This window comes from Vibrio navarrensis, assembly GCF_015767675.1.
In the GTDB taxonomy this organism is placed as follows: Bacteria; Pseudomonadota; Gammaproteobacteria; order Enterobacterales; family Vibrionaceae; genus Vibrio.
Genome location: NZ_CP065217.1, coordinates 1,326,447 through 1,441,789 on the forward strand (window position 1 = coordinate 1,326,447; position 115,343 = coordinate 1,441,789).

Consider the following 115,343-nt stretch of genomic DNA (forward strand, 5'->3'; position numbering starts at 1 on the left):
GCTTGGTGGGTTTGATCGGTTGGGCGGTGAGCCTTGGCTCTGTGCCAACGACTTTGATGGCGTATGTCGAGAACATTATCCCGCTCAGTAACCCTATGGGTCGTGAAGATGAAGCTTGGTTCCAAGGCTGGACTGTCTTCTATTGGGCGTGGTGGATCTCTTGGTCACCATTTGTCGGCATGTTCATTGCGCGTGTTTCAAAAGGGCGCACTGTTCGTGAATTTATGACCGCGGTTCTCTTGGTACCAACGGCGGTAACATTGCTTTGGATGTCGGTGTTCGGTGGTATGGCTATCGATCAAGTGATCAACGGCGTTGGTGAGCTTGGTACGGAAGGGCTAACCGACGTGCCTTTGGCGATGTTCCAGATGTTTGACCAACTGCCATACGGCACCCTGTTGTCGGTGATTGCAGTCGTGCTGGTGCTGGTTTTCTTCATCACCTCATCCGACTCAGGTTCTTTGGTGATCGACTCGATTACCGCCGGCGGTAAGATGGATGCGCCAGTCCTGCAACGTATTTTCTGGGCATTTATGGAAGGTGCTATTGCGGTGGCACTGATTTGGATTGGTGGTACAGAAGCAATTCAAGCATTGCAAGCGGGGGCGATTTCGACGGCGTTACCTTTCACCTTTATCCTCTTGGCGATGTGTGTCAGCCTGCTTTTAGGTATGCGTACCGAAAAACAGTAGTCACTTTTTTATGTGCTTATAAGGCCAGCTTATCAAGCTGGCTTTATTTTGTCGTACGGTATAAAAATGGCGATGTAACCATCAGGAATACAAGGGGTTACTGCTTAGTTGGCGACGGATAATACGTGCATGTGATGGGTTTTGTGTGTAGTATCACGGACGAAAATTTGTTCCCCCAACTGAAACCTGACAACAATGAAATTGACACTAAAGCAAAAGCTCATAGGCGCAAGTCTGTCAGCGGTAGTGATCATGGCTGCCGCCTTAACCTGGCTGTCCGCAGGACAGCTATCCAACCAAACCCGTAATGGAGTATATGCCCGTGCGCAAAGCCTCGGTGAAGCGGCGGCGCAAGGCATTTCTGATTGGATTTCGATCCGTAAGAATATTGCCAAAGCCTTTAATGACTACAGCGAAGAAAGCGATGTTGTGCCGTATTTACAGCAAGCGCGCAAAGCGGGTGGTTTTGACGATATTTTCTTAGGAACGCCAGAGGGTGAGATGTACCGTTCACATCCAGAGCGTAACCGTGCCGATTACGATCCCCGTGTGCGTCCTTGGTATAAAGACGCCAGTGCAGCAGGTCAGCAGATTATTACCACCGCCTATCAGGATGCGATTACCAACGCGCTGCTGGTGACGATTGCCGAACCTGTGCGTCACAACGGCAAACTGGTCGGTGTGGTGGGTGCAGACGTTCTGATTGACCAATTGATCAATGACGTAATCAGCCTAGATGCGGGCAAAAATGCCCATGCAATGTTGATTGATACACAAGACGGTACTTTCTTGGCGCATCCTAACAAAGCGCTTTCGCTTAAGCCTGTGAACACTCTGTTGAAACAATTTACCATGCAGGATATCGAGCGAGCCGCATCTCAAGGCGCGATTGAAGAGGCTATCGTCAATGGCCAGAAAAAGCTGTTCTACTTCGTCAAAGTACCTCAAACGCCTTGGATGTTTGCGATTGAAATGGATCGCGCCACCGAAGAAGCTAGCCTGAGCCAACTGATGCGTGAAATGCTCATCACTGCCACCTTAATCACCGCCGCAGTCATTGCTGCTGTATACTGGCTGGTGGGTTTCCTGTTCCGTGACCTTGGCCGCGTGTCCCATGCATTGGAAGAAATTGCGTCTGGTGAAGGGGATCTTACTCAACGCTTAGAGCCGCGCAGTGATGATGAAGTGGGCAAACTGGCGGAAAACTTCAACCGTTTCGTAGGTAACATGCACACTATGGTCAGCAAGTTGAGCGAAGTCTCTGCATCACTGTCTGAACAAGCCAAAATGACCGCACAGCAAGCTGAAGAGCGCAGCCAACGTATTTCATTGCAGCAAGATGAAATCAACATGGTGGCGACGGCAGTGAACGAAATGGCGGCTGCAACACAAGAAATTGCGGGTAATGCGGATCACACAGCGCAAAATGCGGAAGAAGCGGTGTCTGCGTGTGTTCACGGTTCTTCGCAAGTGACACAAACGCAAGGCTCTATTCAGAACTTGTCACAAGAAGTACAAGTGGCGACCAATGTGATTCAAGAGCTGGAAGCGCACGGCAACAGCATCAATACCATTCTTTCCACCATTCAGGGCATTGCAGAGCAAACCAATCTGTTGGCGCTCAATGCGGCGATTGAAGCGGCGCGCGCTGGCGAGCAAGGGCGCGGTTTTGCCGTGGTTGCGGATGAAGTTCGTGTACTGAGTCAACGCACTCACGCGTCAACGCAAGAGATCCAGCAAACCATCGAGAAGTTGCAGGGCACCACGTCTCAGGCGGTAGGCATTATGGACGACAGTCGTGCGCTGGCGCTGACCAGTGTTGATGATGCGAACTCGGCGGCGGTAAGCTTAACGCAAATTCATACGGCTGTTGTGCGCATCAGTGATATGGCGACGCAAATTGCGTCGGCGGCGGAAGAGCAGGCATCGGTAACCACCGAAATCACCCGCAATACCGAAGGCATCCGCGATGTGTCAAACGAGCTGGCTGCCGAGGCGCATGAAGCGGCGGCGCAAGCCAGCATGTTGTCGGATCTTTCTCATGAACTTGAGCAAGAGATCAGACGCTTTAAGCTGTAAGCGAGAGTTGAATGAGAAGAGGAGCCAAGTGCTCCTCTTCTTGTTTTGCTGGTTGTTTTGCTGGGTCTAGAAGCAAAAAGTCTAAAGCCAGAACTCACCGACGGCGCTTTGCGCGTCGTAGTGATGGGCAAATTGCGCTTGTAATAGTTCAGCGGTGGCGATGGCATCGGTCAGTGCGTGATGAGCGCTATAGTCAGGCAAACCATAGCGTCGTCGAGTCTGGGCAAGACGCAGCGAAGGCAGTTTGACGCCTTTTAAGCGCCGCCACCATCCGCCCTTGGTTTGGCTAAGATAATCTGATTCGAGCTGTAATGTGTCCAGCAGCGGAAACTCGATTCCTTCAGCGATACGCTGTCTTAATGCGGCATCAAAGAAATCGCGCTCAATATGGCGATAATGAACCACCACCACTTTTCCGGCTAACTGTTGTAATACTTCGTCAAGAATCGTCTCGAGATCCGGTGCATGCTCAATATCGCTGTGGGTAATGCGATGAATGACGATCGACTCTTCGCTGAGGTTTTGCCGTGGGCGAACGGTCCAATGATGGGCTTGGTTTAAGTAGATGCGCTGCAGATCAAACGGCACCAAGCCAATCGAGAGAATATCATCGCTGCGCGCGTCTAATCCGGTGGTTTCAAAGTCCAACGCCACCATCTCAAGCTCATTGATGGGGGTGCAAGCGAGTGGCAGTGGTTGAGCATAGAAGCGTTGCAAGCGAGCATCCTGCACACGCTGGCATTTTTGGGCAAATTTTTGCTGCCATTCAAGGGGAGCAGGTTTAAATAACGACATATTTTCCCTTATTTAAAACTGTTGCCAGCTTGATAGCGAAACTTCAGGAAGTTCTGCGCATTGCTTAGGATCTGAAAGGCATCTTTGAGCGTTCTTCGTTCAAAATCCGACAGGTTTTCGGGTTCGATATTGTTATCAGCTTCAATACCGTTTTGCACATCCACGGCCTGATGGCGGATGCGCACCATAGAGATAAATTCCAACGCATCTTTGAGGTTTTGTGCGCGCCCTTTAGGCAGAATTCCGGCATCAATCACATCGTCGAGCCTCTCAAACGAGTTTCTGGCACTCGACCCAACCGCTAACGCATGGACGCGAATGAGATCGGCCAATGGCGCAGTGCCACGTCGTTTGAGGTTAATCGAGTTATTGTGACGGCCATCTTTCTCCATCACAAAATCTTTAAAAAAGCCTAATGGTGGCGTGCGATTCAGGGCATTACGCGCCAAACACGCGAGAAAACGGGGCGTCTGTTTGGCTTTGTTGACGATAAAATCGGTCAATTGTGATGCCCATGCCAGCTCTCCATACACGCCATCCAAATCAAAGAAAATCGAGGCATTGAGCAGGGCTTTCGGGTTGGGGTCATCAATCCAATCGGCAAAGCAATCACGCCACTGCGCACGTGTCATGCGCCAAATTGGGTTTGTCGCCATAATATCGCCAGTACAATATTTGTAGCCGCATTCGTTGAGCGCATCACACACCAGCTCGGCAAATTGGCTAAAGTAAGCGTCGTGTTTTTCGGCTCGGTAGTTGTCGGCAAGGATAATCGCGTTGTCTTGGTCGGTGACCAACAATTGCTCGTCGCGCCCCATAGAACCTAATGCGAGAAAACAGTAGTCAATCGGCGGTGGGCCGAGACGTTCTTCAGTTAACTCAATGATGCGCTGCTTGAAGCTACGGCCAATTACCGACATGGCACTGCCGACCATGTGTGAATTGGCATCTTCGTTGACTAATCGGACAAAGCTGTTTTTCACTTCTTGCGCCAGTTGAGCGAGATCCTCAAAGCTCTGCTGTTGAAAAATGCGGCTGACCAAGAGCAGCGAGCTCTGAGATTCATAACGGACAATATCCGTCGCTTCGACAATACCGAGTGGTTTTTTCCCCCGCATGATAGGCAGATGGTGCACATTGTGCCTGAGCATGGTCAGCATGGCTTCATAGACATAGGCGTTGTGATCCAATGAGATCACTTGGTCTGTCATGACACTACCTACCGCATCTTGCGGTGATTTCCCCTGAGCCAACACGCGGGTGCACAAATCGCGGTCTGTGATGATACCGACCACGGGCGCTGGTGAGGCAGAGGCTTGGGCCTTTGAATCTAACACCAGCAGGGAAGAGACGTGTTCATTGGCCATCATCTCTGCGGCGCTTTGGATCGACTGAGTGCTCTCAATGGTTGGTGCATCACGGGTCAGCAAGGTACGAACTTTCGAGGTCGTGAGGTCGTTCGCTTCTTTGGTTTCAAGTACCGCTTGGCGCAATCGGATGCTCTTTTCCACCTCAACAAAGTCCGCGAAGGAATCAAAGTGGTCGTAGAGCGATTGGAAAATGGTTTCTGGAATGCAATAGAGCAGCGAATCTTCCACCGCTGTGACGGGAAATTTGACTCGGTTGTTGGTGAGCAACGCCATTTGACCAAACAGGGCGCCTTCGTCTAAACGGTTGTAAAGCTCGCCTTTGCGGCGGTACACTTCAACCACGCCACTGCGCAGCATAAAAAGGTCATGAATTTCATCACCACTGCGAATGATAGGTGTATCTTTTCGGTAATAAGAAATCTCGATGTGTTGGGTGACGTTGAGTAGTGTCTCTTCAGGGAGCTCACTAAACGGTGCGTGTTGCGAGAGGAAGTTAAGAATCTCGGTGAATTCAGCATCCATATTCAAACCTTTTGGGTTTAGAGCCTATGGTGACCCGTAAACATTAACATGCAGGTGGACCGCTATCTTACCTCAATTGACAGCGATTTGCTGCTGCAATGGCTGAAAGGGAGCGACGTCTCGTCTTAAGAGTTTGTTTTGAAATAAGATTGTAAAGGTCAGACAAGAGCAACGATGGATTACCGCACCTTGGCTGAGAAATTACCAATGAAGAAGGATGTAGAATGGTAAGACACAATGGTTTAGTGCTTTTGGTTGCCCTCAGTGGGTCTGGGTGGGCGCAGCAAAGTGACGAACAGCTGACAGAGTCCAAACAAGTGTATCGCCACTTTTCTGCGGTGGCCGGTTCTGGCACGACAAACAAAGACTGGTTTAACGGAGCAAACGCGTCATTTTTTGAGTTGCGATTAAGTAAGCCACTGTTTTCTGGATGGCTGTTAGATGTGGACTACTCAGCGCAGTTTTTTCATCCTGATGATTCTACTTCGCGAGTTGACCGATTACTCTTTTCTGGCGGTTATCACTATGACCTTACGGCGGCGTTAGATGTGTACTTACTTTACGGTATCGGCGCACTGCGCTATGAGCAGACAGACAACAAAACCGATAAACTGCTCGATTCGCAATCCGATATGCTGCAAGGCGCAAAACTAGGGTTTAACTATCTGATTAACCGGGAAATGACGCTCACTTTGGAAGGCGAGTTTACCCGCAGTGACTGGGTGGATGAGGACAACATCAAACTGGCATTCAACTATCAATGGAATGACGTCTTTGGCACAGGCATTTTTTACAAATATCGTGATGCAGGCAAAGACTATATCAACGAAGGTGGAATCAGCGCACGCGTGATCTACTAGCGTTTTACCCAGTGATTGAAAGTAAAAAGGCCGAGAAACTCGGCCTTTGCTTTTGCATCAGTTCGTAACTGATTACAGCACTTGTGTAAGAGCTTTACACAGAGGGCCCATGTTCTCTTTGGTCATACCCGCTACGCTGATACGGCCAGAGCCGACGATGTAAATGGCAAATTCTTCTTTTAGGCGCGCTACTTGCTCTTTGTTTAGACCAGAGAAAGAGAACATGCCGTTTTGGCGTTCAATAAAGCTGAAATCGGCATCAACGCCTTCCGCTTTAAGCGTCGTCACGAACAGCTCACGCATCTCTTGAATGCGGTCACGCATTTCTGCCACTTCCGCTTCCCACTCAGCACGTAACGCGGCATCACTTAGAATGTACGTAACCACGGCGCTACCGTGCGCAGGTGGGTTAGAGTAGATAGAACGGATGATGGCTTTCACTTGAGAGAAGGCCGTTTCCGCAACGTCTTGGTTTTCAGCCACTAGGGTAAACGCACCCACACGCTCGTTGTACAGGCCAAAGTTCTTTGAGAAGGAACTGGCAACGAGGATCTCTTTGTTGTACTTAGCAAAAGTACGCAGACCTTGTGCATCTTCCTCGACACCTTTAGCAAAGCCTTGATAAGCGAAATCGAACATCGGCAGCAGGCCTTTTTCAGCCACCAGTTTCGCCAGTACCTCCCACTCTTGTTCGGTTGGGTCGATACCTGTCGGGTTATGGCAGCATCCGTGAAGCAGCACCACATCACCAGCGCTGGCTTTTTCTAGATCCGCGACCATGGCAGCAAAGTCTTTGTCTTTAGTTTGCGCGTTGTAGTAGCTGTATTCCGTTGTTTCAAGGCCAGCGGCTTTAAACACACCGTGGTGGTTTGCCCAAGTTGGGTTGCTGATCCAGATCTTTACGTCGCCCAGTTGGCGTTTGATGAACTCGCCAGCCACACGCAATGCACCCGTACCACCCGGCGCTTGGGCGGTTTTAGCACGTAGAGAAGCGAGGATGTCTGAATTCTCACCGAAAAGTAGTTTCTGAACCGCTAGAGCGTATTCCGCGGTGCCTTCGATAGTCAGGTAAGACTTGGTTTTCTCGGTTTCAACTAAAGCAGCTTCTGCTTTTTTCACCGTTGCAAGAACAGGGGTTTCACCTTGTTCATTCTTATAAATACCAACACCAAGGTTAATTTTCCCCTGACGAGGGTCTTTTTTGAACTCTTCAGTCAGGCCAAGGATCGGGTCAGCCGGGGCGGCAACTACTTTTTCAAACATAATCTTCATCCATGTTAAATCGAAGGGGTAGGTCTGTTTATGTTTCAGTGCTAAGGCGCAGAAGTCAATGAAACATAATCAGACCCGCTCGTTTATCTGGAAACGCGTATGTCTGCGAGCATCTGGCAAAGTAGCAGCGAATGCTGACGAATAAGATTGGAGCAGACGGTGTATATTTATACCTTTCTGCCAGATCAGTGACAACACCTAGTGGTAGGAAAAGTTAAAATAATTTTGATTTGATCGCGAAGTGTCAATGAATTGCGAATTTTCATAATAAAACACCTTGGAAACAGCGACTTTCCAAGGTGTAAAAAGCAAACGACTGGTCTTATCAGTCTTGACCATCTTTGTAGCGCGCCGCAATCGCGCAGAAATCTTGCTCTACGGCAAGAAAAGCGTCGACAACCTGCGGGTCAAAATGTTTTCCTCGTCCTTCGAGGATAATTTCTCGCGCTTTTTCATGGCTAAATGCCGGTTTGTAAACCCGTTTGGAGATAAGTGCGTCATAAACATCAGCCAGTGCCATCAAACGTCCAGAGAGCGGGATCGCTGCACCGGAGAGTTGATTCGGGTACCCGGAACCATCCCATTTTTCATGGTGGGTGAGGGATATTTCCTTGGCGATTCGCAGAAAAGAGCTCGAACCCATACGTTTTTCAGCGATAGAGAGCGCATCTGCGCCGATCTGCGGGTGGCCTTTCATGATGGCAAACTCTTCATCGGTGAGCTTCCCGGGTTTGAGTAGCACGCTATCAGGAATGCCCACTTTACCCACATCGTGTAACGGGGCGGATTTATATAACAGATCGATGTAATTGGGCGTAAGTAGCGATTGGTGTTGTGGGCTTTGTGCCAAAAAGGTGGCGAGTGCTCGCACATATTCTTGGGTGCGAATGATGTGCGCGCCTGTTTCGTTGTCCCGAGACTCAGCAAGTGCGGCTAGGCTGACGATGGCAACGTCGCGGGTGGTTTGCACTTCATCCTGCGCCGATTTTAAGCTGTCGAGCATTGTATTGGTGAGCGAGGCCATGGCACCCAGTTCGTTGTGCTCAAAAACCGGCAAGCGCTGGCTGATGTCGCCTTGCGTCACGAGTTGCAACTTACGCTCTTGGCTCAGTAGGACTTTTTTCATCAATTTGCTCCAAAGGAGCAAAATCGCAACGACATAGCCGCCAAGGACTAAGGCAAGATAGATAAACTCTTTGATAATACTGAGTTTTCCGCTGCCATTGAGCAATCGTTCTGGGTTATGCTCTAGCCAGAAAATATCTTTGACGGCCACCATGGTCAGCATGGCGGTTAATGCGCCGATTAAAATAATCATCATTACAATCAACTGTTTAACAATGGATTGTCGTTGTCCGGTCAGTTCCAACGGGTAGGTATTATCAGACGATAAAGTGTCGAATTGTTTGGTTTTAGATTCTAATTGCAATAAAAGGCCAGTAAAAAAGCCAAACAGCGTCATACCGAACAACACCTTTAAATTGCTATCAATGGTGAAGTCGTAAGCGATGTTGTAGTAAAGGGCTAGTGGCAGGCTGCCTGAGAAAAACAATAGGGTATCAAGTTGGACCTGTTGCTGCTGGGTAACAAGTCGATGTTGAGCAAAAACAAAGTGGCGAATTACGGCCAATAACAGAAAAATTAGTGACACCTGTATCAGAATTTCCAGAGGTGAGAGCGTAGCTAGCATAGGGCATACTCTGCCACCATAGGTACCAAAGAGCACGGCTGCAAGTAAATAGAGCTTGAGCGTTAGAGACGCATTGTAATCAGACATAGTATGAGCCTTTTTCCAGATTTGAATGTGTCGATAGACGTCCAAATCACAGGTGAGTATGAAGCGTATGCAAAGCTAAATTTTAAACCGAGTTGTTTCAACTCTTTGTTATCAATTGAAGTAATAAGTGTAGCCAATCAAGATCATGTTGCTTATTTCATTCTAAAAGGCTGAATATTTTATTGTTCCATTATCAAAATGGATAGGATTTTATGCGTCATAAACAGGCCTGATTTAGGACGCAATCTCTTGCAGTACGCATCAATGCTGATGGGAAGAAGATTTTTACCAAATATGCAACAGCAATACTATATTTGTGGGAGGATTTGAGAGCCACTCAAGAATGATGCTCAAGCATGCTAAGGAAATAGTATGAAGATTAGAACTAAAATGGCACTGGGTTTTAGCTTGTCTGCAATATTGATTGCGGTGGCAGGTATCTACAGTATCAATAACATTCTTAAGCTAACTGATGAGATAAATTACGTTGTTGGTCCTGCCTGGGATACCGCTGATGGTGCAATGGAGGGAAGCATTGAAATCGAAGCAGAAATGCTGGCAGTTGGGCGCTATCTAGAAAGAACAAACACTCAGGCGTTAGATGACATAAAAAAACACGCGGTTGCGGCGGATGAAGCGTTGGCCCGCATGAAAGCAGCAGGTTTATTGGCAGATAGTGATGCGCACAGTTTAAACGAAATGTTATCGGCGTACCGCGTTAAGCGAGAGCAGTTAATTGAACATTATTCCCAATATCGCAGTGATAAGCGCCAATACGACCACCTCACTTCAAGGCTCGTCGATTTGAGTGAAGAGATGGAGGAAATGGGGGATGGTGCCATGGAAAGTTTGCAATCGGACCCGACGCGAAAGCTGTTATGGAAAGGGGATCTGGAGGAGCTTTGGAAAGCTGCTGATGGCGGTATGGAATCGAGTATTGGATTGCTGTGGAAACTGTATAAAGTTCAGTTGTTTATTGAAAATGAAGGTGGTAACGACATAGTTTTACAAATTGAGCAGGCGAAGCAGTTTCAATTAGAAGCTAATCGGAATATGTTCTCGACGCCTTACTTTGATCATCCTGTGGAAAACGATCCGCAGAAGCGCACGTATCAGCAGGTTTACCAGTTGCTGAACAGTGAGCATAACCAATCGGTGGATGTCTTACTAACGAGCTATGTTTCCTATCGAAACGCATTTCACGACTATCAAAATGCGGCGCAGGGTTTGATTGAACTCGTTTCTGATATTGAGGCGTTTGCTGACAGTACGGTTGAAAATGAAGTGTCAGGTATTGCTTCGTTAACTCATACGGCTTATTCAAAGACGTTAATACTTGTGGTGTTTTCATTTATCACATTGTTTGCAATAGCAATCTATTTGACTAAGCAAGTTACCTCCTCTACCACTCGTCTTCATCAACGAATTGATCGTTTGACTCATGGTGATGGGGACCTAACTCAGCGTCTAACACTTAACACAAGAGACGAGTTTGAAGATATGGCTTTGAGTATCAACAGCTTACTCGACGTATGGCAAGGCCTTATCCAAAATACCGACCGTTCTATAGATTCAGTTTCTGCGACGATTGCGCGTTTACAGCAAGGTGCAAAGTCGGCAGCTGATATCTATCGAGAACAACATGCCGGTACTCAACGTGTTATCGATTCAGTTAACCACCTGTTTGACATAGGTGCGGAGGCTAATAAACACGCACAAGTATCAGCCGCATCCGTGGAGCTGATCAGCGAGAATTCTACTTCTGTTTTAAGCAAAATTAATCAGACAGAACAAATGGTCAATGACTTAACAGACAAGGTCGTTTCGGGAAGTGATGTAATTCGATTTGTTCGTGAAGATGTTGAGAATATTGAAGAAACTTTAATTGAAATAAGTGGGATCGCTGAACAGACCAATTTATTGGCATTGAATGCGGCAATTGAAGCCGCTCGAGCCGGTGAGCAAGGGCGAGGTTTTGCTGTGGTGGCTGATGAGGTCCGTAATCTTGCGACAAGAACACAAGTTAGCACAAGTGTGATTCGAGAAAGGATAGCTAAGTTACAAGAGAGCGCGTCTCAGGCGGTTAAAGTCATGGAAAGCTCAAAAAGTCTTAGCGAGACAACGTTGAACACGACCCAAAGTTCATTGCTAAGTTTACGATCGGTTGCTGAAGAAATTGAGAAATTGAGAACGGTTAACGTGACGATGGCAGAGCAGATGTTGCAGCAGACTCAGATGGCGGACAGTATTTCAAGCAGTATCCAAACCATTGAATCCACGTCACAGGCGTCAGGACGGATTCTGGATGAGAACAGAACAATTGCTAGTGAGCTGGATCAATTGCAGAGAGAATTATCAGCAACAATTAAACGTTTTAAAGTGTAAGTATTGAAAACAGAAAGTAAACGCCAAGCCGGAGCTCGCGTTTACTTTCTGGTGGCCAAAAGCTCACTTCCACCAAGCGAGTACTATTTTTTCAAGTCAAACTCAGATTCGATTGCGTTGGTTTCTATCTCTGGGTTCTCAGCCAATTTTTTGCTCGCCCAATCATTGACTTGCTTTACAATGGCTTTGAGCGCGTGTGTTTTGGTCGCTTGAACACCGCTCTCTATTTCCAGCTTCTGTTTAGGGTGAGATCCTGTCGCATCTTCTGCAATATGCAGCCAATCTGGATGCCAGTAGTACGGCTGACCTGAAGGCGTGCTCCAGCTATGAACACCATTCGATTCGCCTTTGTATTGGATATCATCTGCGTTATATTTCTTCATGTTTTCCATCTCTTTGTTAAGGGACAGCTGTGCTTGCTGTCACGCAAATCTCAGTAAATGTAACAAAAGGATATAAAAATAACGTGAAGCTCATCTCGTTATTTTTAGGCTAGGTGACGTTAAACCTGCGTAGGTCTCAATTCAGCATTTTTCCCTCTCGATTTTGCGTCAGCTATGGAAAAATCACGCCTTATTCGCCAATGGGGCAACGTTTTAGCACAAATCTACCTGAGGAAATTATGAGTCGTTACCGCCAACTTGCGGAGCTATTTAAAACACAGATCCAACAGAAAACGTGGAGAGCGGGGGAGAAACTGCCCTCAGTGCGGGCGACCAGCCGCAGCCACGCTGTTAGTCCTGGTACGGTATTGCAAGCTTACCAGTTGCTTGAGTCGCAGGGGTGGATCAGTGCCAAACCGCAATCGGGCTATTTTGTCACGCCGGACTTAGCGCGTTTTGCCGATACGAGAGCGACTAGTCCTGCCATACGACAATCGATTGACGACGAACTGTATGATTTCCTCAAGCACCAAAGTAATAAAGCCGCGGTGCCGTTGGGTTCGGCCTTTCCTGACCCGAGCTTGTTTCCACTCGCGGCACTAAATCGCAACTTGGCCAGTTCCGGGCGCAAGATGTCGGTAGATTTGCTGGCCGACAACCTGCCGCCCGGTTGTGAATCGTTGCGTAGGTTGATTGCGCAGCGCTACATACAGCAAGGAATGGACATCTCACACGACGACATTGTGATCACCTCTGGCGCGTTGGAAGCACTCAATCTCAGCCTTCAGGCCGTGGTCAATAAAGGGGATTATGTGGTGATTGAAACGCCGACGTTCTATGGCGCGCTGCAAGCGGTTGAGCGTTTAGGGCTAAATGCGATTGAAGTGCCAGTTGATGCCACTTCAGGGCTCTGTCTACGCCGCCTTGAAGAAGCCTTTTCCAATCAACCAGTTCGCGCGTGTTGGCTGATGACCAGTTTTCATAACCCGACAGGAACCACACTGAGTGCGGATAAAAAGCAAGCGGTCATGGATTTGGCGAACCGCTACGACGTGGTGGTGATTGAAGATGATGTTTACGCGGAACTCGCATTTGCCATGCCAAGGCCGCTGCCTTTAAAAGCGTATGATCGGCAAGATCGTGTTTTGCTCTGTGGCTCGTTTTCCAAATGTCTATGCCCGGGTTATCGTATCGGTTGGGTGGTGAATCAAACCTACCACGAGCGCATTCAAAAATTGCAACTGGTGTCAACCTTGTCGGGCAGTGCGCCTGTACAACTTGGTGTTGCGCACTATTTGCAGCGCGACAGTTATGAAAGCCACCTGAGAACACTACGTAAAAGTTTATCAGCGCGTCAGCAGAAAATGGTTGATGCCATCAAGGTCTCCTTTCCACCAGAGGTCAGTTTTTTTGTCCCTCAAGGCGGCTATTGTCTATGGCTAAAGTTACCCGATGGGGTTAATAGCCTTGAGGTCTACCAAAAGCTACTCGAAACTGGAGTGACTTCCGCTTACGGTGGATTGTTTGCTCGTGATGATCGCCACGACAACTATTTAAGGCTAAATAGCTCATTTTCCGAGCGTGATGACTTTATTCCAGTAATGGAAAAAATGGCGCAGGTGATTCGCTCTCTTCTAAGAACTGTTTAGCGATTTTCAAGTGGAACTGTACCAGAGTGATGGCCGCTTTTTGTGTTTCAATGGAGGCACAAACTGAGGAGGTAATCATGGCAAAACAGGCTGTGAAAGATGAAGTGAGATTGATCGGTATCGCCATTTTCAGTGCTTTGCTGTTAGTGTTTGCGCATTTGATCTTAGCGAAATCCTTCACTCAATTGGTATGGACAGAGTACACCGCGGCGGTAATTCCATTTGTGCTGCTTGCTCTGTGTGTGGTGGGCGTAAGGTATGCACAACGAGCAGATCAAAATGGCTAGCCATGAAAAAGGCCTCCAAATTTGGAGGCCTTTGTGTATTAAGCTTCTGTTTAAATTAGAAGTTTGCAGAGCGTGGTGTACGTGGGAATGGGATCACATCACGCACGTTGCCCATACCCGTTACGTAAGAAACCAGACGCTCGAAGCCTAAACCAAAGCCTGCGTGTGGCACGGTGCCGTAACGGCGCAGGTCACGGTACCAACTCATGTGTTCAGGGTCGATACCCATTTCCACCATACGTGAGTCTAGGACGTCTAAACGCTCTTCACGCTGAGAACCACCGATGATTTCGCCAATGCCAGGGGCAAGAACGTCCATCGCTGCCACGGTTTTACCATCGTCGTTGAGACGCATGTAGAACGCTTTGATGTCTTTCGGGTAGTTCTTCACGATCACTGGCGCTTTGAAGTGTTCTTCTGCAAGGAAACGCTCATGCTCAGAAGACATGTCGATGCCCCATTCCACTGGGAACTCAAACTCACGACCAGAATCCAAGAGGATTTGGATCGCATCTGTGTAGTCCACTTGTGCAAAATCAGAAGTGACAAACTGCTCTAGGCGAGTGATGGCATCTTTGTCGATACGGCTGGCGAAAAATTCAAGATCGTCACGACGCTCTTCAAGTACTGCCGCAAAGACATACTTCAGCATGTCTTCAGCCAGTTTCGCGATGTCGTTGAGATCAGCGAACGCCACTTCAGGTTCAACCATCCAGAATTCTGCAAGGTGACGGCTGGTGTTTGAGTTTTCTGCACGGAACGTTGGGCCAAATGTGTAGATCTTGCTCAGAGCGCAAGCATAGGCTTCGCCGTTAAGTTGGCCTGATACGGTTAGGAAAGTCTCCTTACCGAAGAAATCTTCGTTAAAGTCGACATCGCCGTTTTCTTTGCGCGGCAGGTTAGCCAGATCCAGAGTGGAAACACGGAACATTTCACCCGCACCTTCTGCGTCGGATGCGGTGATCAATGGGGCTGACAGCCAGTAGTAGCCTTGTTCATGGTAGAAACGATGGATAGCCTGAGACAGCGTATGGCGAACACGAGCGACCGCACCGATGACGTTGGTACGTGGGCGCAGGTGAGCCACTTCACGCAGGTACTCAATTGAGTGACGAGTTTTCGCCATTGGGTAAGTGTCAGCATCTTCAACCCAGCCAACCACTTTCACTTCTGTAGCCGCCAGCTCAAACGCTTGGCCAGACGCTGGGGACTCAACAACCTTACCCGTTACTTCAACAGAGCAGCCCGTGGTGAGCTTGAGTACTTCATCGTTGTAATTATTCAGATTATTTGGGACCACGGCCTGAATCGGGTCGAAACAAGAGCCGTCGTAGATGGCAAGAAAAGAGATTCCAGCTTTGGAATCACGACGTGTACGGATCCAGCCGCGTACAGTGACTTCACTGTCTACTGCCAGCTTACCGCTTAATACGTCTTTTACAGGCGCGTAAGTCATGTTTTAAATAATCTCCATTGAGGTAAACATTCAACCCAATGTTTTGCTTAGTTGTTCAAAGATTAAGCGAAACATTGGGTTGGGTAGAATTTTACAGATTCAACGAAACATATTACCTGTCAAATCGTCAGCATCAACCTTTAATGTTCATTCCAACAAAGAAATTAGCTATTTTGCTCTGACTTTGCTCTCTGTTAAGGAGAATTGGTTGAGCAGAAGCTCTAAACGCTCAGACAGTTGCTCAAGTTCGATACTGATGTTTCTTGTTTCAGTCGCCGATCGCGAGGTGTCGTCTGCGTGTCTAGCGATGGTATCGACCGTCGTCTGCACCGACATGCAACTTGCGCCTGCCGATTCAGTTTGCATTTGGATATGTTTGGCGTGTTCGAGCACTTGGTGCATCTCTTCCACCATGTTGCGGATGGTATCGGACAGTGCTTCGACTTCCAATGAGCGTTGATGCGCATGCTCCGACACTTTCGCCACCGCTTGCAGCGATTCAGAGCTGCCTTGTTGGAAGTTGGTGATAATCGCGCCGATGTTGCCAGTGGCTTCAGAAGTGCGAGAGGCGAGATTACGCACCTCATCGGCCACCACCGCGAATCCACGCCCTTGCTCACCCGCACGCGCCGCTTCAATCGCCGCGTTGAGTGCCAGCAAGTTGGTTTGATCAGCAATGCCGTGAATGACGCTCAAAATAGAAGACACTTCATCGGTTTGCGCGTTGAGTTGGGTGATGCGATCGCGCACTTTATCAATATCACCCACCAAGTTCTTAATATCTTCACTGGCGTTGTGCGCTAATGACGCACTGTTGCTCGCGACATCCACAGTGTGGTTGACCAGTTTGGTCGTGTTGACGGTCGCTTGTTCGACTTCCGATTGCTGCTGCTGAACGCCTTCAATCGCCGATTGTACAGCGGTGGTTTCGCGTTGCTGGTTGTTAACCGCATCGTCGGTGGTCTGCGCGACCCGCGTCAAGCGGTTGGCTGAGTCAGCTAACGAATGGGAGGTCTCTTGGACTTTATGCAGACTGTCTGTGACGGTTTCCATGAAGGAGTTAATTGATGTGGCCAGCAAGCCCACTTCATCGTTTTGTTTGGTGTCTAGTCGCTGTGAGAGATCTTTGCTTTCACTGACTTTGGTCATAAATTGAGAGGTGAATTGAATAGGGCGCACTATGATGCGTCGGATAAGGCTCATGGTAATCAAAAAGCCGACGAAAGCGATCGAAGACATAATTGCCATAGCAAAAAGCGCTTGCTTGTTAATCAACGAATTAACATGGCTTAAGTTGTATTCCAACCGGATTGCACCTAACACCTCACCTTCCGGTGCCATGTGACAGGCAACGCAGTTGGTACCTCGATAGTTTTCACTGGATTTCATCGGCAGCGCCACCACAATGCCTTGTCCCCAACTGGCTTCAATCGGCTCTATCACCAATTCGCCCGCCAAAGCCCGCGCATCAATCTCATCGGTGGGCTTCTCATTGGCGTTTCCCGGCCCATACAGCTTGCTGACGGCGTCTGAGCGCAGCACTTTGACTTGCTCTATGCCTTCTTGTGCCAAGGCTTTTTGCCGTAACGTCTCTTTTTGTGCCATGGTGCCTGTCAGCATCATCATGTTGAGGCTGTCAAAATAGTTACTGGCTTTATCGTGCAGTTGTTCGCTCAAGACAGAATTTATCAGCAGTTTCTGCTGATAGTATTGATACAGAGTAGACACAGCAAGTACGCAGCTAAAAACCGTAATTAGAGCTATCAGAAGTTTAAACGTAATGGTTGAGCGCATAGGTTTTAATTATGTATGGATAAGACTCTGTTAGTTTAGAAGGGATTAGAAAATGTCGCGAATGTGAGATTGTACGAATGTGATGCCATACAAAGTGTGGTTATTGTAAATGTGATGTGAATGCTTTATTGGCTGTGTGTGTTATTTGACACTATGTGAGCACCATAGCATTTTGTTGGAACAATAGCTTATTACTGCTTTAACCAAACTCAGCGGTATGTCTTGTCTGATAGGCAAGAAATCCTTAGTATTGCGTCTCTTTTGAAAGCCCGAGAATTACGATGAGAACCGAATTGTACAAAGAATTCATGTTTGAAGCTGCCCATCACCTTCCGCATGTTCCAGAAGGTCATAAATGTGGTCGTTTGCATGGCCATTCATTCTTAGTTCGCTTGTATGTGGAAGGTGAAGTGGATCCGCATACAGGTTGGGTGGTTGACTTTGCTGAGATCAAAGCGGCATTTAAACCCATTTATGAGCGCTTGGATCACTACTACTTAAACGACATTGAAGGGTTGGAAAACCCGACCAGCGAAGTGTTGGCAAAATGGATTTGGCAGCAGCTCAAACCATCTCTACCACTGCTGAGTAAAGTCGAGATTAAAGAAACCTGTACCGCAGGTTGTATCTACTCAGAATAGTTAGAAAGCGTTGATAGAAAAGGCCTAGCGATTTGCTAGGCCTTTTTATCAATTCACTCAGAGCTTACTGCTAGCAGACAGTGTTGATATTTCAAGTTAATGAAGTTTAAGTACTTTTGGGTAATGGCGTGTGCCTATTTAAGCCAAAAGCCCTGAAACGTCGAGAAACTCTACTCCTTGGTGAGATCCGCGCCGCCCAAACTTTGGTAGAGCGTGGCGAGATTGACCAATTGGTTGTAACGGTTTTCCAGCACGGAAGCCTTAGCGCTGCGCTCGTTCTCTTGAGCATCGAGTAGCGTCGCGATATCAATCGCCCCATATTGGTATTGGCTGCGATAAATTCGCGCCACTTCGGCGGCATTGTCATACTGACTTTGCAACTTTTCGGCTTGGAAATAGTAATTCTCTTTTGCCGAGAGCGCATTTTCCACGTCAGCGAATGCCGCATACAAGGTTTGACGATACGCAATGATCGCGGCTTGATACTTCACGTCTGCAATGTCTCGGTTGAGCTGCATCTCATTCCAGTTGAGAAACGGTAAAGTCAGGTCGGCCCCAAGCGTACCAAGCGGATCGCTTAGCAACTTACGCAGTTCCGTCGAAGAACCACCCAAAGCGCCCGTCAAGGTCAACGCAGGAAAGTAGCTGTTGTCACTGTAATCTTTTGTTGCGAGGGCGGACTTAAGCTCTAGCAGCGCTTGTTTTACATCGGGGCGACGGGCGAGCACATCGGCTGGCACGCCAGCAGCGATCTCGGGCAGGGCAGACTCAGGTAACGCGGGGATCTGCCCTGCCAGATCCTGTGGCGGCTGGTCGAACAACAGGCTGAAAGCATTGACGGACTCGCTTCGTTGCTGCAAATAGTTGCGATGGGTCGCTTCTAAACCCGCTAAAGTTCGTCTGGCTTCCAGCACATGAATTTTGGACACAGAGCCGTGACGATACTGACTTTCACTTAGCGCAAGCGTTTCTTGTGCATCCTGAATGTCATGGCTGCTAAGTACCACTCGCTGATTCAAATAGCCAATCTGCCAATAAAGCTGAGCGGTGGTCGCAACTAGGCTTTGCGCCGTTGCTTCTTGCTCCTCTTGTGTCGCCAGCGCGGTCCACATCGCGGCATCTTCCGCCGCCGCCAGTTTGCCCCACAAGTCCAGCTCATAACTCACGCCCAGTTTGGCTTGGTAGCTTGCCGAACTGTCTCCGCCTTCAAGGGATTGACTGCGACTGGCCGCAAGGTTGGCTGATAAGTCGGGGTGAGTGTCACTTACCGCCAGCCCGGCTTGTAACCTTGCTTGTTTCAGCGTCAAAGTGGCCAAGGCTAAATCATTGTTGCTAGCGAGTACTTTCTCTACCCACTGTTCGAGCTGCGGATCTTGAAAACGCTGCCACCAATGGCTTACAAGTACGCTAGATGGCTGAGAGTAAGTTTGCCACTGCTCAGGGATGTGCAGATTTTGTTCTGGCAAGGTTGAACGAGAAGCGCAGCCACCGAGCAACAGCAGAGAAAGCGCCAAAGTGCAATAACGTGGATTCATCATCATTTACTCCCGTGCCAAGGCATCGATTGGGTTGAGCTGCGCGGCATTTTTTGCTGGTAAATAGCCAAACAGAACGCCAATGAGGGTGGAACAGGCAAACGCAGAAATAATCGACGCTGCGGAATAAATCATGCTGAAACTGCTGCCGAAGGTAGCAAACAGCACACCGATCAAATACGCCACGCCAATACCAATCGCACCGCCGCATAAACAGACTAAAACCGCTTCAATCAAAAATTGACGTAGAATGTCGCTTTGCCTCGCGCCAACCGCCATCCGTACGCCAATTTCGCGGGTACGCTCGGTGACAGAAACCAGCATGATGTTCATGACGCCAATTCCGCCGACAATCAGCGAAATCACCGCGATGGCTGAGATGAGCAGCGTCATAGTCGCTGTGGTTTTCTGAATGTTTTGCGCAATGGTGTCGGTGTTAATGGTAAAGAAGTCCTGGGTGCCGTGACGCATTTTAAGTAAGGCGATAATCGCCTGTTCAGCGGCATCGCTTGGGGTGTTATCGTTGACACGCACGGAAATGCGGTCGAGATAATTCTTACCAACCATGCGCGCGCTAACGGTGGTGTAGGGCAGCCAAATGTTAAGAGAATCGCTGTTGCCAAAGGCACTCTCTTTCGCTTTTGTGACGCCAATAATGCGGATAGGCAAATTGCCAGCGAAGATCACTTCACCAACTGGGTTTTGATTGGCAAACAGCGATTTCAGCGTGTTGCTGTCAATCACCGCCTCTTGCGCCATCGTGGTGACACTGGACTTATCCCAAAATTGGCCTCGGCTGAGCTCATAGCCTCGCACGCGAAAATAGTCTGGCCCGACGCCTTGCACCGATGCGGTGAAGGATTGATTGCCATACTTCAGAGTGACAGAGGTATTGAGCGACGGAGTGACACTGTCAACAAAAGACAACTGACTTAAGGCATCAGCATCGGCGGCGGTGAGGGTGCGCACTCGCCCAGAGCGACGATCGCCAAAACCCTTGCCGGGTATCACATCGATGGTATTGGTACCCATGGAGGAGATGCTATCGAGGATCGACTTTTGCGAGCCGTTGCCAAGTGCGACCACAGAGACCACAGACGCAATGCCAATGATGATGCCGAGCATAGTGAGAAATGTGCGTAGACGGTGGTTCGACATCGCCAGCAGCGCCATTTTTAATGCTTCCCAAATATCGTCAAATAGCCTGCGGCTGCGAGCAAGTGCCGTTGCGTTCTCTGCTTGCGCCAGTGTGTCTTGATTTTGGCTGATTTGTTGTTTTTTGGTGACGTTGTCACTCAAGATCTCACCGTCTTTGATCTCGATGATGCGATCAGCGTGCTCAGCCACTTGCATGTCGTGGGTGACAAGGATAATGGTGTGGCCGAGATGATGCAGTTCTTGTAAAAGCCGCATCATTTCTTCGCCACTTTTACTGTCTAATGCACCTGTCGGCTCATCAGCGAGGATCACATCGCCGCCGTTGATTAAAGCGCGGGCGACGGAAACTCGTTGCTGCTGGCCGCCGCTGAGCTGGTTGGGCTTGTGATCTAGCCGATCAGATAAGCCAAGGCGACTTAACAGTGCCGCAGCACGCTCTTGACGAGCGTTTTTGTCATAGCCAGCGTAAATGGCAGGGATTTCAACATTACCAAGTGCGGTGAGATCGCCGAGCAGATGATAGCGCTGGAAGATAAAGCCAAAGTATTCGCGGCGCAGCCGGGCAAGTTCATCGCTGCCGAGCAACGACGTATTTTGTCCATTGATCCAATATTCGCCTTCGCTGGCTTGGTCAAGGCAACCCAAAATGTTCATTAAGGTCGACTTTCCTGAGCCGGAAGCGCCCACAATGGCGACCATCTCGCCGCGCTCAATGCACAGGTTGATGTTGTTGAGTACCGTCAGGGTCTCCTCTCCGGCGGCAAAACGGCGATAGACGTTGCGAATTTGCAGTAATGGCTGTGACATCAGAAGCGTATCCCCTGTGGTCCCATGCGACGACCTGATGAGGTCGCGCTTTGCCCTGGCATGCCGAGAATCACTTGTTCGCCTTCCTCTAAGCCTGAGGTAATTTGTGCGTTGACTTTGTTGTTGATGCCGACAGTGACATCACGCAGAACCTCTTTGCCATTTTCCAAAACGGGCACTTGGTAACGATCCTTGGCTCCGGGTTGTCGAATCAATACTTGCGAGGGGACCAACAAAGCATCGTTGGCTTGGTCCAGCACCACCGATACTTGCGCTGTCATACCAATACGCAGAACGCGATCCGGGTTGTCAACCTCAAATAGGCCGTGATAGTAGATGGCTTCATCGTTGCTGACTGACAGGTCTTTATCGTCGCCATCCATTAGCGTAGGGCCCGGTTCAATCGCACGCAAAGTGCCGTGATAGCGCTTGTTCGGTTTGCCTAGAATGGTGAAATAGACGGGTAATCCGGGGTGGACATTGACCACATCGGCTTCGGAAATCTGTGCTTTGATGGTCATGTTGTCCAGCTTTGCCAGCTCAATAATGGTTGGCGTGGTTTGGTTGGCATTGACCGTTTGTCCCTCTTCCACCGCGCTATAAACAACGGTGCCGTCAAATGGGGCGCGAATGGTGGTGTAACCTAAATCCAGTTTGGCGTTATCGACGCTAATTTTGGCGCGTTCCAGTTCGGCTTTCAGTTGCTCCAGCTCTGCTTTATAAATGGTTAACGACGCTTCGGCGCTTTCGTAATCCGAGCGTGAACTGGCGTTGTCTGCCAGCATGCCTTTTTGCCGATTGTACTCAGCTTGGGCTTGATGGATTTGTGCCTGTTTGGCGCGTATTTGTGCATTGAGGCTGTTTAGTGCTGCATTGGCTTCTTTAAGGCTGTTTTGCTGAGTCAGGCTGTCTATCTGCGCGACCAGATCATCCTGTTTCAGTTCGTCTCCTAACTGGACGGCGAGCTTTTCGATCTGCCCGGAAACTTGCGCGCCGACAGCGACCAACTTGGACGCTTGCAGCATGCCAGTTGCCAGCACCGTTTGTTCTATGTTGCCGCGACGGACGGTTTCGGTAGCAAAGCTCAAAGGTGCTTGTTGCGGATAAAAAAAGTAGCCGACCGTGCTGGCGAGCAGGATGATTGCCAGAAATATCAGCAGTTTTTTCTTGAGGGTGGCTTTTGACATGGGCTTGTTTATCAACGTTGAGGTAGAAAAATCGTGAGCTCTATTTATAAGCTGATCACAAATTGAAACAAGCCGTTAGCAGGTAAAACTAAGTAAAGAAAAGTAAAGCAGAAACAAAAAGCCCGACGTTTTCACATCGGGCTCGCTCATTTTAAGAGGCTTAATTAGCAGATCACTTTGATCGCTAAACCGCCTTGTGAGGTCTCACGGTATTTCGCGTTCATGTCTTTACCGGTTTCCAACATAGTTTCGATAACCTTGTCCAGAGAAACACGGGGTGCAGATGAACGGCGCAAAGCCATGCGAGTCGAGTTGATCGATTTGACCGCAGCAATGCCGTTACGCTCGATACAAGGAACCTGGACTTGACCTGCGACTGGGTCACAGGTGAGGCCAAGGTTGTGCTCCATGGCAATTTCAGCGGCCATACAGACTTGCTCAGGGCTACCGCCCATCAGCTCAGCAAGGCCAGCTGCCGCCATCGAACAAGCGACGCCGACTTCACCCTGACAGCCAACTTCGGCACCAGAGATCGAAGCGTTACGCTTGTACAGACCGCCAATTGCGCCAGACGCAGCGAAGTAGCGAATATAATCCTTCTCCGTCACGGTTTGGATAAACTTGTCGTAGTAAGCCAAAACCGCCGGGATGATACCGCACGCGCCGTTGGTTGGCGCGGTGACGACACGGCCACCCGCCGCATTCTCTTCGTTCACGGCAAAGGCGTACATGTTGACCCAGTCAACCACCGCCATTGGATCGTTGGAGGTTTTTTCAGAGGTCAGCAGTTGTTGACGCAGCGCCGCCGCACGGCGTGGCACGCGCAGTGGTCCAGGCAAAATGCCTTCGGTATTCATGCCGCGCTCCATACACTCGCGCATCGTGCGCCAGATGTTGGCGAAGTAGGTGCGTGTCTCTTCATCAGAGTGAAGGGCGTGTTCGTTTTTCATCACCAGAGCGCTAATCGACAGGCCGCTCTCTTTACACTGATTGACCAACTCTTCTGCGCTGGTAAACGGGTAAGGGACTTTGATCGAGCTTTGGCTGTCTTTACCAAAGTTCTCCTCGTCAACGATGAAACCACCACCGATCGAGTAGTAGGTTTTCGAGTAGACTTTTTCATCGTCAATCCAAGCGTGGATCTGCATGCCATTTTCATGCAGCGCGAGGTTAGTGCGATGGAAGTTCATGCCGCCTTCACGAGGGAAGGAGACGGTATGACAGTGCATACCAACAGGCAGGCGTTCAGTTTCTTCTACACGAGCGATAAAGCCCGCAATGGCGTCGATATCCACTTTCTCAGGGGTATTGCCAGCAAGCCCCATGATAATAGCGATGTCGGTGTGGTGACCTTTCCCTGTCAGTGATAATGATCCATAGACGTCAACGGTGATTTTAGTGATGTCGCGCAATTTTCCCATTGAGCGTAGGTCATCAATAAACTCTTTACCCGCCTTCATTGGTCCAACTGTGTGTGAGCTGGATGGACCAACGCCGATCTTGTAGATATCAAATACACTAATCATTTTGATTACCTCAAAAGTAAGCCTCCCGAGGGAGTGGGAGGCTTGGTCTTATGGTTATTTTTGTCTCTTTATTCTCATCGTAATTCTGATCGTAGTAACGTGAGATTAAAGCGCGCCGTAGATTACAGAAGTAATAGACGCAAGACCACAGATAACTGTAAAAATCTGTACAGGCGCTGAAGTTTTGAACTTCGCCATTGCAGGCACCTTCTGCATTGCAAACACTGGCATCAAGAACAGGATAGCGGCAATCATTGGCGCGCCCATAGTTTCAATCATACCAAGGATGCTTGGGTTAACCATCGCGACAATCCAAGTGGTGATCACGATGAACACAAGAGAAGCTTTTTCAATCTTGCTGATTGATGCGTTTGAACGAGATTTGAACAGACCAACCAAACCTTCATGCGCACCGAGGAAGTGGCCGAAGTAGCTAGAGGTGATCGCTGCAAACGCCACTAGTGGACCCAAGTAAGAGATCAGCGGAGACTCGTGCACGTTTGCTAGGTAAGAAAGCACCGAAATGTTTTGCTCTTTCGCTGACGCCAGTTGCTCAGGAGACATAGAAAGTACCACTGAGAAAACGAAGAACATCACAAAGCCCATCAGCATCATCGCCGCGCCGCCAGTGATAGAGTCGGTTTTCTTCACCGCTTCGTCACCAAACTGTTTGCGCTGCTCTTTAGAAAATTGAGAAATGATCGGGCTGTGGTTGAACGAGAACACGATGATTGGAATCGCTAGCCAAACCACGGTCGGCATCGCTGACCAATCCGGTGCCACTTCCACCATGGAGGTGTTCCACTCTGGGATCAGATAGAAAGAGAGTGCCAGCAGAACAAAAACCAGCGGATAAACCATCGCGGAAGTCGCTTTGAGCATCAGCTCTTTGCCAAATACCACGCCAGCGGTCATCGCTAGGATTAACGCACCAGATAGCAGTGGACGTGGAATAGAAGCCATGCCCATTTGGTTGACGAGGAAAGAATCCACTGTGTTAGTGATACCAACACCGTAAATTAGAACAATTGGGTAGATAGCGAAAAAGTAGGCAAAAGTAATAAGGTTTGCGCCAGTCTTACCGAAATGCTCTTCTACAGTGTCTGTAATGTCTGCTTCAGGGTTCTTAGAGGAAAGGACGAAACGCGCCAACGATTTGTGCGCGAACCAAGTCATTGGTGCGGCGATCAGCGCCAACATAACCAATGGCCAGAAGCCGCCTGCGCCTGCTTTAATTGGCAGGAACAGCACACCAGCGCCGACAGCGGTACCAAAAAGTGATAGGCACCAGGTGAAATCTTGGTAAGTAAACTTACTAGACGATTGTACGGCAGAAGCCGTATTAGAGGTTGTATTCATTTGTAATACTCATTTTTGGGAACAGGAAATAAGTCGGGTGCAATTTTGCAATTTTTTCTTGCAAGAAAAGTAGATCTAAATCATGTATTGGTTGGGCTTATTGAATGATATGTCAAAAACCGGTTTTTTATCACGAAAATGATGTGCTACACCTGATTATTGCTAATGCAATCGATTAGAAAAAGTTATTCGAAGGGCGGTTTGTATAAATTTTTCTCACGTTAAACGTTTGCTTTATTTTTTCATGAGATAAATTAAGGCAACAAGATTAGCTGAAGTAATTTCGGCTAGCTTAATTTCACCAGTTGCTGCTGCATGGCGTGAATGATTTGCGCCGTCATTCCCCAGATGAAATGATGCTGGTAGGGAATGGCGAACACGCGATGATGCGACTGATTGACTCGAAATTTGGCGCTTCTCAACTGCTGGCGATCAAGAAGATGGCGCACAGGCACTTCAAACACCTCCTCGACCTCGTTTCTGTCGATGCGCGTTTGGTAATCAGCGGCGACAAAAGCCAAGATTGGGGTCACTTTATAGCGGCTAACCGTTACCAGTTCGGGCATCTGGCCGAATACGGAGATCTGTGATGGTGTAATGCCCACCTCTTCAAATGTCTCTCTGAGCGCGGTTGCCACTAACGACGAATCGTCGGGTTCAAATTTCCCGCCGGGAAAGCTGATTTGCCCTGGGTGATGTTTGAGGTGCGAAGCGCGTTTAGTGAGGATCACATTCAGCCCATGGCTACGCTCGACAAAACCGACCAATACCGCGGCTTTTCTCAGCTGAGTGGGATTGAGATGGGCCATGCGGCCCAAGCTTTCGGCATGGTAACCAACCGGAAGGTGCAACTGAAACTTTTGCAGTAGTGTGTCTCTATTTAGCTCAAGCAAAGTCGCACCTCGTGGCAATCGTTCGATGAAAAGTTGGCGGAAGTTACTCTAATATTGGCAGTATTTTTCCAAGTTTGTCGAGTGTCTCCTGATATTCCGCCTCACATTGGCTGTCTGCCACCACGCCGCCGCCCGCCCATGCGTACAATTTGCCTTGCTCGGCCACTAAAGTGCGAATGGTGATGCTGGTATCCATGTGCCCATGACGGCTGAGATAGCCAATGCTGCCGCAATAGGCACTGCGACGATGCGGCTCCAGTTCCTCGATGATCTCCATAGCACGAATTTTGGGCGCGCCAGTGATGGAACCGCCGGGGAAACAGGCACGCAGTAAATCGGCGGCCGTGTAGGGCGAATTGAGCTTGGCGCGGATCGTGCTCACTAAATGATGCACCGCAGGAAAGCTCTCAATGTCAAAGAGCTTAGGCACATGCACGCTGCCAGGTTGCGCCACTCGGCCGATGTCGTTGCGCAGAAGATCGACAATCATCAGGTTCTCTGCCTGATCTTTTTCTGCGCTGGCGAGCTCCTGTGCGGCTAGTTTATCTTGCGTTGCATCGAGGCTGCGCGGACGAGTACCTTTGATCGGTTTGGTCTCAATCACATTCTCTTTTAGCTGCAAAAAGCGCTCAGGAGAGACACTTAGGATTGCGGCATGCTGCAAACGAATAAACGCAGAAAAGGGCGCCTGGTTGCTCTTTTCCAGTTTTTGATAAGCCTGCCACTCACTGCCTTGATACTCGGCGCAAAAACGTTGTGCGAGATTGATCTGGTAGCAATCGCCACTGAGCAAGTACTGTTGTACTTGCTCAAACTTGGAGCGGTACTGCTCACGGCTCATATTGGAGAGCCATGCAGAGCGCAAGGCAAACGGCGTTTGCTTTGCTGCGCTTTGTTCATTGAGCCATTGCCAAGCGGCCTGCGGATTGACACCAACCAGTTGAGCCGTTTGAGTTTGATGATCCACCACCAGCGCCCAAGAGTAGAGACCAACCGCCATGTCGGGGGCGGTGATATCTTGGCTGGCCAGTGTCGGCATCTGCTCAATGCGCCGACCAAGATCATAGCTAAAATAGCCAAGCGCTCCGCCGACAAACGGCAAGTCTGCGTCAAAGCTCAGCGCAGGTAATAACTTATTTTGGTAGCGGTCCAGCAGTGCAAAGGGATCGTCTTCATAGTAGCGAGTTTCGCCACCAATGCGGACGACGGTTTGTGGCCCTTCGGTCTGCAACGTGGCCAGCGGATTGGCGACCAAAATATCAAAGCGGCTATCCATGTGCGTCTTGGACGCAGAACGCAATAGCATCGCCCAAGGGAGATGTTGAATCGGCGAAAATAATGACTGAGCTAGATCGGATTGATAGCTTAATGCTTTGACCGCAATGGTATTGATATCGCTGTTGTTCATTTGTTTAATTTGTGACAAAGAGTTTGATTGCTGCATAGCGTGTGATGGAAAGCAAGGGTATCATAAAACGAAATAATTTCGCTTACTTAGTTCGCTCAGCATGAAACACTAAGTCGGATTGATTTTGTTCGATTTTCCGCTCAACTTGTGCTGAACACTAAATAAGTTATACGGAAGCATAACTATAACGAGGCATGCAATGACAGTAATTCGCACGCAGGACGTGATCAGCAGTGTCGCTGACGCACTCCAATACATCTCTTACTACCACCCTCTCGATTTCGTTCAAGCCCTTGAAAAAGCCTATCACCGTGAACAAAGCCAAGCCGCGAAAGACGCGATTGCGCAAATTCTGATCAACTCACGTATGTCGGCGGAAGGCAAGCGTCCTATCTGTCAGGACACGGGTATCGTGACCTGTTTTGTTAACATTGGCATGGGTGTGCAGTGGGATTCCACTGAAATGACGGTACAGCAGATGGTCGATGAAGGCGTGCGTCAAGCCTACACCAACCCAGACAACCCATTGCGTGCGTCGGTGCTGATGGATCCAGCAGGAAAGCGTATCAACACCAAAGATAACACTCCAGCGGTCGTGCATATCAATATGGTTCCGGGTGATAAAGTCGAGATTCAAATCGCGGCCAAAGGCGGTGGCTCTGAGAACAAAACCAAGATGGTGATGCTCAACCCATCTGATGATATTGCGGAGTGGGTGGAGAAAACCTTGCCGCTGATGGGCGCGGGTTGGTGCCCACCGGGCATGCTGGGTATTGGTATTGGCGGTACGGCTGAGAAAGCGGCGGTACTGGCAAAAGAATCCTTAATGGAGCACATCGACATTCAAGAACTGATTGAGCGTGGCCCACAAAATGCCGAAGAAGATCTGCGTTTGGATATTTTCAACCGTGTGAACCGCTTGGGTATTGGCGCGCAAGGTCTTGGCGGTTTGACCACGGTCGTGGACGTAAAAATCAAAACCGCGCCAACACACGCTGCGTCTAAGCCTGTGTGCATGATCCCGAACTGCGCCGCTACGCGTCACGTGCATTTCACCCTTGATGGCAGTGGCCCCGCAGAGCTTACCCCGCCGAAATTGGAAGAGTGGCCAGACATCACTTGGGATGCGGGCGCAAGTGCGCGTCGTGTCAATCTCGATACCGTAACTAAAGAAGAGGTTCAGCAGTGGAAAACAGGGGAAACCTTGCTGTTGTCAGGCAAGATCCTCACTGGCCGCGATGCTGCGCACAAACGCATTCAAACCATGCTGCAAAACGGCGAAGGTTTACCTGAAGGGGTTGATCTCAAAGGTAAGTTTATCTACTACGTTGGCCCGGTGGATGCGGTGGGTGATGAAGTGGTTGGCCCAGCAGGCCCGACAACGTCAACACGTATGGATAAGTTCACCGACATGATGCTCGATGAAACGGGCATTATGGGCATGATTGGTAAAGCGGAACGCGGCCCTGCAACCGTTGAATCAATCAAAAACCACAAAGCGGTATACTTGATGGCTGTGGGCGGTGCCGCTTATTTGGTGGCGAAAGCAATCAAGAAAGCGCGTGTGGTTGCGTTTGAAGATCTTGGCATGGAAGCGATTTACGAGTTTGACGTACAAGACATGCCTGTCACCGTGGCGGTTGATTCAAGTGGTGCCAATGCGCACCAAATCGGTCCAGATACTTGGAAAGTGAAAATTCAGGAAATGGATTTGCACCAGTAAGAATGTGACAAAGGACTGATTTCACTGGGTCCTATTTGACACAAGTGCAGCGCAAGCTGCACTTTGTCTTACTAGCAAACGGGTTCCATATGGCTTGGATATCCGCACAATCTGATCAGGAGAGCTCAATGCCTCGTTTTATTCAAATTCTACAAATCATTTTGGCTGTCGTTGTCGGTGGTTTGATCGGTTACGATCTGATTCTTAATGGCATCAGCATCTTTAACGACAAATACGTTACCGTCACTTGCGTACTGTGGCTGATCTTAGAAATTGCTCTGTTTGTTATCTACAAACTGATCGAAGACGACTAAATCTTCGTGATTGTCCCTGTAAGCCTCTGATTTTTATCAGAGGCTTTTTTGTTCATTTGCGATTAATATTGATAACGTTATGGTGCGCAATCAGATTTTAATCGGCGTAAAGCCACGGCTAATCGCGAGGAGCTAAAGAAAAAATGAAGAACATTACCCGCGAAGTGAATGACCTCATCCATCGCAGCTTGGATTCACATTTGCGCGTCGCCGTGACAGGCTTGTCGCGTGCTGGCAAAACGGCGTTTATCACGTCCTTAGTCAATCAACTGCTGCACACCTCGACTCACGACAATTTACCTTTGCTGAGTTGCGCTCAAGACAAACGCCTGATTGGCGCAAGGCGCGAGCCACAAAGTAACATGATGGTGCCCAGATTCGCCTATGACGAAGCGATGGAGCACATTTGTCAAGCGACGCCGCAGTGGCCGCAGCCTACGCGGGATGTGAGCGAAATTCGCTTAGCGATCAAATATCGCCCACAAAAACGCAGCCGGAAATTACTCGGTAAAACCTCGGTCTTACATCTCGACATTATCGATTACCCCGGTGAATGGTTGTTGGACTTGCCTCTGCTTGAGCTGGACTTTAACGCTTGGTCAAACAGTCAATTTGCCGCTTTAAAAGGGCAACGTGCTAAACTGGCGCAAGATTGGCTAAATAAGTTGGCGGAGCTCGATCTTGAGGGCGACGTCAATGAGAAACAGTTGCAGCAACTCTCCGAAAGCTACACCGATTATTTGCACCGTTGCAAAGAGGCTGGGTTACATTGGGTGCAACCGGGACGCTTTGTTTTACCGGGTGAACTGGCTGGCGCACCTGTGCTGCAGTTTTTCCCTTGCCGTTTCGACGCAGCAGCCGAGGTGAAGAAAAATAGCAACATAGATATGTTGAAAAAGCGCTACCAAGAGTATCAGCAGAAAGTCGTCAAAGGCTTTTACAAGCACTATTTTGCCACCTTTGATCGCCAAATTGTGCTGGTGGATTGCCTGCAGCCGCTCAACGCGGGGAGTGAGTCGTTTTATGACATGCGCGAGGCACTTGAGCAGATCATGAAGAGTTTCCGCTATGGTAGAAGTGGGCTGCTCAAACGTCTTTTTGCCCCCAAAATCGACAAAGTGCTGTTTGCCGCCACCAAAACAGACCACATAACGCCGGATCAACATGCAAATTTAGTCTCTTTGCTGCAACAGATGGTGCATCCAGCTTGGCAAACCGCCGCTTATGAAAACATCGAGATCAGCTGTATTTCCATGGCGTCGGTGCGTGCCACGCAGGCGGGTTTCATCGCCAATGGCAGTGAAAGTGTGCCCGCCATTCAAGGTCACACTCTGGATGGACGTTCGCTGACGCTGTTTCCGGGTGAAGTGCCAAAGAAGATCCCTGATGGCGATTTTTGGCAGCGCAGTGGCTTTGATTTCACCGCTTTTCGTCCTCTGTCTGCCGATTGGCAAGAGCCGCTACCACATATTCGCCTCGACAAAGCGTTAGAGTTTTTGCTGGGAGATAAACTGCAATGAGTGATTTCAAACCCAAACACGTTTTTGAGCAAACCCGCTTTTCTGCTGATCCTCAGCAGCCCGAGCTAACTGCGCAGCAACAGTTTACCGCGGCAGAAACATTTGTTCCTGCCGCCAATGAAACGGCGCAAGAAGAGCAATCGGCTGAATTGCAATTGGCCGAGGTTATCCGTCCGTCATCGTCGCGTCGCTGGTGGTTTGGCGGGCTATTTAGTGCCTTCGCTGGCTTGGTGGGCTGGCAGGCGGTGGATACGCTGCTGACGGCACTGCAAGCGGGGGATTGGCTTACCTTAGGCTGGTCAGCATTTCTCTCCTTACTGGCCGGGCTTGGGTTGTCTGCGATAGCGAAAGAGCTATGGAAGCTGCGCAAATTGCGCCACCTTTTTAGTTCGCAACAGCAAGCCGAGCAACTGCTCTCCAGTGACGGTGTGGGCAAGGGTAAAGCGTTTTGTCAGGATATGGCACGGCAAAGTGGTATCCCCGCTGAAAACCCTGCATACGATCGTTGGCGCAACAGCGTTAACCCCACTCACAGTGATGCCGAAGTGGTGCAGATGTACGATGCGATGGTCGTTACCCAGCAAGACAAGTTGGCAATGCAGCTGGTCTCGCGTCACGCCACCGAATCGGCGGCGTTGGTGGCGATTAGCCCTTTGGCTTTAGCTGACATGCTGCTGGTGGCTTGGCGCAATTTCAAGATGATTGATAACTTGTCGCAAGTGTATGGTGTGGAGTTGGGCTACGCCTCTCGCATCCAGCTTCTGCGTCTCGTGCTGGCAAACATGGCTTTAGCTGGGGCAAGCGAGTTGGCGATTGATGCAGGCGTCGATCTGATGTCGATGGATCTTGCGGGTAAGCTATCTGCGCGTGCTGGGCAAGGCGTCGGTGTGGGCATTTTGACCGCAAGGCTTGGCTTAAAAGCGATGGCGCTGCTGCGGCCCATTCCGTGGCAGCCGCAGACGCAAGTGAAACTCTCGGCGATTCGCAAGGAAATCATCACTAAAGTCGCTTCTCTCGCTCTCAAACCTTAAGCTTTCTTTATGGTTAGCTTGACGGTAGACCAAGCTTGGTAGAAACTACTGTCAACTTTTCGTGACAGTATGAATTAGGATAATCTGTGCGTCTTGAAGTCTTTTGCGAAGACAGACTCGGCCTAACCCGAGAGCTGCTTGATATTCTGGTATCAAAAAACATCGACCTGCGGGGGATCGAAATTGATATCAGCGGCATCATCTACCTCAATTGTCCCGACATCGATTTTGATACTTTCAGCTTGCTTATGGCCGAGATTCGTCGCATTTCTGGTGTGAAAGACGTGCGGAAGATCCAGTTTATGCCGATGGAACGGCACAACACGGAACTGATCTCACTGGTCAACAATCTGCCCGATCCTGTGCTGGCGATGGATGTCAAAGGTGCGGTCGATATGGCCAACCGAGCGGCTCTGGCGCTGATTGGCAAAAGCGAAAAAGAGGTGATCGGTGCCCCCATCAGCACTTTGCTGCCCAATCTCAAATTCAGTCGTTGGTCGGAAGGCAACCGACAGCGGGAAAACATGGTGATTGATGGCTTGGATTACATGCTGGAATTTATGCCAGTGTATATTCAAGATGAAGCCAAAGAGTCTACCTTCGCCAGTACGGTCGTGATGATCCGTAGTGTCAAAGCGAACAACGTCGTCGGTGATACGCTACCGCTGCATAATGAGCTTGGATTTGAACATTTTGTCGGTGTGTCCAATCGTCATAAAGCGCTCATCAGCCAAGCGAAAAAGTTAGCCATGCTCGATCAGCCACTGCTGATTGAAGGCGAAACAGGCACGGGCAAAGAGATGCTGGCGAAAGCGTGCCACAACCGTTCCAATCGCGCAGGCAAGCCATTTCTCGTGCTCAGTTGCGCTTCGATGCCCGATGATGTCGCAGAAACCGAACTCTTCGGTCACGCTCCGGGCTCGTTTAACCACCAACAAGGGCACAAAGGCATTTTCGAGCAAGCCAACGGTGGTACGGTCTTTTTAGATGAAATTGGTGAGATGAGCCCTCACTTGCAAATCAAGCTGCTGCGCTTTTTGCAAGATGGCAACTTTCGCCGCGTTGGCGCCGAAGATGAAATGCATGTGGATGTACGCATCATCGCCTCAACCAAGCATCAATTATCAGCGTTAGCCGAAGCAGGTTCGTTTCGTGAAGATCTCTTCTATCGGCTGAATGTCCTCACCTTGACCATTCCGCCTTTGCGTAGCCGTTCGAATGACATTGCTGCTCTGCTGGATCTGTTTGTCGCCAAACATGCGCAGAAGCTGGCCATTCGCAAGCCGAGCTATGAAGAGGGGCTATTGGATGAGCTGATGGCTTATCAGTGGCCTGGCAATATGCGCCAATTGGATAACATGGTGCTGCGTGCGTTGACCGAAATGGAAGAGGAAGAGCTGAAAGCGGAATATTTCCACTTACCTCAGCCGCAAACGGTGGCAGGGACGGCGACACAACTGAACTTAGATGGCTCTCTTGATGACATTATGCGCGATTACGAAGCTCAGGTGCTTGAGCGTCTCTATCAATCATTCCCATCCAGTCGCAAACTGGCAAAACGGCTGAATGTGTCACACACCTCGATTGCCAACAAACTCAGGGATTACGGAATAAGAAAAAATTAACCATGATGGAAGAGAGTCAGTTAGGTTTAAATAAAACAGAACAAGAATTTACGTTACGCACGGCGACGATTGCGGACGCGCAGATGATTACCCACTATTTTCAGAATAACCGTGCATTTCTCAAACCGTGGGAGCCAGTGCGAGAAGAGGAGTTTTTCACCGTCGAAGGGTGGACAAAAAAGCTCATCAAACTGGAAGAACTGCATCGCATGAATTTGGGTTTTTACTGTTTGTTAATCGATGATGAAACGCAGCAAATGCTGGGCACCATCTCTTTTAGCAATGTCTCCCGTTTCCCTTTTCACGCCTGTTCGGTCGGCTATTCACTGGCCGAAAGTGCACAAGGGAAAGGCTACATGCGTCGAGGGCTCAAACTCGCTTGCGAGTACATGTTCAAAATACAGAATATGCATCGTATTCAAGCGGCTTACATGCCTCACAATCAGCGTAGTGAAGCGGTACTCAAAGCGCTGGGTTTTGTCAGAGAAGGGTACGCGCAAGACTACTTGTTGATTGATGGCGAATGGCGCGATCATGTCTTGATGTCGATGACCCACCAAGACTGGTCGCCACGGAGCTAAGCATGCAAAGAATGGAAAAACAGTTGGCGCTGCTGATGGAGTTAGACAAGCTCAAATCGGTTTTGCGCCGCACACGGGTGAAAAGCGCGGATACGCGGTTAGAAAACAGCGCCGAACACAGCTGGCATGTTGCTCTAATGGCATTGTTGTTTGCAGAACACGCTAATGAGCCAGTGGATATTAGTCGCGTGGTGAAAATGTTGCTGCTGCATGATGTGGTGGAGATTGATGCGGGCGACACCTTTGTTTATGATGCCGCAGCTTCAGAGCAGCAAGCAGAAAAAGAGTTGGCTGCGGCGCAGCGTCTGTTTGGAATGTTGCCTGACGATCAGCGCGATGAGCTCTCAGCGTTGTGGCATGAGTTTGAAGAGGCGCAAAGTGCAGAGGCCAAATTTGCTAAAGCGTTGGATAGGCTGATTCCCATGTTGCTCAATTTTCACAATCAAGGGCAGAGTTGGCGTGAACATGGCGTTACACGCGAGCAAGCTCTAACGATTAACCGAAAAATTGAGCTTGGTTCTCACGCTTTGTGGGAAAAAGCGCAAGAAATTATTGAACAAGCGACCCAAAATGGGTGGTTAAAAGCGTAAGGAAGATGAATGTCTTATTTAGCTTTGGATGAATACCAAAGGAAATGGATTTTTACTCACCAGTCGATGCCGGTGCCGCAAGACGAACTGATGCATATCCGACCAATGAGTCAGGCAAGAGCGGCGCAATTTTGGAAAGAGAATATCAGCCCGCAAAGCCCGGACGCTGAGCGTCTTAGTAGCCAAGATTGGCCAATGAAAGCTAGCAATTGGCTAGAGGAAATTGATTGGATGGCGGCTTGGGAAGCCGATGATCCCCAGTTACCCGATGCCATTTTGCAGCATATCGATTGGCAAGATGACGTTACTGTCTATTTTTGCTACGAGAAGTACAACATCATCGAGACTAAGTGGAGTACTTTCCGTAAACATTGGAAGAATTTTCTTTTTTACGACGATGGCCCAATTTTGCTCGGGCGACGCCGAAACCAAGCGCTGTGGTTTTCGACCAATGGAACGGTCAAACTGGGTGAGCGCAGATAAAAGCTTTAGGAGAAAGCAGTGTGAAAACGCTGCTTTTTTTATTCGGATAGTGAGCACTGACACATATGTAACAAGTTTTTCGCGAGGATTTGTTATTCATTGATCTAACCCCAAAAACCTTGAGTCAGAAAAAGGCGATAATTCAACTTCGGTCCTGATAGAGTTTAAACTCTAGCGGTGGTTGTCGAATCTCAGGAAGAGAAGTTGTTTATGCGTCAATACCTTAAGTACATTATCCCTATCCTCATTCCAGCGATTGTTTTGCTCTTACCACTCTCGTCTTTCCCCTTTGAAGGCATGACGTTGGTGCAGCAACGCGTTATTGCTATCTTCCTGTTAGCCGCTCTATGCTGGGTATTTGAGCCGATCCCTATTTATGCCACCTCAGTTGTGATCATCGTGTTAGAACTGTTGTTGGTCTCGAACAAAGGCTTGTATCTGTTTCGCGTTGGAGAAGGGAGCGCACAGTTTGGCAAGCTACTCTCCTACAACGAAATCATGGCGACCTTTGCCAGCCCGATCATCATGCTGTTTTTAGGCGGTTTCTTCCTAGCGATGGCGGCAACTAAGTATCGTTTGGATGTCAACCTAGCAAGGGTACTGCTCAAGCCTTTTGGTCAAGATCCTAAGTTTGTGATGCTAGGGCTCATGTTGATCACCGCCATTTTCTCAATGTTTATGTCAAACACCGCCACAACGGCCATGATGCTCTCCATCTTAACGCCGGTCATCGCCGTGTTTGGGCCGAAAGATCCTGGTCGGGTTGCGTTTGCGCTGTGCATTCCGGTCGCCGCCAACATCGGTGGTATTGGCACCCCGATTGGCACTCCGCCTAATGCTATTGCTCTGAAATATCTGGTCGGTGACAACCTCATTACCTTTGGGGAGTGGATGATGTTTGGCGTCCCATTTGTGGTGATTATGATGGCGTTAGCTTGGCTGTTGATCAGCAAACTCTTCCCGGCAGAAACGCCAAAAATCGAGTTATCGATCAAAGGTAAGTTTCTGAAAACGCCGAAAGCAATCGTGGTTTACGTGACCTTTGGCCTCACCATTTTGCTCTGGCTGATGGGCTCTGCGCATGGGATGAACTCATACACAGTCGCGCTTATCCCGGTCGCTATTTTCTCTATCACTGGCATTATCAATAAAGAAGATCTGAAAAAGATCTCTTGGGATGTGCTCTGGCTGGTTTCGGGCGGTATCGCCCTTGGCCTTGCATTGGACAAAACTGGCCTTGCTGCGCTGGTGGTGCAGAGCATTCCGTTTGACCTGTTCTCACCTCTGGTGGTGTTGTTTGGCGCGGCGTTTCTTTGTCTTGCAATGGCGAACTTTATGTCGCATACCGCCACGGCTAACTTACTGATGCCGATTATGGCTGCGCTTGGCACGTCAATGGCGTCACTCAATGAACTCGGCGGCGAAGTGACCTTAATTCTGGTGGTCACGTTCGCGGCATCACTGGGGATGTCTTTGCCAATCAGTACACCACCAAACGCGTTGGCACATGCGACAGGCAATGTGCAGAGTAGTCAAATGGCCAAAGTGGGCGTGGTACTCGGAGTGGTCGGGGTATTGCTCAGCTTTGTCATGGTTTGGGTACTCCACGCAGTAGGACACATTGGTTAAGCGATGTACATGACAAAGCTTGAAGCCTTAGTTGAACGCTATTTCACCGACCCGCTACGTCAGGTAACTGCGGGCGCAGGGTCGGTGATCATTATGCAAAATGGCCATAATGACCGCCTCTATCTGGTTAAGTCAGGTGAACTGGAAGGGTTTTACACTGAGCTAGGTGAAAATAAGCAGACGCGGATATTCTCTGCCTCTCCCGGTGCGTTTATTGGCGTGCACAGTTTTTTCTCAGGGACGTGGACGGCTTCTTCAACGGTGGTTGCAAAGACAGATTCTACCTTGGCATGGATTGACCGGCGCACAACGGCCATCGACAGCGAGCAGCATGGCCCGTTAACCAGCCAATTTATGCCTGTGATTGTCAATGAGTTGTCACGCAGGCAAAGACGATTGACACAAGAAGCCGTGGCTAAAGAGAAAGCCTTGCAGCGGCTGCATATGGCAGAGCAAATGACCACCTTAGGCCAGTTGGCGGCAGGTCTTGCTCATGAGCTAAACAACGCGATTGGCGTAGTTAGCAGTAAGTCGCAGCGCCTTGAAAGTATCATCATGCAATTGCTGCAAGAGCAGCATCCCGAGGCGAGTCAATTTTTTGATTTCGGCTTATTGCAGGGACAAAGTGTCCCGACCAGTGAGGCGAGAAACTGCGCCAAGCTGCTAGAGCAAACATACTCGATTGAGCGCAATCAGGCGAAGGCGCTCGCCAAAGCGCTGCCGTATGGCATGCTGAACGCCCATTGGTTAAACAACCCCGATGAGGCCATCCGTTACTGGAGCATTGGCTGCGATTTGCATGATCTGCGTTTGGCTTCGCGTCATGCGGTGGCGATTGTTAAATCGGTGAAACAGCTTGGCCGTACCGATGCCGATCGCATCACCAAAGTGAATGTGAATGATACAGTTAACCAGGCATTGGCGCTGTTGCAAAGTGATTTACGTCGAGTAGACGTTCGTCTGCGCCCATCTAATGTCGACACTATTTGGGCCTCCGATACAGAATTGGTGCAAGTGTGGGTCAACATCATCAAAAATGCCTGTGACGCTATGTCGATGACGCCAGAGCCTGCGCTTGACATCCGTGTGCGCCAGGATGGCAATAAGATTTTGGTGACGATTGCAAACAACGGCCCTGAGTTGGATGAAGCGACTCGACGCAAAATTTTTCAGCCGAATTTCACCACGAAGAAAGGTGGGCTGTCGTTTGGTTTGGGCCTAGGGCTGGCCATTGTGCGGCGAATTGTGACTGGGTTAGGTGGGTCGATTGCGGTGAAAAGCAACCAAGAAGCGACCATTTTCAGAGTGAAACTGCCAGTGGAGGGAAATCATGGAGAAACTGAATCTCATTTGCGTGGATGATCAGCGTGAGGTATTAAATGCCGTCTCGCAAGATCTAGAAACGTTATCGTCTTGGCTGAATATTGAAGAGTGTGAATCGGGAAATGAAGCGTTGGATCTGATTGACGAGTTGGATGCCGATGGCGAGTTTGTTGCCGTGGTGATTTCCGATCATGTGATGCCCGGCATGACAGGCGTAGAACTGCTACGGGAAATGCACAGTGATGCGCGTTTTCGGCAGACAAAAAAAATATTGCTCACCGGGCAAGCAACTCACAGCGACACCATTGCTGCAATCAATTCCGCCGGGATTGTGCGCTACTTTGAAAAACCGTGGCAAAAAGCGGATTTGGTCAACTGTGTGCGCACGTTAGTCACGGAGTTTATTTTTGATCAGGGTTTGGATTACAGCGCTTGGCAGGAAGAGCTCGATCAGGCGGTGGTGTTGCAGCGCTTACACCAATGAATTAGGTCGCTGGTTGAATATTATTGCGCCCGATGTGTTTGGCCTCATAAAGCTTACTGTCTGCCACGCGCAATGATTCTTCCAGTGAGCCGTTTAGCAAGCAGAAGCCACCGGAAATGGTGACATTTGGTGCTTGGTTGGCTTGCTCAATATCGGTGCGAATACGTTCCAAGACAATCCGCGCATCTTCCGCTGTGGTGGTCTGAATCAGCAGGAGAAACTCCTCTCCGCCGATGCGAAATGCATAGTCGCTTACTCGGATGCGGCTTTTGATCACGTTGGCTACGCGACGTATCACCTGATCGCCGATGTCATGCCCGTAGCGATCATTAATCAACTTAAAGTGGTCAATATCCAACATGCCAACAAAGTAGCGGCTGCTTGGCGTGATTTTCTTTTCTACTTCCAGCAGATAGTGACGATTGTGCAGCCCTGACAGAGCGTCTAAATAGGTGATCTTTCTCAGTTCTGATTTGTCTTTGCGTAGCCGATACAAGTAGTAAGACACGCCAAGTGTTAAGGTGATGAGCAGCAAAAACAGATAGAAATATTTGGGGAGCAGATCCTCATTACGAACGACTTTCAACAGCAAGTTTTCCTTGCCATTTAACACACCGATATTTTGGTAGACCACCGTAAAGTCGTCATACTCCACCGCACCAGAATGTTTGCGAGTGCGATTGAGCTCTTGCAGCAAAATTGGGTGGGTATCTTCCAAATAGCTGTAGGTCGGGATGCCCAAATAGGAGCTGGAATAGACAAAGCCATCCAAACCAAGCAATAGCATGTCTTTTTGATCGACACTGGTCAGTAGATTGAGATTGACGGTCAGAACGAGATAGCCCTGCAAAATACCCTCAGCGTAGATAGGGGCAAATTCGAGAAAATGGCCTTTCTCTGGTTCAAGCAAGGTCTGCACCTGTGACTGATTGAGGCTACTGGTGTAGAACCGATTGTAGGCAAGAATACGATCGTAATAGCGATAGTTTGGTTCTGGGAGTTTGCTAACCACTTGCATAGCAACCACCAGATCTTGCTCGCTGAGTAGGTGCTGAGCCAAGTCATCAAACAGATGGGGATAGGTTGCATATTGCTTTACCACTTCGCTATAGCGAAGCGAAAGGTAACTGGATACCAACTGCTTACGTAAGATTAATGTTTCAGCGGTTTCACCAAGCTGGCTCGACAGGCTCTGCAACTTTTCTTGTTTGATGTAGTTCATTGGCGTGTTAAAGAGAAAAATCACCGCCACCATGAGTAGCAGGCTTCTGAATTCAACCGTCGCTTTAGAAGGGGAGACCCCTGAATAATAGAGAACCATAATGCCCGTGCACCAACCACAACGCATGCATAGTATCTGCCGAAAAAAACGCCATCCAGACACTTTGAATTAAGTTTTTATGACAGGAAGGAAAAATGAGATTGAGTTCACTTGCTGGTTATTAGTGACGGAACTCGTGCGCAGCGGCGAGTAAGTTCAGGCATAAAGCCTTAGTTATCAGACATCGGGGCGAGCGTGTAGCGGCTGGCAGAGGCAATCGATAGGGGTTTCGAGAACCAATATCCTTGCAGATAGGTTGCGCCCATTTTACGAAATACTTTATACATTTCGGGGGTTTCGATCCCTTCAATCACCACATCGATTTTGTTTTTCTGGCACAGTTTTATTAAAAAGGCCAAGTACTGTTTTGAATCACTGTTAGTGACCGTTCGCCATGCCATTGACTTGTCGATTTTGATTTGGCTCATTGGCAAGTCAAAGAAGGTGTTGAGCGAGCTGTACCCTGAACCAAAATCGTCGAGCGAGAGATTAAACCCCAATTCTGCCAACTGTTTTAACTGTTCAATCGCCAAGAGATTGTTATCGAGGATCAGTGTTTCAGTCAGTTCGATGACTAGGGTTTTAGGGGCGAGTTGATATTCGCTGACAATCTCGCTTACTCGGCTGGGAAAGCTGCTGTTGAGCAGTTGCAGCACGGAAACGTTAACGTTAACCCGAGTATTACGCTGATGGCGCTGGTTGTAATCGCGAATGAACTCACACGCTTTACGCAAGACAAAATAGCCAAGGTCGACAATGAGCCCCTTGTTTTCCGCGACCGGAATAAATTCGTCTGGGTATATTTCGCCAAACTCTGCGCTGCGCCAGCGAACCAAACTTTCAAAGCTGGCGACTTCTAAACTGTTGGCGCAGACAATCGGCTGGAACTTTACCGTTAAGGATTGCGACTCAATCGCCTCTTTAAGACCTTGCTCAATATAGAAAAAGCGATCCACCACTTGCTGGGTGGTTGCGCTGTAGACCGCGATGCGATTGGCCTTTTTCTTGCTGGCAAACTGGCTGGTTCGGGTTGCTTTGCGCAAGATCTCTTCGGCGCTGAAAATGGCGTTTAATTTGGGGTAAATTCCCATACTAATGCCACAGCCAAGCAATTGCCCTTGTTCCATCACCGCATCGTGATAACGCGCTTTGATCTTCTCGCAGATGTTGGTGAGTTGGCGATCGGTAAAATTGCCTTCAATCATGATGGCAAAGTCGTCATCGCTGACCCGATAAAGCTTGCTGACTTGCCCTGGAAGATGGCTCACCGCTGTCAGCATACTGTGCACCACGTGATTGAGGATTTCGGCTCCGTAGTGACTTAAGTATGATTTGATCTCTTCTATCTGTATATAAATCAGGGAATAGGGCAAAGTCGTCGAGCGAGAGAACTCTTCAACGTCTAGTAGTAATCGGCTGCGATTGGCCATGCCAGAAGCATTATCGTGAAAGGCGACTTGATGGATGTAACTTTCCATCAACTTGCGTTCTGATATGTCTTTATGGCTACCAACCATGAAACTGCCATGTTTGGAGTGACGGGTCACTGCTGTGCCTTCAATCCAAACGTATTGGCCATTGGGTTTACGCACGCGATATTCCGTCGTCACGCGTGAATCGACCGATCCAAGATGCTCATCCACTTTGGATGAGAGACGTACTCTGTCTAAGGGGTGGACGATCTCGAGCCAAGCGTCGAGTTCAATCACGCCAGTAGTGATACCGAATTGCTCGTAAAATTGGTGATTGTAAAACACCATTATGCCTTGTTCGTCCATATGGAACAGACCTTCACTAAATACATCAAAAATATGCATAAAGCGTCGTTCAAGAATGTGATCAAAATCGTCGCTGATTTTGTCTGGGTTCGGTGTTATATCCATAATTTGAGTACTGCTCAATCTGATCTCTCTTTAGGACAGAAAAAGGCATTCAATCTCGTTTCGTCTTGATTTAATTACACTAAACCCGCGCTGACTACTAGTGAATTTTTTATAAATTGTGTCAATGTGCACGAGGTGATGAAAGAGTCATCAAGGGCGCGATTATAATTAGAGTATTTAACCTATTCAATTGGTGTTACCGAATAATAACGAATGCACTCTAATTTAAATCGGCGGCAGGTTTTCTCTGATTTTATTGTCAATATAATTGAAAAGTACTCACTAAATTTTAAATTGTCAGTGCAAACCACAACAGTGCAGGCAAAGTGAACAGACTGAAAAAGTTGCCAAACAATACAATCGAAGCCACTTTTTCGGGCTCAATATGAAACCGTTCTGCGAATAAGTAGTTCATCACTGCTGCAGGCAGCATAGTAAAAAGGACCATCATCTGCATCTGTAGCGGTGGCAACGGTACAAAGTAATAGATAAGCACGAAGGCGATTAGGCCCGTGAACAAAGACTGAAGTGTGGAGATCACGCCGACTTTGAGCCCGTCCAGCTTAAGATTCACCATCTGTGCACCGAGTGACAGCAGCATCACTGGTACGGCCGCTTGCCCGAGTAAGGAGGAAGCTTCTAACAATGGTTGCCAGACGAATATGCCGCTCAGGTTACAAGTGACCGCAGCAAAAGCGGCGATAAATACCGGCATTCGGAAAATGTGCAGCAGTGAATTGCCTTTACTCAAGAGTGCCAATCCAAGGCTAATATGGATGCACGCAGACATCACAAACAGCAACACGGCACTGGATTGAGCTGCTGCACCAAAAGTGTAGCTAAACAGTGGAATGGCCAGATTGCCGCTATTGCGAAACATATGCGGTGGCGCCCAAGTTTTAAAGGATAAGTGGTAAAAGCGGCACACGGGTACCATCACTAACCCTGGAACCAAGACGGCGATGACGGACGCATAAATCAGTGGTAGTTGATTTGCATCCAGCGGCATGGTAGCCAATGACGAGAACACCAAAGCGGGCAGGAAAACATCCATATTAATGCGGTTGATCGGCTTAAAATCGGGTTTTAGAAAGCGACCAACGGCAAACCCTACGCCTGCTAAGGAAAACACGGGGAAGAGGATGCTAAAAACTTTGACAAGCATTAAAGGTTCTCGAATCGATATTTTTTCCAAGCTAACAGTACGAATACGATTCGTCATGCGAAAAAGTAAAAAAACATGATGTAAAACCACGATAAATTGCACTATTTATTTGTGGTTATTGGCTTTTTCTCAAATTGAGCTTGTCACTATTTACCCTTTTCAATTAGTTGATTATCTCCACTTCAAAATCTCTTCTCACTGAGGTTGCAAAACTCGTGTTTATTTGTAAGCTCAAAATAAACAACGCAGATCCGGCAAAGACTATTCTATTTTTCCTCCTTAACTTTCGCTTGATTTTGGCTGCGCAAGTGGGAGTTAGACAGTAGCGAGAATCGCCTCAACTATGCAGTACAATCCTGAAAATTCAGTCAAAATCGATATCGCCAATTTGAGCATTGGGATGTTTGTTACCGCGCTTCAAAACAGTGAAAAAGTGAATCTAGCGCATCCTGGTCGGGTGCAGTCTCAAACGGCGATTACCCGCTTGTTTGAAAGTGGTGTTAAGTTTGTCTGGGTCGATAAAAGTTTATCAGCGCGTAATTGTGTCATCACGCCGTCAGTTGAAAGCCGCGAAGTGCTGCCCAAAGAAGAGCCAGTTACGCCAATTCCAGCCCGAACTCGCCATGGGCGAGATGCAAGACAGAAAAAAGCCAAAAAGCTCATCGCAGAGGCAAAAAGCCTAGCGCAAAAACTGTTGAATCAAACTTTCGAAGGCAAAGTGATTCTGGTCGATGAGATTGACGATTGGGCAGAGGAGATGATCGAATCGGCTTTGGTCGACTCCGACGCGCTGCACTGTGTTTCGGCTCTACGGCAAAAAGACACCTATTTGCTTGAACACTCGGTCAATGTCGCTTGCCTTCTGGTTACCTTTGGTAAGCATTTAGGTCTTGACCGCGACACCCTCAAACAGATGGCGATTGGTGGCATTATTCATGATATCGGCAAGATTAAAGTGGATGATGCCATTTTGCACAAGCCTGGAAAATTGACGCCAGAAGAGTTTGAGCATATGAAATTACATCAGGTGTTCGCTAAAGAGATCATCGTGCACGTTGAGGGGCTGAGCGATATCAGCCGAGATGTCTGTTTAATGCACCATGAGAAGCTCGACGGTAAAGGCTATCCGCAAGGGTTAAAAGGCGATGACATTCCGCTGCATGGCCGAATGAGTTGCATAGTCGATATCTATGATGCACTCACAGCGGATCGCTGCTACAAGCAAGGCATGAGCTCGGCAGAAGCGTTCAAGATTATTCTCAGTTTGACGCCATTTCATCTCGATCCTGATCTTGTGTATAAATTCATCAACTGTATCGGCATCTATCCGGTGGGATCGATCGTAGAACTGAGTGATGGACGTGTTGGCATCGTTTGGGGCTCTAATGCTACTCATCCGCTTAAACCCGAAGTGAAATGCTTCTATTCACGGAAATACAAACGTTTTGTCGATGTGGCGATGGTGGATCTCAAAAACAGTACGCTCAAGATTGAAAGGGCAGTCGCTCCCTCTTCGTTGGAAGTGGATGCAAAGCCCTTCTATGACTGATTTTTGATACCGGTAACAAAACTTAAGTGGGATCAATTAATTAAATAGTTGAATATGGGTCAAATCATACGCGAATTGTTTGACCTACAGTCACCACTGAATCATTACTAAATGACAATGAGTTTATATGCCTCGATTTCGTTTGCTTCACTTAACGCTGCGCCGTCGCACCGCTCTTTACTTTTGCTTGGGGTTAGTTGGGGTAATCCTAAGTACACTATTGATTACGCGCTATTTTTTCCTTTACAGCATCAATAAGCTTGAGGATTTAGAGCTGGAACGTGCCAACAAACAAGCGTTTTCCGTTATCCAAATGATGACTTGGCAGTTAGAAGAGCGCTCCTTCGACTGGGCGTACTGGGATGATACCTATCAACTCTTTACTGAGCGTAATATCGCAGATTATCGCGAGCGCAACCTGTTCCAAGATTCGCTTTATACGCTCGGGCTCGATATGATGGCGTTTGTCACCGTGCAAGGGGAATTATTTGAATCACTTGTGCGGGATGACTCTGAGGTAATCTCGCCCGATCTGGCCAAGCAGGTTGTGCAAAATCAAAATGTTCAAAGCCATATACGGGAAATGCGTCGTCAACTGGATGGAAAACAAAAAAGCCTTGCGGGGTTAGAGCGCATCGCTGGCAGAATCTGGCTTCTTTCATTAACCCCAGTGCGTAATAGTGAAGGTTCTTCGGCAGTCGCTGGCTGGCTGATATGGGGGCAAGATCTTTCAAGTCGTTTTCCCGGTAATTTTGCCGACATCTTATCGTCTGAAAATAATCTAGATGTGGTGATGGAGGGATTTGCTGTTTCCACGGAAGCTTACGCTGTCGGTACCGATAAGTGGTTGCAGAAAACCGCCCTGCATTTGACGACCTGGACCCCAGTGACGGATTTGACGAATCACAAGATTGCCTATCTAAAAACCCAGCAACCGAGAGTGTATTACCAAAAAGGCAGGAATCTCTTCGTCTACTTGATTGTTGTCGTTTCGACGGTCACAGGGCTTATTGCGGTAGCCACCTTCTTCCTGTTCAACAATCGTATTTCGACCCGTTTTGCTGATTTTGAACAGACTATGATGCAGTTGTTCTCAAGATATCAATTGGAAGACCTATCCATTCGCCGCAGTGACGAGCTAGAAAGAATAACTCAGTTGGTGGAGCTATTGGCTGAGAACACTTCGCTTACTGAGGGCAAGCTTAATCACACATTACAGAAACTGGATGCCCTGTACCAGAACCGTTCAATAGGCATGTTACTGGTTGTGAATGGCGACATTATTGATGCAAACCAAGCGGCAGCGCAGTTGCTCGGCTATAGAAAACAGGATCTGATTAACCAAGAGTTAAGGTGTATTTGCGCAGAAGATCAAGAAGGATGCAGTGAAGAGAAGATTAAGCACGCGGCAGAGACTGGCAAGACGCGTTTTGAAGCCATGATGCGAGCCAAAGGTGAGCGAGAAATTGAATGTTTGGTCGAACTAACGCCAATTCATCACGAGAATCAACAAGCGTTGATGATTTCGCTCAGCGATTTGAGTGAGCAAAAAAAGCAAGAGCGAATGATTAAGGATTTGGTTGGGCGTGACCCACTTTCAGGTTTGTATAACCGCCCGGCAATATTGGCCAAGCTGGATAAACTGATTGAAACCGAGCCTACGCGTTTTTCATTTCTGTACATTTCCATCGAAAAGTTCAAGCAGATTTCAGAAGTCTACGGGCATTTGGTTTTCGATGATGTGGTTAAGCATGTTGCCTCTGTATTTGGTCGCGTCCTGAAAGGGTTTGAAGTTGGTCGCATCAGCGAGTTTGAGTTCATTGCCATTATCCCGGAGGGGAAACAGTACGATGAGGCGCTTATTGGTGCCAATCGATTTATGGATATTCTGGCAAAAACAGGGGAAGTATCAGGGATTGAGCTTGATTTAAACAGCAAAGTGGCCGTTATCGATCCCTCTCTTAGCGATCAGCCATTGGGCTATTTGCTCCAAGCGGCGGCCTATACCATCCAAACCTATCACCATGATCGTGTTACAGAGGTGATTCAAATTACCAAAGCGACGGCGGACAAGGCGCAACACGCCCTGATGATTAGCCGAGATATTGTCAGCGCGGTGCGAGAAAACGCGATCATCGCCTACTACCAGCCCATTGTTGACACGGAGAGTGGTAAAGTTGGTGGGTTCGAAGCGTTAGCCCGCTGGGTTCACCCTGAATTGGGTTTCGTCTCGCCAGAGATCTTTATCCACTTAGCAGAGAAAAACCAACTGATTGTGGAACTGGGGGAATCTATTTTGCGTCAAGCGTGTCGCTTCCTTTCTACGCTCAATCGTCAGCGCGAGGAGGTGGGTCTATTGCCGCTTTCCGTGCATGTTAACCTCAGTGCGATTCACTTTTATCACGCAAAATTGCCAGACTATTTACGTCAAGTTATGACGGAGTTTGGCATCGCACCAGGGCTATTAGTGGTCGAGATTACCGAAAGCACCCTGCTTGGTATTGAATCTGAAACGTTAGATAGAATGACAGAGATTAAATCGTTGGGGGTCCAATTAGCATTGGATGATTTTGGCACCGGTTACTCTTCGTTTAGTACCTTATGTTCTTTTCCGCTGGACATAGTGAAGTTAGACAAATCTTACATCGACCAACTGGAAAACAACGATCGGGCCAGAACACTGATCCGCAGCATTGCAGGGATGGCCAAAGAACTCGGTTTGACCACGGTGGCAGAGGGCGTAGAGACAGCCAGCCAACTGCGCAAGCTGAAAACGTGGAATATCGACGAGATTCAAGGCTATTACTTCTACAAGCCGCTACCTGAGCAAGAAGCAATGCAGAAATTTTGTGGTGACTCCAGAAATCAAATCGTCGCTTAAATGCCTTCACTCACCCTAGTTGTCGACAGGCTACGGCAATCATCCTAAACGAAGAGCGGTTTCCAAAACGGAAATATCTCTTTGTTTGTTTTTCAATAGTGGAAATTATTAATAAAAGCTAATCTACTGAAAAATAAACAGGATAAGCCGTTATGAGCCACAGTGAAGCGAGTTTGCACCAGCGTCTACGGACTATAGTCAATGATGCCAAATTGTCGGTAGAGCAGAAAAATCAGTTTCTTGCCTTAGAAGCTGAAGCGATGCTGCAATACGTGTCAATTTCGCCCGCGCTACAAGAGGCGATGGCGCAAGGGGTCATTTGTGACATGTTTGAAGGGCATGCGCCGTTCAAGCCTCGCTACGTTTTGCCCGACTACGCTCGCTTTCTGCGTCAAGGCAGTGAATATCTTGAACTTAGTCCAGCGCAAGACTTTGATGATGCACTGAACATGCTGACCATCTTGTATCATCATGTCCCTTCGGTGACCAATATTCCGGTTTATCTTGGACAGCTAGATGAATTGCTGCTGCCTTACCTTGGTGACCTCAGTGAAGCGCAGCTGTATAAAAAAATAAAATTATTTTGGATTATGCTCGATCGCACCCTGCCGGATGCGTTTATGCATGTCAATGTAGGACCAACAGACAACATTCTCTGCCGGACGATTTTACAGGTGGATGCCGAACTTAGGCAGATCGCGCCTAATTTGACCTTCCTGTACGATCCGGCAGTCACGCCAGACGATCTGCTGCGACAGGCAACCGACAACATTTGCCAATCCAGCAAACCGCACATCGCCAACTATCCTTTGCATGCGGCGGCTTACGGCGACAGGCAGTTCGGCATCGTCAGCTGCTACAACTCGCTGCCTTTAGCGGGTGGAGCGAACACCTTGGTTCGTCTCAATCTGAAAGAGGTGGCGCAGCGCTCTGAGGATCCAGAGGATTTCTTCTCTCAACAACTGCCCCAGTTTGCAGAGTTGATGTTTGAGCTTATGGATGCGCGATCCTCGTATCTGCATGAGCAATCAGGTTTTTTTGACAGTTTCTTGGTGAAAGAAGCACTGATTGATGAAGCCAAGTTTGCCCCGATGTTCGGCATTTATGGCATGGCGGAAGCGGTAGAACTTCTGCTCAATAAACAAGGCCGCGAGCAAAAATATGGTCATAGTGAAGAGGCGAACGCACTTGGCCTTGCCATTTCTCAGCGCTTAGCGCAGCTGGTCGAGAGTCGCGAGGTCAAATATGGTCTAGCGGGGAAAGCGTTACTGCACGCACAAGGCGGCATCAGTTTAGACCGTGGCGTGACGCCGGGCGTACGTATTGCTTATGGTCACGAGCCTGATCCGGTCAGCTATGTTTTGGCTAATGCAGCGCATCACGCTTTTTACACCGCGGGCGTTAGCGACATTCTCACCATTGACGAGACAGTAAAAAATAATCCTGAGGCGATGTTTAATCTGTGCAAAGGGGCGCTGGCGGCGGGTTATCGCGAGTTTACCGCCAACGTGGCAGGTAACGATCTGGTGAGAATCACTGGTTATATGGTGCGCCTATCGGATATTGCCCGCTATGCACAACAGGGTTCACGCAGCAATACCACCTTTTTAGGTGCCGAAGCGGCAAGCAACACCGACGTATTGCAAAGAAAAGCGCGTGTCGTCAGCATGGAAACGACGCCACTTTACGACGCGCAACACTGAATAACTCATGTCAGCTGTTCAGTTCAACAAGAAGGGGAAAGTGAGTCGTATCTTACCTTTCTCCTGTGTTGATGGGCCGGGAAATCGCCTGGTGATCTTCTTGCAGGGGTGTAATTTCCATTGCAAGAGTTGCCACAATCCTCACACAATCAACCACTGTCATCATTGCGGTGAGTGTGTTGAGCATTGTCCAACAGGGGCACTGACCCAAGATGCCAACAACCAAGTTGTTTGGCGAGAAGAGGTATGCATTCACTGCGACACCTGTACCGACGTTTGCGCTTTTCACTCCAATCCAAAAATCAAAGAGTGGAGCGTCGCGCAAGTGCTGGAGAGGATTCGGCAGCAACATCTGTTTATCAGTGGTGTGACCGTATCCGGTGGTGAGGCAACCTTACAGCTTCCGTTTGTTTTAGCGCTGTTCCAAGCGATTAAAGCGGATAGGACACTGGCTCATTTAAGCTGTTTTATCGACAGTAATGGTTCACTAACAACTCATGGCTGGGAAACGTTGGCCCCTTACACCGATGGTGTGATGATTGACCTAAAAGCTTGGCAAGCGGAAACCCATCAATGGTTAACAGGGCGCAACAATCATAGAGTCATACAGTCGATAACGCATCTTGTTGAACTGAACATGCTACATGAACTTCGTTTGCTGCACATCCCGGGCAAAAGTGATTTAGACAGTGAGCTAACCGCGCTGTGTGAATTGCTACAGAGGTTGCCCTGCAAAGTGCAGATCCGCCTCAATGCCTTTCAAGCTCACTGGGTGAAAGGCGAAGCGCGAGCTTGGGCAAAATGCGATTACGCTGAGATAGAACGCTTTGCCGCGCGTCTTCGTCAGCACATCGCTCATCCGATTATATTGCCGTCGAAAACGGTGCTAGGCCATCTCCGTTAACTGCTGCTTAAGCCACACCAACGCCGGATCATTAAGGCTCTGCTTGTTGTACACCAAACTGTAAGCCACTTGGCCATAGTCAAAAGGCAAGGATTTTTGCACCAACCCTTTTGCCTGCAAAGCAGTGTCTGCCCAGCGTTTTGAGCAGGTAAACAGCAGCGGCGAGTGATGGCACATGACCGCCGCCGCGCCGAAGTCGGCGAGTGAAATGACGATATCACGCGGCTGATGGCATTGAGTCAAAATGTGTTCAAAGTAGGGAATTGCCAGCTCTTTCTCATGAATACCAATATGTTGGCAGGCGAGGTAACTGCCGATAGTCAAGTTTTCTCCAACCAGCGGGTGGGCAGAGTTCATCAAGCAAACCATTTCATCGTCTAAAATTGCATGCCAAACCAGTTCTTTATTCATCGTCGGTGGCTGGCTGATGTCATGCGGCAGCAAAAGAAAATCCACTTGGCCACGCAGCAAAGAATCAAAACCGTGTTGCTCTTTGGCGTAGATGCTCATACTCACTTGCGGAGTTTGGCCTAAGATCTCGCTAAACAGGGGCGCAAACACTTCGAAAGTGCTCTCACGCATTGCCAGTGAAAACGAGCCGCTGTAACTCTCGGGTTGAAACGTTCCTTGGTGAATCACGCCATTCATGCTGGCTAAAATGCCATGCACCACAGGAGCGATACTTAGCGCATACGGCGTGGCAATCAATTGTGTACCTTCTCGATAGAAAAGTTCATCTTTGAGTAACGCGCGAAGCTGAGCGAGGATTTTGCTGACGCACGAAGGGGTAACACACAATTGTTGCGCAGTGCAGGTCACGCTGGTGGTGGTGAGCAGGACATGCAAAACCGTTAAATGCTTCAAACTGATGCGCGAAAGAGAGATGTAATCCATAAAATACGGGCTTGAACAGGATTTTGGGCATTAGAGCAGAATTCTACCAAACTGCCAATGCGTGAATTGCCCCTCTAACAGCAGAAAGTCAAGTGTCGGTAATCACAAGATAATTTAATCCAGACGACAATAAGGCTCAGTTGTCTCCAGCGCCGACACTGACTATAAACAGCGCACTGAAAATGATGTAGGTTTAGAGCGTAAATGGACCCGTTGATCGATGCGCTAATCACTCAAGGCTATTTTATTTGGGATGATTTCTTAGAAAGTGAAGAGGTATTGCGTCTAAGAGACGCCATCCCAGAGAAATGGAAAGAAGCCCGAATAGGGAGAAACGATGATTTGATCAAAGTTGAACGTATTCGCAGTGACAAAATTCAGTGGCTACAAGCAGGGAAGTCACAGGCCGTTGATGAGTATCTTGCCAAAATGGAAGAGATTCGCTTAGCGGTCAACCGCTATCTTTATCTTGGTTTGTTTGAATACGAAGCACATTTTGCCAAATATGAGCAAGGCGATTTTTATCAAAAGCACCTTGATAGCTTTCGCGGGCAGGAAAACCGTAAACTGACCACCGTGTTTTATCTCAATGACACTTGGCAGGAAGGCAACGGCGGTGAGTTGGTGATGTACGATTTGCAAGATCAACACTTACAGACGGTTCAGCCCAAAGGCGGGCGATTGGTGGTCTTTCTCTCGGAACTGTTTCCACACGAGGTACTGACCAGCCATGTTGACCGTTTCAGTATCGCTGGGTGGTTTCGTATAAACGGCGTGCGAGACAATATGTTGGATATCTCTCGTTAGACAAAACCCTAAGTGAATCTTCTCAATACGCCAAAGACCTCAAAATAGCGGTCTTTGACGTTTTCAATCTGGCTTGCTAGTGGCTTTGAATCGAAATCTGATAGCAAGTATGCATATGTTTTTTAAGGATTTTAAAGACTGCCGAGCACAATTTGCCGTCTGCGACCATTTGCGTCATTAACGCCTCTATTTCCTCCTGTTGCATTCGACCACGATACGGTCTGTCTTGCGACAACGCCTGAAACACGTCTGCCACTGCAATAATGCGTGATGGCACATCCAATTCAGCTTCCGTTTTATGGTATGGGTAACCGGAACCATCCAAACGTTCGTGATGGTTAGAAGCCCATTCGGCAATCTTTGATTTTGGGAAAACTTTGTGCAGCGCCAGTTCAGTATCAATCGTGTGTCGCTTGATGCGAGTGTATTCTTGATCGGTTAAGCGCCCTTGCTTGTGCAAAATTTCATCTGGTGTTTTCAGTTTACCGATGTCATGCACCAGTCCGGCGATGAAAATCATCTCTTGTTCGTGTTCGGTCAAACCGCTTTTTCCGGCCAGGAAACGTGCCACTTCCGCTACTTTCTGCGAGTGTTGGTAGGTAAACGGACTTTTGGCGTCGACAATGCGAGCGAGAAATAGCCCGAGCGTCATTAAATCTTGTACCGTCAACTGCTTTTGCAACCAGTCGATGTGGTCAAAACCCAAACCAATCGTCTCAATGTTCTCCGATTCCATGGCAAACCAGAAACCATCTGTCATGATAAGCGGCACCATCGCTTTGCACATATCAGGGTTAAACAGCGTTCCCGCGTGAGCCATGATGCTATCGGCGATCATTTCTTCGTGTAGCGTGACGAGATCAGAATGACAGTCGGTCGCGTAGTGGGCGCGTAAAAAATCCAGTCGATCAGAAAGATAGAGCAGCAATGTCTTTGTCAAAGGGGTCAAGATCGAGCTGTTCCAACTCATCCCAGCGGGTATGGTGATAGAGAATAGGTTTGGCAAATTGAGCTAAAATGTTGCATTGCTGTAGCGACTGATACCCCCGTATGCAGTGCGCTTGTGCATCTTGAGGCATGAGTTTCTCTAGCAGCATCAAATGCTCTTTGGTTTCTGATACACCGCAATCGTGCACCATTCCAGCGAAGTAGCTGAATTCCGCTTTGCGAATATCCCAGCCCATTTTTAGCGCGCATTTGTAGGCGATGTAGGCGACGCGATGGTTGTGATGGGTATCATCGACGCCAACGTAATCTAAGGCCCTAGCGACCCAGATCAGCGCTTGTTTTAGGTCTACTTCGAAGTGTGCTGTGCCTAAGGAGCATGTCTCGTTCATGATTTTTCCGACGTTACTTTGTAGTTATTATTTTGTTCGCAGCAATGCGTGTAAGCTTTGTGCATTTATCTTAACGATGATACAGGGAAGTGTTTGGAATTATTATCCTTGACAGGCGCTATTGTTAATTATTTTGATATGAGTAGTGTTTTATCAGTAGCTGAGTGTATCTCAGTTGTCACATTTCATTCATATCATGCAATAGTGCACGGGATTTCATAGATGATAAACGCCATGCGTCTTAGCGCAAAGGGATCAAAAGTGCAGAAGGGACAGCTCGGATGAGTTGTGCAAATAAGGTTGCCGCATTTGATGTAGACACGGCGGTAAACGAGCTATTCGGGGCAAGGATTGTTTTCAAGCATAATTTCGTAACATCCCGACTGCTTCAATGCTTGGATCCCTTTTTCATAGATGGCTTGCAATTTTTTCCCCCGCTCGGTGGGTTGAAAAAGCACATACATGGGGTCGCTGAGCAGAGGCTTTGGGTTGACCAAAATTGCTCTCGTTTCGCCTTCCGTTACAAGGTTAACCATGTTGCGGCCAACTCGCTTTTCTGCTGGAATCGCATCAACGCGCGCTCGGTGCAGTTTGAGAAAGTTTTCTTTTAGATCTGAGGCGATCACAGGCGTCAATCCGTTTTCTTGCATAAGTTGCGTGACGGTGTAGCCCTCGACAGCGCCGAGTCGGTACTTAGCGAGATCAGCAAGCTCATTCCATTCTAAGTTGACCGAGTTGTGGTAAAACATCACCGTGTCGGCGTGAAGCAAAGGTGTAGTGGAGAGCAGGTAGCTTGCTCTTCGTTCTTCGGTGGCATACCAAGGGAAAGTCGCATCGGCTTTGCCGTATTCGACCAGTTTTGCGCTGCGCATCCAAGGGTAGTAAGCAAACTCAACCTCCAAGCCCTGAACATTGAAAATTTTAAGCACTATTTTTTCTAAAATGCCGTCGTCAACAGATGTGTAAGGCTGCCATTCACCCAATGCAAAACGCACGATATCGTTTTGCTCGGCGTGCGTGCTTGTGCTCATACTGGCTGTGAAGAAAACGAGTGAGGCTAAAAGTGAGTTACGTATCATTGTTTTGGATAAACCTCGTGAACACGAGCTTAGAAGCTGCCATATCCCGATCCAAAAAGCGATTAAATGGTTGTTTGAGTGTAGCAGTTATCTGTTTTTTTACTTATCGAGTGGAGATTCTTTATCAGGACAAGAAAAGAAAACAAAGAACTTGATCACAAAGCGTTAACATTCTGATTGGACAACCTTGTTTCGCTACTAGGCGACTTTGCTTAAATCGCTGCACGCTTATTCTGGTTTACCTTTGCAGGTGAGGTGGTCGGCTCTCTACCAATAGAAATCCATGTGCAGCCTCATGCTGTTTTTTTTGCTCAGTAACTCTATGGTGTAAATTTATCATTACATCTGTGGTTTCAAATCATTACATTTCTCTTGATCTCTAATCATAGATACTACAAAATCGCCGTCACTCTAGCGTTTTGCAAGGTTGAACGGCGATTTTTCATCATCAATCTCTGCAAAATATCCTTTTAGTGTAAATAAAAGAATACACATATGCATAGTTCAAAGATTTTTGGTAGTACTTTGATCATTGCCGGCACAACCATTGGTGCGGGTATGTTGGCCTTGCCACTGGCTTCTGCGGGGATTGGTTTTTCTATTTCTTTGATGATCATGGTATCGCTGTGGGCGCTGATGTCATTCACTGCTTTGCTGATGGTGGAAGTTCATCAAGAAGCGCAAAGCAACGCGACCTTGCATACCTTGGCAAAACAAATTCTCGGCCCTAAGGGCAAGTTGATTGCAAGCTTCTCGATGTTGTTTCTCTTCTATGCGCTTTGCGCTGCCTATATTGCAGGTGGTGGTGCACAATTTGCGACCCGAGTGACTCAGTGGTTTGGCGTGCAAGTCGACAGTGCGATTGCGACCACGCTATTTACGCTGCTGGTTGCGACCATAGTGACGATTGGAACCAGTACGGTAGACAAAGTTAACCGAGTGCTCTTTACGCTCAAAATCGTCGCCATGATTGCTGTGTTGTTCTTCCTAGCGCCGAATGTGAGTCAGGCTTATTTGCTGAGTATGCCGCTCGAACAAGGTTTAGTGGTGGCGTCGATTCCAGTAATATTCACTTCGTTTGGTTTTCACGGCAGTATTCCGGCGATTGTTCGTTACCTCGATGGCGATACAGGCTCTTTGCGCAAAGCGATTTTGTTTGGCTCTTTGATCCCATTAGTGATTTACATCTTCTGGCAGATTGTGACGCTTGGGGTAGTAAAGCAAGATGATTTGCTTGCCAATTCTGCGCTTAGTGGCTTGATTGCACAGCTTGCGATCACCGTACATCAATCGCAGTTGGGCACGTTGGTGGGAGTGTTTGCTGATCTCGCGCTTCTGACTTCCTTCCTTGGCGTCAGTCTGGGTCTGTTTGAGTTCCTTGGTGACACGTTGAAAAAGCAGCAAGGAAATCCCAATCGCGTGATAGCAGCGGTTGTGACCTTTACGCCACCGTTGGGTTTTGCGCTGTTCTATCCGCAAGGGTTCATTACCGCGCTGGGCTATGCCGCGATTGCGCTGACCGTATTGGCTATTTTTCTGCCAGTGGCGATGGTCAATAAAGTGAGAAAGCAGAGCCCACAACGGGCATATCGTGTTGTTGGTGGGCAAGTTTCCCTGATGCTAACCGGTGGTGTAGGTGTGTTGATTGTGGCAGCGCAAATCTTGATAAGTTTAGGCGTTTTACCTTCACTGGGATAAACGCGATGAAAGCGGTGGTTGAGTCAACACTTAACCACCGCTTTGTTATTTGCCTACCTTTACCACGCGCGAAAGGTTTTCCTCTGCTCCCACTTGATAAGACTAAGCAGTAAGACGAAGCATTTATTTCACTATTTGGCTTTTACGTTCGCAATAAAAATGAAGTTATTGCAATCCATTCCATCTATTTGATTTTACCATGATCAAATATCTCCTATTTTCGCTCACTTTCATCAGGATAAGCTCGTGGTTTGCGCCTAAACTTATCAAGAGTGGGGAAACACAAATTGATACCCTGGAATCGTTTCTCGGTGATTTTGTGTCAGGCAAAGGAGCAAAGAGATGGACCTGTGGAGTGATTCAAGCAACTGTGCGTATTTTTATCATGCTTCATCATTGAATGATCAGCTCAAAGGCATACTGCATAGAATGCAAGTGCACGATGCCAGTATTGAGCGTGTCTCTTTTGCTGTTTTCGACCAAGAGAATAGCCTGCTAAAAACGTATGCTGACAGCAACGCTTCAACGGAACTGGCTCACTACCGCGCACATTTGGACGACTTCCCAGCCCTAACTCGCTGCGTTAACGAGAAAAGCTACCGCATTATTGATGACCTCATCGAGCTCTCCCCGAGCGTACATGTCAAAGCCTTGATCGAGTCCGGTTACCGCTCTTCGATTGCGGTTCCCTGTTTTGAACAAGATAAATTTATCGGCTTTCTATTTGTCAATTCGAGAAAAGTGGCGGCGTTTACCCCAGAGCTGGTGGAAAAGATGAAGCCCTATTTTGACATCATCCAATTTGCCATTTTCTCCGAATACCAAATCGTTCATGCGATTGCCAAGTGCGCGGAGAAAACCCAAGCCTTATCGCCTTCCTACAACAAAGACTCACTGGCACATAAAGAAAGAATCAGCCGTTACACCCGTATTATTGCCAATGAAACAGCAGATGTGTGGGATTTTGACGATGAAACGATCGAGCACTTGTGCCTGTTTTCTCGTTTCCACGATATTGGCAAGGTAAACCTCGCCATCGATCTTTTGTGTAAAACCGCCAATCTTGATGGCAGTGAAACGTCGAAAATGCGTAATCACATCGAAAGTGGCGTTGAGATAATGGATAAGATCATTGAATCATTGGGAAATCCACACCATCCGAGTATCACACTGTTGACGCAAGTGATGGCTTATCATCACGAGTTCCTTGATGGCTCTGGTTATCCATTTGGATTGCAGGGCGACCAAATCCCGCCGGTAGCGCGAGTCGTGTCGGCGGCCAATATTTTCGACGCGTTAACCACTCATAGGCCTTATCGGCAAGCTTGGTCTATCACCCATGCGTTGCTGGAAATGGAAAAAATGGTCGCGGAAGGCAAACTCGACAAGGCTTGTGTCAACGCTTTGAGAGAACATCAAGATCAACTAAAGCAGATCGTGGCACGTTTTCCTGAGCACGATCCCAAAGATGGCTTTTATTAATTCAGCGCGCACGCAAAATAGGCTCTTTAAATAGGCAAAAACGATTGAATGAATAGATTTAATCGTTTTTGTCTTCTTTATTGATCAGCATAGAATGGTTGTTAAAGAGAAAAAGATTTCTCACTCAGCACGGATAAGAAGGTGACTACTATGACTGACAAAACAAATTTAATTGGGCTTGAACAACAAGCAGCGCTGCAACTGGCCAAACAACTCAACACCTTACTGTCAAACTATCAGGTGTTTTACATGAATACCCGCGGATATCACTGGAATATTAAAGGACCGCAATTTTTTGAACTACACGCAAAGTTTGAGGAGATCTACACCGATCTGCAAACTAAAATCGATGAGCTTGCTGAGCGTATTCTGACCTTAGGTTTTACTCCGGTTCATGGCTTTAGTGACTACCTTGCGTACAGTGTGATCAAAGAGCATAAAAATGCTTTAACTGGTGAGGAGTGTGTCGCGGGTCTACTCAATGGTTTTACGACCATAGTGCATCAGCAGCGTGAGCTGCTCAAGCAAGCGAGTGAAGCGGATGACGAAGGTACCGCTTCGCAGATGAGTGACTACATTCGTGAGCAAGAAAAACTCGTTTGGATGCTTAATGCTTATTTGCAATAAGAAAGGCGTAAGAGCAATCGATAACCCGTGCAAGCTGTCCGCAAGAGGCTTGCACAAAAAACTTATAAATAATCAGTGTGGGTTGACGAAATAACATCCAGTACTATACTGGATGTATGAACAGGTTCTTGGAGGAGGTAACGCGATGTTGTGGGAAACCTTAGAACGTGTAAATCGGCTGCGTCAACAAGCTATGTCTAACCCTGATTTTGTTCAATCTGCAAAAGAACATGAACAGGCGATCAGTGAGCAAGAGCAAGAGGTTTTTTGTCCTAAAACGAAACGCCGGATAAACAAACCGAAATCTCTGGCAAACATTTATCAACAAACAGAATTTGGCCATCGTGAACATCAACAACAACATTAACGTCAACCCTAACTTTAGCTAGAGCCGCAAATTAAATTGCGGCTTTTTTATGGCTGTCAGAAATCGGCTTTCTTGACAAAATAGGGATTACTGTATTTTTTCTCTGGTCCGAATTCTTTTAATACCTGATGGTTCCAGAGCGCTTTATCGAATTTCTCTTTTGGAATGGAAGGGTAGAGTGTTTCCAATTCTTCCCAAGCGAAACTCATGAACTCTTTCTTCTTGATCTGATTGTATTTTCTCGCAACTTGGTTGTGTTTCTTGATCCACTCTTTTTTATATTGGATGAGCAGTTCTTGTGCCTGTTCTAGTGGAAAACGTGATAAAAATACCCGTTTATATGAGACTTTTCGATCCACCATAGTACGCATCGCAGTTTGGATATACTTACCATGATGTGTAATGGAGATTTCCGCTTCATCGACCAAAGGAATACACCATCCTTTAGGGAAAAAATCGGGCTTTTGATACTGCTGGTTACGTACCGTTAGGGCGTCATGCAGCACAAGATCCGACGTACCGCGGAACGTTTGTTGCCATTTAGCGATGCGAATTTGCAGTGAGCCAGGCAAGCGATAAATATGAGTAAATTTGTCTTCGTTCATGGACACAATACACAATAGTTGTTGATGTGATTGAAAATGAGAATAACAACCTGTTTTTCATTGTAGTCAGTATTTTGCGAAAAACATTGGGCTTCAACCAACTGGATATAACAAATGGCTAGCAGCAACTTAAGCCGTACTGCTGCGACGTTAACTCTGTGAAGCTCAACTATTGTACAATAGTTGCCTGTCAGATGGCGAGAGAAAAGATGTTTCCAAGAATCAGTGGGTTTGGATCGGGATACGTCGGTTTAAGTAGATAGGCGTAGTTTTAATGCGAAGATAAGCGGTCGCTTTGATGATAGATTAATACGCACTAAGCAAGGCGCCAAGACTCCTTAAGTGATTCTTGGCGCACCCGTGATAGTTTTAAGACACTTGTTCGAGTTGTTCCTCTTCCTGCTTCTCTATCTCTTTGATGTGTTGGTTCGCTTGCTGCAACTGGTACATTTGCGCGTAGCGGCCTTTCATTGCAAGCAATTGTTTGTGGCTACCGGACTCGACCAAATCGCCATGATGCAGCACGACTATCTGATCTGCATCGAGGATGGTGGAAAGACGATGGGCGATAACGACCAGTGTCATATCATGACGCAGTGCTGCCAGGCTGCGTTGGATCAAAGCTTCGGTGCCTGAGTCGATGTTGGCGGTTGCTTCGTCTAAGATCAGAATTTTTGGCTTAGCAATCAACACCCTTGCCATGGCCAACAACTGCTTCTGACCGGCAGAAAGATTGGTTTCACCTTGGCCCAACTGAGTCTTAATACCTGCTGGGTAGCGTCGTACCTGTTCAGCAAGGCCCACTTGCTCTAGAGATTGCCAAATCATTTCATCGCTTACGTCGCGCCCTAGGGCAATATTTTCTCTGACGGATGTGGGCAAAATGTGCGGATCTTGCTGCACCATCGCAACGTCTCTGCGTAACACTTCCTTACTGAGCGAAGAGAGTGGGCGGCCATCAATCTTTAATGTACCCTCGCTAAGCGGATAGAATCCCATCAGCAATGAAGCCAAAGTACTTTTTCCGCTACCAGTATGGCCGACTAAAGCGACAAAACTTTGATGAGGGACGTCAATATTGATCTCTTTGAGCACTTGCTGTTTGCCATCGTAGCTAAAATTGAGCCCTGCGATCTGGATGCTTCCCGTAGCAAGTGCTTGGTTATCACTGCCGTAGGTTTGTTCCGGTGCGTCAATCATTTCAAAAATTCGCTCACTGGCAACTAAGGCTTGCTGAAGCAGCGCAAGTTGCTGCGTCATCTCAATCAAGGGTTCGGTGATACGGCCAAGATAGCTAATGAAAGCATACAAAACCCCGACACCAATCATTTCAACTCCGCTGTAACCGAAAATCGCCACCAGAGTAAGAAGAGTAATGCCCGAGAGCAAGTCCATTAAAGGGCGTAGCAACACGCCGTTGAGTGTGATGACTTTTTTGCCCGCTTTCAGGTGCGCGTCAGTCAACTGGTTGAACTGCTGGTTAAAACGCTTCTCTTGGCGCATCAGTTGAATCACGCCCATACCTTGAATCGATTCACTGAGGTTGCCGTTGATGTCGGTCTGTAAATCGCGCATCAACCGATATGAACTCGTACTAAGTTTTTGAAATAAAGCCATAAAGGCAACGACGATCGGCAGCAGCACTAAAACCACTAAGGTGAGTTTCCAGCTTAAAATAAACATAACAGCCAACATCACCACAATCATGACTAAGTTTTTCACCACCGAGGCGATCAGCAGTTCGTAAAATTGCTGCAGAGATTCCGTGTCATTGGTTAAGCGGGAAACCAGTTTGCCAGTCGGTGTATAGTCAAACGCTGACAGCGGCTGACGAATTACTTTATTGAACGCCTGACGTCGGATGGTCTTAATGATATGCGTGGCCACAATGTTGAATTGCAAACCTTGCAAATATTGAAAGAGTGCCGAGCAGATCAACAGCCCAAGATAGCTTGCTACCAAGGTCAGTAAAACCGATTGGGTATAGCTATCTTTGGTGATGTGTTCATCAATAAAATATTGAATTAACCAAGGGCCGCCTGCGTTGGCGAGTGCGGCAATGAACAAAAACAGTAGCCCAGTCAGCATCGCTTTGGGTTGAGCCAACGGATAAGCAAACAGACGTTTTAAGGTAGTGGATTTCATTGCTTATGCCTCCTCCATGGCTTGTTCTAATTGCTGGTAGCGGTACATTTCGGCATACCAGGCGTGATTATCCAGCAGTGCTTTATGCGTGCCCCTTTCAACAATATGGCCATGGTTTAGCACCACAATCTCATTGGCTTTTTCTAAAGCGGTGAGACGATGGGCGATCACGATCAGCGACTGGTGGCGATAATGTTGCTCCAAGTTGCGGAGAATTTGATGCTCTGTGCGCCCGTCGACCGCAGAAAGTGCGTCATCTAAAATCAAAATTTCCGCATTGAGTAACATCGCGCGAGCGATGGCGATACGCTGTTTTTGCCCGCCAGAGAGTGTGATGCCTTTTTCACCCACTTCGGTGTCATAGCCATCAGGAAACTTAAGGATGTCGTCATGGATACAGGCTAGCTTTGCCGCGCGAAAGACCTCTTCTTTAGAAGCATTGGGGCAGCCCAACGCAATATTTTCAAAGATAGAGCAGGAAAACAGAAACGGTGACTGGCTGACCACGGCAAATTTGCTACGCCACTGTTCAAGGTCTGCGTTTTTCAGCGCGACTTGCCCATAGCGAATATCACCGTGCTGCATCTCTTGCTGGCGCAGCAGCAGCGAAAGCAAGGTGGATTTGCCACTGCCAACGGGGCCAGCGATGCCAAGCATTACACCTGGAGTGACAGTAAAGTGGCATTGGCTGAGCGTAGCAGGGAGATCTTCGCTCCAATGGTAGCTCTCAATGTTGACATGCAGAGGCTGAGGCTCTGTGGGGAGCGAATCATTACCGCTCACTATCTCTGGTTTCTGCACAAAGATCTCTTCTAGACGATCCCAGGCAGCAGAACCACGTTCGAGAATGTTGAACAAGAAAGCAAATGCCAGCATCGGCCAAATCATCAAGCCAAGATACATGGTGAATGCAGTGAGATCGCCCAGCGTGATTTCTTGATGATGCACCAAGTACGCGCCGACGCTGATACTGAGGAAAAAAGAGAGCCCGATCGTCAGTTGGATCGCTGGGTCAAAACGGGCGTCGACACGGGCAACGGCAATATTTTTGTTGCCTGTATCTTCCACAACGGCGTCAAAGCGTTGCTGCTCTTGATTCTCAAGACCAAACGCGCGCAACATTCTCACGCCGTTTAATGACTCTTGGGTTAAATCCGACATATCAGAGAAGGCTTCTTGTGCGACCTTAAAACGTTGATGGAGAATGCGCACAATGTAGAAAATCGCAATACCAAGAAAGGGCATAGGCAGCAGAGCGACCAGCGTTAACTTCCAACTGATCTGGGTAATCATGATGATCAATACGGCGATGCCGGTAATCAGTGAATCGGCTGCAGTGAGTACTCCTTCTCCAGCGGTCACCACCACGTTTTTCACATCGTTGGTGCCGCGCGCCATTAAGTCGCCCGTCTTATAACGTTCAAAGAAGCGGGGCGGCTGAGTGGATAAATGTTGATAAAGACGATTGCGCAATATCGTGCCAAGCTCAATGCTGGCGCCAAATAACCAGACACGCCACAAAATGCGGCAAACATAAATGGCCAACCAAACCAGCAGCAGAAGACCCAGCCACTGCATCATCTCATCAGTAGACATGGTATCGGCAACAATCCCGTCAACGATATTGCCCACCGCTTTTGGTGTGATCAATTGCATTGCCGAGATCATCATAAATAACAGTATTGAGCCACAATAGTGTTTCCACCTCAGCCTAAAGAACCATCGTAATTGCCAGAAAATTTTCACCTGCGCCTCCTGCACCTGCTGTTGTTATTCGCGCCAGTCTCTCATTAGTGGCAAAAGTTTGCGTCGGTGTGTCTTGCAAAGAGTGCTTGGTGCTCGAGTGATGCCGTACAAGATCGCGTCGAGCTTCGCACTCTCTACCAAATTCCGCTCAGAGAGTCTGGACTTTTGTATCCGGAGCTGAAAGTAGGTCGAACAGCCTTTAACCGGGATAAGAAAATGTTGAGTTGTGTGGCTATGAGACAAGAAAGGGCGTTGAAAGCAAGTTTCTACGCAAAAATGTCTCTAATTTATTGTTATGTTGAAATTAAATATTGCCCAGTACGACAGAAACAATGTGCTGTTTTGGCGTGACTCGTTCGGTTTATTTTCCATTCTCAGCAAAAAAGGCCACTGAGGAAGATGGGCTGGAACCTTCAATTATTGTGTTTCATCCATCGAATACAAGGTGATTTTTATCCTGAGCAAAAAAACGACACAATGTTACTAATTGATAACATCAAAGTGTCAGAATATGTGATCAAATGCTGAGAATTGATGAGGTTTCAGGAAAATATAATGGAAGCAAAGAGGACAGAGACAGAGAGTAAAAAGCAGCGACGAGATCGCTGATTTTCGTTTGCCCAGCGCAGCTGGCGAACCCGTCGGGTTGAGAGAAACCCGAATCTTCCCTTGGGAGAAGATAATCCGAATGACAAGGGCGTTGCGGGCTAACGGCAGGGTCTCAAGGAAGCCGACTTGATGTCTATGATGAGCAGTAGTGGTACATTCCGTTAAATTACAAATCTGCAACATATTTGGCGCATTTCTGAATCATTAGACATTTTGTGATTCTTTTAGAGAAAATGCGCCATCTAAATTGATTTAAAAGTCAGTAGTGGTTTTCAACTGCCTGCTAACGCGGTGAACCGAGTGGCTTAGAAAGTGCGGCGGAATGTGATATTCGCTCAGGTTAGATGGTGACTTCACTTATAAGATGTCGCAAAAGTGAATCAGGCAGGCAAAAGTGCTTAACTTGCTCGTTTTAACCATTTGCAAGCTTACGTTTCAAAAGGTTAAAAATAATACTATTACTCCATCTATTTGATTGTTAATTATTAAACACTTAGTTGCTGATTGTCCTCTGTGGGAAAAATTTTAATTCACAGCAACAAAAAAGCAGCTAGGATTATATTAAACGAATTGTATAGATGTGGCTGCAAAGATGATCTTGAGAAAACACCTGCTCATTGCCGTTTTGCTCGTTCTACTGACTGTTGTGGCTATCGCGGGGGCGCGGTGGAAGTACACTGAGTCGCACCTGCCTCATCCTGTGGTATTCAAAATGGGCGTTTCGCAAACCCCATTATCTGCTCCTTTGATTATTGCCCAGCAACGTGGTCTGTTTACAAAATATGGTGTGAGGGTAGAAGTGATTCCCTGCTATGGAGGAGTGGAGTGCGCCCGTTTTCTGTTTGAGCAAAATGTCGATTTTGCCACCGCCTCGGAATCGGTGGTGATGTTCGAAAGTTTTAAACGCGACGATTTTGTTATGTTGGCCAGTTTCGTTGAGTCAGGATTTGATCTTAAACTGCTCACCTTGGCTGAAAATGACATTGACCGAATCTCAGGTTTGAACGGGAAAAAGGTCGGGGTGGTGAAGGCCAGTGCCAGTGAGTTTTTCTTGGACTCGATGCTCATGTCCAGTGATGTCCCCGGGACAAAAGTGGAAAAAGTATATGCCCCTTTCACGAGATTGGATGACATTTTGATCAGCGGTGAGGTCGACGCGGTTTCAGTGTGGGAGCCACTGGGTTACCAATTGCAAAACAACCCCCGGGTGGATGTGGTCGATCTCAGTATTCCCGGTATTTACCAGCTGTCATTTAACTTATTGACGACAAGGGAGAATGTTACCCGTTATCAGGATGAGAGCATCAGGATTCTGCTGGCGCTGGAAGAAGCAGAAGAGTGGATTCAAGCTCACCCGCTGGAGGTACAAAAACGGGTGGCCAATCACTTGAATATCCCTCTTGAACAACTGTCTTGGTCTTGGAATGATTACATCTACCGACTCTCTTTGGGTAATGGGCTACTCTCTAATTTACAAGTTCAGGCACGTTGGGCGCTTGAAAAAGGTTTAGTAACAGGGCCAATGCCCGATTATCGTCAGATTGTTGATCGGTATATATTAATACAAGCGCAAAGGCGTAAAGGATTAGACGTGAAATGACGTTAGGTTCGTTTTCATACAAACTCACTTTGCTTTTCTTCTCCACCGTGTTGTTGGTCGGAGTGGTGACTCATTCATTGTGGAATGTGATTGAAGAGCAAAAGAATATTGAAAACGAAATGGAGATTATTACTCAAGCTCAATTCAACTTAGAGCTGCTGCGTAATCAGCTCTCGCTTTATCTGCAATACAAAGACGACGAAAGCTTTACTCAACTGACTCTTGCGCAGAACAAAATGACGGAGCAAATCCACAATACTAAGCGTTTTCAAAAGGTTATGACTAATTTAGAACGCATGAACAACACTTTGGAAAGGCTGCTACTGCATGAAAAAAATCTCGCTGGATCCAATCAGCAGGCGAAAGAACTGCTGCACTCCCGTTACAACATGATAGTGCAGAGTATGGATGAGGAGTTATCTGCTTTGCAGCGTAATGTTCTCGAAGAGCGACTGAATAAGTTGCGCAAAGCGGTATTTACCAGTGGTTTTTCACTGGCTTTTTTTACCCTATTGATCAGCAGTGTGACTTACCTGATGTTAAAGCGCTTTCGTAAAGGCTTTAAGGTGTTGCGGTTAGGGCTAGATGAAATGCGCAGCGGAAATATGGAGAGCCGGATCACCTCGACAGAACTGGATGAAGAGTTCACGGTAATGGCGAATTGTTTTAATTCGATGAAAGACTCTTTACAACAGAGTACCGTTACTCGCGAGCATTTAGAGCAAGAAGTGTTGCGGCAAACGGCGGAGCTTCGCGAACAGAAAGAACAGTTGGTATACCTATCAGAGAAAGACCCGCTGACTGGGTTGAATAATCGACGCGCCTTTATGGCGGCGGTAGAAAATGCCACAGCGAAAGCGAATCGTACCGAATTAAAGATGGCCTTGCTGTTTATTGATTTAAACAAGTTTAAAGAGATAAACGACACCTTTGGTCACTATGCGGGAGACGAAATACTACGCCAAGTGGCGCGCCGCATGGAGGTTTGCTTTCGCAACACCGACATTTTGGGGCGCATTGGGGGGGACGAGTTTGTCGTGTGTCTCGATTTACTGAAAGACTACAATGGCGTACTGCCAAAAGCAGAACAGTTTGCTCGCATGGTCAGTGAACCGATCGATTTCAACGGAGAAAAGCTGCACGTTTATCCCAGTATTGGTATCAGCTTTTATCCTGATCAAACCCGCTCCATCAACCACTTGGTGAAGCTGGCTGATGAAGATATGTACCGCGCAAAAAATAGTGAGTCGGTACTCATTTGGAGCAGTTACCTCTTCCCAGAAGAAAAGCAAATTTCTTAGCAGCGCCAGAGCGCTTTGCCGGACAGTAAGGCGTTATGGTGTAGCAAAAAACTCACGGCGAAAATGGGCAATTTGCTGCTGATAGTAGTTTTGCCACTGCGGCTCATCCCAACTCGCGTAGCGTCTTGTTCTCTGCTCTTCCAAGCTGGCTTTCAGTTGCGCCAAGGCTCGTTGGTAGTCTTCCACTTGTTTCTCTTGCTCACGCTCCTGCTGAGCTCGAAAATCAATCTCGCTTGATTGTTCATCGCTTAGGTACTTTTGGGCCAATGTCTGGCGGATCTGTTCTCTTTCGTCCGCAGAATAGTGGCTTGGAATCAAACTCAGTGCTCGCTCGTAATGAGTTTGCTTATCCTCAAATTCAAGCGCGTCGCCCTGCTGTTGCCAGCGCTCGATCAGGCTTTGATATTGCTCAACAAACTGGCTAGCTTCGATTTGTGTCAGTGGCACACTGTCTAGGCGAAACTCCAATATGGCAAATTGATCGGCCAAAAGGACAGCGCTCAGCGGGCCCCAAATCTCCAGCGCATTTTCTTTAAACATCTCGATCCGTTGGGAGAGGCTATCGAGCGACTCCAGTGGCATGTGTGCCTGTGCGTCCTGCCATTGCCGGCTGCGTTGGCGGAAGTTTTGAAGCAGTTGAAACCACTCGACAGACAGAGAGGTTTGAAGTTGAGCAAGCTGCTTTTCACAATTTTGTTTATGCACACATTCGCGCCAAAAACTTTCTAACTGTTCACGTAAAGCACGGCCTTGTAGTTCGCGTAGCTTGTTAGGATCAAGCAGCAAATTTGCGGGCTGAGCGGCTTGCGCTGTAAGAGCAAAAGGCAGATTTGTCTCTGTGGTGTTGGGGGGAATTGAGTTTGCGCTGCTTTCCTGTGCGGCGTCAGTAGGGGAAATGAGTGCAGGTGAGGCTAGCAGCCCACTTTGTTCTTTGTTGTGCGGCCAAAATTGCCAGCCGACAATCAAGCTCGCCACAAGGACGAGCAGGAAAAAAGCACGTGTTCGATTCATTACTTGATCACCGCGCTCACCGGGAAATGGTCGGAAAGATTGTAATGTTTCCACAATCTGGCATCGGTGGAACGTGGCACGTCAACGCGGTTATCATTCGATGTTTTGCTCGCATGCTCTGCGCTGAGCAACACATAATCGAGATACTCGACATTCTCACCGCCAGAGAGTGCTTCACCAGCAAAGTCATTAATGCGCGGATCGAAAGTCGACGCCGTGTAGCCTGAGTATTGGGGCTCCAGCGCATTCAAGTTCACTAACATCTGTTGGTAATCGCCCGGGAACTTAAGTTTGTTGACGTTGAAATCACCGCTGTAAACCACAGTTTCATCGGCAGGAATGTTCAGTGATTGTGCCAATGCACGGATCTGTTTGAACTGGCGCTGACGATATTCGCGCGCGGTATCGGTATCAAACGAAGCCGTGTGGGTGGCGAACAGATGATACGCCTGACCGTTTTTGATCACTTCAACATAGTTTACCCCTTTGTCCGCAAAGCAATCAGTGCCACTACAATCAGGGAAGACGTACTGTGCTTGATTGACAATAGGATAGCGACTCACGATCACCACACCGCCATCGTGGATATTGATGCCTTCTTTATCAAGCATCTTACTTTGATAAGGATACTCTTTGGCCAGTTCTCGTAAAAAAGCGCTGCGGCCGCTGGCAAACACTTCTTGCAAGGCTAAGACGTCGTAGCCTTTCACGTGTTTGGGAATAATCGAAAAACGATCACCGATATGCGATGCCACGCCGGGCAACGCCCAAATATTGTAGGTCATCATTTTTAAGGTGTGCCCGCTTGGCTCGACTTGCTCGTCCAATTTGGCGGGCGTGATGGTGTAGCAGAGATCATCATAGCGGGCTGCGGCGTCGGACTTGAGTACCAATTCGGTGTTGGCATTGCCAAAGGCATCACTGCGAAAACGGTGCACTTCTCTATCCTGTTGTAAGGAGAGCGGAACATCGGCCGCGCTCACGCCGTATTCAATGGAAGAGTTGTACCAGTGACCATTCATGGTTTGGTGTAGTGTGACGCTTTCACCTTGCAAGTTGGTGACGACGGTATCAAATTGGTAGTGCTCGCCCGCTTTGACTCCCGTCCAACGATTAAAACTGATCACCGCTTTGGTTTCCCAAGGGCCAATTTGGTCTGTGTGCTGTAGCCACTCGTCACCTAAAGTGAGGCGATCTGAGCCGCTGTGTTGTACTTGAATCGTCAAGGTTTGGTCGCTGTTATTGGTTAGGTAGACATCGGTATCGGCCAAAACAGGAGCGCTGCACAACAAAGGTAGCAAGGTTCGCAAAGTGAAAATATCCATTTACATTATCCTATCTGTTTGAAATCGATGGATAATCTAGAAGATAGTGATGACAACTATGTTATAAAGTTGTGACAACTATAAATAATTGCTTGAATCGGAGTGATTTATAAAACAAAGGACGGTGTTAGCTAAGCGCGAAATAGCCACCGCGCTTAGCTAGGAGGGGATGACTTGGGCTATCTAAACGCGGTTGTCGCCAGTACTAAAGGCGATGGTCTGACTGATGACGGTTAAGCTGCGACCGCTTTCTTGCTGCCACTTGGCAAATGCGAGGTTGACGGCTTGTTGGCTCTTTTTCGTCTCCTTGCCACCTTCAATCACCTTACCGTTGCGCAGATACGCCTCCACATCACCAGAAAGAATAAAGGTGTCGACCCCGAGTTGACGAAGGCTGTACGGCCCAGTGTTGCCGCCTAGTCGACTGCCGTGTTTTTTCAAAAACGACAATAACCCCGTGATGTCATCTTTAGGCCAGTTGGCGACCATTTGACCGAATGAGCCGTGCTGCGTTGAGACACTATGGATCATTTGGGCGTTTTCGCGAATCGACATCACTTTCGCATGGTGACGGATAATACGTGTGTCACTGGCTTTTTCGTCCCACTGCTCGTCGGAGAGCATCAGCAGTGGCTCGATCCGAAAGCCGAAAAACACCTCCTCGAAATTGGGCCATTTATTGCGCACCACCTGCCATGAAATGCCGCTTTGAAAAATCTTCATACTGAAAGCGGACAACCAGCGATCATCACTGATGGCGGCAATTGCATCGCTACTGAGCGGTTTGCCCAGTAGTGCTTCGAGCTGCGCTTCGCCTCCTTTGCGCTCGGCAGCACGCTGATAAATAGCGGCAAATTTTTCTAAAGGCACAATCGATTCTCCTTTGCATGTTGAGATTATGGTATGGCGAGCCTCAATCCGTTCGCGAAGGCTTGCAAAATCTCGAGTTACTCAGCAAGTGTCGCCGCTTTTCGGTACTGGCTGGGCGTCATGCCAGTGAGGCGAGAGAACTCGCGATTAAAGTTGGACTTGGTCTGAAAGCCACAGTTCATAAATATTTGTGTGATCGGAGCATCGCTGCTGTGCAGCGCCTGCTTGGCGTGTTCGATTCGGTATTCGTTAATGACACGAGAGATGTTTTTCTGCTTCACTTGGTTCACCGCGCTGGAGATCTGTTTGGCAGGAACACACAATTTGCGTGACAGTTTAGACAGCGTCAACTCAGGATCTAGGTAGGCGTGTTTCGTTTTCATCAGTTCATCGAGTGCGATGACAATGGTTTGCGCTTGCTGTGCGGTGAGATTGGATGCGTTATTCAGCGGCGCTTCGAGTTTGGTTTCTTTGTCCGAAAGTTCATCGGCCTCATCATGGTTTGCGGTGTTCATCGCGACCAGAATCACCGCCAAAGAGAGAACAGGGAGCAACACCAAGTGCCCGATGCTCAAAATAAACGGGGCCAACGCGCCTTGGTTGTAGGTAAAGTCGAGCGACATGGCACTGTCAATCAGCGCGGAAAAGAGCAGCATCCAGCCCGCAATATTCTCGGCTCTTTTCACGCTTTCCCAACTGCTGAAGGAAACATGGATCAACAGTGTTTCTTTGGCGGAGTAACGTACCAACGCGATGCCGTAAACCAGATAAATGGCGGTGAGAATTTCATCCAGCGGCAAATACCAAAGCGACTGAATGGTCACGCTGACGAGTACCAAAAGTGGCCCAACTGAATGCTTGGCGGCAAATTGAGTCAGTGTTTGCGTGTGGCTGAGATGGGTAAAGGCGTACCAAGCAAATACCGGAATGCAGGAAGCAAATAAGGGCTGAAGCAGAGCAAAGAGCGGCAGATTGAAACTCCAACGCAGTCCAACCAGACCCGTTGTCAGAGCGCAAAGGATGAGAAACCAGCAGGCGGTTTTAGCTTGCTCGGCAAAGCGCACATATAAGGTGATCGCGAGTAACGCGAGCAGCAAAGAGACAACAAAAGGAATAGGAATGGCGAGCATGAAATGTCCTGTTTTGGCTTTGTGCAGTGTCGGTCAGTGGAGCGCTTTAGCATAATGCTTTGAATCTGAACAATATAGCCCTAAAGAACCAATACCGGTTTTGCCACGTGCTAAAACCGGATTTAGGACGCTTTCGCCCTGCCCATTGACCACTATAAGCACATCACAGATTAAAAGGAGATGAGTGATGCGGTTCTATATTTTGGCTTGGCAAAAGTACGCGGACTTTGCAGGGCGAACATCGAGAGAAGAGTTTTGGATGTTTATGTTGTTCCATCTTTTACTGACGTTGTTGTGTATTGGCTTGGATATCGCTTGGCGAAACGCGAGTGTGTTTGACCTGCTCTACAGCGCCGTGACATTACTGCCGTTACTCGCGATTACGGTGCGACGTTTACATGACATAGAGCGCTCTGGCTGGTGGTGTTTGGTTTTTCTGCTGCCAATTTTTGGCCCTTTGCTACTGCTGTATTGGTTAACGCTGGAAGGGCCTGTTGCGACAGAAAGGAGTGCAGGATGAAGTTTTATCTGACTCTGCTGTTATTGCTCGCTCCGCTAGCATGGGGCCAAGGCGAAATGGAGCACATCTTACCGCAAGGCGCGTTTGGGGTTGTCTCTGTCGGAAAAATGAACCAAGGCGAGTTGATCTGGCTGCGTGGCCGTGTTGGCGATGGGCGCTACACACATGTGGATGAACACGGACGTCATTGCACGCTCTCAGTGCCAGTCGCTGTGGGACAGGTGACCGACAGTGGGCTTGGAATTGAGGAAGCTGCTGGGCTGTCAATTATAGTCATGAGCGATAAGCTCAATCACGCTTTACTCAGTGGTGAAAGGATCCTGAGCGATCAATGGCGGTTTGTTTTTTGGCCGCGAGAAGAAGCCGCGAAATTGCCGCAGGCGGATGGCTATATTGTGCAAGGGATTGAGGCCAAAGAGAGTTTCGTGCTCAATTCCAAGCGGCGTTGGGTCTCTTGGCTGACCGGAGATTCGCGTTTGCTGCGCTGTTGGTGAGAGGTGCGATAAGGGCAGACCATTGGTGGATAGACTTTAATGATACTTTGCGTTATACAACATGCTTCCCATAATCATTTTTGCGAGGCAGTGCATGTTTGAGAGTTTTGGTGTGATTAATATTTGGACCTATATGCTGGGGCTGCTGATGATCATTTTGGCCCCCGGTCCCAACTCTATCTATGTGCTCAAATCCAGCTCGACCTTTGGCATCAAAACCGGCTACAAAGCGGCGATGGGTGTACTGGTTGGTGATGCGATTTTGATCCTGCTCTCTTATTTAGGCGTGGCGTCTTTGATCCAAACCTCACCGCTGCTATTCACCATCATTCGATACTTGGGGGCGGCTTATCTGCTCTATTTGGGCTTCAAACTGATCCAACAATATTGGCAAAAGCCTGTATTAGATGATCAAGGTGTGGCGCGTCCGCGTAAAGTGGAAAAGGTGTTTACCAAAGCGCTCACCTTGAGCCTGACTAATCCGAAAGCGATCTTGTTTTATGTCTCCTTCTTTATTCAGTTTATTGATTACACCTATGAACACACTTGGATCTCGTACCTGATCCTTGCCACGATTTTGGAGGTGTTCAGCATTGTCTATCTGAGCGTGTTGATTTTTGTCGGTACCTCGCTCACGCAACTGTTTAAGAACAATCAGACACTGAGCAAATTAGGCAACGGGTTGCTTGGGCTGCTGTTTATGGGGTTTGCAGCGCGACTTGCCAGTTTAAGTTAAGCACCTAAGGACAAAAAACAGCCAGCATCTCGCTGGCTGTTTTAGTTGCGGGACGAGTGACAGCTCAGTGACTGACCAAATGCAAACCGCTTGGCAAGGCGTCACCAAATACGCGTTTTGATTCAGATTCAGACAGATCTTTGACTTCACTGACCAGTGTAAGCCAAGAGTCGGGCACTTTACTTTGCTGGAGCTTGCTTAACACCTGCTGGCGGTAATCATCGCTGATGTCGAATTGGCGATCGCCCGTTTTGCGACAGATCATCACCGCGGCAAAAGCGATCATCGGCTCTTTCTGCCAGTTTTGCTCTAGCAGTTTTGGCAGCCATTGTTCCGCTTGCTCACGAGGGATCACGCGATGCTGGCTGGCGTACAGCGGTGTGCGCGATGCTAAGCGGCCAATTGCCCACCAGTGCGCTTGCTCAAGCTGGTTGTGGTTAAGCGCTTTGCTTAAAAACCAGCTGGTCAGCAGTACCTTATCGTCCACTTCCAACTGCTCTAGCGAGGCGGCAAGACGAACCATCGCCTCGTAGCCCATCTCTTGTGCAGTCTTGGCGGTTTGTGGACTTTTCATCGCGCCGGGATGCAGATACTTAGCGATGTCGGCCAAAATTGTCTCTTGCTGCTCTTGGTTGAGCCCGCCAGCGATGCGCCGCCAGAATACCCACCAATCGGTCCAACCTTGGTGGTTTTGAAATTGAATACCTTGCTGGTACAGGCTCCAAACCTGCTCAATACGCCAAGAATCGGTGGCATCGCCAAAGCCGGGACGCAGGGCAAAGCCTGCCAATCGTAGCCAGTTCTTCTCATGTTGCTCTGAGCGGCGGCGACGTTTGCGCCCTTGAGCAAAGGCATCAAACAGTTGCCGCAAGGTGACGAAATCCCACTCATCGCGCTTGCCAAGTTTTCTCTCCAACTCTTTGGCAAGTATTTTGATTTCGTTGCCTTCGCCACTTTTTTTATTGCCGCTATACAGGCGAGTAATCAGCTCCTTGCAATCGGTCAGACGAGGATTGAGCGCCACTTGTTCGCTCTCTTGCGCCTTTTTATTGCGCACTTCAAACTCTAATGCCCAGCGTTTGCTGTCATCTTCAACGCTGACACACTCCATTTTCAGCGTACCGACTTCGGTGAGCTGACACGCCAACTGAACTTCAACCCGCTCTTTTTGATTGGCGTGCAAATCGGCGCCATCACTTTGCAAGGTCACGATGTAGGGGGGAAGCGGAGCGAATATATCCGCATCGACGTTGACCATCACGCCATTTTGAATCGAGGTTTGGTTGGTCAAGGTGTCGTGGGTGGACGTCAGCAAGTCAAAGCGGACAGGTTCTCCGAGCGTAAGGGCAAAGCGACGCCCAGTGAGGCGGATCTCTTGCCCCTCTTCACTGCCTTTGGCCAACAAACAGAGCGCTTTGCCCATTTTGTTTTTCTCTTGCAGATGCAAGAAATAAGAGCGCGCCGCGCCGCCGCCGATTTTCAGCTGTGCGCCGCGCCGCGCTTTGGCAAACGCCACTGCGCCCAGTGCCACTGACCAATCGGGGTGCGGGTTGTCGAGCACCGTCACGGGTGAGCCGCACCACTGGGTCAACAATTCGCTCATGCGCGCCGTCACCAGTTCACTGTTGAACACGCCACCGTTCAGCAGTAGGCCAACGGGAATGGCGGGTTGGCTCGTGTCTTCTTGGCCAAGCGCAGCATAGGAGACTTGCTGATGCTGGCTGAGGAACTCCGCCACGTGCTTACTGACCGCAGGATCTGCCGCATAAGGCAGGCCAAACTCCACCACCGCACTGCGGCGTTTATCCGGCGTTTGAGCAAAATCAGACAGAGGAAAGAAGCCATCAAGGGCGATTTGGTGTACCTCTTGTTTGCTAAGCGCAACACTGCGTGTACCGCCGAGCAATTTTGAGCCGCTGCCAAGCATGGTGATCTTCATCTCTTCTGGCGCGCGTGCCGACAGCAACTGCTCTTTGGCTTTGCGTGTTTGCTGAATCAGTTTGCTCAGGCTAGCAGCGTTCAGCTTCTTGCCTTGGTTAAAGCGTTGCTCGGCTAAATGGGCCAAAGCTAAATCGAGGTTGTCGCCGCCGAGCATCAGGTGCTCACCGACGCCAATGCGATCCAAAGCCAATTCGCCTTGGTTGAACTTGGCTTCGATCAAACTGAGATCCGTGGTGCCACCGCCGACATCACACACCAAAATCAGTGGGAGATGTTTGAGCTGTTCGGCCGCATTTTGCTGGTGGCGGGCGTACCAGTCGTAACACACCGCTTGCGGCTCTTCCAAAAGGAGCACTTTGCCAAGCCCTGCCAACTGTGCGGCTTCAAGAGTGAGATTGCGCGCCGTTTCATCAAACGATGCGGGCACAGTGACCACCACTTCCTGATGTTCCAGCTTGTTGCCCGGATGACGATGGTTCCAAGCTTGGCGAATGTGATTGAGGTAACTGGCGCTGGCGATGACGGGCGATACTTTGTCTACGTCGCTCGCGCCTGCCCACGGCAAAATCTCTGAGTGACGGTCAACCGCCTGATGAGACAGCCAGCTTTTGGCACTGGACACTTGACGGCCTTCCACTTTGGCGCCGAGCTCGCGTGCCCATTCACCAACGATGACGTTAGCAATATCGCCAGCAACGGCGTGGTGATCCCACGGTAGGGTGAGATCACTTGGGGCAATTTGTCCCTCTGCGGGGTGATAGCGAAAAGAGGGTAGCAGCGGTTTGCGCACCACTTCACCGGGACCAATTAACTGATCAATATCGAAAAGAGAGACGTGGGCGTCTTGGAGATTCTCACTCAGTTCGCAAAACGCCACTACAGTATTGGTGGTGCCTAAATCGATACCGACGAGATAACGAGGAGATGTCATGACAAGTCCTTGAGTGATTTAAAAACGGCATCCATAGGGATGCCGTTGCGAGAAACGATTATTGTGCGTTTTGTTTGGCGTCTTCACGCACGTCAAACTCAACGTGCCACTTCTGACCGTTGTCAGCGGCAATGGCTTCGAGGTAGAGCGTGCCGAGCTCGGTTACTCGGGATGCGAGTGTCACTGGCACGACTTCTCCTTCACGGCGGCCCTCAGAAACGGGCAGAGTGACCTGAATTTCAGGTAGCTCCTCTAACTCATCTTGGCCCCAATGGTCGAGATGGGTGCCCGCCAGATCGTCGCGGCGCACAGTAGAACCGAAGAACTGGAAGTTAACAGGCTGGCCGATGATTAAACCAAATTGCTGGCTCGGAACATCGACGCTGGAACCTTCTTCCATACCAAACGGAGCCACACACAGCGCTTCCATGGGCGGTGCCATTCCCGGAATTGCTGGCATCGCGCTTTCAATACCAACGTAGTAACTGGAGGCGATACCGCCGCGAATGCGCACGCCTTGGCCACGACGCACTGCGCCGTAATAGGCCGCGCCGCTTGCCACCGCCAGATCAAGGTCAACCCCCGTCAACCGCTTCGCCATCTCTGCATTGGCGTCCAGCAACCATTCGTTGATGGTCTCTTCTAAACGATTGGCGAGCAGTGCTGATTTCAATACGCCGCCGTTAAATAGAATCGCGGTTGGCTTGATAAATTGCGCTGAAGGAGCGCCGTGCCCCGGCATACCGGGCATGCCGCCAACAAACGGATTGAAATCTTGTGCTGGCGCTGCATCGCCATTCATCGCATTGGCTTGTTTTGACAAGAATGCGGCGATATGGCGGGTAATTCCGGCATCTTGCGCGTAAGGCAGGCCCATTTGCGTCAATGCGCCGCGATTGCGTTGTAGCGGATGTTCAGTAATCGCCACTTTGGGGAAAAAGCCTTCCACCAGCATTTGCTGCACTTCTTGCTGGGTCAGCTCGGTTTTAAGCGTCGCGCCGAGCAATTTTGAACCACGGCTTGGCACCACAATCGGCACGGCTTGCAACTCGGCATCGTTGAGCAGCGCTTCTTTGGCATCACGGCAAGCGTGCGTCATGGCCTGAATTTGCCAAGGTTGCAGCTCTTTGCCTTCTTGCGCCAATTTCATTTTTAAGCTGTAGGCGAGGGCGAGATCCATGTTGTCACCGCCAAGCAGAATATGCTCACCCACGGCGATACGTTTGAGCGTCAGGTTACCTTGCTCTTCGGTCACTTCCACCAGAGAAAGGTCGGTGGTGCCGCCACCGATATCGACCACCAGCACCACGTCACCGACGCTCACTTCATCGCGCCACTTTTCGTTGCTGTTGTCGATCCAGTTATACAGTGCGGCTTGTGGCTCTTCGAGCAGAGTCAGATGCACAAAGCCGACATTGCGTGCCGCTTCCGCGGTGAGATCGCGCGCAGCAGGGTCAAACGAAGCCGGAACGGTGATGGTCACCTCTTGCTCGGCCAGCGGATGCTGCGGATAAGCGTGATCCCACGCTTGTTTCAGGTGCTCAAGATAAAGCTCGGTGGCGCGCAGGGGCGAAACTTTCTCCACCTCTTCCGGGCTACCCGCAGGCAAAAAGGCATCGCGGCGGTTCACGCCGCCATGGCATAGCCAAGATTTTGCGCTGGCGACTAAACGAATGGGCGTTTTGCTGCCAAGATTACGAGCAATCGCACCAACCAGCGCTTTGGGTTCTGTGGTCCAAGGGAGCACGCGTGACGCAGGATTCATCTCATGCTCGTGCGGCTGGTAGAGAAACGAGCCCAGTTGGCTGCGCGCTTCCACCGTTCCCGGCGCGGTCAACTGAGGGATCGCCATCACTTGCACACGAGCGTGCTCGTCTTGCGTATCGAGGAAAGAGACCACGCAGTGGGTGGTGCCAAGGTCAATACCGATACTGAATTTGGCGGCTTGCTCAGCCGCTGGTGTATTGTGCATTTCCATTACAGCTCAACCTCAGCGGGCGCGATGATGGTCGCGTCGTAGTTTTCCGCGAGTTTCGGCAAGTTGATTGCGCTGGCTTTCCAACCTTTGTGAACCAGTGTGCCGTTAAACGGCGCCTTGCCCGTCACGTTACCCACCAAACGAATCGCCTGAGGGTTAAAGCCTTCGGCCACCGTGATGCGCATCTCTTCTTCTTCGCTACGAATGTGCTCTAGCGTGACGTATTCTTTGAGTACTTTCTGCCCGCCAGTATGGATAACACGGGCGGCAGCGCCCACTTCTTCATCGGAGAATGCGCTGAGATCTTCTTTTAAGAAATCAATCAAGCGCGCTTCTTGCTGCATAATCGAGAGCAGTTGCATCGCCGAATCGGTTGAGGCAGTGGCGAGCTTGGATTGCACTTCCACCACTTTCTCAATCACTTTTTCAACTTCGATGACTTTTTCGACTTCGACAATTTTCTCTACTGGCTTTTCCACTTCAACGATCTTTTCAACCGGTTTCTCAACCACTTTTTCGATCACTTTGCTTTTGCGCGAAACGGCAACCAAGAGAAGTAAAACACTCGATGCCGCAAGGCCTGCATGCAGCATATCGAATGTTTGAGGAATCAGGTTTAAATCAATGTTCATGCTATTTTTTCTCTAATCGATTGATTTAAAGGTGCGTGGATTGGCTCATTTGCCGCAAATTCAAGGGCGATTTTGCGACGTGCACCTAGTGTAGACATAAAAATGGTGGCTGATAGTAGCATATTCAAGTGAGGAGATTGTATTAAAACCGCTTGCAACCCCTGAATTTACGGCGGTTTTGCTGAAAATATCGTCAAATAGCCGCCTGTTTTTGGCGATGGATTTTCGCCAACGCGCACGAGGGACCAAGAATCTTGGTCAGTTGGGGTGAAAATAAGCAAACAACCGCGCTTAGGTCGAGTTTCTGCTTTCTCTGGGGTACAATTTCGCCCTTTAACAATCAACCGCGAGAAAAAGGCAATCTATGAACCATAACCGAATTGTTTGCTTTGATTTGGAAATGTGCTGCTGGAACGAGGATGGCGTCGGGCGCACAGGTGAAATCATTGAAATTGGTTTGGCAGAAATTGATTTGCTCCGAGGGGAGATTGTGAAACGCGCGCAGTATTACGTTAAACCGGAACACGACGAAGTGTCGCTGTTTTGCGCCGAGCTGACGGGCATTACGCCGCGAAAAATTGAAAAACAAGGCCGGCCGCTCGCCGAAGTGGTGAAGTCGATGATCAAAAACTTTGGCGGCAGCAATAAAATTTACACCTCGTGGGGCCGAGACGACCAGATCCTGTTTAACGAGTGCCACGCGAAAGGGATTGAGCCCCCGTTTAGTGAGTTTATCAATTTGGCTACCTTATACCGCATTCAAAATCGCCTCAAAGATAAGCGCATTGGTCATCGTCAGGCGCAAGAAGCGAAAGGCATCGATTGGGAAGGGCGGCAGCACTCGGGTTATGTGGATGCCTACAATTTAGCCAAGCTCGCTTTAACCATGTTTTAGGCTCAGATGAGAAGCGAGCGTCATTAAATCTTCATCTCACTTTTCATTTTTGTTCATCTTGCGCCACTAAACTTGCTGCAAATCATAGCAACTCAGATGGCAAATAAAGATGTTACTTTCCGTGCTTTGGAGTGTGGTATTTGTGTTCGGTAGTGGAGTCGTCTACCGTTGGCATCAAAAACCCGTCCTGTAATCTTTGAATAAGGTAAAAACGCGCCGAGTGCGCGTTTTTTTATTGCTTTTTGATTGGCGAATTCGCTTTACGACTTATCGATCACTTGCAATTTGGCGCGGATAAACTCGCGGTGATCCACATAGAGTAGCTCAGCGGTTTTACGAATCACGGCATCTTCCATTGGGTCAATCTCACCATCGGCGTGCGCCACCTCCCACATGCCTTTGATTAGCGCAAAACGCGTCTCTTGCGAAAGCTCTCTCAACTGTGATGTGAACTCATACAACGAGGCGGCTTGAGCAACACCACTTTGCGCCTGAGTGAGCAAACTTTCCACTTCGTCATCGCTTAAATTGAGCAGGCGCTTGAGCAAATGGCGTTTGACCGCTTGCTCGCGCTCATCGATTTGATGATCGGCGCCTGCAACTTCACACAATAAGCAGGCAATTGCCAGATTGGGGTTGTTGGCGGCGTTTTGGCCCAAATCTGTGCCATCAAGCAACTGTTTAAAGAGAGTGGTGAGTTTGTTAAACATGTCGGTGACCTTTTCAATCGCAATACTTTTTTTAACATGATAGCGCTAATGCTGTTGCGCATCCGCTATCGATAATTTTATTCTGCCGCGTTTTCATTCTTCTGCACTGGTTGCTGGAAAATCGACACAACGGCCATCGCTAGTGAGCAAGCTGACTCGCTTTGGTTTTCCGTCCGCATCGAGGTGCAGCTCGCCAATGGCGCTGTGGTTAACTAAACGGTAAAAGCGTTGGTTGTCTGGGCTACGCTTTTTGATTTTCAAGCGCTTACGTTTGGTGAACCAGTTGAGCGGCGAACGGGGGCTATAAAGCAGCCTATCCATCGCATCACAATAGCGCAGCAGTCGCACAGGAAAATGATTTTTTAATCCGCTGCAAGTGATCTGATAGATGTTGGGGCTGGATTTACGAAAGCGCAACTTGATGTCATAGACAAACGAGTAGTGCACATCTCCCGAGAGAATGACAAAGTTGGTTGGCGTTTTGGTGTGGGTAAAAATGCTGATGAGCGTATTGGCGCTGCCCGGATGCGCCATCCAGTTTTCGGCGTCGATCAGTAAAGGTTGGCCGAGTTGCGTCATGATGCGTTGCAACATTTCGATAAATTTGACCCCAAACATCGGCGCGGCAGAAACGATGATCACTTTTTCTTGATGCATCAGCTCCTGTTGCAGTTCGACCAGCGCTTCCCAGTCCATCAAACCAGACGGCTTGTTCATGCGTGATTCCGAGCGCCAGCGTCGGGTTCGGGTATCCAGCACCACCACTTTGGGTTCGGTGGGAATGGTGTAGTGCCAATCCTCAAAGCGATACAGCAGTTGAATAAACGCGTCTTGATGCTCCGTGGTCGGGGAGTGAAAATAGCGCTGCGCCGCGATGAAAAAGCGCTCGTCAAATTTTTCCGGCGCATTGCCCCAGCCTTGGCAGAGCCAGTAGGAGAGCAAGCCGTTGCCAATCACGCGGCGAGAAAATGGATGCTGATAGGCGGCCATCTCCCAGCCAATGGTCAGGTTCCAGTCGTCGGTCACGTCGTGATCATCAAAAATCATGTAAGTCGGCAAGTGAGCGAGCAGGCGTTGCACACTCGGCAAACCGGCAACAAAATCGTCAATCTGCTTGATTTCTTTGTGCCACAACTGTTGCCATTTCTCGCTCAGTGTCTGCCCAGCCCACTCAAACGCTTGCTCTTTCAGGCGTTCTCGGTTAACCAGTTGCCACGCCTGCGGCGACCACACCAACAGGTACATGGCAAAAAACTCGGCAAAGCTGATGAGATGATTTTCGCTTTCAGTGGAACTGAACACCGGTTGGCGGCGAAAACGCGTTAGACGGGCAAACAACGTTGAGTTATCCCGATAGTCGGGCAGAATTTGGTCGCGGCCATAAAAGCAGTGCGGATCTTGATAGAGCGCCATGCTGTCTTGAAAAGGCGCGTCGACAAACGTTTCGTTGGCTAAACCGAGCCGCTCAATGAGCTGCGTGATGGCGTCTAACGTCGGTCCGGCAACATGATCGGCGTATATCTGATCGCCACTTAGCAGCAGGAGATCAGGGCGCTCTGCTGGCGAAAGCGAGGCGACTTTTTTATCCGCCGCAACCAACGCATCAGCGCTACGATGGTGTGGGTTACGGCAGGAGCCATGCAGGATGTAATCCGCGGTTGTTCGCACAGAAAATGCAATCCCTTTTGTTTCATCTCCCTCGTAGCAAAGGTGTGGGATAAGCTCAGTGATGGCTCCCGCTTGGGTGTCAATTTGGTAAAACAGCGCGCAATTGGTTGGGTATTCGCCAGCAAAATGCCACAGCGCCACAAAAGCATGCTCACCCACTTGTTGTTGCTGAGAAAGGCTCAGCGGAGCTTGATAGAGCAATTTTTCGCCGCTCTCATCGAAGACCTGAAAAGTGCCCTCAACGGGTTTGCTGCTCACCAGCCAAAGGTTGATTTCGCTTGCGGTCGTTTTTCTGAGTATCGGGCCTGCCAGAATCAGCGGCAGAGGAGAGCGCGGCGGGTTTGTCTGGGTCAATCCTTACTCCTGTGGTTTTATTTAGTCGTCGTTACTTTCATCTTCAAGCACTTCGATCACTTCGGAGCTGGAAAGTTCGTGTCCCATGAGAAAAATCGCCAACATCGCATCGGCTTTGGTTTTGGTGTCGCTGGCTTCCGCTAAAATCTGTTCAAAACGATGGCGGATCATACTGATTTCATGCTCAACAAAGCCGCGTCCTTCCTCTTCACCTTGCAGATCATCGGGCGCGTTATCAAATTCAAGAAACAGCAAATCGCCGTCTAAGCGAGTATTCACCAGCCTTTCGGGTAGCCACTCCTCACCCATCACAAGGTCAGGATCGTAATCATCAGGTAATGAGACGAGGATATTTTTCAGTTCGGAAGCTTTCACATTCAATTCAAATCAAAGGCAATATCTATTATTGTAACGGCTAAATATCGATGAGCCTAAACCGTTTTCATGGTTTTGTTAATTATTTACGCTTGACGCACTGTCATTGATGGAATGTTTATATAAATGAAGCAAAAGTTATTCATTTTTGGTCTTGGTGCAGTTTTTTTTCTGCCTAGTCAGACGGTTAAAGCTCAGCAACCGGATTGGGGGATCGCGGCGATGTATCGAGTCGCCTCGATTCCATTTGATACTAGCGGCGGCGATCAATCTGTGAGTACGTTTGTCCCGATGATGTTTTACAACGATGACAACCTGTTTATTCGTGGTACCGAAGGGGGTTTTTACCTGTTCGAATCGGACAATGAGAAATGGCAACTTAATGCGTTGACTCGGTTGCGTTTTATCGATATTCCCAAAGTGGCACAAAACTCGATTGAAGGCGACAAAGCCGACTTTGGCATGCAATTGGCGTATCATTGGGACGAAAACTGGCGTTTGGAAGCGGAAATTATGGGCGACAACGAGTACCGTTTTCACTCCAATTATCGTCTTGCGGCCAAATATGGCTGGGGCGATTGGGAAGTGGAGCCGTCGTTCACGCTCAGGTACAAAGAAGCCGATTTTAACAGTACCTACTTTGCGTTCTCCGATATCACGCAGGAGCGAATTGGTGCAGGAATTGACGCGAACTTGGGTTTGAAAGCGCGCTATCACGTGGCGTCGAATCTCTATCTGCTCGGGCAAGCCAGTGTGACTCGTTTAGACAGTAATGCCTACCGTAGCTACGCCGTGGAAGATCGCTATCAGGGCGAGTTTTTTGTCGGGTTTGGATTTTTCAACGATAAGAACAAAGAACGCAAGTCATCTTTGAGCAACAAGGCTTACTTACGTGTGGCACACGGCTGGGCAACGCCGTCCAATATTGGCGAAATCTTTAAATTTGAACAAGAAAAAGACCCGAACAACAACCAAATGAGCTCATTTTTTTATGGTCATCCTTTAACCGATGAGCTGTTTGGTCTGCCTTTGGATATCTACCTGCACTCGGGAATCGCCCATCATTGGGCATCGCAAGTGCAGAGCTCGAGTACAGAAACGGTTGTGTCCATTAAAGCCTATTACACCTTCAATTGGCCGACCCCGTGGCGTTTTGGTTTTGCTGAAGGGATGTCGTACATCGACAATATTACCTATATCGAACAGACCGAAATGGATGAAAAAGGCTACACGCCAAGCCATTTGCTCAACTATCTCGACTTTTCGTTTGACGTGAATGCCGGGGAGTTGTTTGGTCAATCAGAATGGAAGAATGTCTGGTTTGGCTACTCGCTTCACCATCGCTCGGCGATATTTGAAAATGCCTCGCAATTTGGCCGGATTAAAGGCGGCAGCAACTACAACACCGTGTATGTGCAGTTTGATTTTTAAACGACTCGTTTTGAGAAAACACCCAAGGGCGTTTGCCCTTGAGTGTTAATTTTTAAGAAACTAAATAGAGCGGCTTGGAATTGGCCTCACTAAACGCACGTAGAATTCAAGCCAGCTTCCTTGGCTTTGTATTGTGGATTGCTCGTATGTATAAAAAACTTCAAAGTGGTTATCTGTGCCAGTCCCTAAATTCGGTACATTTTTAAAAGAGACACTGTATCCTGCCTGCGTTGCGAAACTTTGGTTCAGGACTTCATAGTAAGATTCATAGTGAGCACGAAGTTTTTCTAGCCCTATGCTTTCATCGCCAAAATCATACGCGTTACTGAACTTGTTTCTACTTGCCCTTACGGCTACCCATTCCGGCGAGTTTTCTTCCAGCCAAGGTACGAGTACGTTATGGACGAGATTCGATGTTTCTCTAGACCATTGGCCGTTAGATAGTTTGCGGCTATTCTCCAGCCACTCTTCTACTTTTTTATCCAAAACAGCATCGCTCCTGCGTTTGTGGTCAAGTGCCAGTAGATTTGCTTGATGCTGCTGATAGAAGATATCGAACTTCTCTTTGTACGGCGCTACGGTTTGATATAGCTGTTCTAGCGATTCGATCGGCTGGGTCAATTTAAAAAACTCAGTGTATGTCCCGTAACGGCAACCTTGATCAGTGATAGTGAGAAGTTCTTGGGTATAAGGTAGTCGCCAAGAAGTCTCAGGCTGTTTGTCTCCGTTAAACACGGTGATGATCTTATCAAGTTCTTCTCTTTTCCTCTGTGTTGCAGCGCCTAGGCACTGCTCACCTTGTTGTCCTAGTGGGCACATCATCCATTGAAGTTGAGTTCTGTTGTCGTTGACAACCCACAAACTTGTTCCTTGGTATTCGATGGTTTCCTTGCTAAAACGTCCTTCTTCTGGAAGACATTGTGCCAAAGTGGGGGCCGCAATAAGCATGATTGCCGGCATTAAAAAAGTGCTTTTCATGTGTTTTCCTTATTACTATTGCGCTTTCAAACCATCACTGACCAAAATCACTTGATGAGGTATCTGTTTCTGTTCCACTTGAGTTCGAATATCCCAACTACTCGTACTGAGTAAGTTTGCATGACTTTCTAGTGTTGGATTGGCCTCGTTCATCCATAACTTGCTGCTATCGACTGAGGGGAAGAAATTGTCATCAAAGTTCATCTGCGGTTTGCCTGCTAACGTCAAAATATTGAGCGTTTCTTGATAGGTTGGCAGCCTCCAATCGGTGATACCGCAGAGTTTGGATTCGTTGGCACGCTGAACAAGCTGATTCACGGTGCAGTAGCGTGCTTTGTCTTGGCTGTAAACGTCACCGTTGATCGCGACGCAGAAGCCGTTGTATTGGTCGTCACTCACCGCCAAGTTATCACTATGCAAGTACCGGTTATCAATGCTATACCAGTGGCGAATGCGATCCCCTTCTACCATCTCACTGTTTGGTACTGCCCAAGTACGGCCAGTTTTGCTTTCAACTGTGCAGCTATGCGGTGTCGCAATATAAGGGAGATCTTGTCGAGCCAAGCGTTCGCCTTGCGCATCCACTTTTAAGAAAGAGAGCGCTTGGTAACCATCGGCGTTGGAGTTTCGCGCGTAGCCACTCATTGTGTCACAAGCGAAATCAGAATCGAAAAGATGCGCGTTAGTCAGCCCTGCATCGCCTAAACGAACGTTGAACTGAGCGCTCGGTGTCCCTTTGTGAGCAATTTGGAAGTAGTAACGAGTGAACTTAGTGAGCCCAGTTAACGTTACCATGTGGTCTGCCGCTGCGGTTTGATGCATGGCATCGCTCAACTTAGCAAAGGGTTTGCTATCCCAGTAAAGCGTGTAACCGCTGGTGCCTTGTGGTTGCCATTCCAAGGTTAACCAGTCGTCACCGCGTCCGCGAACGGCGATACCACGAATTTGATCTTCTGCGAACTCGGTACTGCAAACTGACTCCAATCCATTAATCGGCTCGGCGGGCAACCAACTGCTGCCGGTTTGAATTGCCGAATTCAGTTCGCTGGCGATGTTGTTGTCCGCTGGGAACTGACTCAAACCGCTAAACGCTTGAGCACTCCAGGTCAACAGTGTGTTGATGGTGGTGTCGGTGTCTTCCATATGATGAGCAACATCTGAAACGTTTTTCAGCAGTTGGATGACTTGAAACGGTTCAGGCAAGATGTTGCTTTTGCTATACATGCGATATTGGGCGTTGTAATCCAAATCGAGCAACTGAGCAGCGGTGCGGAAAAAGTCTGAGGCATTGTCGATGGCCGGTAGTGCCTGATTCTCTGCTGATGCCATTTGCATCGCCACAATGCTACTCATCAACTGCACCATTTCCGGCGTGTGTTTAGCAAAAAGTGCATCAATAGCCGTCTGTTTTACCGGTTTGGCATATTGACCACCGCCATGGTGCATCAAGCCACTGCGCTCAGCCAATAGAGCGTGGGCGTTGTTTTCAAATGACACTTTTAGACGCGAGAACTCCTCGGCAGTCACGATACCATCTTGATTCTTATCGATATCCGCTTGCGCCAGTTCACAGAACGCGCCTAAGTAGGAGCGCATTTCAACCCCGCTGTCAGGATCGTAGGCAATCACCGTCAACAGATCTTGCATGTTGTCGGTAGGGTGCTCGCTTGGTTTGGTTAGGTCTTCATTCTTGTCGTAATAAACGTACACCTCATTGCCAGTCGGTTGACAGGTTTCAAAGCCGTTGGTGGTGTCGCGCAGTGTGAGGCGCAGCTCAAACTGGTGGTTCACGGCTTCAATGGCTGTCGACGATTTTTCTTCACCCACTGGTGTAATTGGTACCAACAATGGGCGTTTTGGTTTGAGTGGGTTGTCGTAATGGCTGTTTGCTAAAGGATCGTTCGGGTAAGAACCAATTTGCAGCGAAATTTGCGGGCTCTTCATTCCTGACACCGTTTCGCCTCTCAGCACCAAAGTTCTGCTGGGGTAAGAGTTATCCAATACTTCACGCAGCACATTACTCTGCTTAACAGCATGCATTTCAACCCATTTGTCTTCAATGCGTTTTTGCCAACCATCAGGTAGTGTCACTTGATGAGTTTGCGCCATTGCTTGGTATGTCTCGCTCACGCTATCCAACCAAGACTTTCCCTCCGTGGCTACTGGAGATGTCATGTTTTCATTCTCAAGCAGAGTATCAATCATAGAAGTGGTAGAGAGATTGAGCGAGGTGAGTTCGATTTGTTCGTCGCTATCAAAAGGATCGGCGATCGCATGCAATAACGCGGCAATCGCCATAACTTTTTCACGACCATGTTGCTCCATGATCTCTTGCGCACTTTGTCTGCCACTTGGATCGAGCGCAGAAAATAGCGAGTTAGTTTGAGACAGGGTTAATGGCAACCACTCATCATGTGTAATGAAAGTATCGCTGTTTTTATCTTCGGCGAGTAGTGGTGGCTTGGTGCCAATCGCATTGCGATAAAGTAACACTTCGCGAGTTTCTAATGACGGTTGTTCTGCCGTTTGCGAACGCTCGAAAGCACGCGTGTTAGCCTCTTGTTCACGTGGGTAGATAACGTTTACCGCCTCCACGGTCATAGGGATATTCTCGCTAAGCGTGGCAGGGTCGACTTGTAAAAGGTAGCGAGGTTGGAGCTCTCCAGAGTGTATTTTCACCGCCGAACGGGCCACGATCTCTTCGCCAACCAGCAATCTCACTTCCGTCTTAACGGTTTGATCGGCCGTGATCTTTACTGGCTTAAACTCGGTAACAAAGCCCGTTAACGTTACTTTAGTCGGGGTTGATGGGGTGGCTGGACTGGTGGCTGAGCCGCCACCGTTGCCACCACCGCATGCGGACAATAAGCCTGCAATCGCTGAGGCTACCAAACTCTTGGCAAATAAGCGCATTTTCACTCCTTATTGAAAAATTTGCTTCATAGATGATACAGAGACCAATCTCGCAACTAATCGCACTTTTGTTCTCCTATTTAGATCGATGATCTGTATTTTCTGCTATTTGAAACAATAAAAACTAATTAGTCTCCAGCATGTAAAATATTCATCGCTTTATTTGTTGCGCATAATAATAGAAATGTTATCATTTGCAAATGATATTGATTATCATATTCACTTAAATATTGTTTCGATAAGGAGTAATGATGCTGAAACAATTCATTAACGATGAAAGCGGCGCGACAGCGATCGAGTATGGAATCCTAGCGGCAGGCTTAGCGGCGGGCGTATTGGCAATTTTTGGTTCTGATGGGGTGTTTATCTCTGCCCTGAAAGAGAAGTTTCTCAGCATCGTCAACAGCCTGAACCCAGCAGGCGAGTAAACATGAAGCCAGAGGTTGTCACACTTGTTACCTTGCTGGCACTGCTGCTAATGGTGGTGCTTAGTGATGCGTTGAAGCGGAAAATATACAACGTCAACATCGCACTCCTGTTTTTGGTGGCGATTGGTCATCGCTTTATGCAGGGCTCACCTTTTTGGCTTGATGCGACCTTGTATGCCCTTATTGTCTGTGTTGCGGGAATGCTGCTTTGGCAACACGGTTTACTCGGTGCAGGGGACGTAAAGTTGGCAGCAGTCTGCGCTTGGATCGTTTTTCCTAACTGGTTTGAACTTGTCTTACTCAGTGCGTTTGGGGCAGGAATATTGGCGGTTTGGCAGTTAGTTCGTGCTTATTTTGCCATATCAAACGCGCATCAAGGGACGATTCCACTTGGTGCTTCTATTTCTGCTTCAACCGCTTACCTTATTTTATAAATTGGATTTTTCATCATGAGTCGTTGGTACATGGCTGTCTTTGCAGCTTTGTCGGTTGCCTTATTGTTGGCGGGGTTTGTTTGGCTAGACACCTCCCAGACCCACCAAACATCAAAAAACCTGTCGCCCGTTGAGCGAAAAGCGAAAGTGCTGGTCACCAGCCGAGCGCTGGCGATGGGATCATTTATTGAGCGAGAGAGCTTAGAGTGGGAAGAAGTCTCGCTGCAAGAGCGGGATACCTTGGGTGATGTGTTTCTGCAGCCCGTGTTTGAACTTGAGCAGATCGCAGGCAGTGTTGCGGTGCAGTTTATTCCTGCCAATACGGTGTTATCACCCGCCATGCTGTTGCGTCCAGAACAATCGGATTTTCTTTCTGCACTGGTGAAACCGGGCATGAGAGCGATTTCGATTGAACTTGACCCAATGGCGGCTGGGCTTGGTTTACTGCGTCCGGGAAACAAAGTGGATGTGTTGCTGACAAGTCAGTCAGAAATCGATCAGGATGCCAATGGCACACCTATCTACAACAACATGGCGGTCGAAACGGTACTACAAAACATTCACCTGTTGGCGATTGGCAACCAGTATTCAACGCACCAAAAGCCAGAAAAAAACAACAAAAGTTATGATCCAACTTCAGTGACCTTTGAAGTGTCGCTTCAAGACGCAGAAAAGTTAGTGTTAGCCAGCAAGCTTGGGGAGTTATCTCTGGTGTTGCGAGGCAACCACGATCAAACCGAAGTCGCCAACAAACCGCTTAAGTGGGCAAAAGATATCTCTGGGGCGTATGACCTTGAGCAGCAGCCAACTCAATCGGTCACCGTGATTCGCGGTAACGTGAAGGAAGGTCAGTAATGATAAACATGGTAAAAAAGTGCTTACTTGTATTGATCGCGTGTTTGGTGATGCCATTGGCACACGCAGCAAAACAGATCGATTTGGAAGTGGGTCAAAGCCAGCTCATTCCGCTGTCGAAAGAGATGCGCAGCGTCTACATCGTTGATTCGACCATTGCCGATGTTAAAACCCCGTCTGCCCGCAGCGCGTTGGTGTTTGGTGCGCGAGTGGGGAAAACCGACTTGGTGATTGTTGGCAAAGAAGGGGATGCCATTGCTCACTATCGTCTAAATGTGAAAAACAGTGGTTTGAGTCAATTGGAGCGTCACCTTGAGCTCTTATACCCGGCGTACCGCATTAGCCTTCAATCGGTGGGCGATTCGATTGCCGTCGCTGGCACGGTAGCAAGTCCAGAAATGGCGGCGGACATTTTAAGCTTGGTGAACAATTTTGCTTTGGGGCAAGTTGCAGACAAAGACCGTCTGAAAGAAATCACCGCTGAAGTGAGCCGTAAATCAGCCAACCAGCCTGAAGGGCCAGGTGGGCAGTCGGTGCTGCCTTTGGTGATCAATCAGTTAAAAATCACTGCCGCGCCTCAAGTGAACATTTCAATCCGTATGGTGGAAATGGCCAAGAGTACCAGTGAAGAGCTGGGTATCCGCTGGCAATCAGTGAATCCGAATTGGATGCTGGGCGTTTCACCCGGTAACGAATTTGCCGCGGGGCTGGATTTGACTGACCCCGATAATCTCATTAAAGAATCAGCGTTTATGGGCATTATCGATGCGTTGGCATCAAAAAGCTTAGTGAATGTACTGGCAGAACCAAATCTTACGGCTAAATCGGGTGAAAAAGCGGAGTTTCTAGTGGGGGGCGAGTTTCCTTTCCCAAGCATCGATGGCGATTCGGTTGGCGTTGAGTTCAAAAGCTTTGGTGTCGGCCTTTCTGTCACACCAACGGTGCTATCGGAAAACCGCATTTCTCTTACCGTCACACCGGTTGTGAGTGCATTAAGTCGTCAAAATTCCATCAAAATCAATGGTGTTGATGTGCCTGGTCTGGATAAGCGAACCGCGACGACAACGATCGAGTTGGCCGATGGGCAAAGCTTTGCGTTGGCTGGATTATTAAGAACATCGGAAGAAAACTCCGTGGATGCGATTCCATTTTTGGGTGAGTTGCCCGGTATCGGCGCACTGTTTCGAAGCAACAAGAGCAAGCAGATTGAACGTGAACTGGTGATCATCGCCACGGCGAGTCTGGTTCAGCCGACGGGTGATCTCGAATCTATCCCGACACCACTGGATAACTTTCGCTCACCGACGCGTTTTGAACGCTTGATCTTTGGTGAGTTAGAGGGAGAGGCAAACACACCAAAGTTGATTGGTGATTACGGCTATCGCTACTAACAGGATTTCACAACAACATGATTAACAAACGACCGCATCTATGGATGCTTTCAGCCGCGATGCTGTTCAACGTGGGGTGTACCTCAACGACGAATTTATCCGAACAGCGTGAACTGACATTGAGCTCACCCGACGCGGTGTTGCCCGCTTTGCAGCAACTTCTACAGCCTACTCAGAACCGGGTTGAGCAAGGTGAAGTCTCTGTGTTGATCCGCACTCAGCAGGTCTCGCACAAAAACCTCGCGCAGTGGCAACAACAACTCAGTGATACGCTCTCTTTGCCAGTGGACGTGCGCTGGCAGCAAGTCGATCAAGCCAACGTGGAGGTGAAGATCGATGTTGCGCTTATCCCAGAAACTTGCCGTTTTGAGCCAAATATGGTGTTGAGTGACGCGCAGTGCCGCCACAAACGTCGTCTGCAAATGGCCATGGCCAATCAGCAGCATTACCGTCAAGGCGCGCCGCTGCTGATTACCGAAAGCAGCTTGGAAGTGGGGGCCGTTGAGCGTCTACGCCAAGGCAGTGTAAGAATCGCCGAAGACCCAGCGAAAATTACCGATGGCTCGGGAGGGGAAAGTGGAAATTAAACGTCAATCTATGATGGTTTTTGCCCAGAAAGGCGAGCAAGTGAGCGTGATCGAGTCGGTGGTGGATCGCATCGCACAACTTGATTGCCAAATCCACACGCAAAGCCTAAGCGCAGCGGTTAAGCAGTTAGCGCAGCGTCAATGTGGCGACATTTTACTTTTGCAGGTGCAACGTGATGAGTTGGAGCGCTTGTCTGAACTGGCCAAAGTGACGCCTCCGGGTTGCCAAGTGATTCTCTTCGGCGAGGAAATTTCCTTGTCGGAATATCGTTATCTGATGCAGATGGGCATTGCTGATTATCTTGCATTGCCATTGGATCCAACAGCGCTGCACAAGAGCTTGTTGCACCTTTTAGGAATGCATGCGCAGAAAGGCTTTCAACAAGGCCAAGTCTATTTGGTGAGTGGCACAAGCGGTGGTGTCGGCACTTCTACTATCGCGGCTAACTTGGCGCTTGATCTTGCGAAACATCGTTCGGTTGCGTTGGTCGATTTTAATCTGACCTTTACACAGCATCCGATTTTGTTGGGGGTGGACTATCAGCCGTCTCTGCATCGTTTGGTCACTGAAGTTGAGCGAGTTGACTCCGTGTTGATCAAACAATTTGGCCAAAACGTCGGCCATCAGTTGAGTCTGTTTTATGCAGAGGATCAAGAGGAGTTATCTGTGCAGCAGCGAATCAACGTTGTTAACAAGCTCAAGCAGCAGTTTGCCTACGTCATATTGGATGTGCCTCATTATCTGGTTGAAAAAGTCGAGGACCTGTTGGTCTCTGCCGACAACTTTCTGTTAGTGCACGACTTTTCGTTACAGGCGGGTCGTCGAGCCGATGGTATTTTGTCGAAACTCGAAGGGTATCTGCACCACGTGCATCTGGTGGGTAACCAGAGCCGCGCCAAATCGCATCGGCCTTGGAGTGAAAAGCAGTTGTTTGAAGCGTGGTCAATCACACAATTTAGTGAACTGCCATTCGATAGCAAAGCCTTACAAGCAGCGGAGCACAACGGCGAACCTTTGGTAAAACGCGGTGGAAAGCTCGCTAAAGCGATTGGAAAACTAAAAACGCGCCTAGCGGGGGTCGCCTAATGTTTGGTCAAAAAACTCAACGGGTGCATGCCTCACGAGGTAACCCCTTGGTGATGCCAGAAGCCGCGCAAGCGGCTTTTGAAAAGCTGATTGAACCCTCAGAAGCCGTAAAATTGAGCCGAGCCCAACTGCAGCAAGAGATCAAGAAAGCCGTCGGCCAAATGTCAGCCCAACAACTGCTGCCGTACAACCAATGTGAACTAGCGGTGCTGGTGGAACAGCTGTGTGATGACATGTTGGGCGTGGGGCCAATTCAGTGTTTAGTCGAAGACCCATCGGTGAGTGATATTTTGGTCAATGGCCCTGAGCAAATCTACATTGAACGTCACGGCAAACTGTTGAAAGCCGACATTCGTTTTCGCGACAAAAAACACTTGCTCAACGTTGCGCAGCGAATCGTCAATGCCGTTGGGCGTCGATTGGATGAATCGACCCCCTTGGTGGATGCACGTTTAGAAGATGGCAGCCGAGTCAACATCATTGCGCCGCCATTGGCACTCAATGGCGTGTGTATCTCAATTCGTAAGTTCCCTGAACGTCAGTACGATCTTTCCGGTTTGGTTGCTTTTGGTAGCATGAGCGCAGAGATGGCGGAATGCCTTGCGTTGGCCGCACGTTGCCGTTTTAACATCTTGGTTTCTGGTGGAACGGGCGCGGGTAAAACCACCTTGCTGAACGCCATGAGTACACCCATCAGTGATGACGAGCGCATCATTACCATCGAAGATGCGGCTGAGCTGTCACTCACTCAACCTCACTGGATTCAGCTTGAAACGCGAACCGCCAGTTCTGAGGGGACGGGTGCTGTGACGGTGCGCGATTTGGTCAAAAACGCCCTACGAATGCGACCCGATCGCATCATTTTGGGCGAAGTGCGTGGCGCCGAAGCCTTTGACATGCTGCAAGCGATGAATACCGGCCATGATGGTTCCTTATGTACCTTACACGCTAACTCACCAACAGATGCGATGCTGCGTTTGGAGAACATGTTGATGATGGGGGCAGAGCAGATCCCATCAGCGGTTTTGCGCCAGCAAATCAGTTCAGCGTTGGATTTGGTCGTGCAGCTTGAGCGTTCTCACGATGGCAAGCGCCGCGTCACCGCGATTTCCGCCGTTGGTGGTTTGGAAAACGGGCAGATCGCCATACATCCACTGTTTGAATATCGCCTGGATGAAGAAGGGCGCGGTGATTACCACCAAGGCGTTCTGCCGCATGATGTGGTTGAACGCGCGCGCCACTTCGCGTTGGACAAAGCGTGGACGACCTTATTTGCAAGTGTAGGGGGCTAAGAGAGCACCATGCTAGGGCTATTTTTTTTATTCATTTGGCTCGCGATGGGCGCATTGATCATGCGCTCACGTCGCGTTGAAGCGCAGCGGGAGAAACAGCGAAAACGCTACCTTAAACCGTTGGCGGTGACGGAGAAAAAACGACCGCAATGGCTGGCGTTTTACAGCCGTATCGAAACCTTGATCGGAACGGCGCGATTACAGAAGTACCGCTGGTACTTGGTGATGGCGAGCTCCGGACTATTTATCGCCTTACTCTCTCAAGGTATGGCAGCGTCGACAGCCTTACTGTTAGTCAGCGTCATGGCGGTATTGATGACGGTGTTGGCGCTTCGCCATTTTGAGCAGCTTGCCATCCGCGAGTTCAACGCGCAAATGCCCGATATCATCGACAGTATGGAGCGGGCGGTTAAAGTGGGAGCGCCTTTACATGACATCTTTTTTGCCCTCTCAGAGCAGTATCAAGGCAGTGCCAAGCGCTTGTTTCTCGCCATGCATGATCGCCTTAAGTTGGGTCACAGCGTTGAAAGAGTGATGCACTTCGCCGCGCTGCAGATGCCAAGTCAAGAGTTTCACTTTTTGACGACGCTGCTGAGTTTGCAAAGCGAGACCGGAGGTAAACTCTCTCACATGCTCAAGCAACTGGGGCAAACCTTGCGTGAGCGCAGCTTAATGGAGAGCCGTGTGCGAACCATTACCTCAGAATCACGTACCTCTGCCAAGGTGTTGGCGATCTTGCCCCCGGTGTTGATTGGCGTGCTGTATGGCTCTGCCAAAGAGCATTTTGATTACCTGCTGCGTGATGGTACTGGTCAATGGATCCTGCTTTATGTGGTGCTCAGTGTTACTAGCGGCTTGCTGCTGATTCGTCAACTGACCAAGTTCAAGGGGTAAAAGATGGAGCTTGCACAGTTCTTAACGCTGTTTAGCGTATGGATGATGTTGGTGATGGCGATGCTGATTTGGAAAAACAGCCGCCAGCGCAGGCGTCAAGAGGCGCGCCTTGCGTTGTACGTGAAACGAAAATCGCTCAATACCGAACGCTCACACATTGCGATGCACAACTGGATAACCCAATCCGAAAAAGCACGCTTAAGCCGCTTGCTCGCCAATGCTGGCTTTCATAAACCTCAAGCGCTCACTTGGCTTTTGTTGGCAAAAGTTGCATGTGGTCTCTTGGTCGCGTTGATGCTGCTGATTCGACAGGTGCTCAATGAGGAAGCGATATGGAGCCTGTGGTCACTCACTTTTGTGTTGGTCGGCTATGTATTCGGTGCCAATGGCCCAGAGTGGTGGTTGAATCTTAATGCAGACCGATACCGAAAGAAGCTCAAGCAATCTGCGCCAGATGCGATTGATTTACTGGTGCTTTGCGTCGAGTCGGGATTGTCTCTCAACCGCGCCTTTGAACGTGTTGCGCGTTATTTACACACCCAGCATGTGCAGATGTCAGAGCAGTTTCGAATCACCTCGGCTGAGTTAGACCTGCTCAATGATCGCACGCAAGCACTCAACAACTTGAGTTGGCGAACGGGCATTCCAGAGCTGCATACCTTGGCGACCACATTAACGATGGCGGAAAAGTATGGTTCGCCATTGGCCGACACGCTCAGGCAAATTAGCGAAGACGCGCGTCGACAAAGATCGCTGGATATTGAGGAAAAAGCCGGCAAGTTGCCTGGAAAGATCACCTTAATCCAGATGACTATGATCATGTTACCGATGTTGGTGATGGTGATTTCACCGATTCTTTCCCAGCTTCTGACCAGTTTGGCATAACCATCAGCTAGGGCAGCGGTGTTGTGCTGTCCATTTAGGAACCACCCATGAAATTTGCCTACCAACTCATTTTATCGACTTTTGGCCTTTTGCTTGTGGGGTGCGCTGCGCCATCCTCACAACCGAGTGCGGAATCTCTCAATAGTCTGGCGGATACCGCCTTTGAATACGCCCGTTACGATTCTGCCAAAAATAAGTACCAACAAGTGTTGGATATTTACCCCGAAGAAGCTCACGCGCGTTTGATGCTTGCTCGCATTGACCTACTAGAAGACAGGCCACACGCAGCGCAAGCTCAGTTGCAGCAATTGCTGTTAGAACAATCAGACAACGCCGCCGAAGCCGCGTTCATATTGGGTCGCCACTACCTCAACCAAGGCGATCTTCTACAAGCCAGTAACTATTTACAGCAAGGCTTAGGCTTTAATGAGCAACATGCGGGGCTACACAACTTGTTGGCAATAACGCAAGACGAGCAACAGTTCGCCGAGCAAGCGGAGAGGCATTTTCTGCGTGCAATCGAGCTGGAGCCTGACAGCAAAAGCTTTCGCGTTAACCTCTCATTTCACTACCTGCTTCAAGGGAAATTCACGCTCGCACAATCACAGTTGCAGCCTTTGATGAAGGGGAATCGCGTGCCAGATTTCGTCACGCAGCATTATGCCTTGGTGTTGTTGGCACAAGATGAGGAGCAACAAGCGTTTGAGTTACTCACTCACAGCATGTCTTCGCAACAAGCGGAGCAAGACATTGCGCTACTTAAGCAGCAGTTGAGCCGATTGCAATGAAAGGTCATAGAGGTCACAGAGGTCAAATAGGCAGCGTCAGTGTAGAAGCTGCCCTGATCATGCCGGTATTGCTCGCCTTAGTGGTACTGTTTTTTGAAATTGGACGGGTGCAATGGCATTTTTCTGCACTCGATCATGCGATTCAACAAGCAAGGCGCGCTACCCAATTGAAACAGGTCGCGGACCCGAATGCGTTAATTGAACATTTTTCACAACAGCTCCAGTTGCACAGTCCAGATTTGGCGCGCAACGCCAATATCGAATCCCAACGGTTTGCCTCTATAGCCCAATGGCTGGGTGTCACGGAGAGAGAAACGGCGCAACAGGGGCAGTTGCAGCACGGAGTTATCGTCATCACGGTTTCTCTTGAACTGCCTCCTTTGGCAATTCCTTTATTGACGGATCAAGAGATGGTATACCGCTACCGCAATCAGATTGCCATCATACCGGAGAAAGCATTTGAAACTGATTAAGAGTGCCCGCCGCCGAACGCAATCGGGCAGTGTTTCGATTGAAGCGTTGATGTTTATCCCTCTTCTGCTTCTGATGGCACTGGCTTTTATGGATCTCACCACGCTGATCCGCAGTAACGACAAGGTCCAAGAGCTCAGCCATACCTTAGTTCGAGCTGTCTCGATGCAAGATATTCAAGATGGAAACCAATTGCGCGAATGGATTCCCGCCTACTTGCAACAAGCGGAGCAATTGATGGCAAAGCCAGGGTCTGTGCTGGGGGTGAATGTTCAATTCCTCTCTGAGCAAAAACCGTTTGCAGTGGCAGAAGGGGCGTGCCAACCCCCTCAAGTTGAGTTTAAGTTGAGCGAGGTGGATCTTTGGGTAGTCAGTGTTTGTTATCAGCCAGCGCCAAAACAGCTTTTATCCCATTGGTGGGTGCTCTTTTCTGAGCAGCAAGCCCTCGTCAGCCACGCGATTTACAAAAGGAGATAAGATGCGCAAGCAAGCAGGCGGTATTTCCGTCTTTATGCTGGTGATGTTGGTGAGTATGTTGGTGTTTGCCGCTTGGGTAACCGATGTGATGCGTATTTACAGCGTGCACAACCAAGTGGCCAATGCAACTGATGCCGCGCTCGCCTCCGCGATTATTAGCGAAGTGCCTGAAGCAACGGCCGTCGAACTATTGAATGCGAACCTCAGTTCGGGCACCGCGAGCCTTTTTGCACAAGGAATTCGTGTTACACATCAGCGCGATGAACAAGAAGAAAACTTGCAAGTAGAGCTTGATTTCGTGCCCAACTCACTCAATGTGACTGCCTCCGAGATAGTGCCAATATCCGCTCATGCCAAAGCCGGTGTGAGCAGTAACAAGGCGGAAATTGTCTTTATGCTGGATGTTTCAAATTCCATGTCCGGCGAGCCGATGGCCAAAACCAAACAGGCATTGCTGGCCTTTGCCGATAAGCTCTATTCGCGAGGCAATCGCAATCAAAATTATGTGGTGAGCATAGTGCCTGCCTCAGGGAATGTGAACACCGGCCCAATGGAGGAGATCTATCTCGGCTCTTTTCGCCGCTACGATCACGCACAAGTCAAACGTGAAAACCGTTGGAGTGACATGTTTGACCGAGGCAGCGGCCGTGCGCCTGCGGTACCTGGGAGAAAACGCAATGCCATGTGTCGCGATTTGGAGTACGAAGGGAACAATTCGGGTACACTCGGTTTGCGTTATTTCCGTAATTTGGAGAAGCAGCCTCAGTTTGCCAGCAACAATTCCAAACGGATTATTCGCCCCATTCACAAACCAGTTGTCTCGTTTTTTGACGACGGTACACCGCTCGATCCGGCGGTCTATCCATCAACCAACCCGAGCAATAACTATCGTCCTTTTCACGAGGATAAGGCAATTTTTGATGACATCGAATGTCATGTGAACCCGATTGTGCCGTTTATTAGCGAGCGGAGACACTTTGAAAGCACGGTTCAGCGTTTAGTCCCAGGCATGAATACCAACAATGCTGAGGGAATGGTCTGGGCGATGCGCCTTTTGTCGCCATATTGGCAGGGCATTTGGGATGCTTCTCGCCCGCAGTTGCCACGGCATTACGGTGATGAAAACAGCAGTAAATACTTGGTGATGTTTTCCGATGGTAATCATTTGCTTGACCCTGCGTTTCGCGACAAAAAAATGAAACTGATTTGTACCCAACTCAAGCAACCGGGTCGCGACGTGAAAGTCATCACCATCAATTTTGGTGGCGCGGCAAGTCAGCGTTTGATGCAGTCGTGCGCCTCTGGCCCCGAGTTTTATCATGTGGCGAGTTTGTTTAGTGTTGAACGCGTGTTTGAGCAGATTGCCGATCAGGTGATCAGCAGTTCGTTGATAGAGTAACGCAAGGGTATGGTGCGATGAAAAAGCCCTCACATCATGTGAGGGCAGAACAAGCTGGCATTAAATGGGCAAGGTGCGTTCAATCCGTTGGTATGCCAGGCAGTGGAATCTATAGCGGCGTTGTCGCTTAAGCGGTTAGAGCAGCAAGGTGCTCACTTGCCGAAGCTAAGCCTTTAGAGGCAAAGTCGTCACCCATGTTGAGCGCTTCTGCGTAGACAAATTCAACCTCAGTAATACCGATAAAGCCTAAGACGGTGCGAAGATACGGTGTGACGTTATCGCTGGCGGCGTCTTTGTGGATCCCGCCGCGTGTGGTGATCACAATCGCTTTTTTACCTTCAATCAGCCCTTGCACGCCGACTTCGGTGTATTTGAACGTCACACCAGCGCGGGCAATCAGATCAATCCAGTTTTTCAGCTGTGTCGGTACCGTGAAGTTGTACATTGGGGCCGCGATAACCAGGGTATCTGCCGCTTTCACTTCTGCAATGAGTGTGTCTGAAAGCTCAACAATCGCTTGCTGCTCCGCGCTCAACTCGCCGCTGGCACGCAGTGCTGTCGCGACTTGGAAGTCCAAAACAGGCAGAGGTTGCTGCGCTAAGTCACGCACGGTAATTTCTTGTTGGTCGAGATTTTTGACCAATTCATCAACCAGTTTATTCGATTGAGAGTGGTCGCCAAGAATGCTTGATTTAAGAACGAGGAGACGAGACATAGGAGATTCCTTAAGCTTTGTTGCAAAGTATGTGGCCATTCTAGTCACTTTTTATTGAGTGAGAAGTCAAGGAACTTGGTAGTCTCATTCGAAAAATTAGAATAACGCTCATTGGTGGCTTTTCTTGAGGCTGTGGTACAATCCGCGCAGTTTTAAGTCATGAAAAGAATAGGAAATGCTTTGACGTCGTCACAGCCCAATACACAATCCAAGCCGCCGGAGCAAAAGGCTCAGGCGAATACCGCCGCGTCTTTACGCCAAGCGCTCAGCCAGTGCTTGATCAAAGATCGCTTCCGTCTCAGTAAGCGCATTTCGGGTGCCAGCAAAATCAAAAAAGAGTCAGCACGTCACGCCGTGTTTGATGAGATAGCACTAGATATCGCTAAATCGATGATGGAAGTGGAGCAGCGCTGTCGCCTGCAACCTAAAATTGACTACCCTGAAATCCTGCCTGTTAGCCAGAAAAAAGATGACATCGCCAAAGCGATCGCTGAGCATCAGGTGGTGATTGTGGCGGGGGAAACGGGTTCAGGGAAAACCACCCAGCTACCGAAAATTTGCGCCGAGTTGGGCCGAGGTAAATTTGGCCTGATTGGTCACACTCAGCCGCGCCGTTTGGCTGCTCGTTCGGTCGCCAGCCGTATTGCCGAAGAGATGGAGACCCAACTGGGCGATTTCGTCGGCTACAAAGTGCGTTTTAACGACCAAATCTCCGAACATACCCAGATCAAACTGATGACCGACGGTATTTTGCTGGCGGAAATCCAGCACGACCGTTTTCTCAATCAGTACGACACCATCATCATCGATGAAGCGCATGAACGCAGCCTCAATATCGATTTTATTCTCGGCTACCTCAAAGAGCTGTTGCCGCGTCGTCCAGATCTCAAAATCATCATCACTTCCGCGACGATTGATCCGGAGCGCTTTTCTAACCACTTTGGCGGCGCACCGATCATCGAAGTTTCTGGCCGAACCTATCCGGTTGACACTCGCTACCGCCCGCTCAGTGGCGAAGATGAAGACGACCGCGATCAGCTCGAAGGCATTTTTGAAGCCGTTGATGAGCTGTGCGACGAAGGGTTAGGCGACATCCTGATCTTCATGAACGGTGAGCGCGAGATCCGAGATACCGCCGATGCCTTGGCGAAACGTAAACTCAAAGACACCGAAATCATCCCGTTGTACGCGCGTTTGTCAGCAGGCGAGCAGAATAAAATCTTCCAGCCGCACGTTGGGCGTCGCATTGTGCTGGCGACTAACGTCGCGGAAACCTCGCTGACGGTACCGGGGATTAAATACGTGATTGATCCGGGTACAGCGCGCATCAGCCGTTACAGCTATCGCACCAAAGTGCAGCGTTTGCCGATTGAACCCATTTCGCAAGCCAGTGCCAACCAGCGTAAAGGCCGTTGTGGACGGGTGGAAGAGGGGATCTGTATTCGGCTTTACTCTGAGGAAGATTTTAACTCACGCCCAGAGTTCACCGATCCGGAAATTCTGCGCACCAACCTAGCTTCGGTTATTTTGCAAATGACGGCGCTCGGCCTTGGCGATATTGAAGCGTTCCCGTTTGTTGAAGCGCCGGATAAACGCAATATCCAAGACGGTGTGCGTCTTTTAGAAGAGCTGGGCGCGATTGACTCGCAAGCGAAAGATGCCAACAAACGTCTGACCGCGATAGGCAAGCAGTTGGCCCGTTTGCCGATTGACCCACGTTTAGCGCGCATGGTGCTGGAAGCGCCTAAGTATGGCTGTTTGAAAGATGTGATGATCATTGCCGCTGCGCTCTCCATCCAAGATCCGCGCGAGCGTCCATCGGACAAACAGCAATCGTCGGACGACAAACATCGCCGCTTCTTCGACGAAGAGTCTGATTTCCTTACTTTCGTCAATCTGTGGAACTACATTCAAAAGCAGCAAAAAGCGCTTTCGGGTAACCAGTTCCGCCGCCAGTGCAAAGAGGATTACCTCAACTACTTGCGGGTGCGCGAATGGCAAGACGTCTATTTCCAAATCCATCAGTCGATGCGGGAAATGGATTTCAAACTGAATGATGAACCGGGCTCATTTGATGCAGTTCACAGTGCCATCTTGGTCGGTCTGTTATCGCACATCGGCATGAAAGATCAGGAGAAGAACGAATATCAGGGCGCACGCAATGCCCGTTTCCATCTTTTCCCTGCCTCCGGTCTGTTTAAGAAGCAGCCGAAATGGGTGATGTCGGCCGAGCTGGTGGAAACCTCCAAACTGTGGGGACGCGTGGTGGCGAAGATCCAACCTGAATGGATTGAACCGCTTGCCAAACACCTGATAAAACGCAGTTACAGCGAGCCGCATTGGTCGAAAAAGCGTGCAGCGGTAATGGCCTATGAGAAAGTGATGCTGTACGGCATTCCTATCGTGCCAAAGCGTTTGGTCAACTACGGCAACATTGACGCCGCAGTGAGCCGTGAGATTTTCATTCGCAGCGCACTGGTGGAAGGAGAATGGGAAACCAAACACGCCTTCTTCAAGCAAAACCGCAAGTTGCTGCAAGAGGTGGAAGAGCTTGAGCATAAGTCGCGACGCCGTGACATCTTGGTCGATGATGAGGAGCTGTTCCAGTTCTACGATCAGCGCGTGGGGACGGACGTGGTTTCTGGTAAGCACTTTGACACTTGGTGGAAACAAGCAGCGAAGAAAGATCCTGAACTGCTGAACTTCGAAAAAGAGATGCTGTTCAAAGGCGACGCCAGCCATGTCACTGATTTGGACTATCCGAATTTCTGGCATCAAAACGGCCTGAAACTCAAACTCAGCTACCAATTTGAACCGGGTGATGACAGCGATGGCGTGACGGTGCATATTCCGCTGCCGATTCTCAACCAAGTGGATGCGGCCGGTTTTGACTGGCAAATTCCGGGCTTGCGCCATGAGTTGGTGGTGAGCCTAATTAAGTCGCTGCCAAAGACATTGCGCAAGAATTTTGTTCCCGCACCGAACTATGCGGATGCGTTTTTGTCGCGTGTGAGCGCGATGGAAATGCCGTTATTGGATGCCTTGGAGAAAGAGCTGCGCCGTATGACAGGCGTGGAAGTGCTGCGCGAGGACTGGAAACTTGAACAGGTGCCCGATCACTTGAAAGTCACTTTCCGCGCGGTGGACGAGAAAAATCGTAAACTGAAAGAGCACAAAGATCTGCACGAATTGAAAGAGAGTTTGAAAGAGAAAGTGCAGGAAACGCTCTCCAAAGTGGCCGATGATGACATCGAGCAGCAAGGTTTGCATACGTGGAGCTTTGGTGAGCTGCCACAGGTCTACCAGCAAAAACGCGGTGGTTATCAAGTCAAAGCCTACCCGGCGATTGTCGATAACAAAGACAGCGTGGAGATCAAGCTGTATGAAACCGAGCAAGAGCAGATTTCGGCCATGCGTGCGGGTCAGCGTCGTTTGATCTTGCTCAACGTGCCGTCGCCGATTAAGTATCTGCACACCAATTTGCCGAACAAGTCGAAGCTTGGCCTCTACTTCAACCCGTATGGCAAGGTGCTCGATCTGATTGACGACTGTATCGCCTGTGGGGTGGACAAGCTGATTGAAGAGCAGGGCGGTTTGGTCTGGGAACCCGAAAAGTTCGAGGCGCTCAAAGAGCATGTTCGTGTCGAGTTGGGTGACACTGTGGTTGAAATCGCCAAACAAGTGGAAACTATCCTCACTACCGCCTTTAATATAAATAAGAAGTTGAAAGGTAAGATTGATTTCACCATGGCGTTTGCACTGTCTGACATCAAGGCGCAAATTGAAGGTTTGATCTTCAAAGGCTTTGCCACGGAATGCGGCTGGAAGCGTTTGCCTGACATTCTGCGCTACATGCGTGCAATTGAGCGCCGCATGGAGAAGCTGCCTATCGATCCAAACAAAGATCGTCTGCATATGCTTAAGATCGAATCGGTGGTGAATGACTACAAAGAACTGCTGAATAAAATTCCGAAAGGGATGGCCGTGCCAGACAATGTGAAGGAGATTCGCTGGATGTTAGAAGAGCTGCGCGTGAGTTATTTTGCCCAGCAGCTTGGCACGCCGTATCCGGTTTCGGATAAACGGGTTAAAAACGCAATAGATGCTTGCTAATTCGGCACTTGGATGTAGGCATATTAATTGCAGAATGTATAATAGCGGGCATTGATACGTCTATCATGAGGCAAAAACCTGCCTCCTGACAGACTGACAAACAAACGAGAGAAGGTTAACGATGAAAAAGACTCTTTTAGCACTAGCGCTTGTTGGCGCGTCATCAACAGCGATGGCGGATTCATGGATTTACGGCGGTGCGACGGTCGGTCAGTCTGACTTTAAAGGCGAAAGCGGCACTTCCTACTCAATTCATGCGGGTACAGGCATTCTGCCAATCATTGGTATTGAAGCGGGTCTGACTCAACACGGTACTTTTGATATCGATTACTCAGGCACGAAGCGTGATACCAAGCTACGTTCTTACTATGCAGCACTCAAACCAAGTATTGATGTTGGCCCACTGCACGTTTGGGCAAAGGGCGGTTTACATCAGTGGGATAAAGAAGTCACTGGTCTGTCAGCACAAGACGACGATGGCGTAGACATCATGTACGGTGTTGGCGCGGAATACTTTATCTTTGGCCCATTGTCTGTTGGCGCAAGCTACATGAACTACACCACAGATAAAGACGATGTGGGTACCTTCTCATTGAACGCGACAATTCACCTCCTATAAGTGACTTGATTTATCATCGCAAATCTAATAAACCGCTAAGTTATTAGCGGTTTATTTTTATCCCCACTTTGTCAAAGCGCGCACCAAGGGTTGGTTTATCGGTCTGATACCATTCGCTTGGCATCGACTTTTCCAACCCAGCCTGTTTTAAGGCTTTAAGTTCCTCCTTGCGAATCACCACGTACTCTAGCCAAGTTGCCAGCAAACACTCTAGCTGTTCTAAGGTGATGTTTTCATTATTTTTCCAAAAACCTTTCAGTAAGCCAACCACACTTGCTTCTGGTACTAAAGGTTCAATCACGCCCTGTTTGCTGCGGGTTACTTTGCTCGAACGTGGCAGTTGGTCTCGCGCTAAGTTCCAGTCCGGTTTGCCGTGGCGACTCACCAATTGGTGACGATAGCAGTAGTAGGGAAACAGAAAGCGTTCAATCGCATGCCAGCGCTCTGCTTTGATTTCCAAGAGTATGTGTTGCAGCTCTAAATGTTCATCGTACATGGTGGTTAGGAGTATTGTTCGAGGCGATTTTATAGCGCTATAAAATATCAGAATCGGGATTTAGTTGATACTCGACGCGATGTACAGTTTGCCCGGTGAAGAAAACAGCTACGCCAGCATTTACAAGTATGAAAATCAGACTATTCGCCTTAATGGTGTGCTGTTTCACATCAAAGCCGATGGTAGTCAAGTTGCACTTGAGAGCGAAACTGGGGTAGTGTTTCTTTCCAATTAAGTGGGCGACTCCGACTTGTTGTCCCTGTTTCAAGGAGAGAAGAAACCATGTCTCAATATACCGCGACAGTTCATTGGCAGCGTCAAGCCCACGAGCCGTTTTCTGATAATCTGTATAGCCGCGGACATGAGTGGCGTTTTGATGGTGGCGTAGTGGTTCCCGCTTCAGCGTCGCCGCATGTGGTTCCTCTGCCTTTATCGGTAGAGCAAAACGTCGATCCTGAAGAGGCTTTTGTCGCCGCGCTGTCGAGCTGCCACATGTTGACTTTTCTGGGGATTGTGGCGAAAAAGCGTTACGTGGTGGAAGAGTATATCGATCACGCGGTTGGCCGCATGGAAGAAAATGAACAGGGCAGAATGTGGGTTTCGCAGGTGGTACTCAGGCCGAAAATTCGCTTCGCTGGTGAGTTGCAGCCGACACGTGAGCAGCTAGAAAAGTGGCATCATTTGGCTCATCAGCACTGCTTCATTGCCAACTCAGTAAAAACGCAGGTAAGTACGGAGTTTTAGCAAGTAATTGTAATGCAAGTGAAAATTGTCGTTTGACGAACAGTAAATTACATATGTGATACGATGTTTATAAAATTTGTTGAGCATTGAGTGGTCATCACAAAAATTAACAAATAATTTACATGTGCCGTCAATCCTTGAAAATCTATTCTACGGTTAATGAGCTCCTCAGAGGTCTGACTAGTTATAAGGAATAGAAAATTGAAAAGGAAACTACTCTTTGCTGCTCTCTGGATAGTGAGTGTCAGTAGCTTGGCCGGAACCAGCGCTGCCTCACTTGATCAAACAGGTTATACCCAAACTCGTTATCCCATCGTGCTTGTGCACGGCTTATTCGGCTTTGATAAGTTAGCTGGGGTGGACTATTTCTACGGCATTCCAGAATCGCTCACCAAAGACGGCGCTAAGGTGTACGTGGCGCAGGTCTCCGCGACCAACAGCAGTGAGGTGCGTGGCGAGCAGTTGCTCGCGCAAGTTGAAACCTTGCTCGCAGCCACTGGGGCGGAAAAAGTGAACCTGATTGGTCATAGCCATGGTGGGCCGACGGCACGTTATGTTGCTTCTGTTCGGCCTGATTTGGTGGCGTCGGTGACCAGCATTGGCGGTGTTCACAAAGGTTCAAAAGTGGCAGATTTAGTGCGTGGCCACGTTGCTGAAGGCTCTGTCACGGAAGCGCTGGCGGTGAAACTTGCCGAAGGGCTTAGCGGGCTGATTGGTTTGCTTTCTGGTGGCAGCTCGCTTGAGCAAGATCCACTTGCCTCGCTTGATGCCTTGACCACGCAAGGTTCGCTGCGCTTCAACCAGTTTTACCCCGAAGGCATTCCGAGGTCGGAATGCGGAGAAGGGGATCTTCTCGCCGCGAATGGCGTCTATTACTACTCTTGGACAGGCGCAAGCACGTTCACCAATGTGTTAGATCCGATTGATGCGCCGATGGCAATTCTTGGATTGGCATTTGCAGGTGAGGCGAATGATGGTCTTGTTGGCGCATGCAGCACCCATTTAGGCAAAGTGATCCGCGACGACTACAAAATGAATCATTTAGATGAAATCAATGGTCTGCTTGGAATTCATCATCTGTTTGAGACCGATCCGGTCACCTTGTACCGTCAGCACGCGAATCGTTTGAAACGGCAAGGTTTGTAAGGATAGCCAATGAAAAAGACCGTATTGAGCATAATTATTGTGGTCGCCTTGGGGAGCTTCATTGCGGTCTTTTATCCAACGGCAGAACAAACTGCGGTGCAAGACATTCGCACCGCTGCTCAAAAGGATACCGAACTCGATATCGCCTCTGGCCGGGCGCTAATGGATTACTCTCTTAGTGCTTTGGGTGAAAAACCGTTGCATCAGATCCAAAGTGAATTCACCGCGCTTGGCGAAGTGATTCAACCATTGCAAATTGACGAGCGTCTGTTTGCGACCTATTTGCAATATAAGCAAGCACTCGTTGAGTTAGAACCCAATTGGAGTACGCTCGATAGTTTTGCCTTTACCGAGTTACACCAATCTTTGTTGGCGCTACAGCAGCGCTTTTTTACCGACGAGCAAATAGCGCTGCTTTTTGCCGAAGAAAATCAGTTGAGAGCCCTCGCGATAGAGAAAATACGCCTGCAGAGCAGCGCACTCAATCAGCAAGAGCAGCAGGAGATGTGGCAAGCTCAATTGGCCGATTTACCAGAGTACATTCAGCAAAGTGATGTGAATCGCAGGTTGATTGGTGAACTTAGCCAAACTGAGCAAGAGGACAGGCAAACGGCCTACTTAAAGCGAGCTGAGTTGGTGGGAGACGCTGGGGCGCAGCGGTTGAGTCAACTCGACGCGCAGCGTCAGCAGTTTGCCAATGAGTTGCAGAGCTATCTGCTTGCCCGCAGCGATATTCTACAGTCAGACTTTCTTAGCACAGAACAAAAGCAGCAGCAGATTGAGGCGCTGCGAGCTAACCGCTTTGCTCAAAAGCAGTGGCGACGAGTCGAAGCGTTAGAGCGCATTCAAGATGCATCGCAATCTGTAAACTAAAAGAGCAGGGGACACCTGCTCTTTCTTGATCAAATCGCCAGCGGCATTTCGTTGGATGAATCAGGTTTACGAAACACCAAACGCAGCCCAAGCATGGCAAGAATGGACATGGCGAGCATCAAGCAGCCCAGCGGCAGTTGATCTTGTGCTGGAAACAGCGATGCGATGAGCGTTGCAATGCCCGCTCCTAGGTTTTGCATCCCGCCTAATATTGCGCCTCCCGTCCCTGCGTGATAAGGAAAAGGGGCCAGTGCGCCAGTGGTTGCCGCTGGGAATAAAATGCCCGCGCCAAGAAAGTAGATGGTCGCGCCGCCAACAAGCGTGAGTGCCGTCGTCTGACCAAACACGCCAGGGATCAAAACGATTGCCGCGCCAAGCAAAATCGCCACCAAACCCACATTGAGTGCACGTTTTTGCGAGCGGCGCTGAGCGATGTAGCTCGACAGGCCAGCACCGATCAGATAACCGGGAATGGGCAAGACAAACAAAATACTGACGGTCGTGGCTGGTAGATTCAGCACGCCGCCTAACAGCACGCCTGCCGCGGCTTCAAAGACCGCCACGCCAGCAAAGGTCGCGACTAAACAGAGCAAATAGCCTTGGAAACGTGGGTTGGAAAGCACATAGCGGTAACTGCGTGCAACGGACTCTACTTTGCGTTTCTCTTTTGGCAATGTCTCCATCATGCTGGTCATCATGGTGATGATGACCGCAATCGCAAACAGGGCAAGGAAGAGATAACTTGAGCGCCAACTAAAGGTTTCAGTCAAGTAGCCACCCAGCACCGGAGCCAACAAGGGGGAAAAGATCACGCACATGCTAATCAGGCTGTTGGCGCGGTGCAGCTCTGCTCCTTCAAAGCAATCGCGTGTTAAGGTGCGTGACATCGCTCCGCCACAGCCGATGCCCAAGCCTTGAATAAAGCTACCCGCCAAAAACCACTCATACTGCTTGGCAAATAGCGTCACAAGCGTGCCAAGGATATAGATCACCAAGCCGATGATGATGACCGGTTTACGGCCAATTCGATCAGACAGCGGCCCGTAGAAAAACTGCGATAAGCCATACGGGATAAGATAGCAGGCCATGACCGCCTGCAAAGCGGCTGGTGAAACGAGGAATTCGTCGGCCATGTAACCAATCGAAGGCACGTACATGGTTTGTGTCATTTGACCGACAGCCGTCAGTATAGCGATTAAAAAGGTAAGTTTGACTAATGGAAATGACGCGGACATCTGCGTATTTTCTCCGGAAAAAAGACAACAATATTCCCCGGCGCTTTAGTAAAAAAGTGCCAATAAATGACGTAAACACGGGAGGTTACGGCGCGAGATGTTAGTCTTTGCTAAGGGGGGAAGCAATAAGGAAATGTGATCTAAAGCAAGATTAATTTCTATCATTTGCATTAGAAAAATTAATGCAAAAGTAAAGGTAATAAAAAGGGAGCTTTCGCTCCCTTTTATCAATCATTCAACGAATTAGAACTTCTCTTCGAACTCTTTGTTCGCTGCCCATGCGTAGATAAGCTCTAGCGCGATGGTGGCTCCAGCTAATGCGGTCAGGTCGCTCTGATCGTATGGGGGAGAGACTTCCACAACGTCCATGCCGACGATGTTGACGTCTTTCAAACCACGGATGATCTTGAGGATCTTGTCGGAGTTGAGGCCGCCACAAACTGGCGTACCTGTGCCTGGCGCAAACGCCGGATCCAAACAGTCGATATCGAAGGTCACATACACAGGTTTATCAGCCACAATACGGCGAATGTCGGCCAGAATCTCTTCGACCGTCATGTCGTTGGCTTGCATCGCGTTGATGACGTTAAAGCCATGGCCGTCTTGTTTGTATTCAGTACGAATACCGACTTGTACTGAGTGCTTCGGTGAGATCAAACCTTCTTTCGGCGCATGGTAGAACATGGTGCCGTGGTCGTAGCTACTGCCGTTTGCATAGGTGTCGGTGTGCGCGTCGAAGTGGATCAGTGCCATCTCACCGTAGTGTTTTGCATAAGCACGCAGCACTGGCAGAGTGATGAAGTGATCACCACCCAGCGCCAGCATCGTTTTGCCGCTTTGCAAAATGGCCGAGGTCGCGGCTTCCATACGGTAGGTAAAGTCTTCTGCGTCACCACAGTCAAAGACTAAGTCACCGCCATCAATCACTTTCACTTTCTTGAACAGGTTAAAGTCCCAAGGAAACTTTTTGCCTTCCCAAGCTAGGTTAACGGAGGCGCGACGAATCGCATCAGGGCCCATACGCGCACCTGGGCGACCAGAGGTTGCCATATCCAGTGGGGCACCGAACACCACCAGATCCGCATCTGCGGCGACCGGATCTTTAACATACGGACGACGCACGAAACTCATTGAGTTCGAGTAAAGCGAATAATCAGTTTTAGTAAACAAATCATTCATTTAGAAATCCTCTAAATAAGTATAACCAGACAGACCTTGTTCCAGCTCTGCCAGGATTTGTTGTTGCTCTTTGGCCTCAACACGAAGTGAAACCAGAGATTGGTAGTTCTTACGGATCTGGTCCACATCAATATGCACATAACGCATCATGTCTTCGACGGTGTCACCTTCGTTGACAAAATCGATATTCATTTCGCCTTGGTCACCGACATTAACCACCACACTGTGGGTGTCACCAAACAGGTTATGCATGTCCCCGAGAATTTCTTGATAAGCCCCCACAAGGAAAAAGCCCATCAAATAAGGTTCGTCCGCGTTCCAAGCCGGAACGGGGAGGGTGCTTTCGATACCTTGACCATCCACGTACGCATCAATCGCACCGTCTGAATCGCAGGTGATATCCAGCATTACAGCGCGGCGGTCTGCAGTATTTTGCAGCCCAGACAGAGGCATCACCGGGAAAACCTGATCGATACCCCAAGAGTCAGGCAGCGACTGGAATAGCGAGAAGTTCACAAAGAACTTGTCTGCCAGACGCTCGGCCAATTCGTCCAAAATAGGGCGATGGAAACGGTTTTTGTTGCTCATCAAACGATTGAGCTCGTAATAGATACGCAGCGATGTTTGCTCTGCCCAAGCGCGGTGCTCAAGCGTCAACACGCCAGTGGCGAACTGAGAGTGCACCTCAGCCAAATCGCTCTGGGTGTCGTTATAAATCTCAATCAATGCACGTGCGTCGGTTCCGTTGTGCAGATTCAACCAACTGCGCCACATGTTGTTGAGCAGCATTGGGAAATCTTCGTCCGGCTCGGTCACAGTTTCTGGCTTGTAGGTCTCTGTACCGATGACGTTGGCGATCAGCACCGCGTGATGCGCTGTTAATGAACGACCGGATTCAGAGATGATCACCGGCATTGGCTGCTTGTAATCTTTACACACGTCACCAACCGTGTTGACGATGTTACGTGCGTACTCGACCAAGCCGTAGTTCATTGAGTTGGACGATTGACTACGCGTGCCGTCGTAGTCGATAGCCAAGCCACCGCCTACGTCAAAATATTTGATGTTTGCACCAAGAGTACGCAGTTCGCAGTAGAAACGAACGGACTCGTTGACCCCATTACGCACATCGCGAATATTGGCCATCTGTGAGCCAAGGTGAAAGTGAACCAGTTGCAGCGTATCGAGCTGGTTCTCTTTCTTCAAACGGGTGATCACATTCAGCACTTGTGAAGCAGAGAGTCCAAACTTCGACTTCTCACCGCCACTGGCTTGCCATTTGCCTGTACCTTGAGAAGCAAGGCGGATGCGAATGCCCAAACGTGGCGTCACACCAAGGCTCTCTGCTTCACGCAGTACCAAGTCCAACTCCGACATCTTCTCAAGCACGATGAACACTTTATGGCCCAGTTTTTCGCCAATCAGCGCTAAACGGATGTACTCACGGTCTTTATAGCCGTTGCAGACGATCACAGAGCTCGCTTGTTGCGCCATGGCGAGCACTGCGAGTAACTCTGGTTTACTGCCGGCTTCAAGGCCCAGCTGTTTTGTTTCAAGTTGTGCCTGGCTCGCCAGAATCTCATCCACCACTTCACGCTGTTGGTTTACTTTAATTGGGTAAACCAGCAGGTATTTATTGGGGTATTGATATTCCTCAATCGCCTGGTTAAACGCGTCACAGATCGAATGAACACGCTGATGCAGAATTTGTGGAAAGCGAACCAACACCGGCACATTGAGCTGACGCTCTTCCAGTGCTTTGACGATTTTGCTTAACTGAACCTGGTGAGCATTGTCACTACGAGGTGAAACGTACATTTCTCCATGATCGTCAATGCCGTAAAAGCCTTGGCTCCAGTAATGTACGTTGTAATCTGCGCGAACGCGGTCTAGTTTGGATGTTTGTTCCACATCTAATCTCACAGAATATATCCGCAGAACTGCAACGGATATTTAAGAACAAAACATGAGTGGGCTGAGCCTCTCATGGCCTGACACGCAACGCGTGTTGCGCGAATTAACGGACAATTTAACATTTGAGTCTAATGAATAAAATTAATTTTTACGACAATAGTTTCTTATTATGAACTCAACGAAAAACAAACGAATTTTCATTGAATAACAGTGAGTAAGCACTTGATATTCAGGGGGTAAAATGTTACTTGCACTTTGAGTGAAAACTCGTGTTCTTTGTCAGACTAATCGCCTTTTTTTCAGACGGTTACCCTCTTATTTTTGCATTAAACAAGTGACGGGAAAACGATCTAATTTGCGATAAATACTCACGTTGCTAATGCAAATAATGAATATATTCATTCATGCAAAAATCACAGACGAGCAGTGCCTAATTTTCCAGCAGCGCTTAATTGATTAAACATCATTCATCTGTCATCAAAGGGGCTGTCCTTTGGAAAAACCAATGTTCCTCGAGTCGCAATATCACGTGTGTTCGAGTGGTGCCGTCGATGATATTGCGACCTTGTTTCTTACTTTGTTTAAGCGGCCACCATCTGCTGGGCCAACTCTCGGCCGTTGCCGCGAATTTTATCAAGCTTATCAACAAAGGCGGCGGAAATGCAGAGCAGCCTAGAGTCGGGGTGGTTGGCGAGGAAAAGGGCTTTTTCACTGGGTTCTGTCATTTCATCCCAACGGTTGTTGATAGCACGCGCAAAGTGCAAAATGCTGGCGAGTTTTGGGGAGACGTCCGCTTCGCGTGGTTCTGGGAAATGCTCTATTGCATCCGCCATTTCTTCGGGAAAGTTCCAGCTACGTGCCAGCTTTGCACCCAAAGTGGGAGAAGAGACGTTCAACAATTCTTCCTGTACCGCTATTGGATCTTCGCCGTCGGCGACACGTTGATTGATCAACAGTGCTTCGCTCGGAGCGAGAGTATGGATCATGAGCTCACCGATGTTGTGTAAAACGCCAGTGGTAAAGGTTTCATTGACATCCATGCCCGCTTCTCCCGCCAATTTGGCGGAAATCACCGAGACTTCAAAAGTGTCAGTCCAGTATTTTTCCATATCCAGCGTCGTGATTTTAGGAAAGGCGCTGGAAAGCACAGAAGCAACGACTAAAGTTCTTACCGCTTCGGTGCCAACGCGGATGAGCGCATCGTTGATGGTAGCGACATTTTTACTTCCGCCAAAATGGGCGGAGTTGGCCATTCGCAATAAGCGGGCACTGAGCACTTGATCCATGGAAATTTTCTTCGTGAGTTGAACAAAATCGACTTCGTCACGATTGACCATTTCCAGTAGCTCTTGCAGCAGACTTTGAATGCGTGGTAGTTCGTTTAGTCTTGTAATTAACGCAGCCTGACTCATGATTTTTCTCCTCGTGGTGTGGGCAATTTTAATATAGGTCACACTTTGAGATTATGACAAAAGCCGATAGCATCGTGGCAAAGTAGGCTTGGCAGAAAATAGCCTGATGAGTAGCAAATATGGGCTTATCGAGCTTGGTCAAAATAAAGAAGGTGTCGCAGTGACAGTTACACTCAGATTGCTTAGTGAGAAAGACAGTAACGCTCTGCTCGCGTTTGAGCTAGAGAATCGTCAGTGGTTTGAACGATTTATCGCACCAAGGGAGGCTTCTATGCTCTCCTCTGACGGCATTCTAGAACATATCGAGTTTTGCTTAGAAGAGTATGAGGAGAAGCGCCTGCTGCCGATGGTGGTGGTTGATAGCCAAGGTGAGATCCTCGGGCGGATTAATTTCCACGATGTGAAGTTTAACCAAGGACAAGCGGCGCTGGGCTACCGATTCGCCGAACATGCGTGTGGTAAAGGGTTGGCGAGTGAAATGATAAAAGAGGGGATTGATACCGTTAGAGACATTGGATTTCGACGTCTTATTGCCGTTGCGGCGATAGATAATTTAACATCGCAACGAGTGCTGGAGAAGTGCGGTTTTTCTCAAGTTGCTTTAGTGCCAAACTATGTGCGATTGCATGGCCATTATGTGGATTGTTTTCGCTATCAATTGAACCTGCGTAAATTGAAAAATGCGGTTTAATGTGGCTATGACGGAAAATTATTCTTTCAAATCGATGCTATTCCTCTCTTTGCCTGATTACTTTTTTATCTTGGTAAAGCACTATCTCTGTTATTCTGCTAATCTTTTGATTATTAATAAATTGTTAAAGTTAGCTAACGTGAATAATTGACTGCCTCACATTTATTAAACAGAGTATTGTCGTTTTTGTGATATTGAATGCATAAATGGAAAAAGTGTATCTATATCAAATTATTTATTAAAAAATCACGGTAACGGTTGCGAAAGATTTTTTTCACGCTACAAATATAGTCCGGTTGTAAAATAAAAAGGAAAGAAGATATGCGAGGAACTACTCCCGAGTATCTGTTAGCCGCATTAAGGCAGATCATTAAAAGCAAAGGGCTAACGTATCGAGAGTTGTCTGACAGATTAGGAATTCCTCTTTCTACATTCAAACGCCATCTTTATAGCTCGAACATTACGCTTGATAAGTTGATTGAATACTGCCGAGAGATTGATTCTACCCTTGATGAGCTGCAGAAAATTGCAGTGCAGTTACAGACAAATGATGAAAACTACTTCAACCATACTCAGGATGAAGTGTTTTTTAACCATCCAGAGCTTTATGATTTTTATAGAGAAATCCGTCATCTGCGCGACAAAGACGGTTTTCGTTGGATGAAAGATAAGTATCAGTTAGATGACTCAACCACTTATTCCTACTTGCGCGCTCTGGAAATGTTGGGTTTGATTAAACTCACCGAAGACAACAAGTTCAGCTTAGTCGGGCCGATGTATTACCGTTTTGCCGATAATTCGAAGCTGAATAAGAAGTACACCGAAACGCTGAAAGAGCAGACAACCGCTTACAAAGACTGTGTACGGATAGGCTTTTCGCGTATGAATCTGACGGATAATCAGCTAACCGCGATTGGCAAGACGTTAGCGAAAGAGGTGCTGAAGTATCACAGTGAGAACATGGCGGATGGTAATTTTGAAGTGTCTGACTTTAAAAACGTACTGTTGATTGCCAGCCCACACGAGCCTTTGATGTTTTCCGATGGAATCGGCAAGCTGCCGAATGATTTCCTCAATCAAATCAAAGAGGCAATTGATAAAGCTGGGCAAAAGCCAAGTTTGGCACTGTGATTTGATATTTCATGTGTAAGAGCAAAAAAAGCGCCGTCATGCTGACATGACGGCGCTTTGCTTGTGCGGGGATAATCAGGCCGGCATCGGGCTTACCGGCCAGTGATTTAGTCCATCAAAGGCAACTGCTCAATGGCGCGGCGGTAACGACGGTACTCGCCTGTGCTCCATAGCCAGATGCTTTCTGCCGGAACGGCGTAGAACTTGGCATGCTCAGGTTTGTCTGCGATCTGTGCTGCGATTTCCGTTGCCTTAGTTGCTGAGAAGTTAAGTAGAGCCTCCAAGTACTCCGGATCGCTATCTTTATTCTCATTAATGCTTTGCCAAGCAAGCAGCAGGTCATCCTTGTTATGG

Annotated in this window: 96 protein-coding genes and 1 pseudogene (2 of these 97 cut by a window edge); 55 read left to right on the forward strand and 42 right to left on the reverse strand. The window is 48.7% G+C overall.

Translation table 11 applies throughout. The features are described 5' to 3' along the window. Together I3X05_RS06000 and I3X05_RS06005 are read left to right on the forward strand one after the other, a co-directional pair. A protein-coding gene (locus I3X05_RS06000) for a BCCT family transporter (protein WP_045571453.1) crosses the window boundary here: on the forward strand, positions 1-692 show its final stretch. The gene continues 880 nt to the left of window position 1, outside the view; the window shows 692 of its 1,572 coding nt (coding positions 881-1,572); its start codon lies beyond the left edge, outside the window; its stop codon occupies positions 690-692. A gap of 195 nt (positions 693-887) precedes the next feature. Then, the gene (locus I3X05_RS06005; protein WP_045571454.1) at positions 888-2,771 is read left to right on the forward strand and encodes a methyl-accepting chemotaxis protein; all 1,884 of its coding nucleotides are present in this window, start codon (positions 888-890) and stop codon (positions 2,769-2,771) included. An 81-nt stretch (positions 2,772-2,852) separates the two neighbouring features. Here I3X05_RS06005 and I3X05_RS06010 read toward each other — a convergent pair whose 3' ends face one another. Both I3X05_RS06010 and I3X05_RS06015 read right to left on the reverse strand, forming a co-directional pair. Further along, a complete protein-coding gene (locus tag I3X05_RS06010) occupies positions 2,853-3,566 on the reverse strand; it encodes a 3'-5' exonuclease (RefSeq protein ID WP_045571455.1) in 714 nt (237 codons plus the stop codon). A gap of 8 nt (positions 3,567-3,574) precedes the next feature. Continuing rightward, positions 3,575-5,458: a DUF294 nucleotidyltransferase-like domain-containing protein gene (locus tag I3X05_RS06015; protein ID WP_045571456.1), complete on the reverse strand. Its 1,884-nt coding sequence runs from the start codon at positions 5,456-5,458 to the stop codon at positions 3,575-3,577. Between the two features lie 224 nt (positions 5,459-5,682). Here I3X05_RS06015 and I3X05_RS06020 point away from each other — a divergent pair, with 224 nt between their 5' ends. After that, positions 5,683-6,318, forward strand: coding sequence for a hypothetical protein (locus I3X05_RS06020; protein WP_045571457.1), 636 nt, complete (start codon positions 5,683-5,685; stop codon positions 6,316-6,318). A gap of 72 nt (positions 6,319-6,390) precedes the next feature. Here the strand turns inward: I3X05_RS06020 and I3X05_RS06025 are convergent, their stop codons facing one another. Next, positions 6,391-7,581 carry an amino acid aminotransferase gene (locus tag I3X05_RS06025; protein ID WP_193157391.1) on the reverse strand — a complete coding sequence of 397 codons (1,191 nt, stop codon included), beginning with the start codon at positions 7,579-7,581 and terminating at the stop codon, positions 6,391-6,393. Between the two features lie 334 nt (positions 7,582-7,915). After that, positions 7,916-9,367 (reverse strand): HD-GYP domain-containing protein, encoded by a 1,452-nt coding sequence (locus I3X05_RS06030; RefSeq protein ID WP_045571459.1) that lies wholly within the window; start codon positions 9,365-9,367, stop codon positions 7,916-7,918. A gap of 372 nt (positions 9,368-9,739) precedes the next feature. On the opposite strand from I3X05_RS06030, the gene I3X05_RS06035 reads away from it, so the two are divergent. After that, on the forward strand, positions 9,740-11,752 hold the full coding sequence (locus I3X05_RS06035) for a methyl-accepting chemotaxis protein (protein ID WP_202933177.1): 2,013 nt from the start codon (positions 9,740-9,742) through the stop codon (positions 11,750-11,752). An 83-nt stretch (positions 11,753-11,835) separates the two neighbouring features. Here the strand turns inward: I3X05_RS06035 and I3X05_RS06040 are convergent, their stop codons facing one another. After that, positions 11,836-12,135, reverse strand: coding sequence for a hypothetical protein (locus I3X05_RS06040; protein ID WP_045571461.1), 300 nt, complete (start codon positions 12,133-12,135; stop codon positions 11,836-11,838). A 239-nt stretch (positions 12,136-12,374) separates the two neighbouring features. On the opposite strand from I3X05_RS06040, the gene I3X05_RS06045 reads away from it, so the two are divergent. Continuing rightward, positions 12,375-13,784 (forward strand): PLP-dependent aminotransferase family protein, encoded by a 1,410-nt coding sequence (locus I3X05_RS06045; RefSeq protein ID WP_337971011.1) that lies wholly within the window; start codon positions 12,375-12,377, stop codon positions 13,782-13,784. A 77-nt stretch (positions 13,785-13,861) separates the two neighbouring features. Then, positions 13,862-14,071, forward strand: coding sequence for a hypothetical protein (locus tag I3X05_RS06050; protein WP_045571462.1), 210 nt, complete (start codon positions 13,862-13,864; stop codon positions 14,069-14,071). Between the two features lie 55 nt (positions 14,072-14,126). Here the strand turns inward: I3X05_RS06050 and asnS are convergent, their stop codons facing one another. Further along, positions 14,127-15,527, reverse strand: coding sequence for an asparagine--tRNA ligase (asnS, locus tag I3X05_RS06055; RefSeq protein ID WP_193185539.1), 1,401 nt, complete (start codon positions 15,525-15,527; stop codon positions 14,127-14,129). Between the two features lie 168 nt (positions 15,528-15,695). Then, complete coding sequence (locus I3X05_RS06060) at positions 15,696-17,321, reverse strand: methyl-accepting chemotaxis protein (protein WP_045571464.1); 1,626 nt, start codon at positions 17,319-17,321, stop codon at positions 15,696-15,698. 281 nt (positions 17,322-17,602) lie between these two features. Between I3X05_RS06060 and queD the strand changes: the two genes are divergently transcribed. Further along, entirely contained in the window at positions 17,603-17,962 is a 360-nt protein-coding gene (queD, locus tag I3X05_RS06065) for a 6-carboxytetrahydropterin synthase QueD (RefSeq protein WP_045571465.1), read from the forward strand. Positions 17,963-18,132: 170 nt separating this feature from the next. Here the strand turns inward: queD and I3X05_RS06070 are convergent, their stop codons facing one another. From I3X05_RS06070 to pabB, 7 genes are all read right to left on the reverse strand, one after another. Next, positions 18,133-19,503 (reverse strand): efflux transporter outer membrane subunit, encoded by a 1,371-nt coding sequence (locus I3X05_RS06070; RefSeq protein ID WP_413470391.1) that lies wholly within the window; start codon positions 19,501-19,503, stop codon positions 18,133-18,135. After that, entirely contained in the window at positions 19,504-21,462 is a 1,959-nt protein-coding gene (locus I3X05_RS06075) for a MacB family efflux pump subunit (protein ID WP_045571466.1), read from the reverse strand. Beyond that, positions 21,462-22,649, reverse strand: a complete 1,188-nt coding sequence (locus tag I3X05_RS06080) for an efflux RND transporter periplasmic adaptor subunit (protein WP_045571467.1) — start codon at positions 22,647-22,649, stop codon at positions 21,462-21,464. The genes I3X05_RS06075 and I3X05_RS06080 overlap by 1 nt, the downstream gene beginning before the upstream one ends. A gap of 164 nt (positions 22,650-22,813) precedes the next feature. Further along, entirely contained in the window at positions 22,814-24,175 is a 1,362-nt protein-coding gene (locus I3X05_RS06085; protein ID WP_193157392.1) for an L-serine ammonia-lyase, read from the reverse strand. Positions 24,176-24,280: 105 nt separating this feature from the next. Further along, on the reverse strand, positions 24,281-25,534 hold the full coding sequence (locus I3X05_RS06090) for an aromatic amino acid transport family protein (protein ID WP_045571469.1): 1,254 nt from the start codon (positions 25,532-25,534) through the stop codon (positions 24,281-24,283). A 287-nt stretch (positions 25,535-25,821) separates the two neighbouring features. Next, positions 25,822-26,445, reverse strand: coding sequence for a CoA pyrophosphatase (locus tag I3X05_RS06095; protein ID WP_045571470.1), 624 nt, complete (start codon positions 26,443-26,445; stop codon positions 25,822-25,824). A 25-nt stretch (positions 26,446-26,470) separates the two neighbouring features. Further along, on the reverse strand, positions 26,471-27,871 hold the full coding sequence (gene pabB, locus I3X05_RS06100; protein WP_045571471.1) for an aminodeoxychorismate synthase component 1: 1,401 nt from the start codon (positions 27,869-27,871) through the stop codon (positions 26,471-26,473). A 163-nt stretch (positions 27,872-28,034) separates the two neighbouring features. On the opposite strand from pabB, the gene I3X05_RS06105 reads away from it, so the two are divergent. The 11 genes from I3X05_RS06105 to I3X05_RS06155 all read left to right on the forward strand — a co-directional run bounded on the left by I3X05_RS06105 (position 28,035) and on the right by I3X05_RS06155 (position 39,138). Continuing rightward, positions 28,035-29,558 carry a fumarate hydratase gene (locus I3X05_RS06105; protein WP_045571472.1) on the forward strand — a complete coding sequence of 508 codons (1,524 nt, stop codon included), beginning with the start codon at positions 28,035-28,037 and terminating at the stop codon, positions 29,556-29,558. 128 nt (positions 29,559-29,686) lie between these two features. Beyond that, positions 29,687-29,872, forward strand: coding sequence for a hypothetical protein (locus I3X05_RS06110; protein WP_039425995.1), 186 nt, complete (start codon positions 29,687-29,689; stop codon positions 29,870-29,872). A gap of 143 nt (positions 29,873-30,015) precedes the next feature. Continuing rightward, positions 30,016-31,392: a YcjX family protein gene (locus I3X05_RS06115; RefSeq protein WP_045571473.1), complete on the forward strand. Its 1,377-nt coding sequence runs from the start codon at positions 30,016-30,018 to the stop codon at positions 31,390-31,392. Beyond that, on the forward strand, positions 31,389-32,423 hold the full coding sequence (locus I3X05_RS06120; RefSeq protein WP_045571474.1) for a YcjF family protein: 1,035 nt from the start codon (positions 31,389-31,391) through the stop codon (positions 32,421-32,423). Before I3X05_RS06115 ends, I3X05_RS06120 begins: the two co-directional genes overlap by 4 nt. Positions 32,424-32,509: 86 nt before the next feature. Further along, positions 32,510-34,048, forward strand: a complete 1,539-nt coding sequence (tyrR, locus tag I3X05_RS06125; RefSeq protein ID WP_045571475.1) for a transcriptional regulator TyrR — start codon at positions 32,510-32,512, stop codon at positions 34,046-34,048. A 5-nt stretch (positions 34,049-34,053) separates the two neighbouring features. Beyond that, on the forward strand, positions 34,054-34,629 hold the full coding sequence (rimJ, locus tag I3X05_RS06130) for a ribosomal protein S5-alanine N-acetyltransferase (protein ID WP_045571611.1): 576 nt from the start codon (positions 34,054-34,056) through the stop codon (positions 34,627-34,629). 2 nt (positions 34,630-34,631) lie between these two features. Continuing rightward, a complete protein-coding gene (locus I3X05_RS06135) occupies positions 34,632-35,219 on the forward strand; it encodes an HD domain-containing protein (protein WP_045571476.1) in 588 nt (195 codons plus the stop codon). A 9-nt stretch (positions 35,220-35,228) separates the two neighbouring features. Continuing rightward, a complete protein-coding gene (locus tag I3X05_RS06140; protein WP_045571477.1) occupies positions 35,229-35,702 on the forward strand; it encodes a DUF2947 domain-containing protein in 474 nt (157 codons plus the stop codon). A 210-nt stretch (positions 35,703-35,912) separates the two neighbouring features. Further along, complete coding sequence (locus tag I3X05_RS06145) at positions 35,913-37,331, forward strand: SLC13 family permease (RefSeq protein ID WP_193157393.1); 1,419 nt, start codon at positions 35,913-35,915, stop codon at positions 37,329-37,331. Between the two features lie 3 nt (positions 37,332-37,334). After that, positions 37,335-38,693 carry an ATP-binding protein gene (locus tag I3X05_RS06150; protein WP_045571479.1) on the forward strand — a complete coding sequence of 453 codons (1,359 nt, stop codon included), beginning with the start codon at positions 37,335-37,337 and terminating at the stop codon, positions 38,691-38,693. Then, entirely contained in the window at positions 38,662-39,138 is a 477-nt protein-coding gene (locus tag I3X05_RS06155) for a response regulator (RefSeq protein ID WP_045571480.1), read from the forward strand. The genes I3X05_RS06150 and I3X05_RS06155 overlap by 32 nt, the downstream gene beginning before the upstream one ends. Position 39,139: 1 nt before the next feature. On the opposite strand, the gene I3X05_RS06160 is transcribed toward I3X05_RS06155, so the two are convergent. The 3 genes from I3X05_RS06160 to I3X05_RS06170 form a co-directional block, all read right to left on the reverse strand. Beyond that, positions 39,140-40,486, reverse strand: coding sequence for a GGDEF domain-containing protein (locus tag I3X05_RS06160; protein WP_226972705.1), 1,347 nt, complete (start codon positions 40,484-40,486; stop codon positions 39,140-39,142). A gap of 143 nt (positions 40,487-40,629) precedes the next feature. Continuing rightward, positions 40,630-42,342 (reverse strand): putative bifunctional diguanylate cyclase/phosphodiesterase, encoded by a 1,713-nt coding sequence (locus I3X05_RS06165; RefSeq protein ID WP_045571481.1) that lies wholly within the window; start codon positions 42,340-42,342, stop codon positions 40,630-40,632. A gap of 289 nt (positions 42,343-42,631) precedes the next feature. After that, positions 42,632-43,507 carry an AEC family transporter gene (locus I3X05_RS06170; RefSeq protein WP_045571482.1) on the reverse strand — a complete coding sequence of 292 codons (876 nt, stop codon included), beginning with the start codon at positions 43,505-43,507 and terminating at the stop codon, positions 42,632-42,634. A gap of 343 nt (positions 43,508-43,850) precedes the next feature. On the opposite strand from I3X05_RS06170, the gene I3X05_RS06175 reads away from it, so the two are divergent. From I3X05_RS06175 to I3X05_RS06190, 4 genes are all read left to right on the forward strand, one after another. Next, entirely contained in the window at positions 43,851-45,056 is a 1,206-nt protein-coding gene (locus tag I3X05_RS06175) for an HD-GYP domain-containing protein (protein ID WP_045571483.1), read from the forward strand. A gap of 127 nt (positions 45,057-45,183) precedes the next feature. After that, positions 45,184-47,937, forward strand: coding sequence for a bifunctional diguanylate cyclase/phosphodiesterase (locus I3X05_RS06180; RefSeq protein WP_337971012.1), 2,754 nt, complete (start codon positions 45,184-45,186; stop codon positions 47,935-47,937). 152 nt (positions 47,938-48,089) lie between these two features. Then, positions 48,090-49,640 carry a YjjI family glycine radical enzyme gene (locus I3X05_RS06185; RefSeq protein WP_045571485.1) on the forward strand — a complete coding sequence of 517 codons (1,551 nt, stop codon included), beginning with the start codon at positions 48,090-48,092 and terminating at the stop codon, positions 49,638-49,640. 7 nt (positions 49,641-49,647) lie between these two features. After that, positions 49,648-50,544: a YjjW family glycine radical enzyme activase gene (locus tag I3X05_RS06190; protein ID WP_337971013.1), complete on the forward strand. Its 897-nt coding sequence runs from the start codon at positions 49,648-49,650 to the stop codon at positions 50,542-50,544. On the opposite strand, the gene I3X05_RS06195 is transcribed toward I3X05_RS06190, so the two are convergent. Beyond that, positions 50,527-51,438: a LysR family transcriptional regulator gene (locus I3X05_RS06195; RefSeq protein ID WP_045571487.1), complete on the reverse strand. Its 912-nt coding sequence runs from the start codon at positions 51,436-51,438 to the stop codon at positions 50,527-50,529. The two genes, I3X05_RS06190 and I3X05_RS06195, sit on opposite strands and share 18 nt — an antisense overlap. Before the next feature lie 204 nt (positions 51,439-51,642). Here I3X05_RS06195 and I3X05_RS06200 point away from each other — a divergent pair, with 204 nt between their 5' ends. Next, a complete protein-coding gene (locus tag I3X05_RS06200) occupies positions 51,643-52,245 on the forward strand; it encodes a 2OG-Fe(II) oxygenase (protein WP_045571488.1) in 603 nt (200 codons plus the stop codon). A 76-nt stretch (positions 52,246-52,321) separates the two neighbouring features. Here I3X05_RS06200 and I3X05_RS06205 read toward each other — a convergent pair. Both I3X05_RS06205 and I3X05_RS06210 read right to left on the reverse strand, forming a co-directional pair. After that, a pseudogene (locus I3X05_RS06205) lies at positions 52,322-53,582 on the reverse strand (HD domain-containing phosphohydrolase). Positions 53,583-53,917: 335 nt separating this feature from the next. Beyond that, positions 53,918-54,613, reverse strand: a complete 696-nt coding sequence (locus I3X05_RS06210; protein ID WP_226972122.1) for a substrate-binding periplasmic protein — start codon at positions 54,611-54,613, stop codon at positions 53,918-53,920. Between the two features lie 543 nt (positions 54,614-55,156). Between I3X05_RS06210 and I3X05_RS06215 the strand changes: the two genes are divergently transcribed. The 4 genes from I3X05_RS06215 (at position 55,157) to I3X05_RS06230 (ending at position 58,835) form a co-directional block, all read left to right on the forward strand. Next, positions 55,157-56,359 (forward strand): aromatic amino acid transport family protein, encoded by a 1,203-nt coding sequence (locus tag I3X05_RS06215; RefSeq protein ID WP_045571491.1) that lies wholly within the window; start codon positions 55,157-55,159, stop codon positions 56,357-56,359. A 342-nt stretch (positions 56,360-56,701) separates the two neighbouring features. Next, the gene (locus I3X05_RS06220) at positions 56,702-57,841 is read left to right on the forward strand and encodes an HD domain-containing phosphohydrolase (RefSeq protein ID WP_045571492.1); all 1,140 of its coding nucleotides are present in this window, start codon (positions 56,702-56,704) and stop codon (positions 57,839-57,841) included. A gap of 150 nt (positions 57,842-57,991) precedes the next feature. After that, positions 57,992-58,468 (forward strand): Dps family protein, encoded by a 477-nt coding sequence (locus I3X05_RS06225; protein ID WP_045571493.1) that lies wholly within the window; start codon positions 57,992-57,994, stop codon positions 58,466-58,468. A 145-nt stretch (positions 58,469-58,613) separates the two neighbouring features. Beyond that, on the forward strand, positions 58,614-58,835 hold the full coding sequence (locus I3X05_RS06230) for a hypothetical protein (protein ID WP_045571494.1): 222 nt from the start codon (positions 58,614-58,616) through the stop codon (positions 58,833-58,835). A gap of 56 nt (positions 58,836-58,891) precedes the next feature. Here I3X05_RS06230 and I3X05_RS06235 read toward each other — a convergent pair whose 3' ends face one another. The 3 genes from I3X05_RS06235 to I3X05_RS06245 form a co-directional block, all read right to left on the reverse strand. Further along, a complete protein-coding gene (locus I3X05_RS06235; RefSeq protein WP_045571495.1) occupies positions 58,892-59,440 on the reverse strand; it encodes a hypothetical protein in 549 nt (182 codons plus the stop codon). 369 nt (positions 59,441-59,809) lie between these two features. After that, on the reverse strand, positions 59,810-61,585 hold the full coding sequence (locus I3X05_RS06240; RefSeq protein WP_045571496.1) for an ABC transporter transmembrane domain-containing protein: 1,776 nt from the start codon (positions 61,583-61,585) through the stop codon (positions 59,810-59,812). 3 nt (positions 61,586-61,588) lie between these two features. After that, positions 61,589-63,331 (reverse strand): ABC transporter transmembrane domain-containing protein, encoded by a 1,743-nt coding sequence (locus I3X05_RS06245; protein ID WP_045571497.1) that lies wholly within the window; start codon positions 63,329-63,331, stop codon positions 61,589-61,591. Positions 63,332-64,532: 1,201 nt separating this feature from the next. On the opposite strand from I3X05_RS06245, the gene I3X05_RS06250 reads away from it, so the two are divergent. Both I3X05_RS06250 and I3X05_RS06255 read left to right on the forward strand, forming a co-directional pair. Further along, complete coding sequence (locus tag I3X05_RS06250) at positions 64,533-65,540, forward strand: ABC transporter substrate-binding protein (RefSeq protein ID WP_045571498.1); 1,008 nt, start codon at positions 64,533-64,535, stop codon at positions 65,538-65,540. Next, positions 65,537-66,841 (forward strand): sensor domain-containing diguanylate cyclase, encoded by a 1,305-nt coding sequence (locus I3X05_RS06255; RefSeq protein ID WP_045571499.1) that lies wholly within the window; start codon positions 65,537-65,539, stop codon positions 66,839-66,841. The genes I3X05_RS06250 and I3X05_RS06255 overlap by 4 nt, the downstream gene beginning before the upstream one ends. Before the next feature lie 33 nt (positions 66,842-66,874). On the opposite strand, the gene I3X05_RS06260 is transcribed toward I3X05_RS06255, so the two are convergent. The 4 genes from I3X05_RS06260 to I3X05_RS06275 all read right to left on the reverse strand — a co-directional run bounded on the left by I3X05_RS06260 (position 66,875) and on the right by I3X05_RS06275 (position 71,177). After that, a complete protein-coding gene (locus I3X05_RS06260) occupies positions 66,875-67,852 on the reverse strand; it encodes a chromosome partitioning protein ParA (RefSeq protein WP_193185083.1) in 978 nt (325 codons plus the stop codon). Next, positions 67,852-69,177: a sphingomyelin phosphodiesterase gene (locus I3X05_RS06265; protein WP_045571500.1), complete on the reverse strand. Its 1,326-nt coding sequence runs from the start codon at positions 69,175-69,177 to the stop codon at positions 67,852-67,854. Before I3X05_RS06265 ends, I3X05_RS06260 begins: the two co-directional genes overlap by 1 nt. 183 nt (positions 69,178-69,360) lie before the next feature. Next, positions 69,361-70,047 (reverse strand): DNA-3-methyladenine glycosylase I, encoded by a 687-nt coding sequence (locus I3X05_RS06270; protein ID WP_045571501.1) that lies wholly within the window; start codon positions 70,045-70,047, stop codon positions 69,361-69,363. Between the two features lie 77 nt (positions 70,048-70,124). Continuing rightward, a complete protein-coding gene (locus I3X05_RS06275) occupies positions 70,125-71,177 on the reverse strand; it encodes a helix-turn-helix domain-containing protein (RefSeq protein WP_045571502.1) in 1,053 nt (350 codons plus the stop codon). 187 nt (positions 71,178-71,364) lie between these two features. Here I3X05_RS06275 and I3X05_RS06280 point away from each other — a divergent pair, with 187 nt between their 5' ends. The 3 genes from I3X05_RS06280 (at position 71,365) to leuE (ending at position 72,927) form a co-directional block, all read left to right on the forward strand. Beyond that, complete coding sequence (locus I3X05_RS06280) at positions 71,365-71,697, forward strand: DUF805 domain-containing protein (RefSeq protein WP_045571503.1); 333 nt, start codon at positions 71,365-71,367, stop codon at positions 71,695-71,697. Beyond that, the gene (locus I3X05_RS06285) at positions 71,694-72,191 is read left to right on the forward strand and encodes a hypothetical protein (RefSeq protein WP_045571504.1); all 498 of its coding nucleotides are present in this window, start codon (positions 71,694-71,696) and stop codon (positions 72,189-72,191) included. The genes I3X05_RS06280 and I3X05_RS06285 overlap by 4 nt, the downstream gene beginning before the upstream one ends. Before the next feature lie 94 nt (positions 72,192-72,285). Next, on the forward strand, positions 72,286-72,927 hold the full coding sequence (gene leuE, locus I3X05_RS06290) for a leucine efflux protein LeuE (protein WP_039444137.1): 642 nt from the start codon (positions 72,286-72,288) through the stop codon (positions 72,925-72,927). Positions 72,928-72,991: 64 nt separating this feature from the next. Here the strand turns inward: leuE and I3X05_RS06295 are convergent, their stop codons facing one another. The 3 genes from I3X05_RS06295 to I3X05_RS06305 are packed head-to-tail and all read right to left on the reverse strand — an operon-like array spanning position 72,992 to position 78,409. After that, complete coding sequence (locus I3X05_RS06295) at positions 72,992-75,799, reverse strand: Hsp70 family protein (RefSeq protein ID WP_045571505.1); 2,808 nt, start codon at positions 75,797-75,799, stop codon at positions 72,992-72,994. A gap of 58 nt (positions 75,800-75,857) precedes the next feature. After that, positions 75,858-77,777: an Hsp70 family protein gene (locus I3X05_RS06300; protein WP_337971014.1), complete on the reverse strand. Its 1,920-nt coding sequence runs from the start codon at positions 77,775-77,777 to the stop codon at positions 75,858-75,860. Beyond that, the gene (locus I3X05_RS06305; RefSeq protein WP_193166611.1) at positions 77,777-78,409 is read right to left on the reverse strand and encodes a DUF2760 domain-containing protein; all 633 of its coding nucleotides are present in this window, start codon (positions 78,407-78,409) and stop codon (positions 77,777-77,779) included. The genes I3X05_RS06300 and I3X05_RS06305 overlap by 1 nt, the downstream gene beginning before the upstream one ends. Positions 78,410-78,773: 364 nt before the next feature. On the opposite strand from I3X05_RS06305, the gene I3X05_RS06310 reads away from it, so the two are divergent. After that, entirely contained in the window at positions 78,774-79,304 is a 531-nt protein-coding gene (locus I3X05_RS06310) for a 3'-5' exonuclease (RefSeq protein WP_039444128.1), read from the forward strand. Positions 79,305-79,564: 260 nt separating this feature from the next. Here I3X05_RS06310 and I3X05_RS06315 read toward each other — a convergent pair whose 3' ends face one another. The 3 genes from I3X05_RS06315 to I3X05_RS06325 form a co-directional block, all read right to left on the reverse strand. After that, on the reverse strand, positions 79,565-80,014 hold the full coding sequence (locus I3X05_RS06315; RefSeq protein WP_337971015.1) for a TerB family tellurite resistance protein: 450 nt from the start codon (positions 80,012-80,014) through the stop codon (positions 79,565-79,567). Positions 80,015-80,107: 93 nt separating this feature from the next. Beyond that, positions 80,108-82,036, reverse strand: a complete 1,929-nt coding sequence (locus tag I3X05_RS06320) for an alkaline phosphatase D family protein (RefSeq protein WP_193185077.1) — start codon at positions 82,034-82,036, stop codon at positions 80,108-80,110. 21 nt (positions 82,037-82,057) lie between these two features. Continuing rightward, positions 82,058-82,411, reverse strand: coding sequence for a hypothetical protein (locus I3X05_RS06325; RefSeq protein WP_045571511.1), 354 nt, complete (start codon positions 82,409-82,411; stop codon positions 82,058-82,060). A gap of 126 nt (positions 82,412-82,537) precedes the next feature. Here I3X05_RS06325 and I3X05_RS06330 point away from each other — a divergent pair, with 126 nt between their 5' ends. Continuing rightward, the gene (locus I3X05_RS06330) at positions 82,538-83,842 is read left to right on the forward strand and encodes a MipA/OmpV family protein (RefSeq protein WP_337971016.1); all 1,305 of its coding nucleotides are present in this window, start codon (positions 82,538-82,540) and stop codon (positions 83,840-83,842) included. 60 nt (positions 83,843-83,902) lie between these two features. Here the strand turns inward: I3X05_RS06330 and I3X05_RS06335 are convergent, their stop codons facing one another. Both I3X05_RS06335 and I3X05_RS06340 read right to left on the reverse strand, forming a co-directional pair. Continuing rightward, positions 83,903-84,820, reverse strand: coding sequence for a DUF1566 domain-containing protein (locus I3X05_RS06335; protein WP_045571513.1), 918 nt, complete (start codon positions 84,818-84,820; stop codon positions 83,903-83,905). Between the two features lie 15 nt (positions 84,821-84,835). After that, positions 84,836-87,733, reverse strand: coding sequence for a DUF1566 domain-containing protein (locus I3X05_RS06340; RefSeq protein WP_193185071.1), 2,898 nt, complete (start codon positions 87,731-87,733; stop codon positions 84,836-84,838). Positions 87,734-87,984: 251 nt separating this feature from the next. Between I3X05_RS06340 and I3X05_RS06345 the strand changes: the two genes are divergently transcribed. The 13 genes from I3X05_RS06345 to I3X05_RS06405 are packed head-to-tail and all read left to right on the forward strand — an operon-like array spanning position 87,985 to position 98,721. Further along, positions 87,985-88,161 (forward strand): Flp family type IVb pilin, encoded by a 177-nt coding sequence (locus tag I3X05_RS06345; protein ID WP_193157396.1) that lies wholly within the window; start codon positions 87,985-87,987, stop codon positions 88,159-88,161. Positions 88,162-88,163: 2 nt separating this feature from the next. Next, positions 88,164-88,595 (forward strand): prepilin peptidase, encoded by a 432-nt coding sequence (locus I3X05_RS06350; RefSeq protein WP_045571516.1) that lies wholly within the window; start codon positions 88,164-88,166, stop codon positions 88,593-88,595. A gap of 15 nt (positions 88,596-88,610) precedes the next feature. Then, positions 88,611-89,450: a Flp pilus assembly protein CpaB gene (gene cpaB, locus I3X05_RS06355; RefSeq protein ID WP_045571517.1), complete on the forward strand. Its 840-nt coding sequence runs from the start codon at positions 88,611-88,613 to the stop codon at positions 89,448-89,450. Continuing rightward, positions 89,450-90,841 (forward strand): type II and III secretion system protein family protein, encoded by a 1,392-nt coding sequence (locus tag I3X05_RS06360; RefSeq protein WP_045571518.1) that lies wholly within the window; start codon positions 89,450-89,452, stop codon positions 90,839-90,841. Before cpaB ends, I3X05_RS06360 begins: the two co-directional genes overlap by 1 nt. A gap of 17 nt (positions 90,842-90,858) precedes the next feature. After that, entirely contained in the window at positions 90,859-91,428 is a 570-nt protein-coding gene (locus I3X05_RS06365) for a hypothetical protein (protein ID WP_045571519.1), read from the forward strand. Then, on the forward strand, positions 91,418-92,515 hold the full coding sequence (locus I3X05_RS06370; protein ID WP_319023892.1) for a P-loop NTPase: 1,098 nt from the start codon (positions 91,418-91,420) through the stop codon (positions 92,513-92,515). The genes I3X05_RS06365 and I3X05_RS06370 overlap by 11 nt, the downstream gene beginning before the upstream one ends. Continuing rightward, the gene (locus tag I3X05_RS06375) at positions 92,515-93,807 is read left to right on the forward strand and encodes a CpaF family protein (RefSeq protein ID WP_337971017.1); all 1,293 of its coding nucleotides are present in this window, start codon (positions 92,515-92,517) and stop codon (positions 93,805-93,807) included. The genes I3X05_RS06370 and I3X05_RS06375 overlap by 1 nt, the downstream gene beginning before the upstream one ends. Positions 93,808-93,816: 9 nt before the next feature. Then, a complete protein-coding gene (locus I3X05_RS06380; protein ID WP_045571521.1) occupies positions 93,817-94,701 on the forward strand; it encodes a type II secretion system F family protein in 885 nt (294 codons plus the stop codon). Positions 94,702-94,704: 3 nt separating this feature from the next. Continuing rightward, a complete protein-coding gene (locus tag I3X05_RS06385) occupies positions 94,705-95,586 on the forward strand; it encodes a type II secretion system F family protein (protein WP_045571522.1) in 882 nt (293 codons plus the stop codon). A gap of 47 nt (positions 95,587-95,633) precedes the next feature. Continuing rightward, the gene (locus I3X05_RS06390; RefSeq protein ID WP_337971018.1) at positions 95,634-96,374 is read left to right on the forward strand and encodes a tetratricopeptide repeat protein; all 741 of its coding nucleotides are present in this window, start codon (positions 95,634-95,636) and stop codon (positions 96,372-96,374) included. Next, positions 96,371-96,847, forward strand: coding sequence for a TadE family protein (locus I3X05_RS06395; protein ID WP_202933212.1), 477 nt, complete (start codon positions 96,371-96,373; stop codon positions 96,845-96,847). Before I3X05_RS06390 ends, I3X05_RS06395 begins: the two co-directional genes overlap by 4 nt. After that, entirely contained in the window at positions 96,834-97,322 is a 489-nt protein-coding gene (locus tag I3X05_RS06400; protein WP_045571525.1) for a hypothetical protein, read from the forward strand. The genes I3X05_RS06395 and I3X05_RS06400 overlap by 14 nt, the downstream gene beginning before the upstream one ends. A 1-nt stretch (position 97,323) precedes the next feature. Continuing rightward, entirely contained in the window at positions 97,324-98,721 is a 1,398-nt protein-coding gene (locus I3X05_RS06405; RefSeq protein ID WP_337971019.1) for a VWA domain-containing protein, read from the forward strand. Between the two features lie 127 nt (positions 98,722-98,848). On the opposite strand, the gene I3X05_RS06410 is transcribed toward I3X05_RS06405, so the two are convergent. Then, positions 98,849-99,436 carry an FMN-dependent NADH-azoreductase gene (locus I3X05_RS06410; RefSeq protein ID WP_337971020.1) on the reverse strand — a complete coding sequence of 196 codons (588 nt, stop codon included), beginning with the start codon at positions 99,434-99,436 and terminating at the stop codon, positions 98,849-98,851. 159 nt (positions 99,437-99,595) lie between these two features. Between I3X05_RS06410 and hrpA the strand changes: the two genes are divergently transcribed. After that, on the forward strand, positions 99,596-103,549 hold the full coding sequence (gene hrpA, locus I3X05_RS06415) for an ATP-dependent RNA helicase HrpA (protein WP_337971021.1): 3,954 nt from the start codon (positions 99,596-99,598) through the stop codon (positions 103,547-103,549). A gap of 121 nt (positions 103,550-103,670) precedes the next feature. After that, the gene (locus tag I3X05_RS06420) at positions 103,671-104,168 is read left to right on the forward strand and encodes an outer membrane beta-barrel protein (protein ID WP_065819724.1); all 498 of its coding nucleotides are present in this window, start codon (positions 103,671-103,673) and stop codon (positions 104,166-104,168) included. A gap of 43 nt (positions 104,169-104,211) precedes the next feature. Here I3X05_RS06420 and I3X05_RS06425 read toward each other — a convergent pair whose 3' ends face one another. Continuing rightward, complete coding sequence (locus I3X05_RS06425; RefSeq protein ID WP_193157399.1) at positions 104,212-104,664, reverse strand: hypothetical protein; 453 nt, start codon at positions 104,662-104,664, stop codon at positions 104,212-104,214. A 79-nt stretch (positions 104,665-104,743) separates the two neighbouring features. On the opposite strand from I3X05_RS06425, the gene I3X05_RS06430 reads away from it, so the two are divergent. The 4 genes from I3X05_RS06430 (at position 104,744) to I3X05_RS06445 (ending at position 107,427) form a co-directional block, all read left to right on the forward strand. Further along, positions 104,744-104,899, forward strand: a complete 156-nt coding sequence (locus I3X05_RS06430) for a hypothetical protein (RefSeq protein WP_193157400.1) — start codon at positions 104,744-104,746, stop codon at positions 104,897-104,899. 47 nt (positions 104,900-104,946) lie between these two features. Beyond that, entirely contained in the window at positions 104,947-105,408 is a 462-nt protein-coding gene (locus I3X05_RS06435) for an OsmC family protein (protein ID WP_172564382.1), read from the forward strand. Positions 105,409-105,609: 201 nt separating this feature from the next. Beyond that, positions 105,610-106,554: an esterase/lipase family protein gene (locus I3X05_RS06440; protein ID WP_193157401.1), complete on the forward strand. Its 945-nt coding sequence runs from the start codon at positions 105,610-105,612 to the stop codon at positions 106,552-106,554. 9 nt (positions 106,555-106,563) lie between these two features. Further along, positions 106,564-107,427, forward strand: coding sequence for a lipase secretion chaperone (locus I3X05_RS06445; protein WP_337971022.1), 864 nt, complete (start codon positions 106,564-106,566; stop codon positions 107,425-107,427). Positions 107,428-107,456: 29 nt separating this feature from the next. Here I3X05_RS06445 and emrD read toward each other — a convergent pair whose 3' ends face one another. The 4 genes from emrD to I3X05_RS06465 all read right to left on the reverse strand — a co-directional run bounded on the left by emrD (position 107,457) and on the right by I3X05_RS06465 (position 113,167). Further along, positions 107,457-108,662: a multidrug efflux MFS transporter EmrD gene (gene emrD / locus I3X05_RS06450; protein WP_039462818.1), complete on the reverse strand. Its 1,206-nt coding sequence runs from the start codon at positions 108,660-108,662 to the stop codon at positions 107,457-107,459. Between the two features lie 243 nt (positions 108,663-108,905). Then, entirely contained in the window at positions 108,906-109,841 is a 936-nt protein-coding gene (gene speB, locus I3X05_RS06455) for an agmatinase (RefSeq protein ID WP_045571534.1), read from the reverse strand. Then, positions 109,842-111,752: an arginine decarboxylase gene (speA, locus tag I3X05_RS06460; protein WP_045571535.1), complete on the reverse strand. Its 1,911-nt coding sequence runs from the start codon at positions 111,750-111,752 to the stop codon at positions 109,842-109,844. A 584-nt stretch (positions 111,753-112,336) separates the two neighbouring features. Continuing rightward, positions 112,337-113,167, reverse strand: coding sequence for an HDOD domain-containing protein (locus I3X05_RS06465; RefSeq protein WP_045571536.1), 831 nt, complete (start codon positions 113,165-113,167; stop codon positions 112,337-112,339). A gap of 106 nt (positions 113,168-113,273) precedes the next feature. Here I3X05_RS06465 and I3X05_RS06470 point away from each other — a divergent pair, with 106 nt between their 5' ends. After that, complete coding sequence (locus I3X05_RS06470) at positions 113,274-113,858, forward strand: GNAT family N-acetyltransferase (RefSeq protein WP_082069748.1); 585 nt, start codon at positions 113,274-113,276, stop codon at positions 113,856-113,858. Positions 113,859-114,179: 321 nt separating this feature from the next. Then, on the forward strand, positions 114,180-114,989 hold the full coding sequence (locus tag I3X05_RS06475; protein WP_337971023.1) for a helix-turn-helix domain-containing protein: 810 nt from the start codon (positions 114,180-114,182) through the stop codon (positions 114,987-114,989). 107 nt (positions 114,990-115,096) lie between these two features. Here the strand turns inward: I3X05_RS06475 and I3X05_RS06480 are convergent, their stop codons facing one another. Further along, positions 115,097-115,343, reverse strand: partial view of a zinc-dependent metalloprotease gene (locus tag I3X05_RS06480; RefSeq protein WP_337971024.1) — the end only. It continues 3,647 nt past the right edge of the window; only the last 247 of its 3,894 coding nucleotides appear in the window; the start codon falls outside the window, past its right edge; its stop codon occupies positions 115,097-115,099.

Bases quoted from the DNA above. Each gene is read 5' to 3' on its own strand.
- I3X05_RS06040 (WP_045571461.1), bottom strand. From the start codon at position 12,135: ATGAAGAAATATAACGCAGATGATATCCAATACAAAGGCGAATCGAAT.
- I3X05_RS06190 (WP_337971013.1), top strand. From the start codon at position 49,648: ATGTCAGCTGTTCAGTTCAACAAGAAGGGGAAAGTGAGTCGTATCTTA.
- I3X05_RS06310 (WP_039444128.1), top strand. From the start codon at position 78,774: ATGAACCATAACCGAATTGTTTGCTTTGATTTGGAAATGTGCTGCTGG.
- I3X05_RS06315 (WP_337971015.1), bottom strand. From the start codon at position 80,014: ATGTTTAACAAACTCACCACTCTCTTTAAACAGTTGCTTGATGGCACA.
- I3X05_RS06470 (WP_082069748.1), top strand. From the start codon at position 113,274: ATGAGTAGCAAATATGGGCTTATCGAGCTTGGTCAAAATAAAGAAGGT.
- speB (WP_045571534.1), bottom strand. From the start codon at position 109,841: ATGAATGATTTGTTTACTAAAACTGATTATTCGCTTTACTCGAACTCA.
- I3X05_RS06170 (WP_045571482.1), bottom strand. From the start codon at position 43,507: ATGCTTGTCAAAGTTTTTAGCATCCTCTTCCCCGTGTTTTCCTTAGCA.
- I3X05_RS06445 (WP_337971022.1), top strand. From the start codon at position 106,564: ATGAAAAAGACCGTATTGAGCATAATTATTGTGGTCGCCTTGGGGAGC.
- I3X05_RS06475 (WP_337971023.1), top strand. From the start codon at position 114,180: ATGCGAGGAACTACTCCCGAGTATCTGTTAGCCGCATTAAGGCAGATC.
- I3X05_RS06215 (WP_045571491.1), top strand. From the start codon at position 55,157: ATGCATAGTTCAAAGATTTTTGGTAGTACTTTGATCATTGCCGGCACA.
- I3X05_RS06295 (WP_045571505.1), bottom strand. From the start codon at position 75,799: ATGACATCTCCTCGTTATCTCGTCGGTATCGATTTAGGCACCACCAAT.
- I3X05_RS06390 (WP_337971018.1), top strand. From the start codon at position 95,634: ATGAAATTTGCCTACCAACTCATTTTATCGACTTTTGGCCTTTTGCTT.
- I3X05_RS06235 (WP_045571495.1), bottom strand. From the start codon at position 59,440: ATGAACGAAGACAAATTTACTCATATTTATCGCTTGCCTGGCTCACTG.
- cpaB (WP_045571517.1), top strand. From the start codon at position 88,611: ATGAGTCGTTGGTACATGGCTGTCTTTGCAGCTTTGTCGGTTGCCTTA.
- I3X05_RS06435 (WP_172564382.1), top strand. From the start codon at position 104,947: ATGTCTCAATATACCGCGACAGTTCATTGGCAGCGTCAAGCCCACGAG.
- I3X05_RS06135 (WP_045571476.1), top strand. From the start codon at position 34,632: ATGCAAAGAATGGAAAAACAGTTGGCGCTGCTGATGGAGTTAGACAAG.
- hrpA (WP_337971021.1), top strand. From the start codon at position 99,596: ATGAAAAGAATAGGAAATGCTTTGACGTCGTCACAGCCCAATACACAA.
- I3X05_RS06140 (WP_045571477.1), top strand. From the start codon at position 35,229: ATGTCTTATTTAGCTTTGGATGAATACCAAAGGAAATGGATTTTTACT.
- I3X05_RS06005 (WP_045571454.1), top strand. From the start codon at position 888: ATGAAATTGACACTAAAGCAAAAGCTCATAGGCGCAAGTCTGTCAGCG.
- I3X05_RS06155 (WP_045571480.1), top strand. From the start codon at position 38,662: ATGGAGAAACTGAATCTCATTTGCGTGGATGATCAGCGTGAGGTATTA.
- I3X05_RS06160 (WP_226972705.1), bottom strand. From the start codon at position 40,486: ATGCGTTGTGGTTGGTGCACGGGCATTATGGTTCTCTATTATTCAGGG.
- I3X05_RS06260 (WP_193185083.1), bottom strand. From the start codon at position 67,852: ATGAATCGAACACGTGCTTTTTTCCTGCTCGTCCTTGTGGCGAGCTTG.
- I3X05_RS06025 (WP_193157391.1), bottom strand. From the start codon at position 7,581: ATGTTTGAAAAAGTAGTTGCCGCCCCGGCTGACCCGATCCTTGGCCTG.
- I3X05_RS06180 (WP_337971012.1), top strand. From the start codon at position 45,184: ATGCCTCGATTTCGTTTGCTTCACTTAACGCTGCGCCGTCGCACCGCT.
- I3X05_RS06285 (WP_045571504.1), top strand. From the start codon at position 71,694: ATGAAGTTTTATCTGACTCTGCTGTTATTGCTCGCTCCGCTAGCATGG.
- I3X05_RS06465 (WP_045571536.1), bottom strand. From the start codon at position 113,167: ATGAGTCAGGCTGCGTTAATTACAAGACTAAACGAACTACCACGCATT.
- I3X05_RS06010 (WP_045571455.1), bottom strand. From the start codon at position 3,566: ATGTCGTTATTTAAACCTGCTCCCCTTGAATGGCAGCAAAAATTTGCC.
- I3X05_RS06080 (WP_045571467.1), bottom strand. From the start codon at position 22,649: ATGTCAAAAGCCACCCTCAAGAAAAAACTGCTGATATTTCTGGCAATC.
- I3X05_RS06265 (WP_045571500.1), bottom strand. From the start codon at position 69,177: ATGGATATTTTCACTTTGCGAACCTTGCTACCTTTGTTGTGCAGCGCT.
- I3X05_RS06165 (WP_045571481.1), bottom strand. From the start codon at position 42,342: ATGGATATAACACCGAACCCAGACAAAATCAGCGACGATTTTGATCAC.
- I3X05_RS06060 (WP_045571464.1), bottom strand. From the start codon at position 17,321: ATGCGCTCAACCATTACGTTTAAACTTCTGATAGCTCTAATTACGGTT.
- I3X05_RS06195 (WP_045571487.1), bottom strand. From the start codon at position 51,438: ATGGATTACATCTCTCTTTCGCGCATCAGTTTGAAGCATTTAACGGTT.
- I3X05_RS06280 (WP_045571503.1), top strand. From the start codon at position 71,365: ATGCGGTTCTATATTTTGGCTTGGCAAAAGTACGCGGACTTTGCAGGG.
- I3X05_RS06220 (WP_045571492.1), top strand. From the start codon at position 56,702: ATGGACCTGTGGAGTGATTCAAGCAACTGTGCGTATTTTTATCATGCT.
- emrD (WP_039462818.1), bottom strand. From the start codon at position 108,662: ATGTCCGCGTCATTTCCATTAGTCAAACTTACCTTTTTAATCGCTATA.
- rimJ (WP_045571611.1), top strand. From the start codon at position 34,054: ATGGAAGAGAGTCAGTTAGGTTTAAATAAAACAGAACAAGAATTTACG.
- I3X05_RS06210 (WP_226972122.1), bottom strand. From the start codon at position 54,613: ATGAGCACAAGCACGCACGCCGAGCAAAACGATATCGTGCGTTTTGCA.
- I3X05_RS06240 (WP_045571496.1), bottom strand. From the start codon at position 61,585: ATGAAATCCACTACCTTAAAACGTCTGTTTGCTTATCCGTTGGCTCAA.
- I3X05_RS06185 (WP_045571485.1), top strand. From the start codon at position 48,090: ATGAGCCACAGTGAAGCGAGTTTGCACCAGCGTCTACGGACTATAGTC.
- I3X05_RS06075 (WP_045571466.1), bottom strand. From the start codon at position 21,462: ATGTCACAGCCATTACTGCAAATTCGCAACGTCTATCGCCGTTTTGCC.
- I3X05_RS06030 (WP_045571459.1), bottom strand. From the start codon at position 9,367: ATGTCTGATTACAATGCGTCTCTAACGCTCAAGCTCTATTTACTTGCA.
- I3X05_RS06330 (WP_337971016.1), top strand. From the start codon at position 82,538: ATGAAGCAAAAGTTATTCATTTTTGGTCTTGGTGCAGTTTTTTTTCTG.
- I3X05_RS06300 (WP_337971014.1), bottom strand. From the start codon at position 77,777: ATGGAAATGCACAATACACCAGCGGCTGAGCAAGCCGCCAAATTCAGT.
- I3X05_RS06395 (WP_202933212.1), top strand. From the start codon at position 96,371: ATGAAAGGTCATAGAGGTCACAGAGGTCAAATAGGCAGCGTCAGTGTA.
- leuE (WP_039444137.1), top strand. From the start codon at position 72,286: ATGTTTGAGAGTTTTGGTGTGATTAATATTTGGACCTATATGCTGGGG.
- I3X05_RS06050 (WP_045571462.1), top strand. From the start codon at position 13,862: ATGGCAAAACAGGCTGTGAAAGATGAAGTGAGATTGATCGGTATCGCC.
- pabB (WP_045571471.1), bottom strand. From the start codon at position 27,871: ATGCAGCAATCAAACTCTTTGTCACAAATTAAACAAATGAACAACAGC.
- I3X05_RS06225 (WP_045571493.1), top strand. From the start codon at position 57,992: ATGACTGACAAAACAAATTTAATTGGGCTTGAACAACAAGCAGCGCTG.
- I3X05_RS06250 (WP_045571498.1), top strand. From the start codon at position 64,533: ATGATCTTGAGAAAACACCTGCTCATTGCCGTTTTGCTCGTTCTACTG.
- I3X05_RS06200 (WP_045571488.1), top strand. From the start codon at position 51,643: ATGGACCCGTTGATCGATGCGCTAATCACTCAAGGCTATTTTATTTGG.
- I3X05_RS06430 (WP_193157400.1), top strand. From the start codon at position 104,744: ATGTACAGTTTGCCCGGTGAAGAAAACAGCTACGCCAGCATTTACAAG.
- I3X05_RS06350 (WP_045571516.1), top strand. From the start codon at position 88,164: ATGAAGCCAGAGGTTGTCACACTTGTTACCTTGCTGGCACTGCTGCTA.
- I3X05_RS06045 (WP_337971011.1), top strand. From the start codon at position 12,375: ATGAGTCGTTACCGCCAACTTGCGGAGCTATTTAAAACACAGATCCAA.
- I3X05_RS06255 (WP_045571499.1), top strand. From the start codon at position 65,537: ATGACGTTAGGTTCGTTTTCATACAAACTCACTTTGCTTTTCTTCTCC.
- I3X05_RS06405 (WP_337971019.1), top strand. From the start codon at position 97,324: ATGCGCAAGCAAGCAGGCGGTATTTCCGTCTTTATGCTGGTGATGTTG.
- I3X05_RS06145 (WP_193157393.1), top strand. From the start codon at position 35,913: ATGCGTCAATACCTTAAGTACATTATCCCTATCCTCATTCCAGCGATT.
- I3X05_RS06275 (WP_045571502.1), bottom strand. From the start codon at position 71,177: ATGCTCGCCATTCCTATTCCTTTTGTTGTCTCTTTGCTGCTCGCGTTA.
- I3X05_RS06380 (WP_045571521.1), top strand. From the start codon at position 93,817: ATGCTAGGGCTATTTTTTTTATTCATTTGGCTCGCGATGGGCGCATTG.
- queD (WP_045571465.1), top strand. From the start codon at position 17,603: ATGAGAACCGAATTGTACAAAGAATTCATGTTTGAAGCTGCCCATCAC.
- I3X05_RS06340 (WP_193185071.1), bottom strand. From the start codon at position 87,733: ATGCGCTTATTTGCCAAGAGTTTGGTAGCCTCAGCGATTGCAGGCTTA.
- I3X05_RS06420 (WP_065819724.1), top strand. From the start codon at position 103,671: ATGAAAAAGACTCTTTTAGCACTAGCGCTTGTTGGCGCGTCATCAACA.
- I3X05_RS06070 (WP_413470391.1), bottom strand. From the start codon at position 19,503: ATGATGATGAATCCACGTTATTGCACTTTGGCGCTTTCTCTGCTGTTG.
- asnS (WP_193185539.1), bottom strand. From the start codon at position 15,527: ATGACTTACGCGCCTGTAAAAGACGTATTAAGCGGTAAGCTGGCAGTA.
- I3X05_RS06150 (WP_045571479.1), top strand. From the start codon at position 37,335: ATGTACATGACAAAGCTTGAAGCCTTAGTTGAACGCTATTTCACCGAC.
- I3X05_RS06385 (WP_045571522.1), top strand. From the start codon at position 94,705: ATGGAGCTTGCACAGTTCTTAACGCTGTTTAGCGTATGGATGATGTTG.
- I3X05_RS06090 (WP_045571469.1), bottom strand. From the start codon at position 25,534: ATGAATACAACCTCTAATACGGCTTCTGCCGTACAATCGTCTAGTAAG.
- I3X05_RS06015 (WP_045571456.1), bottom strand. From the start codon at position 5,458: ATGGATGCTGAATTCACCGAGATTCTTAACTTCCTCTCGCAACACGCA.
- I3X05_RS06230 (WP_045571494.1), top strand. From the start codon at position 58,614: ATGTTGTGGGAAACCTTAGAACGTGTAAATCGGCTGCGTCAACAAGCT.
- I3X05_RS06110 (WP_039425995.1), top strand. From the start codon at position 29,687: ATGCCTCGTTTTATTCAAATTCTACAAATCATTTTGGCTGTCGTTGTC.
- I3X05_RS06020 (WP_045571457.1), top strand. From the start codon at position 5,683: ATGGTAAGACACAATGGTTTAGTGCTTTTGGTTGCCCTCAGTGGGTCT.
- I3X05_RS06120 (WP_045571474.1), top strand. From the start codon at position 31,389: ATGAGTGATTTCAAACCCAAACACGTTTTTGAGCAAACCCGCTTTTCT.
- I3X05_RS06425 (WP_193157399.1), bottom strand. From the start codon at position 104,664: ATGTACGATGAACATTTAGAGCTGCAACACATACTCTTGGAAATCAAA.
- I3X05_RS06085 (WP_193157392.1), bottom strand. From the start codon at position 24,175: ATGATTAGTGTATTTGATATCTACAAGATCGGCGTTGGTCCATCCAGC.
- I3X05_RS06175 (WP_045571483.1), top strand. From the start codon at position 43,851: ATGCAGTACAATCCTGAAAATTCAGTCAAAATCGATATCGCCAATTTG.
- I3X05_RS06035 (WP_202933177.1), top strand. From the start codon at position 9,740: ATGAAGATTAGAACTAAAATGGCACTGGGTTTTAGCTTGTCTGCAATA.
- I3X05_RS06335 (WP_045571513.1), bottom strand. From the start codon at position 84,820: ATGAAAAGCACTTTTTTAATGCCGGCAATCATGCTTATTGCGGCCCCC.
- I3X05_RS06305 (WP_193166611.1), bottom strand. From the start codon at position 78,409: ATGAACATTGATTTAAACCTGATTCCTCAAACATTCGATATGCTGCAT.
- I3X05_RS06115 (WP_045571473.1), top strand. From the start codon at position 30,016: ATGAAGAACATTACCCGCGAAGTGAATGACCTCATCCATCGCAGCTTG.
- I3X05_RS06105 (WP_045571472.1), top strand. From the start codon at position 28,035: ATGACAGTAATTCGCACGCAGGACGTGATCAGCAGTGTCGCTGACGCA.
- I3X05_RS06375 (WP_337971017.1), top strand. From the start codon at position 92,515: ATGTTTGGTCAAAAAACTCAACGGGTGCATGCCTCACGAGGTAACCCC.
- I3X05_RS06365 (WP_045571519.1), top strand. From the start codon at position 90,859: ATGATTAACAAACGACCGCATCTATGGATGCTTTCAGCCGCGATGCTG.
- I3X05_RS06345 (WP_193157396.1), top strand. From the start codon at position 87,985: ATGCTGAAACAATTCATTAACGATGAAAGCGGCGCGACAGCGATCGAG.
- I3X05_RS06360 (WP_045571518.1), top strand. From the start codon at position 89,450: ATGATAAACATGGTAAAAAAGTGCTTACTTGTATTGATCGCGTGTTTG.
- I3X05_RS06410 (WP_337971020.1), bottom strand. From the start codon at position 99,436: ATGTCTCGTCTCCTCGTTCTTAAATCAAGCATTCTTGGCGACCACTCT.